94 protein-coding genes and 1 CRISPR repeat array are annotated in these 113199 nt (G+C 73.6%); of the genes, 41 read left to right on the top strand and 53 right to left on the bottom strand.

Annotation, left to right across the window (positions count from 1 at the left end; translation table 11 throughout):
• Window positions 1-155 precede the first annotated feature (155 nt).
• Genes ABZ404_RS30460 through ABZ404_RS30445 form a run of 4 tightly spaced genes read left to right on the top strand, consistent with a single transcriptional unit; the run spans window position 156 to window position 5049 of the window.
• Complete coding sequence (locus tag ABZ404_RS30460; protein ID WP_358991091.1) at window positions 156-533, top strand: tyrosinase family oxidase copper chaperone; 378 nt, start codon at window positions 156-158, stop codon at window positions 531-533.
• A gap of 25 nt (window positions 534-558) precedes the next feature.
• Entirely contained in the window at window positions 559-1476 is a 918-nt protein-coding gene (locus ABZ404_RS30455) for a tyrosinase family protein (RefSeq protein WP_358837642.1), read from the top strand.
• An 18-nt stretch (window positions 1477-1494) separates the two neighbouring features.
• Window positions 1495-3354: an asparagine synthase (glutamine-hydrolyzing) gene (gene asnB / locus ABZ404_RS30450; RefSeq protein ID WP_358837641.1), complete on the top strand. Its 1860-nt coding sequence runs from the start codon at window positions 1495-1497 to the stop codon at window positions 3352-3354.
• Between the two features lie 3 nt (window positions 3355-3357).
• Window positions 3358-5049, top strand: a complete 1692-nt coding sequence (locus ABZ404_RS30445; RefSeq protein WP_358991088.1) for a carboxylesterase family protein — start codon at window positions 3358-3360, stop codon at window positions 5047-5049.
• An 89-nt stretch (window positions 5050-5138) separates the two neighbouring features.
• Window positions 5139-5421: direct repeats of the CRISPR family, unit length 26 nt; unit sequence TTGCTCGCGCAGTTCCCCGCGCCCCT.
• Between the two features lie 215 nt (window positions 5422-5636).
• Here ABZ404_RS30445 and ABZ404_RS30440 read toward each other — a convergent pair.
• Window positions 5637-7364, bottom strand: a complete 1728-nt coding sequence (locus tag ABZ404_RS30440; protein ID WP_358836781.1) for an MFS transporter — start codon at window positions 7362-7364, stop codon at window positions 5637-5639.
• 566 nt (window positions 7365-7930) lie between these two features.
• Window positions 7931-10669, bottom strand: coding sequence for a D-alanyl-D-alanine carboxypeptidase (locus tag ABZ404_RS30435; protein WP_358836779.1), 2739 nt, complete (start codon window positions 10667-10669; stop codon window positions 7931-7933).
• A 195-nt stretch (window positions 10670-10864) separates the two neighbouring features.
• Here ABZ404_RS30435 and ABZ404_RS30430 point away from each other — a divergent pair, with 195 nt between their 5' ends.
• The 3 genes from ABZ404_RS30430 to ABZ404_RS30420 all read left to right on the top strand — a co-directional run bounded on the left by ABZ404_RS30430 (window position 10865) and on the right by ABZ404_RS30420 (window position 13230).
• Window positions 10865-11611 (top strand): GPP34 family phosphoprotein, encoded by a 747-nt coding sequence (locus tag ABZ404_RS30430; protein ID WP_358991085.1) that lies wholly within the window; start codon window positions 10865-10867, stop codon window positions 11609-11611.
• 340 nt (window positions 11612-11951) lie between these two features.
• The gene (locus ABZ404_RS30425) at window positions 11952-12809 is read left to right on the top strand and encodes a helix-turn-helix transcriptional regulator (protein WP_358836841.1); all 858 of its coding nucleotides are present in this window, start codon (window positions 11952-11954) and stop codon (window positions 12807-12809) included.
• Between the two features lie 211 nt (window positions 12810-13020).
• Entirely contained in the window at window positions 13021-13230 is a 210-nt protein-coding gene (locus ABZ404_RS30420; RefSeq protein ID WP_358836842.1) for a DUF397 domain-containing protein, read from the top strand.
• Between the two features lie 97 nt (window positions 13231-13327).
• Here the strand turns inward: ABZ404_RS30420 and ABZ404_RS30415 are convergent, their stop codons facing one another.
• Window positions 13328-14170 (bottom strand): hypothetical protein, encoded by an 843-nt coding sequence (locus ABZ404_RS30415; RefSeq protein WP_358836843.1) that lies wholly within the window; start codon window positions 14168-14170, stop codon window positions 13328-13330.
• Window positions 14171-14251: 81 nt separating this feature from the next.
• Here ABZ404_RS30415 and ABZ404_RS30410 point away from each other — a divergent pair, with 81 nt between their 5' ends.
• Together ABZ404_RS30410 and ABZ404_RS30405 are read left to right on the top strand one after the other, a co-directional pair.
• Entirely contained in the window at window positions 14252-15034 is a 783-nt protein-coding gene (locus ABZ404_RS30410) for an SDR family oxidoreductase (protein WP_358836844.1), read from the top strand.
• Window positions 15035-15366: 332 nt separating this feature from the next.
• Window positions 15367-16950, top strand: a complete 1584-nt coding sequence (locus tag ABZ404_RS30405; protein ID WP_358836845.1) for a sodium:solute symporter family protein — start codon at window positions 15367-15369, stop codon at window positions 16948-16950.
• 7 nt (window positions 16951-16957) lie between these two features.
• Here the strand turns inward: ABZ404_RS30405 and ABZ404_RS30400 are convergent, their stop codons facing one another.
• The 4 genes from ABZ404_RS30400 to ABZ404_RS30385 all read right to left on the bottom strand — a co-directional run bounded on the left by ABZ404_RS30400 (window position 16958) and on the right by ABZ404_RS30385 (window position 24436).
• A complete protein-coding gene (locus ABZ404_RS30400; protein WP_358836846.1) occupies window positions 16958-18109 on the bottom strand; it encodes an ADP-ribosylglycohydrolase family protein in 1152 nt (383 codons plus the stop codon).
• Window positions 18110-18464: 355 nt separating this feature from the next.
• Window positions 18465-20873 carry a tetratricopeptide repeat protein gene (locus ABZ404_RS30395; protein WP_358991082.1) on the bottom strand — a complete coding sequence of 803 codons (2409 nt, stop codon included), beginning with the start codon at window positions 20871-20873 and terminating at the stop codon, window positions 18465-18467.
• Window positions 20874-20937: 64 nt separating this feature from the next.
• Window positions 20938-23532 carry a bifunctional FO biosynthesis protein CofGH gene (locus ABZ404_RS30390; protein ID WP_358835529.1) on the bottom strand — a complete coding sequence of 865 codons (2595 nt, stop codon included), beginning with the start codon at window positions 23530-23532 and terminating at the stop codon, window positions 20938-20940.
• A 61-nt stretch (window positions 23533-23593) separates the two neighbouring features.
• A complete protein-coding gene (locus ABZ404_RS30385; protein ID WP_358835530.1) occupies window positions 23594-24436 on the bottom strand; it encodes a TIGR03619 family F420-dependent LLM class oxidoreductase in 843 nt (280 codons plus the stop codon).
• Window positions 24437-24638: 202 nt separating this feature from the next.
• On the opposite strand from ABZ404_RS30385, the gene ABZ404_RS30380 reads away from it, so the two are divergent.
• Window positions 24639-26195, top strand: a complete 1557-nt coding sequence (locus tag ABZ404_RS30380; RefSeq protein WP_358835531.1) for a CehA/McbA family metallohydrolase — start codon at window positions 24639-24641, stop codon at window positions 26193-26195.
• A 607-nt stretch (window positions 26196-26802) separates the two neighbouring features.
• Here ABZ404_RS30380 and ABZ404_RS30375 read toward each other — a convergent pair.
• From ABZ404_RS30375 to ABZ404_RS30340, 8 genes are all read right to left on the bottom strand, one after another.
• Entirely contained in the window at window positions 26803-28263 is a 1461-nt protein-coding gene (locus ABZ404_RS30375) for an aldehyde dehydrogenase family protein (protein WP_358835532.1), read from the bottom strand.
• Window positions 28260-30002, bottom strand: coding sequence for a D-aminoacylase (locus ABZ404_RS30370; protein ID WP_358835533.1), 1743 nt, complete (start codon window positions 30000-30002; stop codon window positions 28260-28262). The genes ABZ404_RS30375 and ABZ404_RS30370 overlap by 4 nt, the downstream gene beginning before the upstream one ends.
• Window positions 30003-30596: 594 nt before the next feature.
• Complete coding sequence (locus ABZ404_RS30365) at window positions 30597-31724, bottom strand: LLM class flavin-dependent oxidoreductase (RefSeq protein WP_358835534.1); 1128 nt, start codon at window positions 31722-31724, stop codon at window positions 30597-30599.
• A 151-nt stretch (window positions 31725-31875) separates the two neighbouring features.
• A complete protein-coding gene (locus tag ABZ404_RS30360) occupies window positions 31876-32661 on the bottom strand; it encodes an SDR family NAD(P)-dependent oxidoreductase (RefSeq protein ID WP_358835535.1) in 786 nt (261 codons plus the stop codon).
• Window positions 32662-32672: 11 nt separating this feature from the next.
• Window positions 32673-33578, bottom strand: a complete 906-nt coding sequence (locus tag ABZ404_RS30355; RefSeq protein ID WP_358835537.1) for an LLM class F420-dependent oxidoreductase — start codon at window positions 33576-33578, stop codon at window positions 32673-32675.
• A gap of 179 nt (window positions 33579-33757) precedes the next feature.
• The gene (locus tag ABZ404_RS30350; protein WP_358835536.1) at window positions 33758-34165 is read right to left on the bottom strand and encodes a PaaI family thioesterase; all 408 of its coding nucleotides are present in this window, start codon (window positions 34163-34165) and stop codon (window positions 33758-33760) included.
• A 698-nt stretch (window positions 34166-34863) separates the two neighbouring features.
• Window positions 34864-35142: a hypothetical protein gene (locus ABZ404_RS30345; RefSeq protein ID WP_358832786.1), complete on the bottom strand. Its 279-nt coding sequence runs from the start codon at window positions 35140-35142 to the stop codon at window positions 34864-34866.
• Between the two features lie 300 nt (window positions 35143-35442).
• The gene (locus ABZ404_RS30340) at window positions 35443-38409 is read right to left on the bottom strand and encodes a BTAD domain-containing putative transcriptional regulator (protein WP_358832785.1); all 2967 of its coding nucleotides are present in this window, start codon (window positions 38407-38409) and stop codon (window positions 35443-35445) included.
• A 374-nt stretch (window positions 38410-38783) separates the two neighbouring features.
• On the opposite strand from ABZ404_RS30340, the gene ABZ404_RS30335 reads away from it, so the two are divergent.
• Entirely contained in the window at window positions 38784-40001 is a 1218-nt protein-coding gene (locus ABZ404_RS30335) for an amidohydrolase family protein (RefSeq protein WP_358832789.1), read from the top strand.
• Window positions 40002-40104: 103 nt separating this feature from the next.
• Here the strand turns inward: ABZ404_RS30335 and ABZ404_RS30330 are convergent, their stop codons facing one another.
• Window positions 40105-40314, bottom strand: coding sequence for a DUF397 domain-containing protein (locus ABZ404_RS30330; protein ID WP_358832784.1), 210 nt, complete (start codon window positions 40312-40314; stop codon window positions 40105-40107).
• Window positions 40311-41138, bottom strand: coding sequence for a helix-turn-helix transcriptional regulator (locus ABZ404_RS30325; protein ID WP_358832783.1), 828 nt, complete (start codon window positions 41136-41138; stop codon window positions 40311-40313). Before ABZ404_RS30325 ends, ABZ404_RS30330 begins: the two co-directional genes overlap by 4 nt.
• A gap of 106 nt (window positions 41139-41244) precedes the next feature.
• Here ABZ404_RS30325 and ABZ404_RS30320 point away from each other — a divergent pair, with 106 nt between their 5' ends.
• From ABZ404_RS30320 to ABZ404_RS30295, 6 genes are all read left to right on the top strand, one after another.
• Complete coding sequence (locus ABZ404_RS30320) at window positions 41245-41472, top strand: hypothetical protein (RefSeq protein ID WP_358832782.1); 228 nt, start codon at window positions 41245-41247, stop codon at window positions 41470-41472.
• Window positions 41473-41579: 107 nt separating this feature from the next.
• The gene (locus ABZ404_RS30315; RefSeq protein WP_358832781.1) at window positions 41580-41846 is read left to right on the top strand and encodes a hypothetical protein; all 267 of its coding nucleotides are present in this window, start codon (window positions 41580-41582) and stop codon (window positions 41844-41846) included.
• Window positions 41827-42345 (top strand): DUF6879 family protein, encoded by a 519-nt coding sequence (locus ABZ404_RS30310; protein ID WP_358832780.1) that lies wholly within the window; start codon window positions 41827-41829, stop codon window positions 42343-42345. The genes ABZ404_RS30315 and ABZ404_RS30310 overlap by 20 nt, the downstream gene beginning before the upstream one ends.
• 6 nt (window positions 42346-42351) lie before the next feature.
• On the top strand, window positions 42352-43200 hold the full coding sequence (locus ABZ404_RS30305) for a helix-turn-helix transcriptional regulator (RefSeq protein ID WP_358832779.1): 849 nt from the start codon (window positions 42352-42354) through the stop codon (window positions 43198-43200).
• 96 nt (window positions 43201-43296) lie between these two features.
• Window positions 43297-43440: a hypothetical protein gene (locus ABZ404_RS30300; protein ID WP_358832778.1), complete on the top strand. Its 144-nt coding sequence runs from the start codon at window positions 43297-43299 to the stop codon at window positions 43438-43440.
• Window positions 43441-43446: 6 nt separating this feature from the next.
• The gene (locus ABZ404_RS30295) at window positions 43447-44685 is read left to right on the top strand and encodes a methyltransferase domain-containing protein (RefSeq protein WP_358832777.1); all 1239 of its coding nucleotides are present in this window, start codon (window positions 43447-43449) and stop codon (window positions 44683-44685) included.
• A gap of 31 nt (window positions 44686-44716) precedes the next feature.
• On the opposite strand, the gene ABZ404_RS30290 is transcribed toward ABZ404_RS30295, so the two are convergent.
• Together ABZ404_RS30290 and ABZ404_RS30285 are read right to left on the bottom strand one after the other, a co-directional pair.
• Entirely contained in the window at window positions 44717-45556 is an 840-nt protein-coding gene (locus ABZ404_RS30290; protein WP_358832776.1) for a protein kinase, read from the bottom strand.
• Window positions 45557-45616: 60 nt separating this feature from the next.
• Window positions 45617-47227: a FadD3 family acyl-CoA ligase gene (locus ABZ404_RS30285; protein WP_358832788.1), complete on the bottom strand. Its 1611-nt coding sequence runs from the start codon at window positions 47225-47227 to the stop codon at window positions 45617-45619.
• Window positions 47228-47372: 145 nt separating this feature from the next.
• On the opposite strand from ABZ404_RS30285, the gene ABZ404_RS30280 reads away from it, so the two are divergent.
• The 3 genes from ABZ404_RS30280 to ABZ404_RS30270 are packed head-to-tail and all read left to right on the top strand — an operon-like array spanning window position 47373 to window position 49741.
• The gene (locus ABZ404_RS30280; protein WP_358832775.1) at window positions 47373-48521 is read left to right on the top strand and encodes a lipid-transfer protein; all 1149 of its coding nucleotides are present in this window, start codon (window positions 47373-47375) and stop codon (window positions 48519-48521) included.
• A 9-nt stretch (window positions 48522-48530) separates the two neighbouring features.
• Entirely contained in the window at window positions 48531-48968 is a 438-nt protein-coding gene (locus ABZ404_RS30275; RefSeq protein WP_358832774.1) for an OB-fold domain-containing protein, read from the top strand.
• Window positions 48965-49741, top strand: coding sequence for an enoyl-CoA hydratase/isomerase family protein (locus tag ABZ404_RS30270; RefSeq protein ID WP_358832773.1), 777 nt, complete (start codon window positions 48965-48967; stop codon window positions 49739-49741). Before ABZ404_RS30275 ends, ABZ404_RS30270 begins: the two co-directional genes overlap by 4 nt.
• Window positions 49742-49828: 87 nt before the next feature.
• Here ABZ404_RS30270 and ABZ404_RS30265 read toward each other — a convergent pair whose 3' ends face one another.
• The 3 genes from ABZ404_RS30265 to ABZ404_RS30255 all read right to left on the bottom strand — a co-directional run bounded on the left by ABZ404_RS30265 (window position 49829) and on the right by ABZ404_RS30255 (window position 53866).
• Entirely contained in the window at window positions 49829-50377 is a 549-nt protein-coding gene (locus ABZ404_RS30265; RefSeq protein WP_358832772.1) for a hypothetical protein, read from the bottom strand.
• Window positions 50378-50530: 153 nt separating this feature from the next.
• A complete protein-coding gene (locus ABZ404_RS30260) occupies window positions 50531-52867 on the bottom strand; it encodes a PQQ-binding-like beta-propeller repeat protein (protein WP_358832771.1) in 2337 nt (778 codons plus the stop codon).
• A 222-nt stretch (window positions 52868-53089) separates the two neighbouring features.
• On the bottom strand, window positions 53090-53866 hold the full coding sequence (locus tag ABZ404_RS30255) for a VOC family protein (RefSeq protein WP_358832770.1): 777 nt from the start codon (window positions 53864-53866) through the stop codon (window positions 53090-53092).
• A 343-nt stretch (window positions 53867-54209) separates the two neighbouring features.
• Here ABZ404_RS30255 and ABZ404_RS30250 point away from each other — a divergent pair, with 343 nt between their 5' ends.
• The gene (locus ABZ404_RS30250; protein WP_358832769.1) at window positions 54210-54857 is read left to right on the top strand and encodes a TetR family transcriptional regulator; all 648 of its coding nucleotides are present in this window, start codon (window positions 54210-54212) and stop codon (window positions 54855-54857) included.
• 191 nt (window positions 54858-55048) lie between these two features.
• Here the strand turns inward: ABZ404_RS30250 and ABZ404_RS30245 are convergent, their stop codons facing one another.
• Window positions 55049-55576 carry a nitroreductase/quinone reductase family protein gene (locus ABZ404_RS30245; protein WP_358991078.1) on the bottom strand — a complete coding sequence of 176 codons (528 nt, stop codon included), beginning with the start codon at window positions 55574-55576 and terminating at the stop codon, window positions 55049-55051.
• Entirely contained in the window at window positions 55573-56778 is a 1206-nt protein-coding gene (locus ABZ404_RS30240) for an acyl-CoA dehydrogenase family protein (RefSeq protein WP_358832767.1), read from the bottom strand. The genes ABZ404_RS30245 and ABZ404_RS30240 overlap by 4 nt, the downstream gene beginning before the upstream one ends.
• Window positions 56779-56930: 152 nt before the next feature.
• On the opposite strand from ABZ404_RS30240, the gene ABZ404_RS30235 reads away from it, so the two are divergent.
• The 3 genes from ABZ404_RS30235 to ABZ404_RS30225 all read left to right on the top strand — a co-directional run bounded on the left by ABZ404_RS30235 (window position 56931) and on the right by ABZ404_RS30225 (window position 59467).
• Entirely contained in the window at window positions 56931-58115 is a 1185-nt protein-coding gene (locus ABZ404_RS30235; protein WP_358832766.1) for an acetyl-CoA acetyltransferase, read from the top strand.
• A 43-nt stretch (window positions 58116-58158) separates the two neighbouring features.
• Entirely contained in the window at window positions 58159-58749 is a 591-nt protein-coding gene (locus ABZ404_RS30230) for a GNAT family N-acetyltransferase (protein WP_358832765.1), read from the top strand.
• 61 nt (window positions 58750-58810) lie between these two features.
• Window positions 58811-59467: a pyridoxal 5'-phosphate synthase gene (locus ABZ404_RS30225; protein WP_358832764.1), complete on the top strand. Its 657-nt coding sequence runs from the start codon at window positions 58811-58813 to the stop codon at window positions 59465-59467.
• Between the two features lie 534 nt (window positions 59468-60001).
• Here ABZ404_RS30225 and ABZ404_RS30220 read toward each other — a convergent pair.
• Both ABZ404_RS30220 and ABZ404_RS30215 read right to left on the bottom strand, forming a co-directional pair.
• The gene (locus tag ABZ404_RS30220) at window positions 60002-60391 is read right to left on the bottom strand and encodes an OB-fold domain-containing protein (RefSeq protein WP_358832763.1); all 390 of its coding nucleotides are present in this window, start codon (window positions 60389-60391) and stop codon (window positions 60002-60004) included.
• Window positions 60391-60840: a DoxX family protein gene (locus ABZ404_RS30215; protein ID WP_358832762.1), complete on the bottom strand. Its 450-nt coding sequence runs from the start codon at window positions 60838-60840 to the stop codon at window positions 60391-60393. The genes ABZ404_RS30220 and ABZ404_RS30215 overlap by 1 nt, the downstream gene beginning before the upstream one ends.
• A 176-nt stretch (window positions 60841-61016) precedes the next feature.
• Here ABZ404_RS30215 and ABZ404_RS30210 point away from each other — a divergent pair, with 176 nt between their 5' ends.
• From ABZ404_RS30210 to ABZ404_RS30195, 4 genes are all read left to right on the top strand, one after another.
• On the top strand, window positions 61017-62156 hold the full coding sequence (locus tag ABZ404_RS30210) for an NAD(P)/FAD-dependent oxidoreductase (RefSeq protein ID WP_358832761.1): 1140 nt from the start codon (window positions 61017-61019) through the stop codon (window positions 62154-62156).
• A gap of 291 nt (window positions 62157-62447) precedes the next feature.
• Window positions 62448-64673, top strand: coding sequence for an acetate--CoA ligase family protein (locus ABZ404_RS30205; RefSeq protein ID WP_358832760.1), 2226 nt, complete (start codon window positions 62448-62450; stop codon window positions 64671-64673).
• Entirely contained in the window at window positions 64670-65482 is an 813-nt protein-coding gene (locus tag ABZ404_RS30200) for an enoyl-CoA hydratase-related protein (RefSeq protein WP_358832759.1), read from the top strand. Before ABZ404_RS30205 ends, ABZ404_RS30200 begins: the two co-directional genes overlap by 4 nt.
• Window positions 65483-65538: 56 nt before the next feature.
• Complete coding sequence (locus ABZ404_RS30195; RefSeq protein WP_358832787.1) at window positions 65539-66135, top strand: flavin reductase family protein; 597 nt, start codon at window positions 65539-65541, stop codon at window positions 66133-66135.
• A gap of 78 nt (window positions 66136-66213) precedes the next feature.
• Here the strand turns inward: ABZ404_RS30195 and ABZ404_RS30190 are convergent, their stop codons facing one another.
• Window positions 66214-66951 (bottom strand): hypothetical protein, encoded by a 738-nt coding sequence (locus tag ABZ404_RS30190; protein WP_358832758.1) that lies wholly within the window; start codon window positions 66949-66951, stop codon window positions 66214-66216.
• Window positions 66952-66979: 28 nt separating this feature from the next.
• Window positions 66980-68317, bottom strand: a complete 1338-nt coding sequence (locus tag ABZ404_RS30185; RefSeq protein ID WP_358832757.1) for an MFS transporter — start codon at window positions 68315-68317, stop codon at window positions 66980-66982.
• 86 nt (window positions 68318-68403) lie between these two features.
• Between ABZ404_RS30185 and ABZ404_RS30180 the strand changes: the two genes are divergently transcribed.
• Window positions 68404-69408 (top strand): helix-turn-helix domain-containing protein, encoded by a 1005-nt coding sequence (locus tag ABZ404_RS30180; protein WP_358832756.1) that lies wholly within the window; start codon window positions 68404-68406, stop codon window positions 69406-69408.
• 74 nt (window positions 69409-69482) lie between these two features.
• On the opposite strand, the gene ABZ404_RS30175 is transcribed toward ABZ404_RS30180, so the two are convergent.
• The 3 genes from ABZ404_RS30175 to ABZ404_RS30165 all read right to left on the bottom strand — a co-directional run bounded on the left by ABZ404_RS30175 (window position 69483) and on the right by ABZ404_RS30165 (window position 73376).
• Window positions 69483-70532 carry a Zn-dependent alcohol dehydrogenase gene (locus ABZ404_RS30175; protein WP_358832755.1) on the bottom strand — a complete coding sequence of 350 codons (1050 nt, stop codon included), beginning with the start codon at window positions 70530-70532 and terminating at the stop codon, window positions 69483-69485.
• Window positions 70529-71686, bottom strand: a complete 1158-nt coding sequence (locus ABZ404_RS30170) for an acyl-CoA dehydrogenase family protein (RefSeq protein ID WP_358832754.1) — start codon at window positions 71684-71686, stop codon at window positions 70529-70531. The genes ABZ404_RS30175 and ABZ404_RS30170 overlap by 4 nt, the downstream gene beginning before the upstream one ends.
• Before the next feature lie 775 nt (window positions 71687-72461).
• Window positions 72462-73376: an SDR family oxidoreductase gene (locus tag ABZ404_RS30165; protein WP_358837529.1), complete on the bottom strand. Its 915-nt coding sequence runs from the start codon at window positions 73374-73376 to the stop codon at window positions 72462-72464.
• Between the two features lie 85 nt (window positions 73377-73461).
• Between ABZ404_RS30165 and ABZ404_RS30160 the strand changes: the two genes are divergently transcribed.
• Window positions 73462-74418 carry a cyclase family protein gene (locus tag ABZ404_RS30160; protein WP_358837528.1) on the top strand — a complete coding sequence of 319 codons (957 nt, stop codon included), beginning with the start codon at window positions 73462-73464 and terminating at the stop codon, window positions 74416-74418.
• A 396-nt stretch (window positions 74419-74814) separates the two neighbouring features.
• On the opposite strand, the gene ABZ404_RS30155 is transcribed toward ABZ404_RS30160, so the two are convergent.
• The 4 genes from ABZ404_RS30155 to ABZ404_RS30140 all read right to left on the bottom strand — a co-directional run bounded on the left by ABZ404_RS30155 (window position 74815) and on the right by ABZ404_RS30140 (window position 78887).
• Entirely contained in the window at window positions 74815-75306 is a 492-nt protein-coding gene (locus tag ABZ404_RS30155; RefSeq protein WP_358837527.1) for an ATP-binding protein, read from the bottom strand.
• A 361-nt stretch (window positions 75307-75667) separates the two neighbouring features.
• Window positions 75668-76549 (bottom strand): acyl-CoA dehydrogenase family protein, encoded by an 882-nt coding sequence (locus ABZ404_RS30150; protein WP_358991075.1) that lies wholly within the window; start codon window positions 76547-76549, stop codon window positions 75668-75670.
• Window positions 76549-77685 (bottom strand): acyl-CoA dehydrogenase family protein, encoded by a 1137-nt coding sequence (locus tag ABZ404_RS30145; protein WP_358833838.1) that lies wholly within the window; start codon window positions 77683-77685, stop codon window positions 76549-76551. The genes ABZ404_RS30150 and ABZ404_RS30145 overlap by 1 nt, the downstream gene beginning before the upstream one ends.
• A complete protein-coding gene (locus ABZ404_RS30140) occupies window positions 77685-78887 on the bottom strand; it encodes an amidohydrolase family protein (protein WP_358833837.1) in 1203 nt (400 codons plus the stop codon). The genes ABZ404_RS30145 and ABZ404_RS30140 overlap by 1 nt, the downstream gene beginning before the upstream one ends.
• A gap of 144 nt (window positions 78888-79031) precedes the next feature.
• Here ABZ404_RS30140 and ABZ404_RS30135 point away from each other — a divergent pair, with 144 nt between their 5' ends.
• Entirely contained in the window at window positions 79032-80537 is a 1506-nt protein-coding gene (locus tag ABZ404_RS30135; RefSeq protein ID WP_358833836.1) for an AMP-binding protein, read from the top strand.
• A gap of 4 nt (window positions 80538-80541) precedes the next feature.
• On the opposite strand, the gene ABZ404_RS30130 is transcribed toward ABZ404_RS30135, so the two are convergent.
• On the bottom strand, window positions 80542-80916 hold the full coding sequence (locus ABZ404_RS30130; RefSeq protein ID WP_358833835.1) for an STAS domain-containing protein: 375 nt from the start codon (window positions 80914-80916) through the stop codon (window positions 80542-80544).
• Window positions 80917-81163: 247 nt separating this feature from the next.
• Between ABZ404_RS30130 and ABZ404_RS30125 the strand changes: the two genes are divergently transcribed.
• Both ABZ404_RS30125 and ABZ404_RS30120 read left to right on the top strand, forming a co-directional pair.
• Window positions 81164-81742 (top strand): sigma-70 family RNA polymerase sigma factor, encoded by a 579-nt coding sequence (locus ABZ404_RS30125; RefSeq protein ID WP_358833834.1) that lies wholly within the window; start codon window positions 81164-81166, stop codon window positions 81740-81742.
• On the top strand, window positions 81739-82992 hold the full coding sequence (locus tag ABZ404_RS30120; RefSeq protein ID WP_358833833.1) for a zf-HC2 domain-containing protein: 1254 nt from the start codon (window positions 81739-81741) through the stop codon (window positions 82990-82992). Before ABZ404_RS30125 ends, ABZ404_RS30120 begins: the two co-directional genes overlap by 4 nt.
• Window positions 82993-83714: 722 nt before the next feature.
• Here the strand turns inward: ABZ404_RS30120 and purU are convergent.
• Together purU and ABZ404_RS30110 are read right to left on the bottom strand one after the other, a co-directional pair.
• A complete protein-coding gene (gene purU / locus ABZ404_RS30115; RefSeq protein WP_358833832.1) occupies window positions 83715-84566 on the bottom strand; it encodes a formyltetrahydrofolate deformylase in 852 nt (283 codons plus the stop codon).
• 96 nt (window positions 84567-84662) lie between these two features.
• Window positions 84663-85109: a hypothetical protein gene (locus tag ABZ404_RS30110; RefSeq protein WP_358833841.1), complete on the bottom strand. Its 447-nt coding sequence runs from the start codon at window positions 85107-85109 to the stop codon at window positions 84663-84665.
• A 184-nt stretch (window positions 85110-85293) separates the two neighbouring features.
• Here ABZ404_RS30110 and ABZ404_RS30105 point away from each other — a divergent pair, with 184 nt between their 5' ends.
• Complete coding sequence (locus ABZ404_RS30105) at window positions 85294-86631, top strand: ABC transporter substrate-binding protein (protein ID WP_358833831.1); 1338 nt, start codon at window positions 85294-85296, stop codon at window positions 86629-86631.
• Window positions 86632-86681: 50 nt separating this feature from the next.
• On the opposite strand, the gene ABZ404_RS30100 is transcribed toward ABZ404_RS30105, so the two are convergent.
• Both ABZ404_RS30100 and ABZ404_RS30095 read right to left on the bottom strand, forming a co-directional pair.
• A complete protein-coding gene (locus tag ABZ404_RS30100; RefSeq protein WP_358833830.1) occupies window positions 86682-87992 on the bottom strand; it encodes a hypothetical protein in 1311 nt (436 codons plus the stop codon).
• A 408-nt stretch (window positions 87993-88400) separates the two neighbouring features.
• Entirely contained in the window at window positions 88401-89783 is a 1383-nt protein-coding gene (locus ABZ404_RS30095; protein WP_358833829.1) for a transcriptional regulator, read from the bottom strand.
• A 409-nt stretch (window positions 89784-90192) separates the two neighbouring features.
• Between ABZ404_RS30095 and ABZ404_RS30090 the strand changes: the two genes are divergently transcribed.
• Genes ABZ404_RS30090 through ABZ404_RS30080 form a run of 3 tightly spaced genes read left to right on the top strand, consistent with a single transcriptional unit; the run spans window position 90193 to window position 93397 of the window.
• Window positions 90193-90870 carry a bifunctional DNA primase/polymerase gene (locus ABZ404_RS30090; RefSeq protein WP_358833828.1) on the top strand — a complete coding sequence of 226 codons (678 nt, stop codon included), beginning with the start codon at window positions 90193-90195 and terminating at the stop codon, window positions 90868-90870.
• 56 nt (window positions 90871-90926) lie between these two features.
• Window positions 90927-91760 carry an ABC transporter ATP-binding protein gene (locus ABZ404_RS30085; RefSeq protein ID WP_358833827.1) on the top strand — a complete coding sequence of 278 codons (834 nt, stop codon included), beginning with the start codon at window positions 90927-90929 and terminating at the stop codon, window positions 91758-91760.
• A complete protein-coding gene (locus ABZ404_RS30080; RefSeq protein ID WP_358833826.1) occupies window positions 91757-93397 on the top strand; it encodes a transporter in 1641 nt (546 codons plus the stop codon). Before ABZ404_RS30085 ends, ABZ404_RS30080 begins: the two co-directional genes overlap by 4 nt.
• Window positions 93398-93407: 10 nt before the next feature.
• On the opposite strand, the gene ABZ404_RS30075 is transcribed toward ABZ404_RS30080, so the two are convergent.
• Together ABZ404_RS30075 and ABZ404_RS30070 are read right to left on the bottom strand one after the other, a co-directional pair.
• Window positions 93408-94292: an alpha/beta hydrolase gene (locus tag ABZ404_RS30075; RefSeq protein ID WP_358833825.1), complete on the bottom strand. Its 885-nt coding sequence runs from the start codon at window positions 94290-94292 to the stop codon at window positions 93408-93410.
• Between the two features lie 763 nt (window positions 94293-95055).
• Window positions 95056-95748 carry a metal-dependent transcriptional regulator gene (locus ABZ404_RS30070; RefSeq protein WP_358833824.1) on the bottom strand — a complete coding sequence of 231 codons (693 nt, stop codon included), beginning with the start codon at window positions 95746-95748 and terminating at the stop codon, window positions 95056-95058.
• Window positions 95749-95973: 225 nt separating this feature from the next.
• On the opposite strand from ABZ404_RS30070, the gene ABZ404_RS30065 reads away from it, so the two are divergent.
• Window positions 95974-96729 (top strand): SIS domain-containing protein, encoded by a 756-nt coding sequence (locus ABZ404_RS30065; protein WP_358833823.1) that lies wholly within the window; start codon window positions 95974-95976, stop codon window positions 96727-96729.
• A gap of 602 nt (window positions 96730-97331) precedes the next feature.
• Here the strand turns inward: ABZ404_RS30065 and ABZ404_RS30060 are convergent.
• Window positions 97332-98729 (bottom strand): PAS domain-containing protein, encoded by a 1398-nt coding sequence (locus ABZ404_RS30060; RefSeq protein ID WP_358833822.1) that lies wholly within the window; start codon window positions 98727-98729, stop codon window positions 97332-97334.
• Between the two features lie 182 nt (window positions 98730-98911).
• Window positions 98912-99403 (bottom strand): GNAT family N-acetyltransferase, encoded by a 492-nt coding sequence (locus ABZ404_RS30055; RefSeq protein ID WP_358833840.1) that lies wholly within the window; start codon window positions 99401-99403, stop codon window positions 98912-98914.
• A gap of 58 nt (window positions 99404-99461) precedes the next feature.
• Here ABZ404_RS30055 and ABZ404_RS30050 point away from each other — a divergent pair, with 58 nt between their 5' ends.
• Window positions 99462-99836 (top strand): VOC family protein, encoded by a 375-nt coding sequence (locus ABZ404_RS30050; RefSeq protein ID WP_358833821.1) that lies wholly within the window; start codon window positions 99462-99464, stop codon window positions 99834-99836.
• Between the two features lie 280 nt (window positions 99837-100116).
• Here the strand turns inward: ABZ404_RS30050 and pdxH are convergent, their stop codons facing one another.
• Window positions 100117-100743, bottom strand: a complete 627-nt coding sequence (pdxH, locus tag ABZ404_RS30045; protein WP_358833839.1) for a pyridoxamine 5'-phosphate oxidase — start codon at window positions 100741-100743, stop codon at window positions 100117-100119.
• A gap of 319 nt (window positions 100744-101062) precedes the next feature.
• On the opposite strand from pdxH, the gene ABZ404_RS30040 reads away from it, so the two are divergent.
• Together ABZ404_RS30040 and ABZ404_RS30035 are read left to right on the top strand one after the other, a co-directional pair.
• The gene (locus ABZ404_RS30040; protein ID WP_358833820.1) at window positions 101063-102163 is read left to right on the top strand and encodes a citrate synthase 2; all 1101 of its coding nucleotides are present in this window, start codon (window positions 101063-101065) and stop codon (window positions 102161-102163) included.
• Window positions 102164-102336: 173 nt separating this feature from the next.
• A complete protein-coding gene (locus tag ABZ404_RS30035) occupies window positions 102337-102597 on the top strand; it encodes a hypothetical protein (protein ID WP_358833819.1) in 261 nt (86 codons plus the stop codon).
• 109 nt (window positions 102598-102706) lie between these two features.
• Here ABZ404_RS30035 and ABZ404_RS30030 read toward each other — a convergent pair whose 3' ends face one another.
• The 8 genes from ABZ404_RS30030 to ABZ404_RS29995 are packed head-to-tail and all read right to left on the bottom strand — an operon-like array spanning window position 102707 to window position 112766.
• Window positions 102707-103297, bottom strand: a complete 591-nt coding sequence (locus tag ABZ404_RS30030; protein ID WP_358836840.1) for a TetR/AcrR family transcriptional regulator — start codon at window positions 103295-103297, stop codon at window positions 102707-102709.
• Complete coding sequence (locus tag ABZ404_RS30025; protein ID WP_358836839.1) at window positions 103285-104019, bottom strand: enoyl-CoA hydratase family protein; 735 nt, start codon at window positions 104017-104019, stop codon at window positions 103285-103287. Before ABZ404_RS30025 ends, ABZ404_RS30030 begins: the two co-directional genes overlap by 13 nt.
• Window positions 104016-105605, bottom strand: a complete 1590-nt coding sequence (locus ABZ404_RS30020; RefSeq protein ID WP_358836838.1) for an AMP-binding protein — start codon at window positions 105603-105605, stop codon at window positions 104016-104018. The genes ABZ404_RS30025 and ABZ404_RS30020 overlap by 4 nt, the downstream gene beginning before the upstream one ends.
• Before the next feature lie 20 nt (window positions 105606-105625).
• Complete coding sequence (locus tag ABZ404_RS30015) at window positions 105626-106777, bottom strand: acyl-CoA dehydrogenase family protein (protein ID WP_358836837.1); 1152 nt, start codon at window positions 106775-106777, stop codon at window positions 105626-105628.
• On the bottom strand, window positions 106774-108684 hold the full coding sequence (locus tag ABZ404_RS30010) for a biotin carboxylase N-terminal domain-containing protein (RefSeq protein WP_358836836.1): 1911 nt from the start codon (window positions 108682-108684) through the stop codon (window positions 106774-106776). The genes ABZ404_RS30015 and ABZ404_RS30010 overlap by 4 nt, the downstream gene beginning before the upstream one ends.
• A 7-nt stretch (window positions 108685-108691) precedes the next feature.
• Window positions 108692-110293 (bottom strand): carboxyl transferase domain-containing protein, encoded by a 1602-nt coding sequence (locus ABZ404_RS30005; protein ID WP_358836835.1) that lies wholly within the window; start codon window positions 110291-110293, stop codon window positions 108692-108694.
• Complete coding sequence (locus tag ABZ404_RS30000) at window positions 110290-111972, bottom strand: acyclic terpene utilization AtuA family protein (RefSeq protein ID WP_358991072.1); 1683 nt, start codon at window positions 111970-111972, stop codon at window positions 110290-110292. The genes ABZ404_RS30005 and ABZ404_RS30000 overlap by 4 nt, the downstream gene beginning before the upstream one ends.
• Window positions 111972-112766, bottom strand: a complete 795-nt coding sequence (locus ABZ404_RS29995; RefSeq protein ID WP_358991070.1) for a TIGR03084 family metal-binding protein — start codon at window positions 112764-112766, stop codon at window positions 111972-111974. The genes ABZ404_RS30000 and ABZ404_RS29995 overlap by 1 nt, the downstream gene beginning before the upstream one ends.
• Window positions 112767-113199: the final 433 nt, after the last annotated feature.

Raw genomic sequence — 113199 nt, 5'->3', positions numbered from 1 at the left:
ACGGCCTTGGCCTCCTCGATCTGCAGGAGCGCCGGCCCGGTGTTGCCGATGGGGAAGAACAGCTCGGGGTCCCCGCGCCCCTCAGGTAACACGGGCGCGGCGGTGCCCCAGCGCACCGCCGCGCCCCCCACCCCCACCAAAGAAAGGACTCCCCCATGCTCAACCGCCGCGATGTGATCAAGCGGGGCGCCGTCGCCGCCACCGTCGCCACCGGGCTCGCCGGGGCCGCCGGGGTCGCCGTGTACGGCACCCGCGACGACGGCTCCCCCGCCGTCGCCTCCGCCCCGGACGACGGCCACACCGAGACCTACAAGGGCCGCGTCATCCGGGTCACCCCGGCCGGCACGGACCACGCCGTCTCCATAGACGGCAAGCCGCTGCACCTGATGAAGCTCGGCGAGGGCGCCTATCTGAGCGCCCTGTGCCACTACGAGGTCGCGAAGACACCGCTGCACGCCGCCCGCGCGGCCGTCGACGAGCTGCACGGCGCCCAGCTCGTACCGCTCGGCGACGCCTCCCACCACTCCATGTGATCCCGCGAGATTGAGGAACAGGACCATGACGCACGTCCGCAGGAACCACCTGGACATGTCGCGCGGCGAACGGCGGCGGTTCATCAAGGCCGTCCTGGAGATCAAGCGGCGCGGGATCTACGACCGGTTCGTCAAGCTCCACGTCGACGTCAACTCCCAGGACTACCTCGACAAGGACACCGGCAAGCGGGTCGGCCACATCAACCCGGGGTTCTTCCCCTGGCACCGGCAGTACCTGATGGAGTTCGAGAAGGAGCTGCGCCGGGTCGACCCGACGGTGACCCTGCCGTACTGGGACTGGACCAAGGACCAGTCGCGCCACTCGCCGCTGTGGGCGGACGACTTCATGGGCGGCGACGGACGGCCCTCGGACGGCATGGTGATGACCGGCCCGTTCGCCTACCCCAACGGCTGGGAGCTGCGCGTCAACGTCCAGCCCGAGGGCGACGAGAACCCGGCGCTCAACGGCCACTACACCGTCGACGACCGCAAGTTCCTGATCCGCCGCATCGGGCAGAAACTGCCCTCGCTGCCCTCGCCCGAGCAGCTGAAGCAGACCATGGACCTGCCGGTCTACGACTGCCCGCCGTGGAACTACACCTCCGGCAGCCAGCCGCCGTACAACAGCTTCCGCAACCACCTGGAGGGCTACACCAACTTCGCCTGGGAGCCCCCGGCCGGGAAGCTGCACGGCGCGGGCCACCAGTGGGTGGGCGGCCACATGATGTACATCTCCTCCCCCAACGACCCGGTCTTCTTCCTGCACCACTGCTTCATCGACAAGATCTGGGCCGACTGGCAGACGCTCCACCCGGACGTGCCGCACTACCTGCCGCAGGAGCCCACCCCCGAGGTCGCCGACCCCAGCACCCCGCTCTTCCCCTGGCACACCCGGACCGTCGCCGAGGTCGTCGACCACCGCCGGTACTACACGTACGCCTGACGAGAGGGGGACACGGACATGTGCGGGATAGCGGGCTGGGTCGGTTACGGCCACGACGTCACACGGCACGAGGACAGCGCCCGGGCCATGACCGCCACCATGGTGTGCCGGGGACCGGACGCGGGCGGGGTGTGGACCGGCCGGCACGTCGCCCTCGGCCACCGGCGCCTCGCGGTCATCGACATCGAGGGCGGCAAGCAGCCGATGGCCGCCGGGTTCGGCGTCGCCCCCGAGGCCGTCGTCACCTACAGCGGCGAGGTCTACAACTACCGTGAGCTGCGCGCCGAGCTGAGCGCGCGGGGCCACCGGTTCCGTACCGAGAGCGACACCGAGGTGGTGCTCCAGGCGTATCTGGAGTGGGGCGAGTCGTTCGTCGAGCGGCTCAACGGGATGTTCGCCTTCGCCCTGTGGGACACCCGCACCGAGGAACTGCTCCTGGTGCGCGACCGGATGGGCGTCAAACCGCTGGTGTACTACCCCACCGACGACGGGGTGCTCTTCGGCTCCGAACCCAAGGCGGTCCTCGCCCACCCGCTGGCCGAGCCGGTCGTCGACGCCGAGGGCCTGCGCGAGGTGTTCGGCCTGACCATGACGCCCGAGAACGCGGTGTTCCGGGGCATGTACGAGGTACGGCCCGGCAGCATGGTCCGCCTCTCGCGGCGCGGACTGCGCAAGATCCGCTACTGGCAGCTCCAGTCCCGCCCGCACACCGACGACCTCGACACCACCGTCGGCACGGTCCGCGAGATCCTCGACGACACCGTGCGCCGCCAGCTCGTCTCGGACGTGCCGCTGTGCTCGCTGCTCTCCGGCGGCCTCGACTCCAGCGCCGTCACCGCGCTCGCCGCCCGTGCACTCGCCGAGGAGGACGGCGGCCGCATCCGCACCTTCTCCGTCGACTTCACCGGCCACGCCGAGCGCTTCGAGGCCAACGCGGTGTGGGAGGCGCCGGACGCGCCGTTCGTGAAGGAGGCCGTCGCCCACATCGGCACCGACCACGAGGACATCGTCCTGGACAACGCGCAGCTGCTCACCCCCGAGGTGCGCGGGGCGGTCCTGCGCGCCCTCGACCTGCCCACCGTCACCGGCGACATGGAGTACTCCCTCTACCTGCTCTTCCAGGCGGTACGGGCCCGCTCCACGGTCGCCCTGTCCGGGGAGTCGGCCGACGAGCTCTTCGGCGGCTACAGCCACTTCCACGACCCCGAGGCGGTCTCCTCGGCCACCTTCCCCTGGCACCTGCCCTTCCGGCGGGCCGGCGGGCAGGAGGCCCTGCGCGTCACGGGCCTGTGGGACCGGCTCGACCTCGGCGCCCACATCGACCAGCGCTACAAGGAGTCGATCGCGGACGTGCCCGCCCTGCCCGGCGAGAGCCCGCGGGAGGCGCGGATGCGCGAGATCAGCCATCTGCACCTGACGCGGTTCGTGAACTTCCTGCTCGACCGCAAGGACCGGATCAGCATGGCGGTGGGCCTGGAGGTCCGGGTGCCGTTCTGCGACCACCGCCTCGTCGAGTACGTCTTCAACACCCCCTGGGCGATGAAGACGTTCGACGGCCGCGAGAAGAGCCTGCTGCGGGCCGCGACCCGGGACGTGCTGCCGCGCTCGATCGTGGAGCGCAAGAAGAGCCCGTACCCCTCCACCCAGGACGTCCGGTACGAACTCGCCCTGCGCGAGCGCGTCACCGCCCTCGCCTCCGGCGACTCCCCCGTCCTGGACCTGGTCGACCCGAAGGGGCTGCGGCGCCTGCTGGAGCGCCCGGTGGGCTCGTACGGGATCGGCGGGCCCTACAGCGGGCGCGCGGTCATGGAGCGCCTGGTCGACCTGGACGCCTGGATCCGCGGCCTCGGTGTGCGGTTCGTGCCCGAGGCGGGCTGATCGATGGCCGACTCCGCGATGGGCCGCCGGGCGGTGCTCGCGGCGACGGCGGCGGCCGCCGCCGGGGCGGGCGCGGCGGGTGTGGCGGGCGCGGCGCCGGCGGCTGCCCGTCCGTCGGCCGCCCGCCCGGTTGCCGGGGCGAGACCTGGCGGCCCGGTGGTGGTCCGCACCGCCGCCGGGCCGGTGGCCGGGGCGCGCGAGGGCGGGGCGCTGGTGTTCCGGGGCGTCCCGTACGCCCAACCCCCGCTGGGAGCGCTCCGGTTCGCCTCCCCGAGGCCGCCCCGCCCCTGGCGCGGGGTGCGCGACGCCACCCGGTTCGCCCCGCCCTTCCTCCAGACCGTCGACCCCGCCGGCAGCGAGGACGGGCTGTACGCCAACGTCTGGACGCCCGGCACGCGCGGGCGGCGCCCGGTCCTCGTCTACATCCACGGCGGCGGCTGGCAGGTCGGCGCGGGCAGCTGGCCCACGTACGACGGCAGGCGCCTCGCCCTCCGCGGCGACCTGGTCGTCATCACCTTCAATTACCGGATGGGGGCCTTCGGTTTCGGCTACCACGAGGAGCTGACCGACGACCGGACCGGCGACTGCGCCAACTGGGGCCTCCAGGACCAGGCGGCGCTGCTGCGCTGGGTCCGGGAGAACGCCGGGGCGTTCGGCGGCGACCCGGCCGACATCACCCTCGCCGGCACCTCGGCGGGCGGCGCGTCCGCCTGGCAGCTCGCGCTCCGCCCCGAACTGCGCGGCCTGATCCGCCGGATCGTCCCCATCAGCGCCTGCCACGTCTGGGCACCGGCCACCTCCCTGACCGTCCCGGACGCGCGCCGGGTGTACGAGGAGGTGGCCGCCCGCCTGGGCACGACCGTACGGGGCCTGCGCGCCGCGCCCGCCGCGGCGGTCCAGGACGCCTGGTTCGCGGTCTTCTCCGGGGCCCCGGGCGGGCGGGTGGTGGGCAGCGGGCGCGAGTACCGGGGGCCGGTCGTCGACGGGCGGTGGATGCGCGCCTTCGACCACGAGCTGGCCACGCCCGCGGTGCCCGTCCTGTCCGTCCACACCCGTACCGAGGGCTCCTTCTACACCGGCCCCGGCTCCCCCATCCCGACCCCCGCGCCCACCGACGACGCCTCGCTGCGGGACGCGGTGCGCGGGGTGCTGCTCAAGGGCGCGGCACGGGTGTCCGACTCGCTGGTGGACGGGTGCGTGGACGCGTACCGGGCGGCGGCCGTGGCCGAGGGGCTGCCGCTGGACCCGGTCTCCCTGTGGACCGACGTGTGGGGCGACGGGCTCTTCCGGTACCTGAACGTCCGCCTCGCCGAACGGCACGCCCGTACGGGGACGGCGCCCGGGTATCTGATGGAGTTCGCGCATCCGGCGCGCCCGCCCTGGTTCGGCACGCCGCACGAGCACACCTCGCCGTTCCTCTTCGGCACGTACGGGCTGCCCGGGAACGTGGGGGCGTGCGGGGACGGGGCGGGGGAGGTGCGGGTCGGGGACGCCTTCATGGACCTGGTGGCGTCCTTCGCCCACACGGGCGTCCCGACGGCCCCCGGGGTCCCCCCGTGGCCCCCCTTCGCGCCGGGCCGGGCGAGCGCGCTGATTCTGGGCGAACCGGGTGGGGCGCGGGTGGCGGAGGTGTCGAAAGGGGGGCAGTTGGGGTTCTGGGACGGGGGTGGGTGGGGGCCCCGGGTGCTGGGGTGACGCCGGGCCTTCGCCTGCGGGCCGGTGGTGGGTTGCTCGCGCCCCTGGGAGGCCTGGGGTTGTCCCCGGAAGCGCGGGCCGGTGGTGGGTTGCTCGCGCAGTTCCCCGCGCCCCTTATCGGGCCGGTCTTCGTCTGCGGGCCGGTGGTGGGTTGCTCGCGCAGTTCCCCGCGCCCCTGGGGGGCCTGGGGTTGTCCTCAAAGTGCGGCTCGGTGGGGCTTGCTCGCGCAGTTCCCCGCGCCCCTGGGGGGCCTGGGGTTGTCCTCAAAGTGCGGCTCGGTGAGGCTTGCTCGCGCAGTTCCCCGCGCCCCTGATCGGCTCGGTCTTCGACTGCGGGTCGACTTGGGCCGGTCGCGCAGTTCCCCGCGCCCCTAGGTAGCTCCCAGCACCCGGTGCAATCAGCTCAGCCCCGTCCCCCTAGGGGCGCGGGGAACTGCGCGACCAGCCACCCACGGCCCGCGGACAAAGGCAGGTCCCAGGGGCGCGCCATCACTGGGCCGCAGGCACACACCCGGCCCCCAGGGGCGCGGGGAACTGCGTGGTCGGCCGGCCAGCGCCCGCGGGGAGCCATTCGTGGCCCGGGGCGGGCTAGTGGTCGGGGCGGAGTTCTGTGGGGCAGGCCGTTCCGCGGCGGAGGCTGTACGGCGACGCCAGGCGGTACGTACCCGCCCGGGGCGCGAGCAGCTCCGTCCACTCGTCCCCCGCCGCGTCCTCCGCCGCCTTCCACAGGCACCCGTTCGGATTCGTGTACGTCTTCGGCACCCCGTGCCCCCGCCGCTTCGACTCCGGAGTCTCCTGCGGCGGCTCCACACCCTTCCCCTTCTCGTCCACCAGCTTCAGCCACGGCGAGTACGGGATGCGGACCAGGACCCGGCCGGGTGCGCTCACCTTCAGCGTCCACTCGCCCTCCCCCGCGTGCTCCACCGTCGCGGGCGGGTCGGCGAGCGGGGTCGGGTTCTCGACCGCGAACAGCCGCCAGTCGGGGTTGTGCCACAGCTCCTTCAGATAGGGCTGGCCCTTCTGGATGAGCTTGGCCTCCTGCTCGGCGCCGTTGGAGTCCGGCGGGCCCATGGGCAGCACCACGTAGTGGACGGCCCAGCGGTCAAGCCAGCCCCGGTAGCTCGCCGAGTCCAGCGTGTCGTCGTAGAAGAGCGGGTTGCGCTCCATGTCGGCCTGGCGGTTCCAGCCCCGCGCGAGGTTGACGTAGGGGGCGACCGCGGAGGCCTCGCGGTGGCTGGAGGCCGGGACGACCTCGACGCGCCCGCGCTCGGCGCCGACCTGCTGGAGCTGGTCCACCAGCGGCGCGAGCGCACGCGCCCAGGACGCGGCGGGGGCGGTGCTGACGATGTCGTCGACGGCCTTGACGCCGATCCAGACGTTCATCCCGACGAAGGCGACGACCAGCACGTACCACTTGCGCGTGCGCGGCACCGCGTACGGCAGGGCGGCCAGCATCACCACACCGGCGAAGAGCATCGCGAGCCGGGTCACGTTGGACCCGATCTGCGAGTCGATGATCCAGGTGAGCAGCACGCCCACCCCGTACACCGCGGCGCCCGTGCGGACCGTCTTCCACTCGCGGGGCACCAGGAAGAGCGTGATCACCGCGAAGAGGAACGGCAGCGAGACCGAGGCCAGCGACATGGGCTGGGTGCCCGAGAACGGGAACAGCAGCGCGGAGAGCGCCACGACGACGACCGGCGGCAGCCCGAGGGCGTACGCGCCCGGGCGGCGCCCGTTCAGGAACAACGCGGCGGCGATCACGCCGAGGAAGAGCCCGGCCACCGGGCTGCTCGCGGTCGCGAGCCCGGCCAGCGGCGCGGCGACCACGCCCTTGGCCCACCGCTCGGTGCGCCAGCGGTGCGGCCAGCAGAACACCGCCGCGACCGCGCCGAGCGCGAACATCGTGCCGAGCCCGAAGGTCACGCGGCCGGAGCAGGCGTTGCACAGGAAGGCGAAGAGGGCCGCGAAGGTGCACGGCAGCGGATTGCGGACGGCCCGCACCCGCACCAGGATCAGCGTGGTCAGCCCGGCCGACACGGTCCCGGCGATCATCATCGTCGTACGGACGCCGAGCACCGACATCAGATACGGCGAGACGACGCTGTACGAGACGGGGTGCATGCCGCCGTACCACGCCAGGTTGTACGCGGAGGCGGGGTGGCGGCCGACGAACTCGGCCCAGGCATCCTGCGCGGCGAGGTCGCCGCCGCTGTTGGCGAAGAAGATGAACCAGAGGATGTGCCCGACGGCGGCGACGGCGGTGACGGCGACCACGGGGTGCCGGGCCGTGAACGCGCGCACCCGGGACACCACGTTCCGACCGGGGCCCGGCGCGGGGGCCGGGTCCGGGTCCGTGCCCGTGCCCGTGGGAGCCTGCTCGACCGCGCGCGCGGCCGTCTTCGTGGCCTCGTCCCGGCTCGCGTCCGGGGCCGGCCCGTCGTCCGGGGCCGGAGCCACGTCGAGGGGCCCGGTCAGGTTCTGGTCCCGCACCGGGTCCCTGCTCTCGTCCTGTATTCGCCCGTCCGGCCGAGAAGGGCTGCTGCCGTCGGCGCGTGCAGGCGTCGGCTCAGCGGTGGTCACTGCGGCTCTCCCGCCTCACACAGTCTCAGTCTCGGGACGTCTCTCGTCCCATCGCTCTTAGGGACGCCGCCCCGCGTCCTCCAGTTGACCGAAGCTAGCACGAGAGCGCGAGCGGCCTGTGCCCGAAGTCCGGCGACCACGGGTGGCCGTATCCGCCTGAACAAGATCATTCCGCCCGTCTCCTCCGTCCTGCGACGCCCCGGGGCTGCGGCCGGTACCGGCGCCCGCGAGCCCCGGCCCGCCGCATGGGCGCGGGCCCGCACCGTCCCCCGGTACGGGCCCGCGCTCCCTGCGTTCCGCTAGCCCAGACGAGTGAGCTTCGCCCCGAAGCCGGGCTCCGCGAGATCCTTCTTCAGGGCCACCGGAGCCGAGACCTGACCGGTGCCGGAGCCCACGGTCAGCTTGCCGACCACCGTGCCCGCCTTCGCGGAGTGCGGCACCTTGCCGCCGTCCGGCGTGAGCGAGATCGCCACCTTCAGGCTGGGCCATCCGGCGACGGTCAGGTCCTTGGTCGCGACGACCGGGTCCTTGCCGCCGAGGCCGTCGTCCACGTACCCGACGACGTCCCCCTTCTTGATCACGGTCTGCGACGTCAGCGACTTGCGGGTGGCGAGCAGGACGTCCTTGCTCACCTTGTTGACCAGATCGAGGATCGAGATCGCCTTGTGCTGGCCGAAGACCGCGCCGACGATCGTCTGCTTCGTACCGCCGACCTCCTTGACGGCGGCGAAGAGCAGGTTGCCGCCCGCCTTGGAGGTGGAGCCGGTCTTGATGCCGATCGCGCCGTTGAACGGCACCAGCTTGTTGTAGTTGAGCCACTTGCGGCCGGTCGAGTCGTACCAGTACGGCTGCCGGGTGATCTCCACCAGCGCCGGGTCCTTCACCAGCTCGGTCGCGAGCTTCACCTGGTCGGCGGCGGTCGAGACGGTGGTGGCGGTCAGACCGGACGGGTCGGTGTACGTGGTGTTCGTCATCCCGAGCTGCTTGGCGGTGTCGTTCATCTTCTTGACGAACGCCGCCTCGGAGCCCGCGTCCCAGCGCGCCAGGAGGCGCGCCACGTTGTTCGCGGACGGGATCATGACCGCGCTGAGCGCGTCCTTCTGGCTGAGCGACTGACCCGCCTTGATGGTGTCGACGGTCGACTCGTCCTTGCCGGCCTTGTTGTAGCCGCCCTCCTTCTCCGCGAGGTCGTCGACGCGGATGGAGGCGCCCTTGGAGCCGACCTTCATCGGGTGGTCGCGCATGATGATGTACGCGGTCATCGACTTGGTCACGCTGGCGATCGGGACCGGCTTCTCCTCGCCGAACCGCCCCACGGTGCCCAGGCCCGACACGGTGATCATGCCCTGGCCCTCGGACGGCCACGGCAGCTGCGGCGCGGCGCCGTCGAAGGTGAACTCGGGCGCCGACGTCATCGTCAGCTGGGCGTCCGGCAGCGGGCGTACGTACTGTACGACCGCAAAGACGATCAGCAGCAGGATGACCAGCGGGGTCCAGATCTTGAACCGCCGCACCGCGGTGCGGACCGGGGTCTGCGCCGGGGGCGGGGTGTTGGTGAGCTCCGCGAGCAGGTCGAGCGGCGGCTTCGGCGGCAGCGGCTGCTGCCGGGTCCGCTCGGCCGCGTCGGCGTCCGGCACGGAGATACGCGGCGAGACGGGCGGCTTCGCCGCGGCGGGCGCGGCGGCCTTCGCGGCCCCGGCCTCCGGCTCGGCGTCCGGGGCGGCCTTGGGGCCGGCCGGGCGTACGTCGTCGGAGCGCAGCGGCACGAAGGTGCTGCTGCGCTCGGCGGGGGCCTCGGCGGCGGGCCCGGCCGCGGAGTCGGCCTTGCCGCCCGGCCGCCGGATGGCGGTGGTCGGCTGGTCCACCACGGGCGGCTTGACGGCCTTGAAGACGGCGGTGGGCTGATCGACCCCGGCACCGGCGGCGGCAGCCGCGCCGGCAGCCGCGTCCGTGGTGCTGGGCTTGGCACCCCAGGAGGTGGCCCGGCCCCGGGGGGCGGGCTCGTCACCGTCGGGGGTGGGCTCGGTGGCGACGGGCTCGGCGCCGGCGGCCCCGGACTTCGCACCGGACCGCGATTCGGCGTCGGACTTCGCACCGGAGGCGTCGGACTTCGCGCCGGACCGCGGCTCGGCCTCGGGCTTCGAGTCGGCGGCCGCGGACTTCGCGCCCGTCTTGGGCTGCTCCATCGACTCGGCCTGGGACTCCGCGCCCGTCTTGGGCTTGGGCTCCGCTGCCGGCTCGACCGCGGGCTCCGCCTCGGGCCCGTCGGCGGCCTCGGAGACCTCGGAAGCCGCCGGAGCGGACGCGTCGGCACCCTCGCGGGTCCCCTTGTCCGCGGCCTTGCCGTCGCGGGACACCGGAGCGGCATCGGCATCGGCATCGGCGTCGGCCTTGGTGTCGGCCTCCGGGGTCTCCGGAGCGTCCTCGGCGGCGTCGGGGGCCGGGGCCTCCTCGGGGGCCGGGGCCGCCTTCGACGCGGGCGCGCTCTCCCGTGCGGGCGCGGCCTCCTCGTCGCCCTCGGCGTCCGCCCCGACGGGCTTCCCGGCCGAGGTCGCCTTCGCGGCACCGGCACCGGCACCGGCACCCGTGCTCGTACCCGTACCGGAGCCGGAGCCGGACTCGGCCGGCCCGTCCGCCTCCGGCGCCTCCGGGTCGTCGTCCGTGGCCACCCACGCCGCCACGGCCGCCCGCAGGCGGGTGTCGCGGGACTCGTGGTCCGCCTGGCGCGGGGCGCGGAAGACGGCGGTCGCCTGGTCCACGGGGGCGGGGTCGCCTTCCGCGGCCCGGTCGGCGCCGGCGTCCTCGTCCGAGCCGTTCACGGACGCGCTCGCGCCGGGGCTCGAAGACCCCTTCGCGGAGCCGTTCACCGGGCCGGCAGCGGAGCCGTTCGCGAGAGTGCCGCGCTCCGGTGCGGAACCGGACGCGGCACCGGGGCCGTCATCCTTTCCGAACACCGCCACACGGGGATCGCGTTCGCTCGGAGTCGTCTCCCCCGACGACTGCTGCTGCTTCGACCTGTCGGGGGACTCGCCCGCCACCGATGCCTCCTCCCGGCGCCCCGGGGCGCCGTCCGAACCTGTCCGAACCATCTACCAGTGTCCTGTGTGCGGGGTTGACCCCCGTGCTAGACGAGAACGACATACCTGTCGGTTCCCGTACTTTCCACCCAGGCGCTCTCGACAGATGAATGTGAGAGGGGTCACCCTGTCATTCATCCACGCGGGGAGGCATGGATGGGCAGGAGCCGCAGAACAATTCCGGAGGAGCTTCTGCTGCTCGCTCTGGACCCGGCCACGGGTACCACAGCGCAGCCGCAGTCGCTCGACCTCGGCCTCGCCGGAGCCCAGCTAGTGGAGCTGGCTCTGGCAGGACGGATAGCCCCAGACGGGGATCGTATCGCCGTGGTGATGGCACGGCCGACAGGAGATCCGACACTGGACTCCGCACTGGAACTGCTGCGCAGGCGCGGCAGTCCGGTCCGGGCCGTCCACTGGATCGGCGGGCCCCGGCTGGGGCTGCGCCAGATTTACCTCGCGCACCTGGAGCGGTGCGGCATGGTCCATGCCGTGGCGGGCCAGATGTGCGGGGTGCTGCCGACGACTCGCTACCAGGCGACGGACACGGCGATCAGCCGGGACATCAGGGCCCGGCTGGACAGTGCGATCCGCACCGGCGTACCGCCGGACCCGCGGACCGCGGCGCTCGCCGCGCTGGCCCACGCGGTCGGACTCGGCAAGCATCTGTACCCCGGCAACGAGGGGCGTTCATCGCGCTCCCGGCTCCGGGATCTGATCAGGCACGACCCGATGGGCGGACTGGTGGCGCACGCCGTCATGGACGTCCAGAACGGAGTGGGCGCGCAACCGCGCCGCAGCGCCGGCGGTCCCGCCGCCGCGGCGGGCGTCCGCGCGACCGCGACCGCGCCCGGTGTCCCGATGCAGCCGCACCGCGGCAGCATGGCGCGCGCCGTGGCCCACTAGCGGCCGCTCCGGCACCACCTCACGCACCACGGCACCACCGGCACGACGCGCACCACCGGCACGACCCGCACCACCCAGCACCAGGGCACCACCCCGCACCACCGCCGCACCGACGTCCCCCTCACGACCCGGTTCGGGAGACGCGTCACGGGCGCGCGGGGCCGGCCTCCGCCGGTCCCGCGCGCCGCGCGTCCGCCGAGGCCCGGCACCTCGTACCGCCGGTAGCCGGTGCCCCGCCGTGTGTGGCCATTTCCCAGCGCGGCCGGGAACATTGGTGGCAGTCTGCTGAGCACAAGAGCAGAAGAGCAGCAGAAGTGCCGCAGCCGGAGGTGCAGTTCCCGTGGCGTCCAACGTCAATCCCACCGTCAGGCGACGCCGACTGGGCCAGGAGCTCCGTCGGCTCCGCGAGCTGAAGGGCATGACGGCCGAGGAGGTCGCCGAGCGCCTGCTGGTCTCCCAGTCGAAGATCAGCCGGCTGGAGAACGGCCGCCGCTCCATCAGCCAGCGCGACGTGCGCGACCTGTGCGGGGTGTACGAGGTCGAGGACCACCGCATCGTCGACTCCCTGATGCAGATGGCCAAGGACTCCCGGCAGCAGGGCTGGTGGCACGCCTTCGGCGACATCCCGTACAGCGTCTACATCGGCCTGGAGACGGACGCGGCGAGTCTGCGCGTCTACGAGTCGCTGATCGTGCCGGGGCTGCTCCAGACCCGGGAGTACGCGCAGGCGGTCATCGAGGGCATGTGGCCGGAGGCCGCCTCCAGCGACATCGACAAACGGATCCAGATCCGGCTCAAACGCCAGGACCGGCTCACCGACCCGTCCAACCCGCTGCGCTTCTGGGCGGTCATCGACGAGGCGCTGCTGCGCCGGGTGGTCGGCAACGAGCAGATCATGCGCGACCAGCTGCTGCACCTGGCGCACCTGAGCGAGCAGCCGCACGTGACGCTCCAGGTCCTGCCGTACGACGCGGGCGCGCATCCGGGGATGTACGGCAAGTTCGCCATCCTGGAGTTCCACGACGCCATGGACGCGAGCGTGGTGTATCTGGAGGGCGTCACCAGCGACCTGTACCTGGAGAAGGCGGCCGACGTACAGAGCTACACCGTGATGTACGAGCACCTGCGGGCCAAGGCGCTCAGCGCCGAGCACTCACGGGACTTCATCCACCGCGTGGTGGACGGGTACTCGCTGTGAGCGAGTGACACGAGGGGCGGCCGGGCCCTCCGGGGCGGGCACCCTACACCTTGGCGTCCTCAACTGAGAAGAACCCAGGGGAATATGCCATCCGGACGGGTGAACGGCCCCTGCGGCCGGTGATGTTGCGGCGTAGCGTCACACGCAGACCCGCTGGCCCTCAGCGGCCGGGCACATCACCCGGACAACCGGATCAAGCATCGGAGTCATCATGCGTGTTCAGCAGCCTGCACTGACGGACTGGACCAAGTCCTCGTACTCCGCCGTGAACGGCGACTGCGTGGAGATCAAGGCGGCGGACCACTCCACCGTCTCCGTCCGCGACTCCAAGAACCCCCTCAACGGGAAGCTGGACTTCGCCCCCGAGACGTGGTCGGCCTTCCTCCAGGACGTCAACCGCACCTCCCCGCGTGGAGTCTGATCTTCACCGGCATCGCTCCACCGCGAAGTGAGCAAGGCCCTCTCGACTGGTCCGCCGTCCTGGCCGAGGGGGCTGGTTGCTGTCCGGGGCCGGCCGCTCAGCGGCGCAGCCGGTCGACATGGAGGTCCGTGCCCGGCACCGTGGGGATGAAGGGCGCGGCCAGCTCGACCCGCCCCAGCCCCGATGCGGCCACCGCCGCCTCCAGGTCCGCGAAGTGCTCCTGCCAGACCTCGCGCGGGTCCCGCTCCAGGAACCACAGCAGCGTGAGGCGGGTGTCGACCCCCTCGACCTGCTTGACGTAACTCATCCGGTCGCCGGGCAGCGGGGTCGGCCGGAAGACCGTCACCAGCGCGGCAGGCCCGCCCGCGAGCCGGCGCGGCAGATGCCGCGAGCGCAGCCACTCCACCAGCGCGGCACGCTGTGCGGCGTCCTCGGAGTCGATCACCTGGAGCACCAGGCCCGCGTACGGGTGGTCCAGCGCGTGGTAGTCGCGCGGACCGGCCGCCCCGTCCCGGTAGACGGTCGCCTCGTGGTCCTGGAAGGCCGTGAAGACGTGCGTACGGTCCTGGTAGACGCGGCCGTCCCGGTTGAGCCGCTTGTTGATGCCGACGGTCCACTTCATGTGGTCGTCGTAGCGGCCCTCGGTGATCCAGTACGTGGAGAGGTAGCACCCGGCGGTGACCGGCTGGGCGATCGCGGACTTCTCCGGGTAGCGCAGCTCCTGGAGTTCACGGGTGGCCACCCAGCGCCGTCCCGCGAACATCCAGGGCATCGCCATCGCCCCGGCGTAGTAGTGGTCGTCCTCGTACCAGCGGTTGTACGCGTACTCGTGGCCCGGATGCGGCTCCACCATGGTGATCAGGGCGTGGCCGGGGTGCACTCCGTACGGCCCCACCGCCGCCAGCTCCGCGTACGTCCCGCTCCTGGTCTCCTCGCCCACCGCGCTCCCCTTCCCTCCTGCCGCCGACCGCCCTACTCTGACGCCCCGTCAGAAGAACTGCCAGAGCCGGGAGGCGCCCAGATGTCGCTGAGCGGGAAGACGGTCGTCGTGTCCGGCGTCGGGGCGGGACTCGGACACCAGGTGGCCGCGACCGTCGTCCGGGACGGGGCCAACGCGGTGCTCGGCGCGCGCACCGAGGAGAACCTGGTCAAGACCGCCCACGAGATCGACCCCGGGGGCGTCCACACCGCCTGGCGGGCGACCGACATCACCGTGGAGGCGCAGTGCGAGGCGCTGGCCGCGCTGGCGCTGGAGCGGTTCGGCCGGATCGACGCGGTGGTCCATGTCGCCGCCTGGGACAGCTACTTCGGCGGGGTCGAGGACGCGGACCTCGCTACCTGGCAGGGCGTCCTCGACGTGAATCTGCTCGGCACCCTGCGGATGACCCGGGCCTGCCTGCCGGCGCTCAAGGAGCGCGGCGGCGCGGTGGTCGTCATCGGCACGCAGTCGGCGATCGCCGCGCCCTCCCAGGTGAGCCAGGCGGCGTACGCGGCGTCCAAGGGCGCGCTGACCTCCGCGATGTACTCCATGGCCCGGGAGTTCGGGCCGCACCGGATCCGGGTGAACACGGTCCTGCCGGGGTGGATGTGGGGCCCGCCGGTGCAGGCGTACGTCCGCTTCACCGCGCACACCGAGAAGGTGCCCGAGGCCGAGGTGCTGGGGCGGCTCACCGAGCGGATGGCGCTGCCGGAGCTGGCGACGGACGCGGACGTGGCGCACGCCGTGGCCTTCCTCGCCTCGGACCGGGCCAGGGCGATCACCGGACAGTCGCTGCTGGTGAACGCGGGGGAGATCATGCGCTAGCAGAACCAGCCGACCCGCTCTCTCGGCCGCACGGGACCCGCATCCCGTGCGGCCGTTCACGTAGGTACGCGTCTGACGAAGTGGCCCGTTCATGGTGGGGCGGGACCGCTCGGGGCGACAACACCCGCCCAAGTAAAGGCGAAGCAAAATCGTTCTGCTTCCTGACCTGTGTTCATATCCGTGACCACTGAACGTCTTGACCCGCCCTCCGAACAGACGGTTCAATCCCCGGAAGTCCCCGCTCCCGCACGGGGCCCGCTGAGCCGGACGTACTGACGAAGAGCACCGGCATACATCTCGACGTTCACAAGGCGGACCCCTCGGAGGGGACAATGAACAGTCTCGACTGGGCCGTACTCATCGGCTACTTCGGCGTCATGGTCGCGATCGGCGTCTGGTCCCACAAGCGGGTGGACGACGTCTCCGACTTCTTCACGGCCGGGGGCCGGATGCCCTGGTGGCTCTCGGGCATCTCGCACCACATGTCCGGGTACAGCGCGGTGATGTTCACCGGATACGCGGGGATCGCCTACCGCTACGGCGTGACGTCCTTCGTCACCTGGTCCTTCCCCATCGCGGTCGGCATCGGCATCGGCGCCAAGCTCTTCGCGCCCCGGCTCAACCGGCTGCGCTCCAAGCTGCACGTGGCCTCACCGCTCGAATACCTCAAGAACCGCTACAACATCTCCACCCAGCTCGCCCTCGCCCTGTCCGGAATGCTGCTCAAGATCGTGGACGTGGGCGCCAAGTGGGCCGCCATCGCCACCCTGCTGTCGGTCTTCACCGGGGTCACCCTCACCCAGGGCATCTTCATCACCGGCTGCATCACCGCCGTGTACTGCACGGTCGGCGGGCTGTGGGCGGACGCGCTCACCGAGCTCGGGCAGTTCGTCATCCAGCTGTGCGCGGGTGTCGCCATGCTGGTGGCGACGATGGGCAAGCTCGGCGGGTTCAGCGCGCTGTGGACGGTGTGGGACAAGCTCCCCAGCGGCCACGCCGAACCCACCGCCGGGCCCTACACGGTGACGTTCCTGCTCGCGTTCCTCTTCATCAAGACCTTCGAGTACAACGGCGGGATGTGGAACCAGGCCCAGCGGTACATGGCCACCGACTCGGCCCGCTCCGCGACCCGTTCGGCCCGGCTCTCCGCGATCCTGTGGCTGGTGTGGCCGGTGGTGCTCTTCTTCCCCATGTGGTGCGCGCCGCTGGTGGTGCACGCCAAGAAGCCGGACGCCTCCGACTCGTACGCCCTGATGACCGAGACCCTGCTGCCGCACGGACTGCTCGGCCTGGTCATCGTCGGGTTCTTCTCCCACACGATGGCCATGTGCTCCTCGGACGCCAACGCCATCTCCGCCGTCTTCACCCGGGACATCGCCCCGGCGCTCTCGCGGCGGGCGCGCGGCTGGGACTCGCGAGCGGGGCTGCTGGCGGCGCGCCTGTCGACGCTGGTGTTCCTGGGCCTGTCGATGGCGATCGCCACCCAGGTCAACTCGCCCGCGTTCAAGGACATCATCACCGTGGTGATCAAGTGGGTGGCGGGTCTGATGGGCCCGATCGCGATCCCGTTCATGCTGGGCATGCTGCGCGCCTTCCGCAAGTCCGGCCCGACGGCGGCACTGACCAGCTGGGCGGTGGGCCTGGTGGTGTTCTTCCTGGTCAACTACAACCTGGACGGCTCCGACCGTACGGGCGTGGCGCTCCAGTACCAGGTGTCGGTGCCGCTGGCGGTCTCGCTGGTGCTGTACGTGGTGATCGGCCTGATCAAGCCGGAGGACACCCCCGAGCGGGACGCGCTGCTGGCCCGGATCAACTCCGACGGCGACGGGCCGGGGGCCGGGACGGGTTCCGGTGCCGGATCCGCGTCGGCGGCGGTCCCCGCGCAGACCGGGGAGGCGAAGGCGCTGGAACTCTGAGCGCGGGCTACCCCGGGGGATAACGGGCGAGCCACCCCGGGGTGCTGACACCCGGGCCGTGCAGGGCGGGCCCCTGCGTCATCTCCATCGCGAAGTCGTCGGCGAGTTCGAGGACGGTGGCGCGCCCTTCCAGCCCCGCGAGCCAGCCGGGCGGGAGGGCGGTCTCGCCGTGCAGGGCGCCCAGGAGCGTGCCGCACAGGGTGCCGGTGGCGCCGGACGGGCCGTCGTGGTTGACGGCGAGCAGCAGGCCGTGGCGGACGTCCTCGCCGACGAGGGCGCAGTACACGGCGATGGCCAGCGCGTCCTGGGCGAGGTGCCCCTCGCCCAGCGAGGCAACCAGACCCGGGCTGGGCATGCCCTGGCGTACGGCGCCGAGCGCGTGCTGGAGGGCGTCCGTGACCGGCTGGTGGCCGGGGCGCTGGGCGAGCAGACCGAGCGCCCGCTGGACGGCCGCGTCCAGGGACTCGCCCCGGGCGAGCCCGTGCACGACCACCGCGAAGGCGCCGGCCGAGAGGTACGCGGTGGGGTCGCCGTGGGTCTGGGCGGCGCACTCCAGGGCGAGCTGGAGCACGAGCTGCGGCTCCCAGCCGACGAGCAGGCCGAAGGGGCCGGAGCGGGTGACGGCGGCCGGGTCGCGGGCGTCGGGGTTCTTGGGCCGGTCGAGGGTGCCCATGATGTCGTCGGCGAGCCCGAGCAGGCACGGCCGGGCCGGGTCGCGTCTGCTGTACAGCCACTCCTGCCCGGCCAGCCAGCCGTTGTCGGCCCGCCGCTCGTCCGGCCCCCAGTCCCGCTGGGTGGCGCTCCAGCGCCGGTACGCCCGGTGCACGTCGGTCGGCGGGTGCCAGGCGCCGGTGTCGCGGCGGACCTGGGCGCGGATGAGGCCGTCGACGGTGAAGAGGGTGAGCTGGGTGGCGGCGCTGATCCGGCCCGGGGCGGCGGCGGGGCCGGCGGCCGGGCCCGTGACGCCCCGCGGCCCGTACCGGGTGCGGATGGCGTCGAGGGCGAGGGGGGTGACCGGAGCGCCCAGGGCGTCGCCGATCGCCCCGCCGAGGAGGCTGCCGCGGACCCGGCTGCGGAAGTCCTGCTGCTCGGTGCGGCCCCATATGGAGGTGGGGGGTTTGGTGGGGCCGGTGGCTGCTGCTGTGGGGGCGGCGGTCATGGCGCAGCACTGTAATTGATTGGGTGCGGGTGAATAAGACCGCGGGGGATCGGTCTGTGGCGGGTTTTGATCCCCCACCCCGCCCCTTCCCTGAACCCTCCGGGGGCCCTTCGGGGGGCCCTCCCGGGGGTGGGAGGTCGTGTGCGGGACGTGGAGGGTTGCCCGCGCAGTTCCCCGCGCCCCTTCAGGGCCCGGTGGTCGTCTGCCGGTTGTGGAGGGTTGCTCGCGCCGTTCCCCGCGCCCCTTCAGGGGGCGGTCGTCGTCTGCCGGTTGTGAAGGGTTGCTCGCGCCGTTCCCCGCGCCCCCAACCCCGCTTTCGACCGCGGACCGTGGGTGGCTGGTCGCGCAGGCCCCTTCAGGGCCCGGGCGTCGTCTGCGGGTTGTTGGGGTGGGGGGTGTTCAGTTCTGTGTGCAGGCGGGTTCTCATCGTGAGTGCCCAGGTGTAGTCGGGGTCCAGCTCCAGCGCGCGGTCGTAGTCCGCCAGTGCCTCCTCGTGGCGGCCCAGCGCCTCCAGGGACAGGGCGCGGCTGCCCAGTGCCCACGCGTACGTCCCGTCCAGCGCGAGGGCGCGGCCGTACTCCGCCACCGCCTCCTCGTGGCGGCCCGCCGAGCGCAGCACGTCGCCGCGCTCGCCGACCACCCACGCCGGCTCCGCCGACAGCCGTTCGGCGCGCTCCAGGTCGGCGAGCGCGCCCTGCGGGTCCGCGAGGTCGCGCCGCACCTGGGCCCGGCGCACCAGCGCCCACACGTAGTCCCGGTTCAGCTCCAGGGCCCGGTCCAGGTCCGCCAGGGCCTCCTCCACCCGGCCCGTCTGGTGGCGGATCCGGCCGCGGCTGGCCGGGGCCCAGGCGTCGCCCGGGTCGAGCAGGATCGCACGGTCGAGATCGGCCAGCGCCTCCTCGAAGCGCCCCAGCCGCCGGTACATGTCGCCCCGGTAGCCGATGTAGTACGCGTCGTCCGGCGCCAGTTCGCACGCCCGGTCCAGGTCGGGCAGCGCCACCGCCGGGCCGTCCAGGGCGCACCGCGCCACGGCCCGCCCGTAGTACGCCCGGGCCCGCCCCGGGTCGAGCGCGATCGCCCGGTCCAGTTCGGTCAGTGCCTGGTCGTGGGCGCCGGTGTGGCGCAGTTCCCTGGCCCGTACGACATGGGCGGCCGCGCGGCCCTGCGCGTCGAGGCCGCCCCGGGACAGCAGCAGCGCCAGCACCCCGGCCACGCCCGCCGGTTCGCCGCCGAGCGCCGCCAGGCAGTCCGCGCCCCACTGCCGCAGCGTCCCGTCGTCGGCGTCCTCGCCCGCCTCGGCGAGCGTGGTGGCCCAGCGGCGGGCGACGGCGGGCCCGGCGTCGCACGCGTCCACACCGTCGCGCAGCATCCGGGCGAGCGCGGCCCCCGGCCGGGCGCACAGCAGGTGGTACGCCTCCTCCAGGCGCAGCTCCCGCCACCGCTCCCCGCTCCAGGGCCGCCGGGCGGGGACGGGTCCGGCGGCCTCGCGGCGCGCCCCGAGCGCCTCGGCGAGCCGCAGGTGGCCGGCGCTCCAGCGGCCCGGCGAGCCGGTGCGCTGGACGCCGAGCATGGCGGTGCGCACCACCCGGTGGTACTGGGCGCGCCCGCCGTGGTCGCTGACGAACGGCAGGGACCGCAGCCATCCGTACAGGCCCGCCGCGTCCTCCTCGACCGCCGCCCGGAACACGTCCTCGTCGATGTGCCGGGGCAGCGCGCAGGCGAGCGCTGCGGCCCGCCGCACCGGGTCGCCCTCCCACTTCAGGAAGCGGTCCACGGCGGTGGCGCCGGGGGCGCGCGCGTCGCCGGGGTTCTGGGCGAGCGTGGAGACCAGGACCGGCAGCCGGCCCGACAGCCGCAGCACGTCGCGGACGACGTCCTCGTCCACCACGCCCTTGGCGGCGAGCAGTTGGCGTGCCTCGGTCTCGGTGAACAGGTCGAGCGGCAGCTCGGCCACCAGGTCCGCGCTGTCCGCCCAGCAGCCGGGGTCGAGCCGGCGCTGGCCCGCGAGGACCACCACGACCCGGGCGGGCAGCGCCCCGTAGCGCTCGGTGGTGATCAGGTCGCGCAGCCAGGTGTCGAGGAAGGGCGAGGTGCGCTCGTAGGTGTCGAAGAAGAGCACCGTCCACGGCGCCTCCCCGGCGAGCCGCGCCAGCTCCGCCACGAACACCGGGGTGAGGACCCGCACCGGGTCCAGGACCAGCTGGACGTCCTCCTGCTTGCCGAACCGGGCGCTCAGCGCCGCCCGCGCCCGGTCCGCGCCCTGGGCGAGCCGCTGGGCGTCCACCCCGCCCGCGAGCACGCCCACGCCCGGCACCAGGCCGAGGCCCGCCAGGGACGCCTGGGCGAGCACCGAGGAGCCGGGCGAGGGCGCGGCGGGACCGGGGCCGGCGGGGGCGGCGGACTCCGCCTCGTACCGCATCCGGCGGTAGGTGGCGAGGAGCCGCTCCAGGGACTTGAACGGGTGCCCCTGGCGGGCGAAGTGGGCGCAGAGCGCGGTGAGCGTCTCGGGAACGCTGTTGGCGTCCTCGTCGGCGCAGGCGGTCACCGCGCCGCGTTCGCGCGCGGTGTGTTCCAGCTCGCGCACCAGGGAGGTCTTGCCGACCCCGGCGGCGCCGTGGACGTGGAAGACGAACCGGTGCCGCTCGTCTTCGACGGGGATGTCGAAGTTCTGCCGGAACAGCGCGAGTTCGCCGCGCCGCCCCACGAACCCCGCCCGTCTGCGCCGCCGGATGAGCTCCTGCATCGACGCGCCGCCCGCTGCCATGGGACCAGTATGCGACGCCCCTCCGACAGCGGGCCCCCGGCCGGTCCCTCAGCCCCTCAGCCCCTCAGTCCCCCAGCACCGGCAGCAGCTCCGGCAGGTGCCCGTCGGAGGCGAGCGCCGCCTCCCGCCGCTCGGGCGGCACCTCGCCGTAGAGCGTGGTGCGGGGCCTGGCCGGGCGGCCCGCGGCCCGCGCGATGGCCTCCAGGTCCTTGATGGAGCGGTACGAGCCGTAACTCGACCCGGCCATCCGGGAGATGGTCTCCTCCATCAGGGTGCCGCCCAGGTCGTTGGCGCCCGAGCGCAGCATCTCGGCGGCGCCCTCGGTGCCCAGCTTCACCCAGCTGGTCTGGATGTTCGGGATGTGCGGGTGCAGCAGGAGGCGGGCCATCGCCACCACCGCGCGGTTGTCGCGGGTGGTCGGGCCGGGGCGGGCGATCCCGGCCAGGTAGACGGGCGCGTTGGTGTGGATGAAGGGCAGGGTCACGAACTCGGTGAAGCCGCCGGTCTCCTGCTGGATGCGGGAGAGCGTACGGAAGTGGCCGAGCCAGTGGCGGGGCTGGTCCACGTGCCCGTACATCATCGTGGAGGAGGATCGGATGCCCAGCTCGTGGGCGGTCTTCACGACCTCGATCCAGGTGGCGGTGGGCAGCTTGCCCTTGGTGAGGATCCAGCGGACCTCGTCGTCGAGGATCTCGGCGGCCGTGCCGGGGATCGAGTCGAGGCCCGCCTCCCGGGCGGCGGTCAGCCACTCCCGGATGGACAGGCCGGTGCGGGTGGCGCCGTTGACGACCTCCATCGGCGAGAAGGCGTGCACGTGCATGCCCGGCACGCGCTCCTTCACCGCGCGCGCGATGTCGAAGTACGCCGTGCCCGGCAGGTCCGGGTGGATGCCGCCCTGCATGCACACCTCCACCGCGCCCACCTCCCACGCCTGTTCGGCCCGGTCGGCCACCTGCGACAGGGACAGGGTGTAGGCGTCGGCGTCGGTGCGGCGCTGGGCGAAGGCGCAGAAGCGGCAGCCGGTGTAGCAGACGTTGGTGAAGTTGATGTTCCGCGTGACGATGTACGTGACGTCGTCGCCCACCACGTCCCGGCGCAGCTCGTCCGCGATCCGGCAGAGCGCGTCCAGGGCGGGGCCGTCCGCGTGCAGCAGCGCCAGCGCCTCGTCGTCGGTCAGCTTCGTCGGGTCGTCGGCGGCGGTGGCGAGCGCGGCCCGTACGTCGGTGTCGATGCGGGAGGGCGCCATGCCGGGAACGGCCGCCTCCCGCAGCGCCTCCCAGTCGCCGTACACCTCGTCGAAGTCGTCGCGCCGGTCGGCGGTGCGGCCCTCGGTGTCGATGGTGCGGTGCAGATCGGTGCGGCCGGTGGCGGCGAAGGCCTCCTCGGGCTCCTGCCACGGGTGGCCCTCGACCACCGCGTCCGGCCGGGCCAGGCCCGTCTGCGGATCCGCGAGCGCCCGTACGTGCGGCAGCAGCCGGGGGTCCAGCCAGGGCTCGCCGCGCAGCACGAACTCGGGGTACACGCACAGGCGTTCGCGCAGCTCGAAGCCGGCGGCGGCGGACTCCGCGGCGAGCAGCTCGATCTTCGGCCAGGGCCGCTCGGGGTTCACATGGTCGATGGTGAGCGGCGAGACCCCGCCCCAGTCGTCGATGCCCGCCCCGATGAGCCGTCCGTACTCGCTGTCCACCAGGTTCGGCGGCGCCTGGAGGCAGCCGGAGGGGCCCATGATGTGCCGGGCCACCGCGACCGTGGCGACCAGCTCGTCCAGCTCCGCGTCCGGCATGCCGCGCATCGCGGTGTCCGGCTTGGCGCGGAAGTTCTGGATGATCAGTTCCTGGACGCCGTGGTAGGCGCGGGCCACGCGGCGCAGCGCGAACAGCGAGTCGGCGCGCTCCTCGTACGTCTCGCCGATCCCGATGAGCAGCCCGCTGGTGAAGGGGACGGAGGAGCGGCCGGCGTCCTCCAGGACCCGCAGCCGTACGGCGGGCTCCTTGTCGGGCGAGCCGAAGTGCGGGCCGCCCGGCTCCGACCACAGCCGGGTCGCCGTCGTCTCCAGCATCATGCCCATGCTCGGGGCGACCGGCTTGAGGCGCTGGAAGTCGGTCCACGACAGCACCCCCGGGTTGAGGTGCGGCAGCAGACCGGTCTCCTCCAGGATGCGGACGGAGATGGCCCGCACATAGGCGATGGTGTCGTCGTAGCCGTGCGCGTCCAGCCACTCGCGCGCCTCGGGCCAGCGGTCCTCCGGTTTGTCGCCGAGGGTGATCAGCGCTTCCTTGCAGCCGAGCGCGGCGCCCCGGCGGGCGATGTCGAGGACCTCGTCGGGGGACATGAACATCCCGTGCCCGGCCCGGCGCAGCTTGCCGGGGACGGTGACGAAGGTGCAGTAGTGGCACTTGTCCCGGCACAGCCGGGTGAGCGGCAGGAAGACGCTCTTGGAGTACGTGATGACGCCCGGGCGGCCCGCCGCCTCCAGGCCCGCGTCGCGTACCCGGGCGGCGGAGGCGGCGAGGTCCACCAGGTCCTCGCCGCGCGCCTGGAGCAGGACGGCCGCCTCGGCGGTGTCCAGCGCGACCCCGTCCCGGGCGCGTTTCAGGGCGCGCCGCATCGCGTTGGCGGTGGGTGCGGGGGCCTGCGGTTGCTGCGCGCTGGAGGTCATCCCCCGAGCATACGAGCGGGACCCTCCGGGGCAGGCCCGGTCCTCGCCCGGAGCGGGCGGCTCAGACGGCCGCCGTCAGGAACGGCTCGAAGTCGTCCAGGGTCTTCAGGACCGTCGCCTCGTCCGCCGACGGGAGCTGGAGGACGACCTCCTCGACGCCGAGCCGCTGGTAGTGGGCGAGCTTGCCCGGGTCGGGCAGGACCGCGTACGGGACGACGTGGAGGTCGGCCGGGGCGCGGCCCGCCTCCTCCCAGACGCGCCGCAGCAGCGGCAGCGAGTCGGTCAGCCCGCCCCCGCCGATCGGCAGCCAGCCGTCGGCGTACTCGGCGATGTGCGCGAACAGCTTCGGCCCCGCCGCGCCGCCGACCAGGACGCGCGGCGCCCCGTTCCGCACCGGCTTGGGGTGGGCCTCGCTGGCGCGCAGCGAGCCGAAGCGGCCCTCGTACGCGGTGGGCTTCTCCGCCCACAGCGCCCGCATCAGCGCCATGCGGTCGCGCACCAGCTCGCGGCGCGTGGACCACTCCACGCCGTGGTCGGCGGCCTCCTCGCGGTTCCAGCCGTAGCCGACGCCCAGGGTGAAGCGGCCGCCGGAGAGGTGGTCCAGGGTCGCGGCCTGCTTGGCCAGGTCGATCGGGTCGTGCTGGGCGACCAGCGTGATGCCGGTACCGAGGCCCAGCGCGGGGGCGACGGCGCTCATCTGCGCCAGGGCGATGAAGGGGTCCAGGGTGCGGCTGTACTGGCGGGGCAGCTCGCCGCCCGGCGGGTACGGCGAGAGGCGCTCGACGGGGATGTGCGTGTGCTCCGGCAGATACACCCCGGAGAATCCGCGCTCCGCCAGCTCGCGGGCGAGCCGGACGGGGGTGATCGTCTCGTCGGTGAGGAAGATCGTGGTGGCGATACGCATCCCCACTTCCTATCCCCGCGCCCCTCCGGGTGCAAGGGATACGCCCCGGCCACCACCGCCGCGGACCGGCCACGCGGGCGCCACGGACCGGCCACCGCCCAACCGCCGCCCCTTGCCCCGGGGTTCACCGGCGCGTACGACTGTGGGCAGCGACGGACACGTACCGACAGGCCCCCTTCCACCCCCGCTGGGAGTACCCGCCATGACCGGATCCGAGGACAGAGCCCAGGACACCGCGCGCGACACGACCCTGGGTCGGCGCGGACTGTTCGTGACGGGCGCGGCAGCCGCGCTGACGCTGGGAACCGTGAGCTTCGCGAACGCGGCACCCGGCGGCGGTGGCGGTACCGGCGGCGACGGCTCCCGGGAGACGACCCGGGTCGTCACCGGCACCCTGCCGCCCGGCTCGCCCGACTTCGTGTACCTGCCGGTGGAGATCCCGCGCGGGGTGCGCGAGCTGGCCGTGGCGTACACGTACGAGAAGGCGGCCGTCCCGGCGGGCACGCCCAACAACGCCCTGGACATCGGCGTCTTCGACGAGCGGGGCACCGCGCTGGGCGGCCGGGGCTTCCGGGGCTGGTCGGGCGGGGCCCGCACCGAGTTCTTCATCCGGGCGGACGCGGCGACCCCCGGCTACATCCCGGGCCCGGTGCGCGCCGGGACCTGGCACATCGCGCTCGGCCCCTACACCGTCGCGCCGCAGGGGCTGCCGTACACGGTGACGATCACCCTGAAGTACGGCGAGCGGGGCCGCACGCCCCGGCCCGTGTACCCGCCGTCCCGGGCCAAGGGGCGCGGCCGGGCCTGGTACCGGGGCGACTGCCATCTGCACTCCTGGTACTCCGACGGCAGGCGCACCCCCGCCGAGATCGCGGCGCTCGCACGGGCGGCGGGCCTGGACTTCATCAACACCTCCGACCACAACACGCACGCCTCGCACCCCGCGTGGGAGGGGCTGTGGGGCGACGACCTGCTGATCCTCACCGGCGAGGAGATCACCACCCGCAACGGCCACGTGCTGGCGCTCGGCGTCGACCCGGGCACCTTCGTCGACTGGCGCTACCGCGCCCGCGACAACCGCTTCGGCCACTTCGCCCGGGAGATCCGGCGCGCCGGGGGCCTGGTCGTCCCGGCGCATCCGCACGGCACGTGCGTCGGCTGCAACTGGAAGTTCGGGTTCGCCGAGGCGGACGCGGTGGAGGTGTGGAACGGGCCGTACACCCCCGACGACGAGGTCTCGCTCCAGGAGTGGGACGGCACGCTGGCGGTGGCGGCCCGCTCGGGCGGGCGCTGGACCCCGGCGATGGGCAACAGCGACGCCCACCGGGACCCCGACCGGATCGGCGGCCCCCAGACGGTGGTCCTCGCCGACGACCTGTCCCGGGAGGCCGTCCTGGCGGGTCTGCGGGCGGGCCGTTCGTACGTGGCGGAGTCCTCGGCGGTCTCGCTGGCCTTCGGGGTGACGGGCGGGCGGGGCGAGCACGCGGGCATCGGGGGCCGGCTGCGGGTGCCCGCGGACGCGCCGGTCACGGTACGGCTGGACGTCACGGGCGCACCCGGCTGCACGGCGTCGTTCGTGACGGACCAGGGGACGGTGTTCAGTGCGGGGGTGGGGGGGTCCGGGGCGGGGGGTGTGGAGTGGGGGACGACGGGTTCGTACGCGAGTTACGTACGGGCGGAGGTCCGCCACCCACCGGTGGTGCCGGGGATGCCCGGACCGTTGGCGGCGTTCACGAATCCGGTGTTCCTGGGGGAATGATTCCGGCCAGGGGTTCGCGTGCGGGCCGGTGGTGGCTTGCCCGCGCAGTTCCCCGCGCCCCTTAAGGGCCCGATTTCACCTGCGGGCGGGTGGGGCCGGTTGCTCGCGCAGTTCCCCGCGCCCCTCTAGGGCCCGATTTCGTCTGCGGGCCGGTGGGGGCTTGCCCGCGCAGTTCCCCGCGCCCCTCAAAGGCCCGATTTCACCTGCGGGCCGGTGGCCGGTTGCTCGCGCAGTTCCCCGCGCCCCTCTAGGGCCCGATTTCGTCTGCGGGCCGGTGGGGGCTTGTCGCGCAGTTCCCCGCGCCCCTAGGTAAGTCCCCCGCACCCGGAAAAACCCAGCTCAGCCCCGTGCCTCCAGGGGCGCGGGGAACTGCGCGAGCAACCCACCACAACCCGCAGACAAACGAGGGTTTCCAGGGGCGCGGGGAACTGCGCGACCAGCCCACCACAACCCGCAGACGAACCCCCGGCTCAGAAGGGGCGCGGGGAACTGCGCGGGCGGACCCCGCCGGCCCGCAGACGAATCCCCGGCCCAGGAGGGGCGTGGGGGAGCCGGCGCCGGGTCGCAGGCGGGGCCCCGGCCCCTTCAGCCCCCGCCCCGCAGGGACTTACCCCGGCCAGACGATCGCCTGGAGCTCGCTGTACGCCTGCAAGGCGTACGACCCCACATCCCTCCCCACCCCGCTCCTCTTGAACCCCCCGAACGGCGCCTCCATGTTCCGCCCCACCGTGTTCACCCCCACCCCTCCCGCCCGCAGCCGGCGCGCCACGCGGAAGGCGCGGGCCACGTCGCCCGACCAGACGTAGTCGATCAGGCCGTAGTCGCTGTCGTTGGCCAGCGCGACGGCCTCCTCCTCGTCGTCGAACGGCACCACCGCCACCACCGGCCCGAAGATCTCCTCGCGGACGACGCGCATGTCGTTGGTGCAGTCGGCGAGGAGGGTCGGCGCCACATAGAACCCGCGCCCCAGCGGCGGCCGTTCACCCCCGGCCACCACCCGCGCCCCCTCCTTCCGCCCCAGCTCCACATACGCCTCCACCCGCTCCCGGTGCGCCGCCGAGATCACCGGCCCGACCACCGTCCCGGGTGCGGAGGGGTCACCCACCGGCAAGTGGCTGGCGTACAGGGCCAGTTGCCGCACCAAGTCGTCGTGCACCGACCGGTGCACCAGCACCCGCGTCGGCGCCGTGCAGATCTGGCCGCTGTAGAACGAGAACGTCGTGCCGATCCCCCGCACCGCCGACTCCAGGTCCGCGTCCTCGAAGACCAGCGCCGCGCCCTTGCCGCCGAGCTCCATCAGCTGGCGTTTCATCCCCCGGCCGCACACCTCCGCGATGCGCTGCCCGACCGCCGTGGAGCCGGTGAAGCTGACCATGTCGACGTCCGGGGAGTCCACGGCCGCCTCCCCCACGGCCGGGGCGGAACCGGTGACGACGTTCACCACGCCCGGCGGCACCCCCGCCTCCGCGAGCGCCTCGGCCATGCGGAAGACGGAGAGGGGGTCCTGCGGGGCGGGTTTCACCACCACCGTGTTGCCCAGGGCGAGCGCGGGCGCGATCTTGCCCGCCGGGTTGGCCCAGGGGTTGTTGTACGAGGTGACGCAGGTGACCACGCCCACCGGCTGCCGTACCGCGACCGCCCCGAAGACGCCCGCCTTCCCCATCGGCCCGGCCTCGTTGATCTGCGGCGGTACGGCGCTCTCGACCGGTTCCAGGGCGCCCCTGGCGTACCGCCGGAAGCGGGCCGCGCCCACCGCGACCTGCATCCCGCGCGCGGTGGCGGTGGTGGCGCCGCTCTCGGCGCGGGCGAGTTCGGCGTACGGGGTGAACTCGCGCTGGATGACGTCGGCCGCCCGGTCGAGGATCGCGGCCCGCTGTTCGGGGGTGGTGCGGGACCAGCCGTCGAAGGCCGCGCGGGCCGCCGCGGCCGCCTCGTACACCTGGGCGCGGCTCGCCTCGGGGGCCAGGCCCACCACTTCCTCGGTGGCGGGGTCGACGATCTCGTACCGTCCGCCGTCCGGCTCGACCCACTCGCCCCCGAGGAACAGCTTCGGCTCGTACACGCTCACTTGACCGACACCGTCCTCGTGTCGCGGCCGGAGCGCAGGACCGTCCCCGGCACGGCGCCGGTCACCACGTCGTCGCGGATCGTCTCGACGCCGTTGACGCGGACCGAGACGACCCCGATCGCCTTGGAGTCCAGGCGGGGGCTGCGGCCGGGCAGGTCGTGGACGAGGGTGGCGGGGCCGGCCGCGACGCGTTCGGGGTCGAAGAGGACGAGGTCGGCGTGGTAGCCCTCCTCGATCCGTCCGCGCCCGCGCAGCCCGAACAGCCGGGCGGGGTCGTCGCTGAGCATCTTCACCGCCTGCTCCAGCGGTACGAGGCCGCGTCCGCGCAGACAGTCCCCGAGGAAACGGGTGGTGTACGGGGCGCCGCACATCCGGTCGAGGTGGGCGCCCGCGTCGGAGCCGCCGAGCAGGACGTCCTCGTGCTGCCAGGTCTCCTGGCGCAGCGCCCAGCTGGCCGGGTCGTTGTCGGTGGGCATCGGCCACAGCACGGTCCGCAGCCGGTCGTGGGCGCAGATCTCGACCAGGCAGTGGAAGGGGTCCTGGCCGCGTTCGGCGGCGATGTCGCGCACCACGCGGCCGGTGAGCGAGGCGTTGGCCTCGGAGTAGGTGTCGCCGATGACGTACCGGCCGAAGTCGGCCAGGCGCCGGAAGACCCCGGCCTCCTTGCTCTGGGCGCGGCGCAGCATCTCGGCGCGTACGGCCGGGTCGCGCAGCTTCGCGATCCGCTCGGGGACGGGGAGGTTCAGGATCTCCCCCCACCCCGGGATGAGGTTGAGGGCGCAGAAGGTGCCGAGCGACATGTTCATCGGGGTGAGGATCGGCATGGTCAGCGCGACGATCCGGCCGCCCGCGCGGCGGGCCCGCTCACTGGCGGCGAGCTGGCGCGGGACGCGTTCGGGGACGGCCGCGTCGATGGTGAGCACGTTCCAGTTGAGGGGACGCCCGGCGGCGGCCGACATCTCCACCAGGAGGTCGATCTCCTCGTCCGAGAACTGGTCGAGGCACCCCGCCACGATCGCCTCGATCTGGGTGCCCTCGTGCTGCCCGACCGCCCGTGACAGGGCGAGGAGTTCGGCGGGGCGGGCGTGCCGGGAGGCGACGGGGCGGCCGTCGCCGTCGGAGTGGGTGGACGACTGGGTGGTGGACAGCCCCCAGGCGCCGGCGTCCATGGCGTCGTGGAGGAGGCGCAGCATCGCGTCGAGCTGGGCGGGCGTGGGGTCGCCGCCCACGGCGTCGGGGCCCATGACGTAGCGGCGGAGCGCGCAGTGGCCGACCATGAACCCGGCGTTGACGGCGATCCGCCCTTCGAGGGCGTCCAGGTACTCCCCGAACGTCGACCAGCTCCAGTCGACCCCGTCCTCCAATGCCTTGAGCGCCATGCCCTCCACCCGGGCCATCATCCGCCGGGTGTAGTCGGCGTCCTCGGGGCGGCCGGGGTGGAGGGGGGCCAGGGTGAAGCCGCAGTTGCCGCCGGCGACGGTGGTGACGCCGTGGTTCATGGACGGGGTGGCGTACGGGTCCCAGAAGAGCTGGGCGTCGTAGTGGGTGTGGGGGTCGACGAAGCCGGGGGCGAGGACGAGGCCGTCGGCGTCCTCGCTGGTGCGGGCGGTGTGGGGGGCGAGGGTGCCGGGTTCGGCTATCGCCTGGATGCGGCCTGCTCGGATGCCGATGTCTGCGGGGTAGGCGGGGGTGCCGGTGCCGTCGGCGACGGTGGCGCGGCGGATCAGGTGGTCGAGCATGTCCCTCTCCCTCACGTGGGTGTCCCGGCCGGGGCCGTTCGGCGGGCCGCCGCCGTTCTGGCCTCCGGCCGGGGGTACGGGGCGGCGTTCCGGGAGGGCGCCGTCCCGCGCTTGTCGGAGCCCCCACCCCGCCCCTTCCCTAAACCCTCCGGGGGCAGGGGATTCCGTCTACGGGCGCGGCGGGGGCTGACCGCGCAGTTCCCCGCGCCCCCGAAAGGCCCGTTTTCGCCTGCGGGCGGGTGGCCGGTTGCTCGCGCAGTTCCCCGCGCCCCTTAAGGGCCTGACTTCACCTGCGGGCCGGTGGGGGCTGGTCGCGCAGTTCCCCGCGCCCCTCAAAGGCCCGACTTCACCTGCGGGCCGGTGGGGGCTGGTCGCGCAGTTCCCCGCGCCCCTAGGTAAGTCCCCCGCACCCGGAAAACCCAGCTCAGCCCCATGCCTCCAGGGGCGCGGGGAACTGCGCGAGCAACCCACCACAACCCGCAGACGAACGCGGGGTTTCAGGGGCGCCGGGAACTGCGCGAGCAACCCACCGCACACCCCCGCAGCCGCCCGCCGGGCGTGACCCGAGGGAGGGGTTCGGGGCGGAGTCCCGAGTCAGACTCCCGCCGACCCGCGGAATCGGGTCGTCCTGTGCACCGGATCCGTATCGATCTTAGGAATCACATGCTCCCCGATCAGCCGGATCGTGTTCATCGTGTCCTCGTACGGCACCCCGATGGGCAGCCCGAACGACAACTGGTCCGCCCCCGCCTGCTCCCACCGCTTGCACTGCCGCGTCACCTCCTCCGGATCACCGCAGATCATCAGCTCCTCCGCGATGAGGAGTTCGATGATCTCGGTGGTGTACTCGGGCAGCAGCTCGGGCCACTCCGGCACGCCCTCCGGGCGCGGGAAGGTGTCGTGGTAGCGGAAGACCAGGGACTGGAGGCGGTTCAGGCCGCCCGCCGCCGCGATGGCCACCGCCTTGTCGTGCGTCTCCGCGCAGATCGCCGTGGACGTCACCATCACGTTGTCGTTGACGAAGTCGGAGATCGGCTCGGCCTCCCGGATGGCGGTCTTGTACTGCTCCAGGACCCACTCCATGTCCGAGACCTTCTGGACGGAGAAGCCGAGGACGCCGAGGCCCTTCCTGGCTGCCATGGCGTACGACGACGGGGACCCGGCCGCGTACCACATCGCGGGGTGCGACTTCCCGTACGGCTTGGGGAAGATCTTGCGCGGCGGCAGCGACCAGTGCTTGCCCTGGAACCCCACGTACTCGTCCTGGAGCCACATCTTGGGGAACTCCGCGATGGTCTCCTCCCAGATCTCCTTGGTGTGGTTCATGTCGGTGACCCCCGGCATGAACCCCAGGATCTCGTGGGAGCCGGCGCCCCGCCCGGAGCCGAACTCGAAGCGGCCCTCGCTGAGGTGGTCCAGCATCGCGACCTTCTCCGCGACCTTGACCGGGTGGTTCACCGCCGCCAGCGGGTTGAAGATGCCCGAGCCGAGGTGGATGCGCTCGGTGGCGTGGGCGAGGTATCCGAGGAAGACCTCGTTGGCGGACAGGTGCGAGTACTCCTCCAGGAAGTGGTGCTCGGAGGCCCAGGCGTACTTGAAGCCGGACTTGTCGGCCTGGATGACGTACTCGGTCTCCTCCATCAGCGCCTTGTGCTCGGCCTGGGGGTCGACCGACGAGCGTGCCACGGGCACGTAACCCTGTACGAACAGCCCGAATTCCAAGGCGGTTCACCGTCCCTGTCGTCGTCACCACGTCTGGTCAGTTTCTGACGTACCGTCAGATATCTGGTGCTGCGACTGTTCCACCGGCCCGCCCCGCCCGTCAATACCTGATGCGCGGTCAGAAGACGGCCGGAAGGCCGTGAGGACGCCGTCAGAACAGGCTCACGCCCGCCAGCCAGCCCCCGTCGATCACGAACGGCTGGCCCGTGATGTACGCGGAGTCCTCGCTGGTCAGGAAGAGGGCGAGGGCCGCCACCTCCTCGGGCCGGCCGATCCTGCCCAGCGGCACCAGCCGCTTGTAGAGCCCGGCCACCGCCTCCCCGGCCGCCGCCGGGTCGGCCGTCGGGTCCAGGGCCGCCGGGTTGGTCATGGGGGTGTCCACGGCGCCGGGGCACACCGCGTTCACCCGGATCCCCTTCGCCGCCAGCTCCACCGCCGCGACCCGGGTGAGGCCGAGGACGGCGTGCTTGGTGGCGGCGTAGGCACCGACGTACGCCATGCCCGTCAGCGCGGTGTACGAGGCGGTGTTGACGATGGTGCCGCCCCCGGCCGCCTCGATCTCGGGCGCCGCGTACTTGATCCCCAGGAACGTCCCCACCTGGTTCACCTGGACGATCTGCTGGAACTCCTCCAGCGGTGTGGCCACGAGCTCGTTGAAGCGCAGGATGCCCGCGTTGTTCACCAGCCCGTCCAGGTGCCCGAAGGTCTCCGTGGCCGTGGCGATCGCGGCCCGCCACTCCTCCTCCCGGCCCACGTCCAGGTGCACGAACCGCGCCGCACCGGCGCCCAGCTCCTTGGCCACGGCCTCGCCCTGCTCGTCCAGGACGTCCGCGACCACCACCTTCGCCCCCTCGGCCGCGAAGAGCCGCGCCTCCTGCTCGCCCTGCCCGCGCGCCGCGCCCGTGACGAGGACGACCCGCCCGTCCAGCTTGCCCATGTCCTTACTCCCTAGCTCAGATGGGGGGCCACATCGGCGGCGAACGCCGCGATCTGGTCGGTGAGCTCGGCGCGGCCGCGCGAACGGAAGCGGAGCTGGACCTGGTGGACGCCGAGCGCGGCGTACTCCCGCAGGGAGTCGGCCAGGGCGTCCGGCTTGCCGCTGAGGGTGCGGCGCCCGAGGTCCCACCGCGCCTCGCCCACGTACAGGGGCTCGGCGATGGCGCCGACACAGAACGGGCCGTCGAGCCCGGCCCGCTCCCGCAGCTCCCGTATCCGCGCGATCTGGTGCGGCAGCTTCTCCCGCGGGTCGCCCTGCGGGAGCCAGCCGTCGCCGCGCAGGGCCGCCCGGCGCACGGCGGCGGGCGAGGAGCCACCCACCCAGACGGGCACCCGTTCCTGGGCGGGGCGGGGCCGCTGCCCGAGGCCGGAGAAGGTGAACCGTTCGCCGTGGAACTCCGGGAACTCCTCCGGCCCCAGCGCCGCCCGCAGCGCGTCGATCGACTCGTCCAGCACGCCGCCCCGGCCCGCGAAGTCGGCGCCGAGGGCGTCGAACTCCTCCTGGACGTGTCCGGCCCCCACCCCCAGGATCAGCCGGCCGCCGCTGAGGTGGTCGAGGGTGGCGTACTGCTTGGCGGTGAGGAGCGGATGGCGCAGGCCCACCACGGCGACGTGGCTCAGGAGCCGGGTGCGGGTGGTGAGGGCCGCCAGGTAGCCGAGGGTGGCGACCGGGTCGTACCAGGTGGTGCCCATCGCGCTCGCCAGCCGGCGCGGGATGGCGACGTGGTCGCAGGTGGCGAGGTAGTGGAAGCCGGCGCGGTCGGCGGCCCGCGCGATCTCGGCGAGGTCGCGCGGGGTGGCTCCGGCTTCCCAGGGCTCGGCGTAGAGGGTGCTCTGGGACTGGATGGGAAGCTGCATCCCGTAACCGAGCCGCCCCCCGGTGGGTATGTGCGCGTACGGGTCCACGGTGGCGCCTCCTCGGTCCGGACGGGCGCCGGGGAACTGACGCCGCGTCACGTCGACTCGTCCGTGCCCATCGTGGTATCTGATGGACCGTCAGACAAGGCCTCGTGCGGGACCCCTCGGGAGGCGTACGGTCAGTCGAGGAGCGCGTAGACCGTGCTCGCCCGGGCGGCCGGCTCGTCCGCGCCCTCGGCGGTGAGGGTGATGTCGGCGAACGCCATGCGCCGCCCCAGTTTGGTGACCCGCGCCTCGACCAGCACGTCCGCGCCGACGACCGGGCGCTGGAAGCTGGTCGACTGCTGCACGGTGGCCATGGGGCCGTACGCGTCCCGGGCGGCCGAGACGGCGATGACGGTGGCGGTGTCGGCGGCGGCCATCAGCGCCTGCCCCGACATCCCCCCGCCCTCCCGGGCCAGCCGCGCGTCCCACGGCAGCCGCAGCACGGCGTGCCGCGCCCCGACCTCCTCGACGGCCAGCCCGAGGTCGAGCACCCAGGGGGCGAAGTTCTCGACGAGGATCTTCTGTGCGATGCGGGCGTCCATGAGGGGATGGTGGCGGGGACGGGGCTCCGGGGGCAAGGCCACCCACGCCCGCCCGGCAGGCGAAGCCCCCCGCGACCCGTCCGGCGGGTGACCGGACGCAGGCGGCGCGAGGCCGCCCCGCGCGCGGCACGCACGCCGAGGCGCGGCAGCGGGCCGCGCGCAGGCCCGAAGCCCCCGAGCCCCGGGCCCGCACGCACGGCGAAGCGCCCGCGGCACGTCCGGCTCGCCACCGGACGCAGGCCGCGCCAGGCCCGGCCGCGCCAGGCACGTCCGGCCGGTGATCGTGCGCAGGCGGTGCCGGGTCCGCCCATGCGCGGGCGCGCACGCCGAGGCGCGGCAGCGGGCCGCGCGCAGGCCCGAAGCCCCCCGGGCCCCCGCCCCCCGCACGCACGGCGAAGCGCCCCGCGGCACGTCCGGCCGCGGGGCGCTTGGTTCCCCCGTGCTTCCCCCGTTCCCCCCGCTCCCCCGTTCTCCCCCGTGTCCCCCGTACTTCCCCCGTGCTCCCCCCGCCGGGGACGCGCACCCCCAAGTACGCGTCCCCGGCGATCCCCCGTGGCCCCCCGTTCCCCCGTGGCCCGGTGGTTCCCCCCGTGGTTCCCCCGTACGTCCCCCGTACGTCCCCCGTGTGTCGCCGGCCGCGGCGACCCCCCCTCCGCGTCGCCGCGGCCGGTCCCCGTCCAGCGGTGGTGCTGGGGTGCTCAGACCTCTTCGGAACCGGCGTGGTTCTCCTGGGGCTTGAGCACGTCCGTACCGATCAGGCCCGCGTGGTTCTCCATCGGCTTGACCGGACCGCCCACGCCCACCAGACCGGCGTGGTTCTCAAGGGGCTTGATGGTGGCGTCGCCACCGAGCAGGCCCGCGTGGTTCTCCATCGGGACGATGGTGCCCGTCCCCGTCCCCGCGCCGGAGCCCGGGATCCCCGCGTGGTTCTCCTGCGTCGTGGTGTCGCCGGTCTCGGGCTTGTTACCGTCACTCATCGTGTTCAGCTCCCCTGAGTTGCTGCATGTCGTGCTGTGAACGGTGCCCGCCCGGCGGCTCCCCCGAGGGTCGCCGGACGGGCACTGCAAGGGCCGTCCACAGTAGCGGGGAGGCCCACCGTCGACCCGCCTGCCCCCCGACGCGGCGGATCGTTGAGTAGAAGAGTGCCGAGGGGCGATAAACGAAGGCTAAACGGCGTCGGCAACCCCTTGGACGGCACCCGGACGGCCGCCCCGGCGCGGCGCGCGCGAAGCCGCCGCGCCGCGCGAAAGCCCAGGTGGCGGCGGGTGCGGTAGCCGCTATGCCGCCGCCGTCAGACTCAGCAGCTGCCGTACGTCCTTGGCCTCCGCCGCACCCGTCGACTCATAGATGGCCAGCGCCTCGCGCCAGCAGGCGCGCGCCCGGTCGGCCTGGCCGAGCTGGTCCAGGGCCCGGCCCAGCGTCGTCAGGACGTTGCCGCGCATCCACTCGCCGCCGATGCAGCGCAGCGCCAGCGCCTGCTCCGCGTGCTGGGCCGCCCGCGCCGGGCGCCGCGCCGCGAAGTGGGCCTCGGCGATGCGGAAGTGCGTGGTGCCCTCCCACAGGCGGTGCCGGTTCTCCTGGAAGACCTCCAGGGCCTGGCCGAGCTGGGACAGCGCCTCGTCGAGCCGGCCCGCCCGGGTCAGCGCGATCCCCAGCGCGAAGCGGCCGTTGGCGCACCGCAGCGCCAGGCCCATCTCGCTGAAGATGTCGAGCCCGCGCTGGGCGAGTTCGACCGCGCTCGCCGTGCGGCCCATGTTCACGTGGATGCGGGAGAGGTTGCACAGCGCGCTGGCCTCGCCCGGCCGGTTGCCGTCGGCCCGGTAGTTCTCTATGGCCTCCTGGAGGAAGCGCTCGCCGTCCGCGTGCCGGTTCTGGTAGAACGCGATGATCCCGCGGTCGGTGGGCGCGGCCCCGGCCGGCATCGGATCACCGGCCTCCCGGGCGAGCAGCGCGGAGACCCGCGCCTCCTCGTCGGCCTGCTCGAAGCGGCCGGAGACGAGCAGCACCGTGGAGAGCGCGAGCCGGGCCCGTCCCTCGGCGAGCGCGTCGCCCCGCCGGTGCCCGGCGTCCCGTACCGCCACCGCCGTCGTCTCGTACTGGCGCGAGTTGGCGCCCGACTCGGCGAGGTCCTTGGCCGCCCACAGCAGGTCCACCGCGCGCCGCAGCATCGCCGGGTCGGCCGCGCACTGGTGCAGGCACGCCAGCAGGCAGTTGGCCTCCGCGTACAGCCAGTCCACGGCGGCGTGCCCGTCGGCGAAGGTGAGGCCGGGGTACCGGGTGGGCGCCAGGTGCTCCACCAGCCGGTCGCCGGGCCGCTCGATCGCGTACACCCGGGCGGCCGTGGCCAGATAGAAGTCGAGCAGCCGCGACATGGCGTCGGCCCGCTCGGAGGGCGGGTCCTCGTCGCGCTCGGCGCAGGCACGCGCGTAGAGCCGTACGAGGTCGTGGTAGCGGTAGCGGCCGGGAGCCGCCGATTCCACCAGGCTGGTGTCGACGAGGGATTCGAGGAGGTCCTCGGTCTCCTGGAGCGGCAGGTCCAGGACTGCGGCGGCCGCGGCCAGCGAGATGTCCGAGCCGTCGGGCAGCCCGAGCAGCCGGAAGGCGCGGGCCTGGGCGGGCTCCAGCTGGCCGTAGCCGAGTTCGAAGGTGGCCTTGACGGCGAGGTCGCCCGCCTGGAGCTCGTCCAGGCGGCGCCGCTCGTCGGCGAGCTTGGCGGCGAGCACCGAGACGGTCCAGGTGCGCCGGGAGGCGAGCCGGGAGGCGGCGATACGGATGGCGAGCGGCAGGAAGCCGCAGGCGGCCACCACGTCGAGGGCCGACTGGCGCTCCGCGCTCACCCGCTCCTCGCCCACGATCCGGGTGAAGAGCTGGAGGGCCTCCTCCGGGGACATCACGTCCAGGTCGACCAGGTAGGCCCCGGCCAGGTCCAGCATCCGGATGCGGCTGGTGACCAGCGCCGCGCAGCCCGCCGTGCCGGGCAGCAGGGGGCGGACCTGGGCCGCGTCGCGCGCGTTGTCCAGCAGCACCAGGACCCGGCGGCCGTCGAGGGTGGAGCGGAACAGGGCCGCGCGCTCCTCCAGCGAGTCGGGGATGGACGCGTCGGGGGTGCCGAGCGCCCGCAGGAACGCGCCGAGCACCGCCTCGGGCTCGCAGGCGCGCGGCCCGGTGCCCTGGAGGTCGACGTAGAGCTGGCCGTCGGGGAAGTGCGGGCGGGCCGCGTGGGCGACGTGGACGGCGAGCGTCGTCTTGCCGACCCCGCCGATCCCGGCCAGCGCGGAGACCGCCATGACGGTGGACTCAGCGGCGGCGAGCCGTGCGGACAGCTCCTGGACGAAGGCGACCCGGCCGGTGAAATCAGGTACGGACGCGGGGAGTTGGGCCGCCCGGACCGGTGCCGGGGCGGCCGGAGCCTCGGCGGGCCTGGCCAGGTCCTCGTCGGCCTGGAGGATGCGCTGCTGGAGCCGGGCGAGCTCGGGGCGCGGGTCGACGCCGAGCTCGTCGGCGAGCAGGCGCCGGGTGTCGGCGTAGACCGCGAGGGCCTCGGCCTGGCGTCCGCTGCGGTAGAGCGCGAGCATCAAAAGCTCCCGCAGCCGCTCGCGCAGCGGGTACGCGGCGGTCAGCGCGGTCAGTTCCGAGACGGCCTCGGCGTGGCAGCCGGCGTCCAGCTCCATGTCGAGCCGGGCCTCGGTGAGCTGAAGGCGCCACTCGACGAGCCGGGTGCGTTCGGTGTCGGCGTGCGGCCCGGGGATGCCGGCCAGCGGCTCGCCGGTCCACAGCGCGAGGGCGGCCTTGAGCAGGTCACGCGCCCGCGTCTGGTCGCCGCCGGCCCGCGCCTTCTCGGCCTCGGCGGCCAGCTCCTGGGCCTCGGCGAGGTCGAGGACGCCGGAGTCGAGCCGGATGGCGTATCCGCCGGATTCGCTGACCAGGACGCCGGGCCCGAGGGCCTTGCGCAGCCGCGAGGCGTACGTCCGTACCGCGGCCAGGGCCTGCGAGGGCGGCTCGTCGCCCCAGATGGCGTCGATCAGCTCGGCGGCGGTGGCCGTGCGGCCGTCGCGCAGCAGCAGGGCGGCGAGCAGGGCCCGCTGCTGCGGTGAGCCGGACGGCAGGGCCTCTCGGCCCCGCCAGGCGCGTACGGGTCCGAGCACGCCGAAGCGCAGGTCCGCGGTGTCCGCGGCCTGGCCGGCGTCCACCGCCGAAACCGGAGCCCGCTGCTCCGGAATGCGCGGCTCGCCGTTTCGGTCCATAGCGACCCCCTGTGCCCCCGTAGCGCTGGTAATGCCCGTGCCAGTCTGCCCTGTCCATGGCATGCGCGTCAGCTACGGGTGACGCTCCGCACAAGGCCTCCGCACACTTTCGTTACAGGTCACCGGCGCCTGTCCACGGCCACGCCCGGGGACGGACGGATGTCGCGGGGCGGGGGCGGAGGGGCGAATGGCCGACGAGTGACGGGTGAGTGGCCGAGGTGCGACCGGTGCGCGGGTCCGGAGGAGCGACCGGCTCCGCCGCCCCGGGCCGCGAGCGCCCCGGACCGACTGGCTGACGGATCGTCAGATCAGGTCTACCGTGAGGAGCCATGGAGACCGTCGAGCACGTCGAGCACGTGGAGACCGTGGAGACCGTGGAGAGCTTCCCGAGGATCATCTCGGTGGACGACCACACGGTGGAGCCGCCGCACGTCTGGCAGGACCGGCTCCCGTCGAGGTACCGGGACGCGGGCCCGCGCATCGTCCGCGCGCCCCTCAAGGAGATGACCTTCCTCGGCGGCAGGTTCGCGCCGGTCATGGGCGCGCCGGGCGACGAGGGGCCGGTGGGCGACTGGTGGGTGTACGAGGACCTGCACCGCCCGCTGACCCGGCTGGACACGGCGGTCGGGTACGCGCGGGACGAGATCCGCCTCGAAGTGATCACCTACGAGCAGATGCGGCCGGGTTCGTACAGCGTCCCGGAGCGGCTCGCGGACATGGACGTCAACCACGTCCAGTCGGCGCTGTGCTTCCCCACCTTCCCCCGCTTCTGCGGCCAGACGTTCACGGAGGCGTCCGACCGGGAGCTGGGGCTGCTGTCGGTGCGGGCGTACAACGACTGGATGGTGGAGGAGTGGTGCGGCCCCGAGGCGCACGGCCGGCTGATCCCCCTCACGCTGATCCCCCTGTGGGACGCGGAACTCGCCGCCGCGGAGGTACGGCGCAACGCGGCGCGGGGCGTGCGGGCGGTGGCCTTCTCCGAGATCCCGCCGCACCTGGGGCTGCCCTCCGTCCACACGGACTACTGGGACCCGTTCCTGGCGGCCTGCGACGAGACGGGCACGGTGATCGCGATGCACATCGGCTCGTCCTCCCGCATGCCGTCCACCTCGGCGGACGCGCCCCCGGCCGTCGGCTCCACGATCACCTTCGCCAACTGCTGCTTCTCGATGGTCGACTGGCTGATGAGCGGCAAGTTCGAGCGCTTCCCCCGGCTGCGGGTGATGTACGCGGAGGGCCAGATCGGCTGGATCCCCTACATCCTGGAGCGCGCGGACGTGGTCTGGGAGGAGAACCGCGCCTGGGGCGGAGTGGCGGACAAGGTCCACCGCCCCCCGTCCGAGCTCTTCGCGGACCACGTCTACGGCTGCTTCTTCGACGACGCGTTCGGACTGCGGAATCTGGGGGCGATAGGGGTGGGGAACGTCCTGTACGAGACGGACTACCCGCACTCGGACTCCACCTGGCCGAAGTCCAAGGAGGTCGGGGCGGCCCAGATGGCGCACCTCCGGCAGGACGTGGTGGAGCGGATCGTCCGGGGGAACGCGATCGGCCTGCTGGGGCTGACGGAGACGGGGCTCTGGGCGGGGTAGCGGGACCCGGCCGCCACCACGAGGACCCGCCACTCCCCATGGAGACGGGAGTGGCGGGAGTGGCCGGGAGGGGGTCGCCGCCGGTACGCGCCCGGCCGAGCGCTCAGGCGTGGTCGAACCAACCTGCCTTGACGCCCGAGACGAAGGAGGAATAAGCCTCGGCGCGGAGGTCGAGGACGGGACCGTCCGGGCGCTTGGAGTCACGGACGGGGACCACGCCGCGCGCGGCGGCGACGGTGTGGGCGACCTCGACACACTGGCCGCCGTTGTCACTGTACGAGGACGTGAACCACTGCAGATGGTCGGTCGTCACGGGGTGCCCTTTCGTAACCTGCTGATCATGGCCACTGCCTCCGCCTGGGAGGGGGATTCGCCTTGCAGTTGATGGTAGGCCGTCAACAGCAGGAGTACGAAGGTGGATTCACGCTCCAGATGCCCTCGGTGGGCGGATTCCGCGTACGACACGAGTGACCGGTCCGGCAGCGTCAGGATCGTGACCGGCAGATTGAACGGGCGACGGTCCCCCATGCTGAACGGGGCCACCTGGAAGAGCGTGGTCGGCAGGTCGGCGAACTCCAGCAGCCGCGCCAGCTGCGCGTCCATGACGTCCGGCTCCCCGATGGGCCGACGGATACAGCTCTCGTCCAGCACCGCGTGCACCAGCGGCGGGGGCGTGCGGTCCAGGGCGGCCTGCCGTTCGGCGACGAGGGAGACCCGCTCCTCCGCCTGCTCGTGGGTGATCGCCCCGCGCTTGACCGCGCTCCGGGCGAGCACGGCCGCGTACTCCTGCGTCTGGAGCAGCCCGGGGATGACCCCGACCTCGTAGAGCCGGACCTCCGCCGCGCGCGCCTCGTGCTCCACGAACTGCGGGAAACCCTCCAGCAGTCCGGTGTTGCGGACCTTCCGGTATGCGCGCTCGAACGCGTCGCCGCTGCCGAATGCCCTGTCCGCACTGCGCGCGAAGCGAAGAGTCGGCAGTTTGCGACCAGTTTCCACGGCCGAGATGTGCGTACTGGAATAACCCATGCGCTCGGCGGCCTCCTCCTGCGTCCACCCCCGCTCCTCCCGCACGCTGCGCAGACGTGCGCCGAAAGCGGCTTGGGGCGAGCTGTCGGGGTCCAACTCCTTGCGGTTCAAGAGGCGTTCACCGGCCTTCCGTGCCGTTCTGACAGGTTGAGGGGTTCCCGCTGCGCGGTCACGCTGAATCCACAGAGTAGTGCCATCACTACGGAGAGGAGCGGCCGTGCCCGACGACCACAGGCCCGCCGAGAGGCCCGCGACCTACATGGCGGACACCGCGAACGACGACCGGATCGGCGTGGTGCAGCACCGCTACGAGGGAAGCGTCTACCTGCGCCCCCCCGGCGGCGGCACGGAGTGGGCCACGTCCCCCACTGCCCTGAGACCCCTGACCCCCACAGAACTCCACCGGGCCCGCGTACTGGACACCCCGGTCGGGGGCGGGTCCTGATGTGGGCGCTTCCGGTGGGGATTCCGGGGGGTACGGGGGGTATGCAGGTTCCGGAGGACGGCTCGGAGCTGAGCGTCCGTGCACATGACTCGGCAGAGGAGTGCCCCATGGCACTGAAATTCCTGGGGATCTGGCCCAACACCCCTGACGACGGATCCCCCACGATGTGGCTGGACGAGGCGACCGGCGACCTGATCATCCAGTCATGGACAGCGGACGAGGAGACCGTTCGCCAGGCACAGGCAGCCGGTTCGGTGCCCGGCCACTCCACCGACGTCCCGGATCACGAAAGCATCATCCGACTCCCCGCGAACATGCTGCGATTCATTCCCCGCCCGGACAGTGAGGACAACGGTGGCCACAGCGGTACGTGAATGCCTCGCAAAGACGCAACGCTCAGCGCTGCACTTGGAGATGCGGGACAGCTACATGCGGGATGACCCGGAGTTCATCCGCTGGCAGCGAGGACACAGGTACGACCCGGCCGACCGCGAGTCGTGGTGGCGGTCATGGCTGGATGTGGTGGCCGAGACGACGGCGCGGGGTGTGGTGATGCGGCGGCTGCGCGTGGTCTCCGAGCCGCTGAGCGACTATGTGCGATACGAGTACGACGGCACCTTCACCAACGTGGCGGCGGGCGAGGACGTGCGATGGCTGCCGCGCTCACGGGCACACGGCCTCTTGCTGCCGGTACTGGAGGGCTGGGTCATGGACGAGGCAACCGTGATCCTCCACCACTTCGACGGAGAGGGGCAGTGGACTGACCCCCGCATGGAAGTCCGTCGTGATCCCGTGCTGGCCGCACAGTACGCGAAGGCGTATGAGGCGGCATGGGAACGTGCGATCCCCCACGCGGAGTACCGGCCGGGCTGACGCACCGTGGCCCCTTCCGCCTCTTCCAGTGCCCAGCAAGCCCGGCAGGCTCTCGCCGACCGACTCGCGGAGCTCTGCCGTGATGCGGGTTTCACCGGGCTCGACCTGGCCGTGCGCTGTGGGTGGAGTCGGTCCAAGTCGTCCCGGATCATGAACGGCCGTACGCCCCCGTCTGCCGACGACATCCGGGCATGGTGTCGCGCTTGTGGCGCGGAGGATCAGACGGAGGATCTCGTTGCCATGCTGCGGACCGCCGAGGGAATGTGGGTCGGGTGGCGCCGCATGGAGCGGGCCGGACTCAGACGGGCGCAGGAAGCACGCTTGCCGCTGTATCAGCGGACCCGCCGTTTCCGTTCCTACTCGTCGTGGCTCGTCCCGGGCCTGATCCAGACACGGCCGTACACGAGCGCCGTACTGCGGGCGATCCAGCGGCGGCGCGGGCTGGTGGACGACGTGGCCGCTGCGGTGGCCGCCCGTATGGAACGGCAGCGGGTCCTGTTCGAGGGGGATCGGCGCTTCGCGTTCCTCGTCGAAGAGTCGGTGTTGCGGACCGGGGTCGGCGGCGCGGACGTCATGGCCGGGCAGCTTGACCGGCTGGTCTCGGTCGCCTCACTCCCCCACGTGAGTCTGGGAGTTGTCCCCATGACCCCGGATCGTGAGCGCTGGCCGGCCGAAGGCTTCTGGATCTACGACACGGCACAGGTCAACGTCGAGTTGATTTCGGGATACCTCACGATCACGCAACCGGGCGAAGTAGCCATGTACGGCCAGACGTTCACGGAACTGGCAGCGCTGGCTGTCCACGGTGCCCCCGCTCGCGCGCTGATCACCTCGGCCATGGATGCGCTCGGCTGACTCGCGTGCACGCTCGTGCACGTTGATGGCCGTTGCCGTTACGCGCTCTCTAGCGTGTTGTCGGCGGACTTCGACCCAGCGACACAGGAGCATCCCATGAGTGGACAGCACGGCGGCGGTTCCGGCGGCCAGGGCGGAAGCCAGCAGGACGACAGCAATAGTGGCGCCAAGCATGGCGGCGGCGGCTCCGACGAGGGCGGCAACACGTCCGACGGCTCCGGCCCCGCGACGGGTAAGTAGGCGCACGTGAGCACATCCACAGAAGAGGCGGGCCCTGCGGGGCTCGCCTCCGCGCTCGTCGGAGTGGGCGCGCTGACCGCTGACTGGCTCCCGGCCTTCGAGGCGGTGCCCCGTGCGTTGTTCGTACCCGACCGCATCTGGCCGGGCGTCGAAGACGGCACCGAACAGGCCGCTCTGGTCGAACGCTCCAAGGACCCCGCCGCGTGGTTCAGGGCGGTGTACTCCGACATCCCCCTGACCACGCAGTGGGACGACGGACGGCACACCGGTGACGGACGGGGAACCACACCGACCAGTTCCAGTTCCATGCCGCGCATGGTCGTCTCGATGCTCGCCGACCTGGACGTACGAGAAGGGCACCGGATCCTGGAAATCGGCACGGGCACGGGCTGGAACGCGGCGCTTCTCGCGCACCGGCTGGGCGGCGGAAACGTGGTCAGCGTCGAGTGCGACGAGACCGTGGCCCGGGAGGCGTGCGAGAGGCTTCGGGCCGCCGGGCTGTCCCCTCTGGTCGTCGTCGGTGACGGCCGGCTGGGCCACGCAGGGAGCGCGCCCCATGACCGGGTCATCGCCACATGTTCCATCGGGGAGGTGCCCCGGACCTGGATCGAGCAGACCCGCCCGGGCGGGGTCATCGTCGCCCCCTGGGGAACGGACTACGGAGGTGAGTACGTCGCCCGCCTGGTCGTCGGCGAGGACGGCACGGCGTCCGGCCACTTCACCCGCTCCAGCGCCTTCATGCGTCTACGGCAGCAGCGCCCGGAACGCCCGCCTTTCGCCGCCTACCTCAAGGGCCGGAGGTGGCCCGCGGACGGCACGAGGAGCATGACCACGCTTTCCCCCGCCGCGATCGGGGGATGGTTCGAACAGTTCGTGATCGGGTTGAGGGTGCCCGGGGCGTTCTGGCGCGCCGAGCGGTACGACGACGGCTCCTACACCTTGTGGACCTACAGCACCGACACCCGGTCGTGGGCATCGGCGGACTACGAGCCAGGAGCGGGCGAGTACGTGGTGGTCCAGTCCGGCCCGCGCAGACTGTGGGACGAGACGGAAGCCGCCCACCACTGGTGGGTCGAGCAGGGCAGCCCCGGGTTCGAACGTTTCGGGCTCACCGTGTCCGCCGAGGGCGAGCGGGCATGGCTCGATTCCCCTGACAGCCCGGTCCGGACCAGTCTCACCCCTGCTCCGGAGCACCGGGAAGGCCCGGCCCGGGCGAGACCCCCCGGAGAGCACCCTTCACGGTAAAGAAAAAGCACGGGGCACGGGGCCGGCCGGCCTACACCGCCGCCCGGTCCAGGGCCGCGCAGATCTCCCGCATCGTGGGGCGGTCGTCCGCGTCGTACCGGAGCATGTCGTCGATGAGCGCCCCCAGGGGGCCCGCCACGTTCACGGGGCGGTGTGTGCCGTTGACGATCGCCGACCGCTGAACCGCCCGCGACGCCTCGTCCGGGTACTCGACGTGCCGCCAGCCCGTCGCCGCCATGAACAGGGTCGCGCCCAGCGCGTACACATCCGCCTGCCGCGTGGGTACTGCCTCGCCGTCTTCCAGGATCCTGCGGGACACCTCAGGGCTCTCGTAGTGGACGAGACAGCCCCGGTAGGCGAAGTCGCACCACGCGGGCATCTCGACGCCACGGGCCAGGGCAAGGTCGATCAGTGCCGCCCTCACCGGCTCGCCCCCCAAGATGAAGTGGGCGGGCTGCACGTCGCCGTGCACGACACCTTGTTCGTGCATCTCGGCGAGGGCTCGCGCGCACGCCAGGGCGTCGGACACCGGCGGACGGGAGACCTCGTCACGGGTCCTGTACGGCTCCCAGCGGTGGCGCAGATCGGTACCCGCATGCCACGGCTGGACGTTCCACGTGCCCTGGTCCCACTGGCCGTACGTCACCGCGTCCGAGCCCAGAGCCCGCAGGATCACCCCCTCGCGGGCGGGCGCCAACGCGGTCCACGCGTGCGTCCGGCTCGGGTAGCCGAGTTTGACCGCCACCCGCCCCGTGGACCCCTCCACGTCCCAGACGGTGGAACCGCGCCGGTTCAGTACGAGCCGCTGGGAGGCCGGCGTCACCGCACGCCGCACATGGCCGGGAATCCTGAACGGTCCGGCATCGGTCATCGGATGTCCTCTCCGTGGCAGGGGCCGCCCCGGAAACTGTAGGAGCAGAAGGTCCCCGGGCTACCCCGCACCGGGAAGGCCCGCCCCCGGCGGAACCTCCCGCAGCGCCCCCTTCACCACCTTCCCCGACGCGTTCCGCGGCAGTTCCCCCACGAACACCACCTCCCGCGGCACCTTGAAGTTCGCCAACTCCCGCCGTGCCCAGGCGATCAGCTCGTCCGGCGTCAGCGAAGAACCCTCCCGGGGCACCACGAACGCCCGCCCCACCTCCCCCAGGCGCCCGTCCGGCACCCCCACCACCGCCACGTCCGCCACCTCCGGGTGGAGCCCCAGCACCTGCTCGATCTCGGCGGGGTAGGCGTTGAACCCCCCGACGATGAACATGTCCTTGATCCGGTCGGTGATCCGCAAGTTGCCCGCCGCGTCGAGGACTCCCACGTCCCCCGTCCGCAGCCACCCGTCGGGCGTGATCGCCCGGGCCGTCTCCTCCGGGTCCTCGAAGTACTCCCGCATGACGGTGAATCCCCGCACCTGCACCTCCCCGGGCTCTCCCGCGGGTGCCCGCACGCGTACCTCCGTCCCGGGTATCGCCCGCCCCGACGTGGCCGCGACCACCTCCGCCGGGTCCTCGCGCCGGCACATCGTGACGATGCCGCTCGCCTCGGACAGCCCGTACGCCGTCAGGACCGTCCCGATCCCCAGCTCCGTCCGCAGCCGCTCGACGAGCCGCAGGGGGACGACGGCCGCGCCGGTGACCACGAGCCGCAGCGCGGACAGGTCGTGGGCCGCGCGCGCCGGGTGGTCCAGGAGGGACTGGTGGAGGGTGGGCGGGCCTGGCAGGACGGAGATGCGCTCGGCCGCGATGTTCGCCAGGACCGTCTCGGCGTCGAACACCGGCTGCGGCACCATCACCGCGCCCCGCGTCAGACAGGCGATGATCCCCGCCTTGTACCCGAAGGTGTGGAAGAAGGGGTTCACGATCAGATAGCGGTCGCCCTCCCGCAGCCCCGCCAGCTCGCTCCACAGGGCGTACCCCCGCAGCGTCTGCGCGTGCGTGATCACCGCCCCCTTGGGCCGGCCGGTCGTGCCGGACGTGAAGACGATGTCCGACGGGTCCGAGGGCTCCACCGAGTCCGCCCGCTCCCGCACCTCCCGCGCCGGCACGCCCTCGCCGCCCGTCAGGAAGTCCTTCCACGTCCGGAAGGACTCCGGCGCGTCCTGTGCCAGCACCACCACCTGCTCCAGATGCGGCAGCCCCGGCAGCGGTCCGCCGCCCTCCCCCTCGGCGGCGGCGCTGCGCAGGGTGGCGACGTAGGAGGTGCCCAGGAACGTCCCCGTCACGAACAGCAGCCTCGCCCGGCTGCGGCGCAGGACGTACGCCGCCTCGGACCCCTTGAAGCGGGTGTTCAGCGGGACGAGCACCGCCCCGGCCGTGACCGCGCCGAGCGCGGAGACGATCCAGTCCAGGGTGTTGGGCGCCCACACCGCGACCCGGTCGCCGCGCTCGACCCCGGCCGCCATACAGGCCGCCGCCGCCCGCTCCACCCGCTCGCCCAGTTCGGCGTACGAGACGCGGACGCGGCCCTCGACGACGGCCTCCCGCTCCCCGTACCGCGACGCGGCGCTCCGTACGAGCCCGGGGACCGTGCCCCACTCCAGGTCACCCCGGATGTCCGCCCGTGTGTCCGCCCCCATGGCAAGCCCTCCCGCTGACGGTAGCCGTACACGATAGCTGACTACCCGTCAGATTAGCTGTAGCCTTCCTCGCTGTCAGCAGCAACAGCGGCAGGGGCACACGGCTGTGCGGAGGTGGCGGGTGTCGATGCTCAAGGACGCGACGGCGATCGCGGGCATAGGCCGGACGGAGTTCGCGCGCCGGCTCGGCGACTCCGAGAAGAAGCTGGCCTGCCGGGCCATCCTCGCGGCGCTCGACGACGCCGGGATCTCACCGGGCGAGGTGGACGGCTTCGCCTCGTACACGATGGAGGAGACCGACGAGGTGGAGATCGCCAAGTCGATCGGCGCCGGTGACGTCACCTTCTTCGGCAAGGTCGGCTTCGGCGGCGGCGGTTCCTGCGCCACCGTCGCCCACCTCGCCGCCGCCGTCGCCACCGGCCAGGCGAGCGTCGGGGTCGCCTGGCGCTCGCGCAAACGCGGCAGCGGCCCGCGCCCCTGGACCAACACCGCCGTCCAGCTCCCCACCCCCGCGCAGTGGACGCGCCCCTTCGGGCTGCTGCGCCCCGCCGACGAGATCGGCATGCTGGCCCGGCGCTACATGCACGAGTACGGCGCCACCCGCGACCACCTCTTCAACGTCGCCCTCGCCTGCCGCAACCGCGCCAACCAGAACCCGGCCGCGATGATGTACGAGCGGCCCCTGACCCGCGACATGTATATGACCTCGCGCTGGATCAGCGAACCGCTCTGCCTCTTCGACAACTGCCTGGAGACGGACGGCGCGCTGGCGTGCGTGATCGTCTCCGCCGAGCGCGCCCGCGACTGCCGCCAGAAACCGGTGTACGTGCACGCCGCCGCCCAGGGCCTGCCCGCCCAGCACCACGGCATGGTCAACTACTGGAACGACGACCCCCTGACCGGCCCCGCCTGGACCGCCGCCCGGCACCTGTGGAAACAGGCCGACTTCGGCCCCCAGGACGTGGACGTCGCCCAGATCTACGACGCGTTCACCCCGCTGGTGCCGCTGTCCCTGGAGGGGTACGGCTTCTGCGGCCGGGGCGAGGGCGGCGCCTTCACCGAGGGCGGCGCCCTGGAGATCGGCGGACGGCTGCCGCTCAACACCGGCGGCGGCGGCCTCAGCGAGGCGTACGTCCACGGCTTCAACCTCATCAACGAGGGCGTCAAGCAACTGCGCGGCACCTCCACGGCCCAGGTGCCGGGCGCCGCGACCTGTCTGGTGACGGCGGGCGAGGGCGTTCCCACCTCGGCCGTCCTGCTGAGGAGTTGAGGAGTCCGGATGCTGACCCCGGTGACCGACGACGACGGCGCCCCCTTCTGGGAGTACGCCGCGCGCGGCGAACTCCGCGTCCAGGCGTGCGCCGCCCCCGGCTGCGGACGGCTGCGCTTCCCGCCCCGGCCGTGCTGCCCGCACTGCCACTCCTTCGACAGCGAATGGCGTGCGATGTCCGGACGCGGCCGGATCTGGTCGTACGTCTTCCCCCACCCCCCGCTCCTGCCGGAGTACGCCGCCCACGCCCCGTACAACGTGGTGGTGGTGGAGCTGGCCGAGGACCCGCTGATCCGCCTGGTCGGCAACGTGGTGGCCGAACCGGACGCGCCGCTGGACTCGGTGGCGCCGGAGCGGCTGCGGATCGGGGCACGGGTGCAGGTCGCGTTCACCCGGGCGGACGGCAGCGGCATGACCGTCCCGCGCTGGCTCCTGGAACGCCCATGACCCTGTCCGTCGTACGGGACGAGAAGACCGGCGTCGCGGTGGTGACGCTGAACCGCCCCGAGAAGCACAACGCGATCGACCTTCAGACGGCGGCGGAACTCGCCGCCGCCTGGCGCGGCTTCCGCTACGACGAGGCGATCCGGGCGGTCGTACTGACCGGGGCGGGCGGGAAGGCGTTCTGCACGGGCATCGACCGCGCGGCCGAGGTCCCCCAGCCCGCCTCCCCGTACGCGATCGACGACCCCCTGCTCACCATCGGCCCGAAGGCGAACGACCTGTGGAAGCCGGTGATCGCGGCGGTCCGGGGGATGGCGTGCGGCGGGGCGTTCTACCTGCTGGGGGAGGTGGAGTTCGTGATCGCGGCCGAGGACGCCACGTTCTTCGACCCGCACACGACGTACGGCATGGTCAGCGCGTACGAGTCCGCCCACCTGGCCACCCGGATGCCCTTCGGCGAGGCGGCGCGTCTGGCCCTGATGGGCACGGCGGAGCGGGTCTCGGCCCGCAGGGCGTACGAGACGGGGCTGGTGAGCGAGGTGACGGCCCCGGGCGAGGAGGTGGGGGCGGCGCTGGCGTGCGCCGGGACCCTGGCGTCCTACCCCACCGGGGCGGTGCAGGGAACCGTGCGGGCGCTGTGGACCACCCGCGCCCCCGCCCTCGCGGACGCCTTCGCCCACGCGCCGCACCTGATCGCCCTGGGCAACCTGCCTGCGGAGCGGCAGGGGGAGTTGTTCGGGCGGAGGGGGAGGGGGAAGGGGTTCAGGGTGAGGTGAGCACCGGGGGTGCGGCACCTCTTCGCCCCCGGGTCACGCCTGCCCGCCTCTTCGCCCGCGGGCCGTGCGGCCCCGGCGCTCCGGGCGTCAGCTCCACTGCATGACCTGCGTCAGCCGGCACTCCTGGACCTCCGCGACCCGCGCCGGCTCCCTCATCGGCACCTCCACGGTCCGCGACTCACCCGCGTCCAGCGTCACGAACGTGGATCCGGTGTCGACCCTCTTGTCGGCCGGCCCGAGGAAGTCGACCTCCAGGCGGTAGCGCCGGTTGTCGCTCGCCAGCGGGTCGGCGGTGACCCGTACGGTCGCCGACGTGACCGCCCGGCGCTTGCCCTCGGCGGGGGCGACACAGGTGACGACGCTCCCGGCGGGCGAGGCCGAGGGGGACGGGGTCGGGGTCGGGGTCGGACTCGGGGTGTACCGCGAGCCGGAGCCGGATCCGCCGGTGCTGTCGTAGTCGTCGTCGTCCGTGTGCCGGTACCCCGACCCCGAACTCGAACTTCCGTTGCTCTTGTGCGAGTTGGAGCAGCCGCCCCCGCCGCCGCTGCTCTTGCCGTGCCCGTGCCCGGAGAACCCGGTGAGCGCGAGCACCACTCCGGCCAGTACGGCCGTGAACCTCATCCGTCGACGCAGCATCGCGCCCCCACCCCCCGTAAGAACCCTGCCGAAGCCGCGACCTGTCGAAGGCCGCGGAAACCGCCGACACCGTAACAGCGGGAGCCGGCGGGGCCGCGGGCCGCCCGGGGGCCGCCACACGATCTCCTCGGCGCCCCCGTCGTCCCCCCACGGCTACCTCGCCGACGTCGCCGTGCCCTTCACCGCGTCCAGCGCGTACACACAGCGGTCCTTGCTACAGGCATAGACCACGCCGTTGCGCGCCACCGGGGAGCCGGTGATCTCGCCGCCCGTGGCCAGCTTCCAGCGGAGCTGGCCGCCCGCCGCGTCCAGCGTGTAGAGGCAGTGGTCGGCCGAGCCGAAGTGGATGCGGCCGTCGGCCACCACCGGGGCGCCCACCACCTCCGCGCCCGCCGCGAAGCGCCACTTGGGGGTGGAGGTGACCGCGTCCAGGGTGTAGAGCGCGTTGCCGCTGCCCACGTGGATGTTGCCGTCCGCCACCAGCACCGGCTCGATGGACTGGCGGGACTCCGTCGCGATGCGCCAGCGGTCCTTGCCGGTGGCCGCGTCCAGCGCGTACACCGTGCCGAGGTAGTCCGCCAGGTACACCCCGCCGCCGGCCACCGCCGGGCCGGGCGCGAAGGTCGGCGGGCAGAGGAAGACCGCCGGGGCCTCGAAGTGCCAGCGGACGTGGCCGCTGGCGATGTCGATCGACAGGACCCGGGTGCCCGCCGACACGTACACATAGCCGTCCGGCGCGGGCGCCGGACGGACCGGGACGCCGCCGCACGAGGCCGCGTCGCCCACCGGGTACGACCAGCGCTCGGTGCCCGTACGCGCGTCGAGGGCGCGCAGGCGCGCGTCCTGCCACACGTACACCGTGCCCTCGTGGATGACCGGGCCGGCCTCGGGGGTCTCGAAGTCGCTCTGGGCGCCGGTGATCTCCCACAGCTTCTCGCCATTGGCGGCCTCCCAGGCCTGCACCCCGCCGCCCCGGGTCGCGGTGACGATCGTGCCCCGGGAGGCCTTCAGGGCGTAGACCCAGGCGTCCGTCGGCAGGCGCCACAGCTCGCGGCCGTCCGTCGCGTCCAGCGCGTAGAGCGTGGGGCCGTCCGAGGCGTGGATACGGCCCGCCTCCACGGCCATCGCCCAGGCGACGTCCCGCGTCTTGAACTGGCGCCGGCCGCTGCCCACGTCCAGCGCGTGCACCTCGAAGGAGGTGACGTAGAGCAGATCGCCCGCCACGGCCGGGGTGCCCCACACGTCGTTCGACATGCGAAAGCGCCAGGGCCGCCAGCGGCCCGGCTGCTCCGAGGCGCGCGACGGGGGCGGGACGGGGGGCGCCGCCGCCGGTGCCCCGTTGGCCGGGGGCCGGTCCGGTCTGCCCAGGGGGCCGCCGGCCGGGAACCTGACCCACCCCGTGGCGGGGCTGGCCTCGGCCGCCGCACGCGTCTGGTCCAGGACCCGGGGCCCGGGTCCGATGGCCACCTTCGCCCCGGCGAGGCGCACGGGCCCGTCCGGCACGGCCTCCGGGAGGGAGGGCTGGTGCGGGGGCTGGTAGGGCGGGCGGGTCGGCGGCGAGGGCTCGGGGTCCTGGACGCGCGCGACCGGCTTGGCGCGGCCGCCGCCGCGGCGCTGCTCGATCATCGCCACCGAGCGGTCGGGCAGCCACGCGGAGGCGGTGCCGCTGTCGTCCGAACCGCCGAAGAGGTGCGGGGCGAGCTGCGCCTGGAGGTCCTCGGGCGAGGGCCGCAGCGCGGCCTCCATCTGCATACAGGACTCGATCAGCGGGCGCAGCTCGTCGGGCAGCCCGGCGAGGTCGGGGCCCTCGCGCAGCAGCATGAAGACGGTCTCGACCGGGTTGGCGCCGTGGAAGGGCGCATGGCCGGTCGCCGCGAAGACGAGCGTCGAGCCGAGCGAGAACACGTCGCTCGCGCCGGTCACGCTGCGGGAGTCCTTCGCCTGCTCGGGCGACATGTACGCGGGCGTGCCCACGGCCACGTTCGTCATGGTCAGCCGGGTGTTGGAGACGCCGGAGGCGATACCGAAGTCGATGACCCGGGGGCCGTCCTCGACCACCAGGACGTTGGAGGGCTTGAGGTCGCGGTGGACCAGGCCCGCCCCGTGGATGGACTGGAGCGCCTCGGCGATACCGGCCGCGAGCCAGCGCACCGCCTGGGCCGGGAGCGGCCCGCACTCGTTCACTATTTCTTCCAGCGAGGGCGCCGGGACGTACGCGGTGGCCAGCCACGGCACGGCCGCGCGCGGGTCGGCGTCGACCACGGCCGCCGTGTAGAAGCCGCTGACGGCCCGGGCCGCCTCCACCTCACGGGTGAAGCGGACCCGGAACAGCTGGTCCTCGGCGAGCTCCGTGCGCACCGTCTTGATCGCCACGCGGCGGCCGGACGCCGAGCGCGCCAGATAGACCAGCCCCATGCCGCCGGCACCGAGCCGTCCCAGCACCTCGAAGGGGCCGATACGCCTCGGGTCGTGCTGCGTCAGCTGCTCCACTTGCCTGCCACCTCCCCGTACGGGCCTCAAGTATCAACGTGTCGCAACGAGGCCCCGTGCAGCGTCTCACGCGACACCCCGATTCTTCCTGCCGGAGGCACCCGGTGGCCAACCCGTGTACGGATCGGGATGTCTCATCCCTATCCGGACACCCCCCTGACCCGGCCCCACCCGCCCCACCTGCGAAAACACCCGCCGCGCGCCCCGCGCACTCCCCCCGCCTCACTCCTTCTGGAGGATGGCGAAGCTCGCCCCTTGGTCATCGGCGAGGACCGCCATGCGGCCGTACGGGATGTCGACGGGCCCGGCGGTGACCCGGCCGCCCAGGTCACGGCAGGCCGCGGCCGTGGCATCGCAGTCCCGGACCGCGAAGTGGACCAGGAAGTGGTCGGGCATCTCGGCGGGGAAGGCGTCCCCCAGGAGAGCGCGGCCGCCGAAGGCCGTGCCCGGGCCCGGCGCGGAGCCGGCGGGCGACCAGGTGCGGTAGTCGCCCTCGGTCTCCTCCAGGTCCCGGCCCTCGAAGCCGAAGACCGCCTCGTAGAAGCGGTCGGCGCGGGCCGTGTCCCTTGCGTACACCTCGGTCCAGCAGAAGGAGCCCGGCTCGCCGCTCTTCTCGAAACCGGGGTGCGCCCCGGCCTGCCAGAGACCGAAGACCGCGCCGCCGGGGTCGGCGGCGACCGCCATCGTCCCGTACGGAGGGACCTGGACCGGGTCGGTCACCAGCTGGCCGCCCGCCGCCCTGATGCGCACGGCGAGCGCCGCCGCGTCGGGGGCCGCGAAGTAGACGCCCCAGGCGGTGGGCATCCGGCCGTCCCGCTTGGGGACGAGCCCGGCCACGCGCCGGCCGCCGCTCAGCGCGGTCGTGTAGTGCCCGTACCTCTCCGCCGCGTCCTCGTCGAAGGTCCAGCCCATCAGCGCGCCGTAGAACCGCTTGCCCGCCGCGAGGTCGGGGAGCGTCACGTCGGCCCAGCACGGCGCGCCTTCCGGATATCCGCCCATGCGCCTGGTTCCTTCCTGGGGTGGCCCCGCCCCGGGTGCGGGGACGGGACGCGGGTGCCGCTACGCGGTGAAGCTAACGGGCCCGTCCGCACCCCGCACCGGCACAAATAGAACAAATGAGCTGCATTGCCCCCACTGTAGGCGCCCGCGCCCTTTTCCCGCACGGGTTGTCCACAGAGCGTGTCCACAGGCTGTTGATAACACCATTCGAGTGGCGGACGGGCGCGCGAGGAAGCCGGGCCCGCGGCCCCGGCGGGGCCGTTCCCGCGGCGGCCGTCAACCCCCGGCCCCCATTTGCAGTCGGCCGAATCGCGCTCCGATCACCCCTCGGTAAGCTGACGGCATGACAGGACAAGTACGCACCGTCGACGGCCGCGTGGCAGGCCGACGCGGCCAGGCGACGCGGCAGAAGCTGCTCGACTGCCTCAGCGAGATGCTCAGCTCCTCGCCGTACCGGGACGTGAAAGTCATCGATGTGGCGCGGAAGGCGGGCACTTCACCCGCGACCTTCTACCAGTACTTCCCGGACGTCGAGGGCGCCGTCCTGGAGGTCGCCGAGGAAATGGCCAAGGAGGGCGCGGCGTTGACCGCCCTCGTGGAGGGCCGCTCCTGGGTCGGCAAGGCCGGCTGGCAGACGGCGGAGGAACTGGTCGAGGGGTTCCTCGACTTCTGGCGCAAGAATGACGCGATCCTGCGGGTGGTGGACCTGGGCGCGGCCGAGGGCGACAAGCGGTTCTACAAGATCCGCATGAAGATCCTCAACTCCGTGAACAACTCCCTTACGGACGCGGTGAAGGAACTCCAGTCGAAGGGCAAGGTCGACAAGGACATCAGCCCCGCGGCGATGGCCGGCTCGATCGTCGCGATGCTCGCGGCGGTCGCCTCGCACCAGAAGGGCTTCCAGACCTGGGGCGTCAAGCAGGCCGAGCTGAAGCCGAATCTGGCGCTCCTCGTGCATCTGGGCATCACCGGCAAGAAGCCCACGAGGTAGCGGCGCCGGACGCGGCCCGCGGGCCGGCCGGTCCGCGCCGGGGCGCACGCCCCGGCGCCGGTACGGAGAACCGCTGCGGCGCGCCCCCGTCCCTCCCTTCAAGTCCTGTCACGCCGGCGGAGGTTCACCGAGGTGGACCCCGCCGGCTTTCCCGTTCTTGGGGCCGTGGTCCGGGCCCCGGTCCAGGGGTCCTAGTTGGGGCCGTGCTCCGTGCCGTTCCCCGGCGCCCGCCCGCCGCCCTCCCTCCGCTCCAGCCGGAAGAGCCGGATCTCGCGCTCGACGCGGGCCTGGTACGCGGCGTACGGGGGCCAGAACTCCAGCGCCGCCCGCCAGGCCGCCGCGCGCTCCTCCCCCGTGAGCAGCCGGGCCCGTACCGGCACGTCCCGCCCCTTCCAGCTGATCTCGGCGTCCGGGTGGGCCAGCAGGTTGCCGGTCCAGGCGGGGTGGCCGGGGCGCCCGAAGTTCGACCCGACGAGCACCCAGGTCCCGCCGTCCTCCGGCATACAGGCGAGCGGTGTCCGCCGCGCGAGCCCCGAGGCGGCCCCGCGCGCGGTGAGCACGACCCCCGGGAGCATCCGCGCGCTCGGCAGCACCCGGCCCCGGGTGAGCCGGTGCACGGCCCGGTCGAGGGCGGGGACGACGTGCGGGGCGACCTTCGCGAACGCGCGCGTGGAGGACACCTTCTGGACCAGGCGCACACCGCGCGGGGCCCGGCTCACCGGACGCCCGCCCGCGCGCGCGGGGCGGCGGCGCCCTCCCCCGTACGAGAGGCGCGGAACAGCCCCGCCCGCTCGGCGGCCCGGGCGCGCAGCGCGGGGACGGGCCCGAAGAGCAGCTCGTCGGACGCGGCCCGCTTGAGGTACAGGTGCGCCTCGTGCTCCCAGGTGAACCCGATGCCGCCGTGCAGCTGGACGGCCTCGGCCGCGGTGCTCCGCAACGCCTCCAGCGCCTGCGCGAGGGCGAGCCCCCCGGCGTCCGGGTCCCAGGCGGCGTAGTAGGCGGCGGAGCGGGCCGCGCTCACCTGTACGTAACGGTCCGCGAGCCGGTGCTTGACGGCCTGGAAGGACCCGATGGGCCGCCCGAACTGATGGCGCTCCTTGACGTACGCGACGGTCCGCTCCAGCGCGTGGTCGGCGGCGCCGACGGCTTCGGCGGCGAGGAGGGCCGCGGCGGTGCGTCCGGCGGCGGCGAGGGCCGGGAGCGGATCGCGGTCGCCGAGCAACTCGGCTTCCACGTCCCGCAGTCGCACGCCGCCTTGGGCGCGGGTCTCGTCGAGGGTGGTGTGGCGGGTCCGGCGGAGCCCGGCCGCGTCCCCCCGTACGAGGAAGAGACGCAGGCGGCCGTGGGTGTAGCCGCCGGTGCGGGCGGGGACGAGGAGGAGCCCGGCGCGGTGGCCGTCCAGGACCTGGGCGGCCTCGCCGTACAGCCGCCAGCGCCCCTCGGCCTCCCGCGCCCGCACCCCTCCGGCGCGCCCGCCCCCTGCCCAGGCGCCGTCGGTGGTGTCGTCGGTGAGGCCGAGAGCCGGGGCGAGGGCGGGCCCCGGGACGGCGAGCGCGGCGGTCAGCTCGCCGCGGGCGAGGAGCGGGAGGTGGGCCCGCTTCTGCGGCTCGGTGCCGAGGGCGAGGAGGAGGGGGGCGGCGAGGGCCGCGGTGGCGAGGAGCGGGGAGGGCAGGAGGACGCGGCCGGTCTCCTCGGCGGCGAGGACGAGCTCGGCACCGGTACCCCCGCCCCCGCCGTACGCCTCGGGCACCGCGACCCCCACCAGCCCCAGCTCCCCGGCGAGCCGCCGCCACAGGGCGCGGTCGTACCCGGCGGCGGTGAGGGTCGCGGCCTTCACGGCGTCGGGCCCGCAGCGCTTGGCGAGGAGGGTGCGGAGGGTGCGGCGGATCTCCTGCTGCTCGGGGGTGAGCTCGGGGTTCATGGGCGGGGTTTCTCCTCCCGGGGGGCGGACGGCACCGGGATCTGACGGTACATCAGTTCGTGAGGAGCGGACCCCTTTTGGGGGGAGGTGCGGGACGGGACTTTGGACGCGAGGCGGGCTGCCGACAGGCGATCTGATGTACCGTCAGATCCATGGCAGCCACCGCCCGCGCCCCCCGCCCCGTAGCCGTCGTCGGTGTCGCCCTCTCCGACACCGGGCGCGTCGACGGCGTCACCCCGTACGCCCTGCACGCCCAGGCCGCCCGTCGGGCGCTCGCCGACTCCGGGCTGGAGCGCGGGGTCGTCGACGGGTTCGGGTCCGCCGGTCTCGGGGTGCTCGCGCCGGTCGAGGTCGCCGAGTACCTGGGGCTCAGGCCGACCTGGGTCGACTCCACCTCGGTCGGCGGCGCCACCTGGGAGGTGATGGCCGCCCACGCCGTGGACGCCATCGCCGCCGGGCACGCCAACGCCGTCCTCCTCGTCTACGGCTCCACCGCCCGCGCCGACATCCGGGCCGGGCGACGGACCTCGAACCTGTCCTTCGGCGGGCGCGGGCCCCTCCAGTTCGAGGTGCCCTACGGCCACACGCTCGTCGCGAAGTACGCCATGGCCGCCCGTCGCCACATGCACCAGTACGGCACCACCCTGGAACAGCTCGCCGAGGTCGCCGTGCAGGCGCGCGCCAACGCCGCCACCAACCCCGACGCGATGTTCCGCGACCCGATCACCGTCGACGACGTCCTGGCGGGGCCGATGATCGCCGACCCCTTCACCAAGCTGCACTGCTGCATCCGCTCCGACGGCGGTTGCGCGGTGCTGCTCGCGGCGGCGGAGTACGTCCCCGACACCGTCAAGCCGCCCGTCTGGGTGCTGGGTTCGGGCACGGCCGTCTCGCACACCACCATGTCCGAGTGGGAGGACTTCACGGTCTCCCCGGCCGCCGTCTCCGGCCGGACCGCCTTCGAGCGCGCCGGAGTGCGCCCCGCCGACATCGACCTCGCGGAGATCTACGACGCCTTCACGTACATGACCCTCGTCACCCTCGAAGACCTCGGGTTCTGCGCGAAGGGGGAAGGGGGCGCGTTCGTGGAGAAGGGGCGCCTGCTCACCGGGGGCGCGCTGCCCGTCAACACCGACGGCGGCGGGCTCTCCGCCTGCCATCCCGGGATGCGGGGGCTGTTCCTCCTGGTCGAGGCCGTACGGCAACTGCGCGGCGAGGCGGGGCCGGGGCAGGTCCGCAGGGCCGACGGCACGCTGCCCGAGCTGGCCGTCGCCTCGGGCACGGGGGGCTGGTTCTGCTCTTCGGGGACGGTGGTGCTGGGGCGCGAGCGGGGGTGAAATTCCGTGGCGACGCCGGTTGGGGCCGTCCCACAATCACCCCATGACCACCACCCCCGCCCCCTTCCTCACCACCGATCGCCTCCTCCTGCGCCCCTTCGCCGACACCCCCGCCGACCTCGACCTCGTCGTCGAGCTGGACAGCGACCCCGAGGTCATGCGGTACATCACCGGGGGCCGCCCCATGCGCCGCGAGGAGATCCGCGCCGAGTCGTTCGCGCGGATGCTGCCCGGGGGCTTCTGGGCGACGCATCTGCGCGACACGGGCGAGTTCATCGGCTGGCACTGCCTGCGCCCCGGCCCCGACGCGCCCGCGGACCAGGCGGACCTCGGGTACCGGCTGCGGCGGGCGGCCTGGGGGAAGGGGTACGCACGCGAGGGCGCGCTCGCCCTCATCGAGAAGGGGTTCGCAGAGCTGGGATACACGCGGATCACCGCCAACACCATGTACGTGAACGGCCGCTCGCGGCGGGTGATGGAGCGGTGCGGCCTCACGTACGTACGGACGTACTTCGAGGAGTGGCCCTACTCCGTCGAGGGGGACGAGCACGGGGACGTCGAGTACGCCCTGACGCGGGAGGAGTGGCTCGCGGCGCGGGGCGGGGCCGGGGGCGCGGTCCCGGGGGCCGTCTGAGCGGCGGGGCGCGCCGGGAAGCGCCGGGAAGCGCCGGGAAGCGCCGGGCGACAATCGGCGCATGGAATTCCAGGAGTACCTGCACACCCTGCGCGTCTGGGACACCGAGCTGCCGCACTTCGCTCCCGGGGACGCGCCCGAGGAGCCCGTCACGCTCTTCCAGGAGTGGCTGACGCACGCCGGCCGCGCCGGGCAGGCCGAACCGCACACGATGTCGCTCGCGACCGTGGACGGGGAGGGGCGGCCGGACGTACGGACCGTGATGCTGCACGGGGCGGATACGGCGGGGTGGTCGTTCGGGTCGCACGCCGGCAGCGCCAAGGGGCGGCAGCTGGCCGGCTGCCCGTCGGCGGCGCTCGGGTTCTACTGGCCCGCGGTGGGGCGGCAGGTGCGGGTGCGGGGGACGGTGACCCCGGCCGGGGCCGAGGCGAGCCGGGCCGATCTCCACGCCCGGTCCACCGGGGCGCTGGCGGCGGCGCTGGTGGGGCGCCAGAGCGAGGTGCTGCCGTCCCTGGAGGAGCTGGCGGACGCCTCGGAACGGGCCTGGGCCCGCGCGGCGGCCGCACCGGACACGGTGGTGCCGAGCTGGACGCTGTACGTCCTCGACCCCGTGGAGGTGGAGTTCTTCCAGGGGGACGCTTCGCGGCGGCATGTGCGGTTGCGGTACTCGCGGGGGCGGGCGGGGGGTGCTTGGGGGCGGGAGTTGCTCTGGCCGTAGGGGGTGCGGGGGTGCGGGGTTCGCTTTGTCTGCGGGCCGGTGACGGGTTGCTCGCGCAGTTCCCCGCGCCCCTTGCGGGGTCCGGCGCGGCCCGGGACGCTCACCGATCCCCTCCCGGGGTGCCTGCTTCGTCTGCGGGTGAGCGGGGGCCGACCGCGCAGTTGCCCGCGCCCCTAGGGGGGCCCGGCGCAGCCTTGACGTCCGGCCCGGGGCGTTGCCCTGAAGGGGCGCGGGGAACTGCGCGACCGAGCCACCACGGCCCGCAGCCGACATCCGGCCCGATAAGGGGCGCGGGGAACTGCGCGACCAGCCCACCACCGGCCCGCAGACAAAGCCCAGGCCCTAAAGGGGCGCGGGGAACTGCGCGAGCAACCCACCACCGGCCCACAGACAAAGTCCAGGCCCTCAAGGGGCGCGGGGAACTGCGCGACCGGCCCACCACCGGCCCACAGACAAAGTCCAGGCCCTCAAGGGGCGCGGGGAACTGCGCGAGCAACCCACCACCGGCCCGCAGACAAAGTCAGCCCGCACACCTCATCCCTCCGGGCGGAACACCGGCACCGCCACCCCGTCGCCCTCCCGGAACCCCACCCGTAACCGCATCCCCACCCGCAGCGCGGCACCCCCCACCACCTCCGTCATCATGCGCGGGCCCTCCTCCAGCGTCACCACCGCCGCCGTGTACGGGACCCGGTCCCCGAAAGGGGGCAGGTCGTTGCGGTGGACCACCGACCACGTGTACAGCGTGGCCCGGCCGCTCGCCCGTTCCCACGTCACGTCCTCGCTCCAGCAGTACGGGCAGAACTCGCGCGGGTAGTGGTGCGCCCGCCCGCACCCCCCGCAGCGGCGGATCAGCAGGTGCCCTGCCGCCGCCGCGTCCCAGTACGCGCGCGTGAACGCGTCCGTCTCCGGCGTCGCGCTCATCAGAACCACCCCAGCGCGTGGTCCAGGGACCACGTCTGCCACGACACCGCGAACAGCGCCACCAGCGAGATCAGGGCCATCATCGCGTTCTGCCCCTGCTCGGCCCAGTCGTGGATCATCAGGACCAGGTAGAGCAGGTTGAGGAGCAGGCCGCCGACCAGCGCCACCGGGGTGAGCAGGCCCGCCACCAGGCCGAGGCCCAGGGCCAGTTCGGCGTAGACCACCACGTACGCCATCGTCCGGGGCCGGGGCTTCACCACGAGCGCGAAGCCGCTGCGGACCGCCTCCCAGCGGTGCTTCGCCGCCACGTCCGCCGCCCAGGCGATGCCCGTGCCGCGCTCGAACCAGCCCTTCTTGTCCTTGTGGCGCCAGCTCTCCAGCCACCACAGGCCGAGGCCGATCCGCAGGACGGCCACCCACTCGGCGCCACTGAGCCAGATCGAGTCCATCCGCAGCCCCTTCCCCGCACACGCCGTCCGTCATCTGACGGTACGTCAGTTCAGCGGACCGGGGCGTCCCGCGCAAGGACTCCCGTCCCCGCGCACTCCGGAGCGTGATCGTTTCGTAACCGATTCAGGTCTTGACCGAGACCCATCAAAGACCCGCGTCGTTACGCTCGGTTCCCATGGCCACCAACGACCCCACCCGCCCCGTCTACGTCATCGGCGCCGGCCCCGGCGGACTCGCCGTCGCCGCCGCGCTGCGCGGCCGGGGCGTACGGGCCGTCGTGCTGGAGAAGGCCGACGCCGTGGGGGACTCCTGGCGCCACCACTACGACCGGCTGCGGCTGCACACCACCCGGCGGCTGTCCGCGCTGCCGGGGCTCGCGATGCCCCGCTCGTTCGGTCGCTGGGTCGCCCGGGCCGACGTCGTGCGGTACCTGGAGAAGTACGCCGAGGTCCATGAGCTGGAGATCGTCACCGGCGTCGAGGTGTCCCGGATCGAGCGCGCCGAGGACGGCGGCTGGCTGCTGCACGCCACCGGCGGGCGGCGGCTGACCGGCCGGGCGGTCGTGGTGGCGACCGGGTACAACCACACGCCGTACGTGCCCGAGTGGCCCGGCGCCGACACGTACACCGGCACCCTGCTGCACGCCGGTCAGTACCGGAACCCCGCGCCGTACGCCGGCCGGGACGTGCTCGTGGTGGGCGCCGGGAACACCGGTGCGGAGATCGCCGTCGACCTCGCCGAGGGTGGCGCCGGGCGGGTGCGGCTCGCCGTGCGCACCGCGCCGCACATCCTGCGCCGCTCCACCGCCGGCTGGCCCGCCCAGGCCTCCGGCATCCTGGTGCGGCGGCTGCCGGTCCCGCTGGTGGACCGGGCGGCCGGGGCGCTGGCCCGGCTCAGCGTGCCCGACCTGACCGCGAAGGGGCTGCCCCGGCCGGAGAAGGGCCTCTACGCGCGCGTGCGCGAAGGCGCCATCCCCGTACAGGACGTGGGGCTGATCGCGGCCGTGCGGGCGGGGCGGGTCGAACCGGTGGCGGCGGTCGAGTCGTTCGAGGGCGCCAAGGTCGTCCTGGCCGACGGCAGCCGGGTCTCGCCCGAGGCGGTCGTGGCGGCCACCGGCTACCGGCGGGCCCTGGAGGGCCTGGTCGGCCACCTCGGCGTGCTGGACGAGCGGGGCCGGCCGACCGTCCACGGCGGCCGTGCGGCGCCCGGCGCCCCCGGCCTCCACTTCACCGGGTTCACCAACCCCATCAGCGGCATGCTCCGCGAGCTGGGCATCGACGCCGGCAGGATCGCCAAGGCGGTCGCGCGCTCCTGACGACGGCGCCCGGCCCTCGGCACTCGGCCCTCGGCTCGCGCCCCCGCGACGGCACCCGCGTACGCCGTAGTTGGCGCAATGGTGACGGGTAGGCGCCCTACGGGCGGGTACGGAAAACGTACTCGGCCGGACCTCCCGCGCGCCCAGGAGCCTTCGGTGAGCATGTGCCCGCACGGAGGTTCCTGACTGGTCGTCAGGTCTGTAATCTGACTGTGCGTCAGTTACCAGCCAGTTGCGTCACGGCAGATGCGCACGTGCCATGTTGGCCATCGACCAGGAGCGGGCGGAACGATGCTTGGATCGACTCACGGCACCCTCACGACCGACCTCCGCGCCCGGGTGGTGGCCTGCGGCGAGCAGCCCCGGCCCGGCACCGTCCACGGCACCGCCGCAGCCGAGGGCGACCTGGACGTCAGCGGCCGGCCCCTGTACGCGCCCGTGCCCGACCTCGACCGGTTCTTCCGGCCCGAGTCGCTGGCCGTCGTCGGCGCCTCCGACGCCGAGGGCCGCCCCAACACGGGGATCACCCGCCAGCTGATCGCCTGGGCCGAGCGCGTGGGCGCCCGCGTCCACCCGGTGCACCCGACCCGCGACTCCGTCTTCGGCCTGCCCTGCGCCCCGTCCGTCGCCGGGCTGCCGGAACAGGTGGATCTGGCCGTCCTGCTGGTGGGCGACCCGCTTCCGCTGATCGACGAACTGGCCGAGGCCAAGGTGAAGTTCGCCGTCGCGTTCGCGTCCGGCTTCGCCGAGACCGGCGAGGAGGGCGCCGCCGCCCAGGAGCGCCTGCGCGCCGCCGTGCGGCGCTCCGGGATGCGCCTGCTCGGCCCCAACACCAACCTCAACGCCTTCGAGCGCTTCCGGGACGACCTGGAGGGGCCCGCGATCGCCCTGATCACCCAGTCCGGCCACCAGGGCCGCCCGCTGTTCGCGATGCAGGAGCTCGGGGTGCGCCTCTCCCACTGGGCGCCCACCGGCAACGAGGCCGATCTGGAGTGCGCCGACTTCCTCGCGTACTTCGCGGAGCGCCCCGAGGTCGGAGCCATCGCCTGCTATCTGGAGGGGCTCAAGGACGGCCGCTCCTTCCTGCTCGCCGCCGACCGGGCGGCGCGGGCGCGGGTGCCGGTGGTGGCGGTCAAGGTCGGCCGCACCGAGACCGGGGCGCGCACCGCCGCCTCCCACACCGGCAAGCTGACCGGCGCCGACCAGGTGGTGGACGCGGCGATGCGGCAGTACGGCGTGATCCGCGTCGACGGGCTCGACGAGCTCCAGGACACCTCGGCCCTGCTGGCGCGGGCCCGTCCGCCGGTCGCCGAGGGGGTCGTCGTCTACTCGATCTCGGGCGGCACCGGCGCCCACTTCGCGGACCTGGCGACGGCCGCCGGACTCACCCTGCCCACGCTCTCCGAGGCCAAGCAGGCCGAGCTCCACACCTGGATACCGCCGTACCTGAACGTGGCCAACCCGGTCGACAACGGCGGCCACCCGGTGGGCGACTGGCGCGGCCGGAAGATCATCGACGCGCTCCTGGACGACCCGTCGGTGGGCGTGCTGATCTGCCCCATCACCGGGCCGTTCCCGCCGATGAGCGACCGGCTCGCCCGGGACCTGGTGGAGGCGGCGGAGCACACCGACAAGCTGGTGTGCGTGGTGTGGGGCTCGCCGGTGGGCACCGAGGCCGCCTACCGCGAGACGCTGCTCGGCTCCTCGCGGGTCGCCACCTTCCGTACGTTCGGCAACTGCGTGGGCGCCGTCCGCGCCTACCTCTCCCACCACCGGTTCACCTCCTCCTACCGCTCCCCCTTCGACGAGGCGCCGCGCGTCCCCTCGCCCTCCTTCCGCAAGGCCCAGGCCCTGATGCGGCCGGGCCACCAGCTGAGCGAGCACGCCGCCAAGCAGCTGCTGCGGGCGTACGGGATCCGGGTGCCGCGCGAGCAGCTGGTGACCAGCGCGGCGGCGGCCGTGCGGGCGGCGGGCCAGGTCGGCTACCCGGTGGTGATGAAGGCCTCCGGCACCCGCCTCGCCCACAAGACCGAACTCGGCCTGGTGAAGGTCGGGCTGACCTCGGCCAGCCAGGTGCGCGACGCCTACCGCGAGCTCACCGACATCGCCCGGTACGAGGGGGTGGAGCTGGACGGGGTGCTGGTGTGCCAGATGGTCGCCCGGGGGGTCGAGATGGTCGTCGGCGTCACCCACGACGCGCTCTTCGGGCCGACCGTGACCGTGGGCCTGGGCGGCGTCCTGGTGGAGGTCCTGGGCGACGCGGCCGTGCGCGTACCCCCCTTCGGCGAGGAGCAGGCCCGCGCGATGCTCGGCGAGCTGCGCGGCCGGGCGCTCCTCGACGGCATACGCGGCGGGCCGCCGGTCGACGTGGACGCGCTGGTGGAGGTGGTGCTGCGGGTGCAGCGGATGGCCCTGGAGCTCGGCGGGGACCTCGCGGAGCTGGACATCAACCCGCTGATGGTCCTGCCGCGCGGGCAGGGGGCGGTGGCGCTGGACGCGCTGGTGGTGTGCTCATGAGCGGCGAGGACGCCCGCCCGCTCACCGAGACCGTCCGCCACACCACCGACGGCGGCGTCTCCTGGATCACGCTCGACCGGCCCGAGGCGATGAACGCCGTGACCTGGGAGCAGCGGGAGCGGATCATCGCGCTGCTCGGCGAGGCGAGCGCCGACCCGGCCGTACGGGCCGTCGTGCTCACCGCCACCGGCAAGGGCTTCTGCGCGGGCGCCGACCTGCGGGGCGCGGTGGTGTCCGGCGAGCGGGTCGCCGGGGACGTGGCCCGCACCATCCGCCTCGGCGCCCAGCGGCTGGTGGGGGCCGTGCTCGACTGCGAGAAGCCGGTGATCGCCGCCGTCAACGGCACGGCGGCCGGGATCGGCGCGCATCTGGCGTTCGCCTGCGACCTGGTACTGGCGGCGGAGTCGGCCCGCTTCATCGAGGTGTTCGTCCGGCGCGGCCTGGTCCCGGACGGCGGGGGCGCGTATCTGCTGCCCCGGCTGGTGGGGCCGCAGCGCGCCAAGGAGCTGATGTTCTTCGGGGACGCGGTGGCGGCTGCGGACGCCGAGCGGCTCGGCCTGGTCAACCGGGTGGTGCCGGATGACGATCTGCCCGCCCTGGCCCGGCAGTGGGCCCAGCGGCTCGCGGCCGGCCCGACCCGCTCGCTGGCGCTGGCGAAACAGCTGGTCAACGCCTCCCTGGACGGCGACCGCAGCAGTGCCTTCGCCGCCGAGGCGGCCGCCCAGGAGATCAACATGACCACCCGGGACGCCCAGGAGGGCGTGGCGAGCTTCGTGGAGCGCCGGACGCCGAAGTACCGGGGTCTGTGAGGGTTCCCATCTGACGACCCGTCAGGTTCAATGAGGGCGTGATGGGACACGAAGGGATGGCGGCGACCGTCGTCCGATACCTGCGGTCCGTCGGCGCGGTGGCCACGGCCCCCGCCGAGCCCGTCGAGGCCCTGCCCCGGCCCGACTTACGGGCGGTACGCGACGACGAGCGGCTGCCGTTCGACCCCGCCGAGTTCCGGGGCGTGCTGGGCCACTTCGCCACCGGCGTCACGGTCGTCACCGCCCGCGACGAGAGCGGCCCGACCGGCTTCGCCTGCCAGTCCTTCGCCTCGCTCTCCCTCGACCCGCCGCTGGTCGCCTTCATGGTCGGCCGTACGTCGACGACCTGGCCGCGCATCGCCCGCGCGGGCACCTTCTGCGTGAACATCCTGGGCGCCGCACAGGGCCCGCTGTGCCGGGCGTTCGCGGTGAGCGGCGCCGACAAGTTCGCGGGCGTGGACTTCGACGCGGCCCCCGTGACCGGCTCCCCGCGCCTGGCGGGCGTACCGGCCTGGGTGGACTGCCGCATCCAGAACGTGCACACCGGCGGCGACCACCTGATCGTGGTGGGCCGCGTGGAGGCGCTCGGCGGGACGGCGGAGGGCGAGCCGCTGCTGTTCCACCGGGGCCGGTTCGGGCGCTTCACCGCCTGAGCGCCCGTCTTCGAGGGCGGAGCCCCGTACGGGCGCCTGTCTTCGAGGGCGGAGCCCCCGTACGCACGCCCCGCGCACTCACCAGCTCTGCTCGGCCACCCGGCCGCCGCTGCGGGTCTCGATCCGCAGCTTGCCCTTGTCCCCGTACGCCTCGTGGCGCCAGGCGGCGAACACCTCGGCGATCCGGCGGCCCTCGAAGTCGTCGGCGCCGGACGGGATGAAGTTCACGGTCACGAGCGCCTTGACCGAGTCGCCCTCCTGCCGGAGCCGGGCGGCCACCAGGAAGGGCCACATGCCGTCGTCGGCCTTGGTGAGGTGCTGGGCGTAGTAGTCGGTGAACTCCTGGGTCATGTCGAACCACCCGGCGGGCAGACAGGGCGGGGCGGTGCCCTCGGTGGGCGGCCCGGCGTCACCGGCGTCGTCGTCGGTGGTCTCGTCCGTGGGAGGTTCCGGGGCGCCGGTGTCCTCGTCCGTGGGGGGCTCGGCGCTGCCGGAGGTCTCGTCGGTGGTGTCGTCCGTGGACGGCTGTGCGGATCCGGCACCGTCGCCGGTCGTCGTGTCCTCGGTCGTCCCGTCGGCGGCGGGGCCCGACGTTCCGCCCGACGCGTCCTGCGACGTCTCGTCCACACCCCCGCCCGGCGACGTGTCCTGCGTCGTCTCGTCCGGCGGGCACGGCTGCTTCTCGGCGGCGAGCGACGGCCGCGACGAGGGCCGCCCCTCGCCCGCCGCGCTCCCCGCCCTCTCGGTCCCGCATCCGGCCAGTACGGCGCAGAGCAGCCCCGCCACCACCACGCCCGGCCTGTTCCTCGGCTTCATCCGGCCCCCCTCCCCCAGGGAGAGGGGATCACGCGTCCGCCGGTTCCGCCGACGGCGTGGCGGCGGCGCCGGATCCGGTGCGGCGGATCACCAGGGCCATCAGCGCGGCCACCGCGCACAGCGTGCCCGAGCCGTACCAGACCATGTCGTACGAGCCGAAGGCGTCACGCGCGAGACCGCCGAGGAAGGCGACGACGGCCGCGCCCACCTGGTGCGAGGCGAGCACCCAGCCGAAGACGATGGCGCTGTCCTCGCCGTAGTGCTCGCGGCACAGCGCGAGGGTGGGCGGGACGGTGGCGACCCAGTCCAGACCGTAGAAGACGATGAAGAACAGCATCGGCGGGTGGATGGAGGGCGCGAGCAGCATCGGCAGGAACAGCAGCGAGATGCCGCGCAGCGCGTAGTACGTGGCGAGCAGCCGGCGCGACTCGAAGCGGTCGGTGAGCCAGCCCGAGAAGATCGTGCCGGCCACGTCGAAGACGCCGATGACCGCGAGCAGCCCGGCCGCCGCCGTCACCGGCATGCCGTGGTCGTGCGCGGCGGGCACGAAGTGCGTCTGGACGAGGCCGTTGGTGGAGGCGCCGCAGATCGCGAAGGTGCCGGCGAGCAGCCAGAACGGGCCGGTGCGCACGGCCGAGAGCAGCACCTTCACCGCGCGCCCCGCGGCGCCCGGCACGGGGGCGGGCTTCTCCACGTACGTGTCCGAGCCGTACGGGGCGAGTCCCGAGTCCGCCGGGTGGTCGCGCAGCAGCAGCCACACGAACGGCACCACCGCGAGCGCGGCGAGCGCGACCGTGACGGCGGCCGGACGCCACCCGTGGTGCTCGACCAGCCACGACAGGACCGGCAGGAAGATCAGCTGCCCGGAGGCGGACGCGGCGGTGAGGATGCCGGTGACCAGGCCGCGCCGGGCGGTGAACCAGCGGTTGGTGACGGTCGCGGCGAACGCCAGCGCCATCGACCCGCTGCCCAGCCCCACGAGCAGACCCCAGCAGAGCATCAGCTGCCACGCGGCGTCCATGAAGACGGTGAGCCCGGCGCCGGTGGCGATCACGGTCAGCGCCGCGGCCACGACCCGGCGGATGCCGAACCGGTCCATCAGCGCGGCGGCGAAGGGCGCGGTGAGCCCGTACAGCGCGAGGTTCACCGAGACCGCCGCCCCGATCGTGCCGCGCGACCAGCCGAACTCCTCGTGCAGCGGGTCGATGAGCAGCCCGGGAAGCGACCGGAAGGCGGCCGCGCCGATGATCGTCACGAAGGTGACGGCGGCGACGAACCAGGCACGGTGGATACGGCGGCCGGGCCCGGGCCGCGGGGAGGGGGCCGTCTGAGCGCCGGGGGCGACGGCATCGGTTGTCTGGGACATGGCCACAGCCTGGCGTGGCGGTCCGGTCCGTACGAGTGGCTGGGTAGCCATGGTTCGCAGGGATCGGGCCACGTAGACTCGGCGCCATGCCCCCGGCCGCCCCCCACCGCGTCGTCGTCCTCGCCCTCGACGGCATCCTCCCGTTCGAGCTCGGCATCCCCCAGCGGATCTTCGGGCTGGCGCGGAGCGCGGGCGGGGAGCGCGGGCCGCTGTACTCCGTCACCACCTGCTCGGTGCGCGCGCCCGGCCCCGTGCGGACCGACGCCGACTTCGCCGTGCTGGTGGAGAACGGACCCGAGGCGCTGGCGCACGCGGACACCGTGGTCGTGCCCGCCTCGCACGAGCTGGGGCCGGTGTACGAGGAGGGCGTGCTCACCGACGAGCTCGCGCGCGCCTTCGCCCACGTACGGCCCGGTACGCGCATGGTCTCCATCTGCACCGGCGCTTACGTCCTGGCCGCCGCCGGGTACCTCGACGGGCGGCCCGCCACCACCCACTGGCGGCACGCCGAGCACTTCCAGCACCTCTTCCCGTCCGTCGCCGTCGACCCGGACGTGCTGTTCATCGACGACGGGGACGTGCTGACCTCGGCCGGGGTCGCCTCCGGGATCGACCTGTGCCTGCACCTGGTGCGGCGCGACCACGGATCGGCGGTCGCCAACGACGTGGCCCGGCGGACCGTGGTGCCGCCGCACCGGGAGGGCGGGCAGGCCCAGTACATCGAGCGGCCGCTGCCGCAGCCCCAGGTGGCGACGACCACCGGCGCCCGCGCCTGGGCGCTCGGCCGCCTCGACGAGCCGATCCAGCTGCGGGACATGGCGGAGCAGGAGGCGATGTCGGTACGGACGTTCACGCGCCGGTTCCGTGAGGAGACGGGGATGAGCCCCGGCCAGTGGCTCACCCAGCAGCGCGTCGAGCGGGCCCGGTACCTGCTGGAGTCGAGCGACCTGTCCGTGGACCGGATAGCGCGGGCCGCCGGGTTCGGCACGGCGACCTCGCTGCGCCAGCACCTCCAGGCCGCGCTCGGTGTCCCGCCGACCGTCTACCGGCGCACCTTCCGCGCCGCCGGCCGCGACCGTGTGGAGGGCTGAGCGCCGGCCCGGCCCCGGACCGTCCTCCGTACGGGACCGCACCGGTTCTTCCCGCGCACGTCCCGCCGGACGGCTCAGAAGGTCAGCACCCCGCGCGCCACCCTCCCCTGCCGCGCGTCCTCCACCGCCTTGGCGAAGTCCTCCACCGGGTACGTCTCGGTCACCAGCTCGTCGAGGAGCAGAGCGCCCGTGCGGTACAGCTCGGCGTAGCGGGGGATGTCGTACTGGGGGCGTGAACTGCCGTACCGGCAGCCGAGGATGGACTTGTCCAGGAACATCGCGGCGGGCGCGAACGCCGCCTCCGCCGTCGGCGCGGGCATCCCGAGCAGGACCGCCTGGCCGTGCCGGTCGAGCAGGTCGACGGCCTGGCGGACGAGCCCGACGTGGCCGACGCACTCGAAGACGTGGTCGGCGCCCGTTTCCAGGATCTCCCGTACACCGTCCACCGAGGTCAGGAAGTGGGTGGCGCCGAACCGCCGCGCGGCGGCCTCCTTCGCCGGGTTGCTGTCGACGGCGACGACCGTGCGCGCGCCCGCGATCCGGGCACCCTGGAGGACGTTGAGGCCGATGCCGCCGGTGCCGATGACGACGACGGTGTCGCCCCGGTCCACGCGGGCGCGGTTCAGTACGGCGCCGACGCCGGTCAGGACCGCGCAGCCGATGAGGGCCGCGGAGGCGAGCGGCAGGTCGGCGGGGATCCCGACCGCCTGGACGGCCTTGACCACCGTGCGTTCGGCGAAGGCGGAGTTGGCGGCGAACTGGTGGACCGGCGCGCCGCCGCGCGAGAACGGCCGCCCCGGACGCCCGATCGCCCGGCGGCACATGGTGGGTCGCCCCCGGTCGCAGTCGGCGCACGCCCCGCAGTTGGCGAGAGTGGAGAGCGCCACGTGGTCGCCCGGGGCGACATGGGCGACCCCGTCCCCGACGGCCTCGACGACGCCCGCGCCCTCGTGGCCGAGCACCACGGGCACGGGGAAGGGGATCGTCCCGTCGATGACGGAGAGGTCGGAGTGGCACAGGCCCGCCGCGGCGATCGCCACCCGGACCTCGCCGGGCCCCGGGTCGCGTACCTCCAGGTCGTCGACCACCCGCGCGTGCGTACCGTCGAACAGGACACCTCTCACTGGCCCCGTGCCTCCTTCGGCAGGCCGAGCACGCGCTCGGCGATGATGGTGCGCTGGATCTCGTCCGAGCCGCCGTAGACGGTGTCGGCGCGGGAGAAGAGGAACAGCCGCTGGGGCGCGTCGAGCCGGTACGGCTCCCGCTCGCTCCACTCGTCCGGCCCGACCGTGGCGGCCGCGCCCCGTACGGCCAGGGCGAGTTCGCCCAGCCGCTGGTGCCAGCCGCCCCACAGGAGCTTGGCGACGCTGGGGGCGGCGGGGTCTAAGCCGCCCAGGGTGCGCAGGGCGTTCCAGCGCATGGTGCGCAGCTCGGCCCAGAGTCGGACGATCCGGTCCCGCAGAAGCGGATCGTCCGCCGACCCCCCTTCGGCCGCCTGCCGTACGACCTCCGCCAGCTCCTCCGCGAACCCGATCTGCTGGGCGAGGGTGGAGACCCCGCGCTCGGCGGCGAGCAGGTCCATGGCGACGCGCCAGCCGTTGCCCTCGCCGCCGACGAGGTGGCCGGGCTGGGCGCGGGCGCCGTCGAAGAAGACCTCGTTGAACTCGCTGGTCCCCGTCAGCTGCCGGATCGGCCGGACCTCGACGCGGCCGGCCGGCTGATCCATGGGGACGAGGAGGAAGGAGAGGCCGTGGTGGCGGTGCGAGCCGGGTTCGGTACGGGCCAGCACGAAGCACCAGTCGGCCTCGTGGGCGTGCGAGGTCCAGATCTTCTGTCCGGTGACGCGGTACGTGCCCGCCGGGTCGCCCGGGTCGCGTACGGCGGTGGTGCGCACGGCCGCGAGGTCCGATCCGGCGCCGGGCTCGCTGTAGCCCTGGCACCAGATCTCCTCCCCGCGCGCGACGGACGGCAGGAAGCGGTCCCGCTGGGCGGGGGTGCCGTGGGCGAGGAGGGTGGGGGCGAGGAGGTTCTCCCCGATGTGGCCGAGGCGGGGCGGGGTGCCGGGGTGCCGGGCGTACTCCTCGGCCCAGACGACCTGCTGCGTGAGCGTCGCCGCCCGGTTCCCGTACGGCGTGTCCCCCCACCCGAGCCCGATCCACCCCCCGGCACCGAGCTCGCGCTCCCACTGCCGGGGGGTGCCGCGGGGCGGGTGTGTGGTGAGCCAGGTGCGGGCGGTGTGGCGGAAGGCTTCGTCGGCGGGGGTGTAGCCGAAGTCCATGGGGTCTCTTCTCTGCCCGGTCTTTGTCTGCGGCTGGTGGTGCCTTGCTCGCGCGGTTCCCCGCGCCCCTAATTGCCCGGCCGTGGCCCGCGGCCGGCGCGTGGCTCGCTCGCGCAGTTCCCCACGCCCCCAACCCCGCTTTCGTCCGCGGACCGTGGAGGCTCGCTCGCGCAGTTCCCCGCGCCCCCAAACCCCCTTTCGTCCGCGGACCGTGGACGGTTGCTCGCGCAGTTCCCCGCGCCCCCAACCCCGCTTTCGTCCGCGGACCGTGGACGGTTGCTCGCGCAGTTCCTCGTGCCCCCAAACCCCCCTTCGTCTGCGGACCGTGGAGGCTTGCTCGCGCAGTTCCCCGCGCCCCCAAACCCCCCCTTTCGTCTGCGGACCGTGGAGGCTTGCTCGCGCAGTTCCCCGCGCCCCCAAACCCCCCCTTCGTCTGCGGACCGTGGTGGGCCGGTCGCGCCGTTCCTCGTGCCCCCAAACCCCCGCCGTGGTGGGCTGGTCGTGCGGTGCCTCGTGCTCCTTGGCGGGGCGGGGCCGAGCCCGGGTTTCCGGGGGCGATGGAGTACCTCAGGGGCGCGGGGAACTGCGCGATCAGCCACCCACCACCCGCAGACCGGCACGAAACCGCACCCGTGGCCGAGGCCAACTCCCCGGCCGCCACCCAGTACCCCAGGGGCGCGGGGAACTGCGCGACCAGCCACCCACCACCCGCAGACCGGCACGAAACCTTCTCCCCCACCACGGCCCCGCCCCCACGCCCCCCCGGGAGGAACCCTCACGCGTTGGGGCGGGCCCCGGACCCCGCCGCCCGCCCCATCTCCCCCACCCGCTCCAGCAACGGCATCGGATCCACCCCCACACCCCCCGGCAGGAACTCCGCGATCCGCTCCGGAGTCCACCCGCCCCCGGCGACGTACCCCGCCCGCAGCTCCCTCGGCTGCGCCCACACCGCGATCTTCGGTCCGGCCACCGTGTACACCTGCCCGGTGACCCCCGCCTCGCGGGCCCGGTCGCTGAGGAGGTACACCACGAACGCCGCCACGTCCTCCGGCTCGCCGATCTCCGTCAGCTCCATGGGCACGTTGGCGGACATCCGGGTCCGCGCCACGGGCGCGACGGCGTTGGCGGTGACGCCGTACTTGTGCAGACCGAGCGCCGCGCTGCGGACCAGGGAGATCACTCCGCCCTTGGCCGCGCTGTAGTTGGCCTGCGCCACACTGCCCTGGTGGTTGCCGCTGGTGAAGCCGATCAGCGTGCCGGTGCCCTGCCGGCGCATCACCGCCGAGGCCGCCCGGAACACGGTGAAGGTGCCCTTGAGGTGGGTGGCCACCACCGGGTCCCACTCCTCCTCCGTCATGTTGAAGAGCATGCGCTCACGCAGGATGCCCGCCACGCACACCACCCCGTCCACCCGGCCCCACCGGGTGAGCGCGGTGTCGACGATCCGCCGGCCGCCCTCCATGGTCGAGATGTCGTCGGCGACGGCCACCGCCTCGCCGCCCGCCGCCTCGATCTCCTTGACCACCGCGTCCGCGATCTCGCTGCTGGGCGAGGCGCCGTCGATGGAGACGCCGTAGTCGTTGACGACGACTCTGGCGCCCTGCGCCGCCGCCGCGAGCGCCACCGCGCGGCCGATACCGCGCCCCGCGCCGGTCACGGCGACCACTTTGCCTGCCAAGAAGTTCCCCACGCCGGCCCCTTCCCGCGGTTTCTGACGGACCGTTAGATTTTAGGGCCCGGCAGGCACCGGAAGACAAGACCCAGGGAGGGCCCACATGTCCGCGACGTCCGCCGCGTCCCCCGCGTCCGCGCTGCCGCCCGAGTTCCACGAGATCGCCAAGCGCGTGAACAACTGGGGGCGTTGGGGCCGCGACGACGAGATCGGGACGCTCAACCTCGTCACCGACGAGGTGGTGCGGGAGGCCGCCGCCACCGTCCGCACCGGCCGCCGCGTCCCGCTCGCACTCCCTCTGGAGCAGAACGGCGTCCAGACCGGTCTGATCCCCGGCCGGGTCAACCCGCTGCACACCATGGTGCAGATCAACCAGGAGATCTTCGGCCCGGGCACGGTCGCCACCAGCGACGACACCGTGACGTTCGGACTCCAGGCGGCCACCCACTGGGACGCACTGACCCATGTCTCGCACTCCGGCCGCATCTACAACGGCCGCCCCGCCACCACCATCACCGCGCACGGCGGCGCCGAGTTCAGCGGCATCGACAAGCCGCGCCACCTCGTGTCGCGCGGCGTCCTGCTGGACGTGGCGCGCGTCCACGGCGTGGACCGGCTGCCCGGTGGGCACGCGGTCACCCCGGAGGACCTGTCGGCCGCCGAGGAGCTGGGCCGGGTCACCGTCCGCGGGGGCGACATCGTGCTCGTACGGACGGGGCAGGTGCAGCTCTGCCTCGCCGGCGACAGGCACGGGTACGGCTTTCCCTCGCCGGGCCTGTCGCTGCGTACGCCGGAGTGGTTCCACGCGCGCGACGTCGCGGCCGTCGCCAACGACACCCTGACCTTCGAGATCTTCCCGCCGGAGATCGAGGACCTGTGGCTCGGGGTGCACGCGCTCGACTTGGTCGAGATGGGGATGCTCCAGGGCCAGAACTGGAATCTGGAGGAGTTGTCCACAGCCTGTGCGCAGGAGCGGCGGTACGCGTTCTGGCTGTCGGCGATGCCCGAGCCGTTCGTGGGGGCCACCGGGACTCCGGTCGCACCGGTCGCCGTGCTGTAGCGCTGTCGCCGTGGCGCCATCGCCGTAGCGCCGTTGCGCCGTTGCCGTGGCGCCATCGCCGTAGTGCCGTTGCCGTGGCGCCGCGCCGGGGCGTACGAGGAGTCCGCGCCCCGGGCCTGTCCCCCTGTCACGGGTGGCGGCGCGTCATGCGCACCCCGAGCACGGCACGGCGGCCGCCACCCGGCCACGGCGTGCTCGCCCTGCTCCCGTTGCCCTGAAGGAGCCTTGCCCTGGGCCCACGCCGGGCCACGACCCGCACTCGCCGAGGAGAACCAGGACCGGCCCAGGACGGACCAGGGGCCGGTCCGCGCCCTCGGCGTCCCCTCGCGACGAATCGCTCATCCAAGGGTGATCAGACCGCCACGGCGCGTCAACACCTAGTGAAAGCTTTGCCCTTTACGCCCGATTTGTGACAGCGCACGACGGCTCATACGCGCCCGGCTCGAACGCCCCGCCCGTACGCTCCGGCGCGCCCCCGTCGCAGCAGCGGTCCACCTCGCACCAGATCGACTTGCCCGCGCCCTCGGCCTGCCAGCCCCAGCGGTCGGCGAGGCCGTCGACCAGCTCCAGGCCCCGGCCGTTGGTGTCGTCCCCGTCCGCGTGGCGCGGCCTGGGAGCGCACGCGCTGCTGTCGGCCACCTCGACCCGGACCGTGCCGCCGTCGTCCGGCCCGTCGACGGGACCGAAGAGCATCCGCAGCACGGCCGGACAGCCGGTGTGCACCACCGCGTTGGTCACGAGCTCGGAGATCAGCAGGATCAGGGTCTCGGCGAGCGGCTCGTCGAGCCGTATCCCGCACCCGGCCAGCCGCGAGCGGGCCCATCTGCGAGCGCGTCCCACCTCGGCGGGGTCGGCTCCGACCTCCAACTGAACCTGAAGCACCTGCACCGCTCACACCATCCGAACCGGCGGACACATCGCCTCGCGCCTCGACAAGCTCACGGAACGTGATTTCCTTACGAGACAGCATGGTTGACGTACAGTCACCGCAACAAGCGCTTCAGGCATATTCCAGCGCGAAGGAGTACGCGTGGTGCATACTGTGCGACGCACATTGCGGGGGGTCGAACAGGAGCGCGCGGGATGCCTGGGGGATCGCACTCCACGGAGGTTACCCGAGGGCGGCCCCGACTCCGGGGTGTGACGAGTCCTTCGAAGGACACAACCCGGTATCGACGCACGGTTACGCTTCATCACGCTCCGGCCAACGCCTCGTCGCGCACCACGCCCGTGCGGACCGGCTCCCGCCTCACATCGCCTCCGCCAGCGCCACCGCCTGGAGCTCCCGTGCCCGCGCCGCCGTCGGCCACCGCGTGCCGCGCAGCCACGCCCGCTTCAGATGGAGGTGGACCTCCGCCTCCCAGGTGAAGCCCATGCCGCCGTGCACCTGGAGGCAGTCACGGGCGCACCGCACGGCCGCCTCGTCGGCCAGCAGCTTGGCGCCCGCGATCTCCACCGGGTCGCCGGTGACGGCCGCCGCGTACACGGCGGCGCGGGCCACCTCGGTGCGGACCAGCATCCCCGCGCACAGGTGCTTCACCGCCTGGAAGGCCCCGATGGGCTGTCCGAACTGGTGGCGGGTCCGTGCGTGGTGGACGGCGAGGGCGGTGCTGCGGCCCGCGCTGCCCAGCTGCTCGGCGGCGCTCAGCAGCGCCCGCTCCGGGTCCTGGGTGCCCCGGGCGTCCCCGGCGCCGGGGACGCGGTGCAGGGGGGTGAGCGGGTCGGCCGAGCGGACGGGCTCGGCGCCGGTGACGTCCCCCCGGACGGCGTCGGCCTCCGCCAGCCACTCCACCAGGCCCCCGTCGGGCGCGGTCACCACGGCCGTGCCCTCGGCCGCCCCCGCCACCAGGCCAGCCGCCAGGTGCGTGGCGATCAGCGGGCCGGGCAGCAGCGCCCGCCCCGCCTCCTCGAAGAGCAGCACCGCCTCGGGCAGCCCGAGCCCGACCCCGCCCGCCTCCCGCGGAAGCCGCAGCGCGAAGAACCCGGCGTCCCCGAGCGCCCGCCACAGTCCCCGGTCCAGCCCGCCCCCGTCGAGGGCGCCGCGCAGCGCGGCGGCGTCGAAGCGCCGGGCGAGCACCTCCCGTACGCCCGCCCGCAGGGCCAGCTGGTCCTCGCTCAGCCGGAAGTCCATCAGCGGCCCCCCTTGGGCAGGCCGAGGATCCGCTCGGCGACGATGTTGCGCTGGATCTGGGAGGTGCCGGCGGCGATGGTGTACGAGAGCGAGGAGAGCCGGTCCCGGGTCCACTCGCGGCCGAGGTCCAGCGCGTCGGGTCCGAGGACGGCCGCGGCGGCGTCGTACAGCTCCTGGCGGGCGTGCGAGTAGCGCAGCTTGAAGACCGAGCCGCCGACGCCGGGCACGCCCCCGCCTCGCTCCGCCTCGCTCACGTTCCACTGGATCAGCCGCCACAGCGCGGCGAACTCCGCGTGCAGCGAGCCCAGTCGGCGCCGGATCTCGGCATCGTCCCAGGTCCCGTTCTTGTGCGCCGCGCGGGCGATCTCCACCAGGACGCGGCGGCACGCGACCACCTCGCCGACGAAGGCCGTGCCCCGCTCGTACGACAGCGTCACCATGGTCACGCGCCAGCCGTCGTTCTCGGCGCCGACCCGGTGCGCGACCGGGACGCGCACCTCGTCGAGGAAGAGCTGGGCGAACTCCTCCGAGCCGGCGAGCGTGCGCAGCGGCCGTACCGTGATGCCGGGCGCGTCCATGGGCATCGCCAGCCAGGTGATGCCCCGGTGCCGGGGCGCGTCCGGGTCGGTGCGCACCAGCAGCTCGCACCAGTCGGCGACCTGCGCGTGCGAGGTCCAGATCTTGGCGCCGCTCACCACGTAGGCGTCCCCGTCCCGTACCGCCCGGGTCCGCAGCGCCGCCAGGTCCGAGCCCGCGTCGGGCTCGGAGAACCCCTGGCACCACACCTCGTCGCCGCGCAGCACCGGCTCCAGCCACCGCGCGCGCTGCTCCCCCGTGCCCTCGGCGGCGATGGTGGGGCCCGCGTGCAGCAGCCCCACGAAGTTGGCGCCGACATAGGGCGCCCCGGCCCGCTCGGTCTCCTCCAGGAGGATCAGGCGCCGGGTGGCGGAGGCGTCCCAGTGCACGCGCGCGTACCCGGCGTCGTAGAGCATCCGCTGCCAGCCGGTGTCGTACGCGCGCCGCCCCGGCCAGTCCAGCGGGTCGGGCCTCGGCGGCAGCCCCGGCAGCACGGCCGCGAGCCAGGCGCGCAGCCGGGCCCGGAACTCTTCCTCCTCCTCGGTGTACGTGAGGTCCACTACCGGCGGTCCTTGTCCAGCTCCAGACCGAGCATGCGGATGGCGTTGCCGCGCATCAGCTTGTACACGGTCTCGTCGTCGAGGCCCTTGACGTGGTCGAGGGCGACCTCCCTGGTGTGCGGGAAGGTGGAGTCGACGTGCGGGTAGTCGGTCTCGAAGGTCGCGTTGTCCCGTCCCACCACGTCGAGGGACGCCACCCCGTGCTTGTCGCGGAAGAAGCAGCAGAAGATCTGCCGGTAGTAGTACGTGGAGGGCGGCTCGGGGATCAGGTCGCGGACCCCGCCCCAGGCGCGGTGCTCCTCCCACACGTCGTCGGCGCGCTCCAGGGCGTACGGGATCCAGCCCATCTGGCCCTCGGAGTAGGCGAGCTTGAGCCGCGGGAACTTCACGAGCACCCCGCTGAACAGGAAGTCCATCATCGACGCCATGGCGTTGTTGAAGCTCAGCGAGGCCTGGACGGCGGGCGGGGCGTCGGGGCTCGCGGCCGACATCTGGCTGCTGCTCCCGATGTGCATGTTCACGACCGTTCCGGTCTCCTCGCAGACGGCGAAGAACGGGTCCCAGTAGCCGGAGTGGATCGACGGGAGCCCGAGGTGGGTGGGGATCTCGGAGAACGTCACCGCCCGCACCCCGCGCGCGGCGTTGCGGCGGATCTCGGCGACGGCGAGGGCGATGTCCCACAGCGGGATGAGGCAGAGCGGGATCAGCCGCCCGCCGCTGTCCCCGCACCACTCCTCCACCATCCAGTCGTTGTAGGCCCGCACACAGGCCAGCGCGACCTCCTTGTCGTGCGCCTCCGCGAAGGTCTGCCCGCAGAACCGGGGAAAGGTCGGGAAGCACAGGCTCGCCTCGACGTGGTTGAGGTCCATGTCGGCCAGCCGCGCCTTCGGATCCCAGCAGCCCCGCCGCATCTCCTCGCGGGTGATGCCCTCCAGGGTCATCTCGTCGCGGTCGAAGCCGACGGCGGCGATGTTGCGCTTGTACGGGAACTTCAGGTCCTCGTAGATCCACCAGTCGGTGGGCGGTCCGTCCGGGTCCATGGTGATCCGGTACTTGCCGCCCACGTAGGCGAGTTCACCGATACCGGCGGTCAGCGGGCGCGGACCCCGCTCGCGGTACTTCGCCGGGAGCCAGGTCTCGAAGAGGTGGGCCGGTTCGATCACATGGTCGTCGACGCTGACGACGCGCGGCAGTTCGGTCATGCGTGGCCTCCACCCGCTGGCACATCTGATGGACCGTCAGAACGCAGGCTAGCCGCGCACCCCTGGACCGACAAGGCGGTGCGCCCCTACGCTCCTGGCACGATCTGACTGACCGTCAGCTACCGTTGCTCCCTGGGGGTCGACGTGAACGACACCGCACACGCGCTGGGCGCCTCGCACACCCTCTGGGAACTGGTCGTCCGGCGCGCCGCCCTCACCCCCGACCGGCCCGTCCTGCTCCAGGACGACCGCGCCCTCACCTTCGACGGGCTGCGCGACCGGGCCGAGCGGGTGGCTGCGGGCCTGTACGGCATGGGCGTGCGCCCCGGCACCGTGGTCGCCTGGCAGCTGCCGACCCGGATCGAGACCGCGCTCCTCTCCTTCGCCCTGGCCCGCCTGGGCGCCGTCCAGTCCCCCGTCATCCCCTTCTACCGCGACCGCGAAGTGGGCTTCGCGCTACGGGAGTCGGGCGCGGAGTTCTTCGCCGTGCCCGGGGTCTGGCGGGGCTTCGACCACGGGGCAATGGCGGCCCGGCTCGGCGCCCGGGGCGTCTTCGAGGCGTACGGGACGCTCCCGGACGGCGATCCGGCCGTCCTGCCGCCCCCGCCCCGCGACGGCACCGCCGTCCGCTGGATCTACTGGACCTCCGGCACCACCTCCGACCCCAAGGGCGTCCTGCACACCGACCGCTCACTGATCGCGGGCGGCTCGTGCCTGGCGCACGCGCTGCACCTGACCGCCGACGACGTGGGCTCGATCGCGTTCCCGTACGCCCACATCGGCGGACCGGACTACACGGTGATGCTGCTCCTGTACGGCTTCCCCGCGGTGATGTTCGAGCACTTCGCGCTGCCGGAGGCGCTGGAGGCGTACCGCGGGCACGGGGTGACCGTGGCGGGCGGGTCGACCGCGTTCTACTCGATGTTCCTGGCCGAGCAGCGCCGGCGGCCGGGCGAGAAGGTCATCCCCTCGCTGCGGCTGCTCGCGGGCGGCGGGGCCCCCAAGCCGCCGGAGGTCCACCGCGCGGTCGTCCGCGAGATGGGGGTGCGGCTCACCCACGGCTACGGCATGACCGAGGTCCCGATGATCACGATGGGCGACCCGGACGACACGGACGAGAACCTGGCGACGACGGAGGGACGGCCGCCCGAGGGGATGGAGATACGGATCGTGGACGGGGAGGTGCGCCTGCGCGGGGAGGCCGTGTGCCAGGGGTACCTCGATCCCGCGCAGACCGCCGCCGCCTTCGACGAGGACGGGTTCCTGCGCACCGGCGACCTGGGGTTCGTGAAGGAGAGCGGGCATCTGGTGCTGACCGGGCGGCTCAAGGACATCATCATCCGCAAGGGCGAGAACATCTCCGCGAAGGAGATCGAGGACCTGCTGCACCAGCACCCCGGCGTGGGAGACGCGGCGGTGGTCGGACTGCCGGACGCGGAGCGCGGGGAGCTGGTCTGCGCGGTGGTCGAACAGCCGCCGGGAGCACCGGTGTTGACTCTGGCCGAGGTCACCGAGCACCTGCGGGCGCGGGGCCTGGCCGTGCACAAGCTGCCGGAGCGGCTGGAGGTGGTGGAGGCGCTGCCGCGCAACGAGACGCTGCGGAAGGTGCTGAAGTACCGGCTGCGGGAGAGGTTCGGAGGCGGCGCCTGACGTCCTAGGCCGAGAGGGGCTCCGCCTCTTCCCGTGCCGCCGTCGCCACGTCCCCGTACACGTCGAAGAGCCGTCGCACCCCGAGGGCCGCCAGCACCCGGTTCACGTGCGAGCCGTCCTCCGCGCCCCGGGCCGGGAGGATCAGACGGAGCCGGCCCTGGCAGGAACGGATCAGGCGGCGGCTGGCGATCAGTACGCCCACGCCGCTGGAGTCGCAGAAGAGCACTTCGGACAGATCGAGCACCAGATCGTGCCGGCCCGCCGCGACCACGTCGTGCACCACGCGCCTGACCTGCGGCGCCGTCACCAGGTCCAGTTCCCCGCGGACGCACACCACGGCCCATCCGCCCTGCTCGGCCTCGTTCACGATCAGCGTCACGCGTCCGGTACCTCTCTGTGCCGTCGGCCCCCGCCCGTGCCCGGCGCCTTCCCGGACCGCACCGCGCGAAACCACCTCGCCCCTACCACGACCTGCCCCTTCGGGGGCGCACTTGCCGTAAACGAGCGCTCCTCCTCGGCCGGGCGCACTACATTCGAGGAGACACGCATACACAGGGGCGCGGACAAAAGACGCAAAGATCATAGAGAACGCACAACGGTACACGCGCAGACGGTTGGGGAGCCGCATGGCGAAGGACGCACCACCTCGCTGGGACCGCAGGATGCAGCAGCGCCTGGCGCGCGGCGAGGCGGCCGCGCTCGGCGAGCTGTACGACCGGTTCGCCTCGCTCGTCCACAGCCTCGCCCACCGCGTGCTCGGCGAGGACGCCGCCGCCGACCAGATCACCCGCGAGGTGTTCGGCTACGTCTGGGAGAACCCGGACGCGTACGACCCCAAGCAGGGCTCCATGCGCTCCTGGGTCGCCAAACTCGCCCAGCGCCAGGCCGTACTGCGGCTGCGCCAGGCCGAGGCGGCGCAGTACGCGCGGCACGGCGGCTCCGCCGAGGAGCTGGAGGCCAAGGTGCTGCGGGCCACGGCCGCCGCCCGCGCCGACTACATCGTGACGTCGATGCCCGCCCCGCTGCGGCAGGCCCTTGAGCTGGCGTACCACCAGCGCCGCGACTACCGGCAGGCCGCCGCCGACCTCGCCATCAGCGAGGACGAGGCACGGCGCCGGCTGCGGCTGGGGCTCCAGCTGCTGTCCACGGCGAACACCCGCCCGGCGGAGGGCTCCTCGCCGCCCGGCTACGGACGGGCGCTGTGAACGGGCCCGCCGAGCAGGGGCCGGCCCTCCCCGACGACGAGAACGGCACGCCGCGCATACCGCCACCACGGCGGGCGGCGGACGACATCGAACGCCTGCCGTCACCGGCCCCGGCGCCCGGGCCCGCGCCCGAACCCGTGGTCCGTACGCACGCCATACTGAAATCACTGCTCGGGGCGTGGGCGCTGACCGCGTGCTCGGCGGAGGAGACCGAGGCCGTGGAGGCACATCTCACCGAGTGCGCGCCCTGCGCCGACGAGGCCCTGCGGCTGCGGGACGCGGTGGGGCTGCTGCACACCGACCGCAGCCTGGACCTGGACCCGCTGCTGCGGTCCCGGGTCCTGGAGAACTGCCTGGGCCGCCGCCCCGCGCGCATCCCCGTACCCGTCTGGGCGTCCGCGTACGACGCGGAGGCCGCCCGGCTGGACGCCCTGCTCAATGACTTCGGCGACGCGGAGTGGCACGCTCCGGTGCGGCTGAAGTGGTTCGAGCAGGAGCGGCAGATGAACCGCAGGACCACGGTGGCGGGCGTGATCGGCCATCTGATGGCGGTGGACGGCCTGGTGGCCGCCGCCCTCGGCCTGGACGACCCGGCGGGCACGGGCCTGCCGACGGGACTGCCGGCCGGGCCGACGGCCCGTACGGAGGCGTTCTGGACCTCGACGCGGTTTCCGCTGACGCGGGCGGTACGGGAGCCGTGGCGCGAGCAGACGCACACGCTGATCCGTACGGTGTCGTTCGCGGGGCGGGGCGCGGCCGAACTCGCCGTCCCCTACGGCGACTTCGCGCTTCCCCTCCAGGACGCGCTGCTCGACCGGGCCTTCGAGTGCTGGATCCACGCCGGGGACATCGCGGACGCGGTCGACTATCCGTACGAGCCGCCGTCGGGCGCGCATCTCCACCGCATGATCGACCTCGCGGCGCGGATCCTGCCGGACGCACTGGCGGCCCGCCGGCGCGCGGGCCTCGCACCGCCCCCGGCCCGCCTCGTCACGGCGGGCTCGCCCGGACGGTCGCTCCGGCTGGAGATCGAGGGGGCGGGCGGGGGTGACTGGTACATCGCGCTGGACTCCCCGGCGGCGCTCGGCTCCCCCGACCACGAGGTGGCCCATATCGCCCTGGACGGCGTCGAGTTCTGCCGTCTGGCGTCGGGGCATGTGCCGCCGGAGGATGCGGCGGCGGGGCGCCTGGGAGACCGCGAGGCAATCAGAGACGTCCTCCTGGCCACGGCGTCCCTGAGCCGCCTGTAACCCCCGGGGCCGGGGGTTGCCCGCGCAGTTCCCCGCGCCCCTTTTTGGCCGGGTGTTTGTCTGCGGGCCGGTGGGGGTTGCTCGCGCAGTTCCCCACGCCCCTTTCTGGCCCGGGTTCCGCCTGCGGGCCGGTGGGGGCTGGTCGCGCAGTTCCCCGCGCCCCTCAAAAGGGGCCTGCGGCCCCACCCCGTTTTCGTCTGCGGACCGTGCTGGCTTGCTCGCGCAGTTCCCCGCGCCCCTCAGAGGGGGCCTACGGCCCCATCCGTTTTCGCCTGCGGACCGTGGCGGGCTGGTCGCGCAGTTCCCCGCGCCCCTGAGGAAACCCCCCGCACCCGGAACAGTCGGCTCAGCCCAGCCCCCTAGGGGCGCGGGGAACTGCGCGCCCAGCCACACCCGACCCGCAGACGCAGACAACCCCCAGCCCAACCAGGGGCGCGGGGAACTGCGCGCTCAGCCCCCACCGGCCCGCAGACGCAGACAGACCCTGACCCGACCAGGGGCGCGGGGAACTGCGCGAGCAACCCCCCACCCGTCCGCACACGCAGACACACACCAGGCCCCCAGGGGCGCGGGGAACTGCGCGACCAGCCCCCACCGGCCCGCAGACAAACACCCGGCCAAAAAGGGGCGCGGGGAACTGCGTGAGGAGCCGCACGCACCGCCGCGGCCGGGGAAGATCGCCCGAACGGGCACAGGGGGTCGCGGGGTCACCCCGCGTGGGGTCAGGCGAAGACCACCGTGCGGCGGCCGTTCAGCAGAATCCTCCGCTCCGCATGCCACTTCACCGCCCGCGCCAACGCCTGGCACTCCACATCCCGCCCGACCGCCACCAACTGGTCGGGCGTGACCTCGTGCCCCACGCGTTCGACCTCCTGCTCGATGATCGGCCCCTCGTCGAGGTCCGCCGTCACATAGTGCGCCGTCGCCCCGATCAGCTTCACGCCCCGGGCGTGCGCCTGGTGGTACGGCTTCGCGCCCTTGAAGCTCGGCAGGAACGAGTGGTGGATGTTGATGATCCGCCCGCTCAGCTGCTTGCAGAGGTCGTCGGAGAGCACCTGCATGTAGCGGGCGAGCACGACCAGCTCGACGCCCTCCTCCCGCACCAGCGTCAGCAGCTCCGCCTCCGCCGCCGCCTTCGTCTCCTTCGTCACCGGGATGTGCCGGAAGGGGATGCCGTACGAGGCGACCAGCTCGGCGAAGTCCGTGTGGTTGGAGACGACCGCCGCGATCTCCACCGGCAGCGCGCCGATCTTCGAGCGGAAGAGCAGGTCGTTCAGGCAGTGGCCGAACTTCGACACCATCAGCACGATCCGCATGCGCTCGTCCGCGCGGTGGATCTGCCAGTCCATCTGGAAGGAGTCGCCCACGGCGGCGAAGCTGGCCCGCAGCTTCTCCACCGTCACCGGCGCCTCGGCCGAGAAGTGGACGCGCATGAAGAAGAGGCCGGTGTCGCGGTCCCCGAACTGCTGACTGTCCTCGATATTGCAGCCGGTGATGAAGAGATAGCTCGACACGGCGTGCACGATGCCCTGTTTGTCCGGGCAGGAGAGCGTGAGGACGTACTGGTCAGTCATCCAGGCAGGATGCCACAAACCGACCCGGCCCCCGGGTCCGGGCCCAGGATGCGGACCCCCGCGAGGCGGACCCCACGGCCCCGCCCGCCGCGACGGCTACGCCGAGCGCGTCAGGATCCGCAGGACCTTCAGCGAGCGCGGCTCCGCGTCCGGGTCGTCCCCGTCGTTCGCCGCGAGCCGTACGTGCGCCTCGCGCGCCGCCCGTACCGCCTCCGGCCACCCGTGGTGGGCCAGGAACGCCGACACCGGGGCGTCCGCGCCGACCTGGTGCATGATCCGCAGCACCCGCAGCACGGCCACGTCCACCAGCGCGGCCTCGCCGGAGTCCCGGAAGACCGTGCCGACGTACTTCTCGGCCGACCAGTTGTCCAGCCAGGTGTCCTCCACCAGCCGGTAGACGGCGTCGGTGATGTCCCCGTACCCCTCCCGTCCGGCCAGCCACACCTCCCGCTGGAAGGCGTCGTCGGAGAGCATGTGCAGCGCGGACCGCACGTTCGCGCGCCAGCGCCACCAGGGCATGTCATTCAACGGCATGCCGCCCATGGTGGAGGAGCGACGGCCGCGACGGGAAGAGCTGGCTGAACCTTGCTGCACGCGCCCGATCGTACGTTCCCCTCCTGCCGCACTTCCCCCGGACCCCGGGAGCCCGGGCAATTCACCCGCCGGTCACCCTGTGTTGGGAAACGCTCACTCCGCCGTTACCCGTGAGGCGGAATTGTGCAGGGACATGACCGGATGGCGCAGCTCCTCCTCCCCCCGCCCCTTCCGCCCCGCGGTGACCGCGCTGGTCGCGGTGTGTACGGCGGTCGGAGCCGCCCTGGTCACCGGCTGTGGCGTGCTCCCTGGGACCACGGGGGGATCCAGGGAGACCGTCACGGTCATGACCTGGGCACCGGACCACACCCGTGCGACCAATATGCCCGGAATGCCGTCCATGGCACAGGCGTACGCCCGCTGGGTCAACGCGCACGGCGGCATCGACGGGCACAAGCTCCAGGTCCTCACCTGCGACGAGCAGAACACCGCCGTCGGCGCCGCCGAGTGCGCGCGGCGCGCGGTGAAGGAGCACGCGGTCGCCGTCGTCGGCTCCTACAGCCAGCACGGCCGCGCCTTCATGGCCCCCCTGGAGTCCGCCGGCATCCCGTACATCGGCGGCTACGGCGTCTCCGACGAGGAGTTCACCAGCGCCCTCTCCTACCCCGTCAACGGCGGCCAGGCCACCCTCCTCGCCGGCACCGGCAAGCAGCTCTCGGTGTGGTGCGAGAAGGTCGCGCTGGTACGCCCCGACACCGTCTCCGGCGACATCCTGCCCGTCCTGCTCAACTCGGGCCTGACCGCCGGCCACCGCAGGCCGTCCGCCGACATCCGCACCACCGAGGACGCGGGCGACTACACCCCGCAGGCCCAGGAGGCGCTTCTCCGGGCGGGTGCGGACCCGGAGCTGCCCGGGAAGGTCGGCGGGAAGGCGGCGGCCGAGCGCGCCCGCAAGGGGTGCGTCACGGCCGTCCTGGGCGACCGCACCGAGACGTTCTTCGACTCCTTCCGGCGCGTCGAGAACGACGGCCAGAAGGTCCAGATCGCCTCGGTCCTCGGCTCCGTCGGGCAGCCGCTGGTCGACCGCACCGGCGGCGCGGACGGCCCGTTCGAAGGCGCGTACATCACCGGTTGGTACCCGGAGGCGGGCGATCCGCGCTGGGAGCCGATGAAGCGGGTGATCCGGGAGCAGGCGTTCCGGGACGAGTCCGTCGACGCGGCGGACGCGGGCGTGCAGACGACCTGGATCGCCTACACCGTCCTGAAGAAGGTCGTCGAGTCGCTCGGCCAGGACGGCATCGCCGCCCACGACCTCGTCCGCGCCCTCAACAGGGGCGTCAGCGTGGAGACGGGCGGGCTGACGCCGACGCTGCGGTGGAAGTTCGAGGACATGCTGGCGGCGCCCGGCTTCCCCCGGATCGTCAACCGCGAGGTGACGTTCCAGGTGGTGAGGGCGGGGCGGCTCACCGCGGCGCAGCGCGGGTTCACGGACGTGAGCCGGACGCTGGAGGACGCGTCGGCCCTGGGCTGAGGCTGACGCCGACACGCCGTCGCCGTCCGGCGCCCCGGGCGTGGGTCGGGTCAGAGCTGGGTGGAAGAGCGCTTGGTCAGCCCGTACTTGCCCGCGATGGCGTTCCACAGCCCCGCCGCCTGCTTCTTGGCGAGCGTGGCCTCCCCGCTGGCGCGGTCGCCCTGGGCGGCCTCGGGCGTACGGCGGGCGTGGCCGTGCTTGCAGCCCTTGTCCTTGCCTGTCTGGTCCGCCCAGGCGGCGTAGTGGTTGTCGGCGGACGCCGACGCCTGCCACGCCTTGGTGAGTTCGGCGGTCAGCCGCGCGTTGTTGGGCAGCTTGTCCACGGCGATCTTCTGGAGCCGGGTGACCAGCTCGCCGCGCTGGCGGGCCGCGTCGCGCAGGGTCGAGGCGGCGGTGTCCAGCTTGTCGCAGCCCCGGATACCGGCGACCGCGCCGATGACGGCGTCCCGGCTGTTGTTGCTGTCCGCGAGGAGCTTGTCGAGCTCGACGGCCTGCGCCTTGGCGGGGTCGGTCTCGGCCTTGCCGTCGTCGCCGCCGGTGGTCGGCGTGGTCGCGGCGATGGGCGTCTTGTCGTTCTTCTCCGGTCCGCCACCGCCGCCGGTGCCGCTGATCAGGTACCCGGCGCCGAGCCCCACGACGGCGAGGCCGACGCCGACGGCGGCGATGACGCCGAGACGGGAGCGGCGGCGGGGCTCGTCGTCGTACGGGTCGTACGCGGCGGCCGGGCCCGCGTGGCCGGGCGGCGGTGCCTGCGGGGTCTGGAGCTGGACCTGGACGGGCGGGGCCGGGGCGAACCTGGGCAACTGCTGGCTGCCTGCCTGGGGTTGGCCCTGCGGCGCCGCGTCGTTCCTGAAGAGGCTGTCGAACTCGGCGGGCGGCTGCCGCTCCTCGGACGCGCCCGGGCGTATGCCGTACGGGGCGTTCTGCGGGATGTCCTGCGGGGTGTCCTGCGGAGCGGCGGGTATGGGCGGCAGGTACTGGGTGGCCTCGGCGCCGCCCGGGGTCTCCGGGGGGAGCGCGCCCGGGGGGCCCGGGGGCACGGGGGCGATGTACTGCGTCGCGTCCGAGGCGCCGGGGGGTGCCGGGGGGACGGGCGCGATGTACTGCGTGGCGTCCGTGGCGTTCGCCGGGGGCGGGGTGAGGTACTGCGTCTCCTCGGGGCCCGCCGGTACGGGAGCGATGTACTGGGTGGCGTCACCGCTCTCCGGGGGCAGCGGCTGCGCCCACCCGTCCTGCTGGGCCCCCCACGGCCGGCCGCCGGGCGGCCAGGGGGCGGATCCGTCGGCGGGCAGCACGACGCCCTCGTGTGCGGGCCGTGCAGCGGGCTGCTGCGGCTCGTCACCCTGTCGGCTCTGCGTCACCGGGACTCCTACGCGTGGGACTACGGAATCGTCGAGCCACGCTACCGGGTCGGCCCCCCAAGGTGCCACGCCACCTGGTGACCCACGCCTCCCCGGGGGCCCGCCCCCCTTCCCCCACCGCCCGCGACGACCTCGCCCCCTGTTGTGCCAGGGATTCGGCTGCGGGCCGGTGGGTGGCCGGTCGCGCAGTTCCCCGCGCCCCTAGGGGGTTGCCCGCAGCCGAAACAGTCGGCTCAACCACAGGCCTTCAGGGGCGCGGGGAACTGCGCGAGCAACCCCCCACGGTCCGCAGACGACAGCGGGTTTAGGGGCGCGGGGAACTGCGCGAGCAACCACCACCGCCCGCAGACGAAAGCGGGGCTGGGGGCGGAGCCCCAGGTGGGGTGGGGGGTGAGCTTGTACGGGGGCTCAGGCCGCCTGGAGTTCCAGGCGGGCTCCGAACTCCCGTACAGACGGCTCATCCGCATACGGCTCCAACCGCTGCTGAAGATCGTCCAGATAGTCCGCCCCCCGATTCGTACGCAACGTGGACAGCAGCTCCACCGCCCGCGTTCCCGTCGCACAAGCCAACTCCACCTCCCGCTGCTGCACCTGCGCCGTGGCCAGCAGGATCAGCCCGATCGCCCGGCGCCGCGCCCGCGTCTCGGGGTGACCCGCCAGGGACTCCTCCGCGCGCCGCGCCGCCGCCTCGGGCTGCCCCAGGTCCCGGTGGCAGTGCGCGAGTTCGTCGGAGAGGTAGGCGTGGTCGAAGTGCGCGATCCACGACGGGTCGTCCCCGGAGTCCGAGGACGCCGCCTCCATCGCGGCCAGCGCCCGCCCCGCCACCGTCTGGCACGTCCGCGCGTCCCCGAGCAGGGCGTGCCCGCGCGCCTCCGCCGCGAAGAACATCGCCTCCGCGCGCGGGGTGACCCGCCCCCGCGCCCCCTCCTGGGCCGCCCGCGCCAACTGCGCGATCTCGCGCGGATTGCCGAGCTGGGCGGCGAGGTGGCTCATGGAGGCGGCCAGGACGTACCCGCCGTACCCCCGGTCCCCGGCCGCCTGGGCGAGCCGCAGCGCCTGGATGTAGTAGCGCTGGGCGAGACCGGGCTGGCCGGTGTCGACCGCCATGTACCCCGCCAGCTCCGTCAGCCGCGCCACCGCCGCGAAGAGCCGGCGCCCGACCGTCTCCCGGTACGAGCCGGCCAGCAGCCCGGACACCACGCTGTTGAGGTAGTGGACGACGACCGGCCGTACGTGCCCGGAGCCGAACCGGTGGTCGAGCTCGACCAGCGCCTCGGTCATCGCCCGCACCGCGTCGACGTCCGCGACCCCGACCCGCTGCCCGGCGTGCCGCGCGACCTGCGCGTCCGCCCCGGTGATCAGCCAGTCGCGGCTCGGCTCGACCAGCGCGGAGGCCGCGACGGTCGAGCCGGTGAGGAAGTCGCGCCGGCCCACGTCGCTGCGCCACAGCTCGCAGACCTGCTCGATCGCGCCGACGACCGTGGGCGAGAACTGAAGACCCACCCCCGACGCCAGGTTCTTGCCGTTCGCCATGCCGATCTCGTCGATCGTCACCGTGCGCCCGAGCTTGCGCCCCAGCGCCTCCGCGATGATGCCCGGCGCCCGTCCCCTGGGCTGCTGGCCCCGGAGCCAGCGCGCCACGGATGTCTTGTCGTACCGGAGGTCGAGCCCGCGCTCGGCCCCGACCATGTTGACGCGCCGGGCGAGACCCGCGTTGGAGCACCCGGCTTCCTGGATGAGCGCCTGCAGCCGTTCATTGGGCTGGCGGGCGACTAGCGGCCTGGCTGCCATGTGAACCCCCTGATGCGGCAGTTGATCACTACTGTGATCACTGCCCTGCGAAAAGGCAGAGAATGCGAAGGAAGCGAAGGGAACGAAGAAAAGCGCAAACCTTCTCGATACGCGCAGGTAAGCGCATGTAAGCGCATGTAAGCGCGGGTAATCGCATACAAGTGCCGACAAGCACGACAAGCGCCGATGCTCCGTTCATCAGATGAATGTCACGGTCACGTGTGATGTCGAACGAACGCGCGCCTTGTCCGGTTCTCTGAGCCCCCCGCTTGTGGTTACCCGCCCCGAGAGGCGCGGCCCCACGCGCGCCCCCGTCCATGCACCCATGCGCCCCGGATGCAGGATCGATGCTCCTGCGCCGCCTGGCGCGCGCCCGTAACCCGGGGTGGTGGCGGGAGTTGAGTCCTGCGTGGAAGAGACCATCACAGGCACGGAAGCCGCACAGATTCCCAAGCAGCGCGGTGACCAGCTCCTCGACAGCGCGGTGCGGTACGCGGAAGAGCGGCACTGGGACGTGTTCCCCGGCACCTGGCTGGAGGCGGCCGAGGGCGTGGAGCACTGCTCCTGCGGCGACGCCGCCTGCCCCGCGCCGGGGGCGCACCCGTCCCGGCCGGACTGGGCGACCCAGGCGACGGGGAGCGCGGTGGCCGCCCGCCGCCTGTGGTCGAAGCAGCCGAAGGCCTCGATCCTGCTCCCCACCGGCCGCACCTTCGACGCGATCGACGTCCCGGAGTCGGCCGGTTTCCTGGCGCTCGCCCGTATGGAGCGCATGGAGCTCACGCTGGGCCCGGCCACCTGCACCCCGGACCGCCGGATGCTGTTCTTCGTGCTGCCCGGAGCCGGTGCGAAGGTCCCCGACCTGGTGCGCGCGCTGGGCTGGACGGCCTCCTCGATCGACCTGGTCACCCGCGGCGAGGGGGAGTACGTGGCGGCGCCCCCCACCCGGGTCGGCGGCCGCGGCGCGGTGCAGTGGGCCCGCCGCCCCACCCCCGCCAACCGCTGGCTGCCGGACGCGGAAGAGCTGATCAGCCCCCTCGCGTACGCCTGCGGACGCGAGGCCGCCGCCGCCCGGGGGCGCCGCTCGTAGGCTGTCCCCGAGGCCGTACGGACAGACGTACGGACGGGGACGAAAGGCGCACCACCATGCCCGACCAGACATTCGACGGCGGCACCGCTCCGGCGGGACCGGCACCCGCGGGGCAGTTGCCGCCCGCCGTCCGGGTCAGCGATCTGTGGAAGCGCTTCGGCGACCAGATCGCCGTCGCGGGCATCGATCTGGAGCTGCCGACGGGCAAGTTCATCGGCCTGGTCGGGCCGAACGGGGCGGGCAAGACCACCACCCTGTCGATGGTGACCGGCCTGCTCCGCCCCGACCGGGGCACCGTCGAGATCGGCGGCCACGACGTGTGGCGCGACCCGGTGGCGGTGAAGTCCCGGATCGGCGTGCTGCCCGAGGGCCTGCGGCTCTTCGAGCGCCTCACCGGCCGCGAACTGCTCGGCTACACCGGCCGGCTGCGCGGGCTGCCCGGCGCCGAGGTCGACAAGCGGGCCACCCAGCTCCTGGACGTGCTGGACCTGGCGGGCTCCCAGCACAAGCTCGTCGTGGACTACTCGACGGGGATGCGCAAGAAGATCGGGCTCGCGGCGGCGCTGCTGCACAACCCCGAAGTGCTCTTCCTGGACGAGCCGTTCGAAGGCGTCGACCCGGTGTCGGCGGCGACCATCCGCCGCGTCCTGGAGCGCTACACCGCCTCCGGCGCGACCGTGGTCTTCTCCAGCCACGTCATGGAGCTCGTGGAGTCGCTGTGCGACTGGGTGGCGGTGATGGCCGCGGGGCGCATCCGCGCGCAGGGGACGCTCGCGGAGGTGCGGGGGAGCGCGAGTTCGCTCCAGAGCGCCTTCCTCGAACTCGTGGGCGCCCACGGCCGCGACACCGGCGACACCCTCGACTGGCTCGGCGGCGGTGCGGCCCGATGAGCACCACGCACCCCACCCCCACCGCGCACACGGCGCCCTCGGCCCCGGGCGCGGCCTCTCTCGTCCCGCTCTTCGTCCGGCTGAAGCTGTCGCTGCTCAGGAACGGCCTGCGCCAGTCCGGCGGGCGGCGCGCCGCCTACATCACCTCCGTCGTCCTCGCGCTGCTCTTCGCCGCCCTCCAGCTGCTCGGTCTGGTGGCGCTGCGCGGCGACGCCCACGCGGGCACGGTGGCCGTCCTGGTCGCCGCCGTCCTCGCGCTCGCCTGGACGGTGATGCCGCTGTTCTTCCCCAGCGGCGACGAGACGCTGGACGCGACCCGGCTGGTGATGCTGCCGCTGCGTCCGCGTCCGCTGATCGTGGCGCTCCTGACGGCCTCCCTGGTCGGCATCGGACCGCTCTTCACGCTCTGCCTCGCGCTCGGCGCGGCGCTCGCGGTGGCGCACGGCGCGGCGGCGGCCGGGGTCGCGGTCGTCGCCGTACCGCTGGCGATCCTGGTGTGCGTGGCGCTCGCGCGGACGGTGGCGACCGCCAACACCCGTCTGCTGACCTCCCGCAAGGGCCGCGACCTCGCCGTCCTGAGCGGTCTGGTGATCGCCGTCGGCTTCCAGGCCGTCAATTTCGGGGTGCAGAAGCTCGGCGACTCCGGCGGTCTGAGCGCCCTGGACCCGGTCGCGGACGTGGTGCGCTGGCTGCCGCCCGCCGCCGCGCTCGGCGCGGTCGAGGCGACGAGCGAGGGCGCGTACGGACGGGCCGCCGCGCAGCTCCTCCTCACCGCGGTGGCGCTGGCGGCCCTGCTGTACGCCTGGCAGGGCTCGCTGGTCCGGCTGATGACGAGCCCGGACAGCTCCACCCTGCGCCCCGCCGACTCCGCCCGCGCGCAGGGGGGCCGACCGGGCCTGGCAGCGCTGCTGCCCGAGGGCCGCACCGGCACCGTGATGCTGCGCACCCTGCGGTACGCCTGGCGCGACCCCAAGACCAAGGCGGCGTGGATCACCTCGCTCGCCCTCGGTCTGATCGTCCCGGTCGTCAACGCCCTCCAGGGCAACGGCACGGTCTACTTCGCCTCGTTCGGCGCGTTCATGCTGGGCGCCCAGATGGCCAACCAGTTCGGGCAGGACACCTCGGCGTTCTGGATGGTCGTCCAGACGCTCTCCACGCCCCGGGACGCCTTCCTTGAGCTGCGCGCCCGCGCCCTGGCGATCGCGCTGGTGACCGTGCCGTACACGCTCCTGGTCGCGGTGGTCACGGCCTCGCTGGTCGGCAACTGGAGCGCTTTCCCGCAGGCGTTGGGGCTCTCGCTGGCGCTGCTCGGGGCGATGCTGGGCACGGGCGCGGTCGCCTCGGCGCTGTTTCCGTACTCGATCCCGCAGGACAGCCGCAAGAACGTGGCACCGGGCCAGGGCGGGATCGCGTCCCTGGCGATCCTCGGCGGGATGCTCGCCAGCGCGCTGCTCTGCGCGCCGCTGATCGCCCTGACGGTCTGGCTGCACGTCTCGGACCGGCACGGCGCGCTGTGGCTGCTGCTGCCGTTGGGAGCGGTGTACGCGGTGCTCGTCGCGTACACCGGGCTGCGGGCGGCGGCCCCGCGCACCGCGAAGCGGCTGCCGGAGATCCTCGCGGCGGTCAGCCGGGGCTGATCCGACTGCTTCAGGGGCTCGACGGGACCGGGTGTCCGGCCGTCTCGTGGAGGAACGGCTCGACCGCCGCCCGCCAGGCCTCGGGCCGGTCGCAGTGGACGAGGTGGCCGGCGCCGTCCACCTCCGCGTACCTCCCCTGGGGCAGGACGCGGACCATCTCCTGGGCCTCGGCGCGGCCGAGCTCGCCGTCGAGGCCCCGGACCACCAGGGTGGGGCAGCGGACCTGCGCCAGCTCCTCCCAGTGCGCGTCGAAGACCCAGGTCTCGCGGGCCCTCAGCATCTGGCGGCGGGAGAAGACCGGGCGCCAGCCGTCCCCGCGCTCGGCCATCACCTCGGCGAAGAAGTCGCCGCGCGCGGGACTGGGGCGCTCCACCCACGGGTCGTCCTCGCCGAACCACTTCCGTACGTCCGCGAGCGTGGCGAAGGGGAGCGGCCAGGACGTGAACCAGTCCTCCCACTCGCGCTGGGAGGCCGCGCCGAGCGCCGAGGCGCGCATGTCGCAGATGACCAGGGCCCGGACCAGGTCGGGGCGGCGGGCGGCGAGCTGCCAGGCGGTGAGGGCGCCCATGGAGTGGCCGACGAGGGCGACCGGGGCGAGGCCCAGCTGCTCGATCGCCGCCTCGGCGTCCGCCACGAAGGCCTCGCGGGTGAAGGGGCCCTCGGGGGGCTTGTCGCTGCGGCCGTGGCCGCGCTGGTCGAGGGCGACCGCGCGGTGCTCCTCGGCGAGCCAGCGGGCGGTGGGCGCCCAGTGCGCGGCGCGGCCCATCAGTCCGTGGAGCAGTAACACCCCGGGGGCGGCCCGGTCGCTCTCCCCGCGGTCCTTGGGCGGGTCCGCGAACTCCCAGGCAGCGAGGCGTACGCCATCGGATCCCGTCACGTCGCTGCGTCGCACCATGTGTCCTGGCACCCCCTTCGGCCCCCGAAGCTCTCGGTCGCTCTGGAGTCAGTTCACCGCAGGATATCGAACCCGTATTCGAAAACTCGCGTCTCTCGCGCAACACCCCTCGTTCGAGTGACCGCTCTCAAGGATTGACGGGCCGCCCCGAGGGGAGATCTTCTGCGGGAGGCGGGCGGCCACGGTGGGACAGACCGGCCGGCCCGAGGGAGCTGACCCCGAGAGCTCGGGGCTCCGGGTCAGCACCGGGGAGGGCAGGCCCCGGCGCCGCAGGGCGCCGGGGCCCTCTGCTGTCCCCCGGGGCACGGCCGTACGGGACGCAGACGTACGGGACGAAGGCCTACGGGAGGACGAAGGCGTCCGGCACGAAGGCGTACGGGACGAAGGCGCGCCGGACGATGGCGGGTGGGCCGGTGCCGTGCGGGGCTGTGCCGTGCGGGGCGGTGCCGTGCGGGGCGGTGCCGTGCGGGGCGGTGCCGTGCGGGGCGGTGCCGTGCGGGGCGCGGCTCGGCGGGATGCGGCTTCCGGCATGGTCCCCACCCTCCCCTCGCGGGCCGTGCGCCCTTCGGCTCCTTCGGGCCCTTCAGGTCATATGCCTCACCCGACAGCGTGGCACGCGAACCGCCCGCCCGCTGCCGATCCGACCGGAAAGAACGGGCGGAAACGGTACCCGGACCCTTCCCTCAACTCCCTTGTGCCCCAAAGGAAACGGGGGCGACGCCGCGCACCCGCGCGACACCGCCCCCGTCTCCGGAAGACCGGCCTACCGCTTGGCCACGAAGACGTGGGAGGCCACGTCCGCGCCGAGCTCCGCGGCCTCGCCGCTGCTGCCGACCAGGACGCCGCCCGGGGAGGGGGTCACGCTGACGACCGCGCCGGGCTGCACGCCCGCGCGACGCAGGGTGTACATCAGCTGGGCGTCGGTCTGGATCGGCTCGCCGATGCGGCGCACCACGACCGTCATGCCGTCGTCCGTCGCCCGGAGCTCGCTGAGGCTGATGATGCCGTCCTCCAGGAAGGCGTCCGCCTCGGCCTTCTCACCGAGCTCCTCCAGGCCGGGGATCGGGTTCCCGTACGGGGACTCGGTGGGGTGGCGCAGCAGCTCCAGCACGCGGCGCTCCACCGCCTCGCTCATCACGTGCTCCCAGCGGCAGGCCTCGGCGTGCACCTGCTCCCACTCCAGGCCGATCACGTCGACCAGCAGGCACTCGGCGAGCCGGTGCTTGCGCATGACGCGGGTGGCCAGCCGGCGGCCCTCCTCGGTGAGCTCCAGATGCCGGTCGCCCGCGACCTGGACCAGGCCGTCGCGCTCCATGCGCGCGACCGTCTGGCTCACGGTCGGCCCGCTCTGGTCGAGTCGCTCCGCGATCCGGGCGCGCATGGGGACCACACCCTCTTCCTCAAGCTCGAGGATGGTGCGGAGATACATCTCCGTCGTGTCGATCAGTCCGGACATACGTGCCCCTCGATGCTGTGAATGTCGAAAACACTCGTGCGCTGGCCCTGGCTCAATTCTGACGCATCGCACTGACAACCGTGCCCCGGCCGCGTACGGCACCCGCGACGGACCGCGGCGGGGCGGATGACGGGCGTATTGACACGGCAATGGTCCAGACCGCAACGTGTGCGGCGGCACGGACTATTCCCATTCCCCAGCATTCCCCCGGAAAGGGCCCAGGCGATGAGCGAGAGCAAACTGGCCGGTCAGTTCTTCGACGCCGCCATCGGGCTGCTCCAGCGGGTACGGGACGAGGAGGGCGGGAACGTCGCCGCCGCCGGTACCGCGATCGCGGACACCGTGGCGGCGGGCGGCCGGCTGTTCGCCTTCGGCGCCGGGCACTCCTCGCTGGCCGCGCAGGACGTGGTCTACCGGGCGGGGGGCCTCGCCCTGATGAACCTCCTCGCGGTGCCGGGCACGGTCGGGGTGGACGTGACGCCCGCGACGCTGGGGTCGGCGCTGGAGCGGGTGGACGGGCTGGCCGGGGCGGTCCTGGACTCCAGCCCCGCGAAGCCCGGCGACGTCCTGGTGGTCGTCTCGCTCTCCGGGCGCAACTCGCTGCCGGTCGAGATGGCGATGAACGCGCGGGCGCTGGGGCTGAAGGTCATCGGGGTCACGTCGCTGGCGTACACCGAGGGCACGAAGTCGCGGCACGTCTCGGGGACGTTCCTGCGCGACCACTGCGACATCGTCCTCGACAGCAAGATCGCGATCGGCGACGCGGAACTCACCCACGAGGCGGTCCCGGCGCCGTTCGCGCCGGCGTCGACGGTGGTCACGAGCGCGCTGATGCAGGCGATGATGGCCGCCGCCGCGGAGTCCCTCGCGGAGCGCGGCATCGAACCGCCGCTGCTGCGGTCGGGGAATGTGGACGGGGGCCACGAGTGGAACGGGCGGGTGCTGGCGGAGTACGGGGACCGGATCTTCTTCCGGCACTAGCTGGGGCGACTGGGGCCGCGGGCCGGCTCCGGTTCCCCGCGCCCCTCGAAGGCCGGACTTCGCCTGCGGACCGTGCCGGGTTGCCCGCGCAGTTCCCCGCGCCCCTCCAAGGCGGATCTCGTGTGCGGGTCGTGGGTGGCTGGTCGCGCAGTTCCCCGCGCCCCTCCAAGGCGGACCTCGTGTGCGGGTCGTGGGTGGCTGGTCGCGCAGTTCCCCGCGCCCCTCAAAAGGCCGGACTTCGTCCGCAGGTCGTGGGGGCTGGTCGCGCAGTTCCCCGCGCCCCTAGCGGGTTGCCCGCAGCCCGAACAATTGGCTCAGCCACAGGCCTTTAGGGGCGCGGGGAACAGCGCGGCCGACCCACCACCAGCCGGACACAAAAACCGGCCCCGGACACCCCAGGGGCGCGGGGAACTGCGCGACCGGCCCACCGCCGGCCCGCACCCAAAAACCGGACCCGAACCCCCCAAGGGGCGCGGGGAACTGCGCGAGCAACCCACCACCGGCCCGCAGGCAAAAACGGACCCCCCAGGGGCGCGGGGAACTGCGCGGTCAGCCCATCAGCCGCCCAGCCGCACCCGGCTCCGCACCGCCCTCGCAACCCCCTACGCCCCCGGCGGAGTCCTGGAGGACAGGGTCCGGGACAGGTCCAGGGATGCCGCTACCCGTACCGCCACGCTCTCCGCGTACACCGCGTCCGGGCGTTCGAACGCCGGTCTGCCGGGGCCCCGGAGGAACGTGAGGACCCCCAGCGTGCGGCCCCGGCTGCGCAGGACCGTGCACAGGGCGTGCCGCGCGTCGGGGGGCCACTGCCGCTCGCGGCCCCAGTTCCCCTCCCCGCTGGCCCGGACCGAGCCGATCCGGTCGAGCGCCTGGAGCGCGGGGTGGCCGGGGGCGTACCGCACCGGGAACCCGCCGCCCGCCACCGCCGCGACCGGGCCCGGCGCGCTCGCGGGGGACGCGGCCGTCCGGACCAGCCGCTCCCCCGCCGCCCCGTCCACCACCAGGTCCACCAGCGCGTGCTCCGCGAACCCGGCGAGCGCGAAGTCGAGGTGGGCCGTCGCCGCCTCCTCCGGGTCCTCGCACTCCGCGGCCGTACGCGCCGCCCGGTACAGCTGGTTCCAGCGGAAGCGCAGCCGGTCCGCCTCCTGTTCGGCCAGTTTCGCGTCGGTCACGTCCTGGAAGAGCCAGGCGACCCCCAGCGGTACCGGCTCCTCCGCGAGCGGCGAGGCCAGCCGCAGGAAGCCGCTGCGCCAGCAGCACCGGCGCTCGCCCTCGGCGGTGCGCAGCGTCACCCACAGCTCGGCGGGCGAGGTGGGCGGGCCCTCCGCGAGGACGTGGTGGAGGGCGTTCTCCAGCTCCTCCACGCCCTGCGTGATCAGCTCGCCCAGCGGACGGCCGAGCAGGGTGACGCGGCCGGTCCCGAGCGCCCGTGCCGCGTACGCGTTGACGACCGTGGGGCGCAGGTCCACGTCCACCAGGACGACGCCCGACGAGCCGTCCTCGAACAGGGCCTCGCTGAGCGCGATGGCGCGCTCCAGGTCGATCTGCGCGTGCACCTCGCTGAACGCGCAGTACACGCCCGCCGGTTCGCCGTCCGCGCCCCGGACTCCGGCCGACTGGGTCCGTACGAGCACCCGTCCGCCGTCCTTGGTCAGCAGCGCGAACTCGTGCACCTGGCGGCCGGGCGCCTCCATCGCGGCCATCAGGCGGCTCTGGATGTCGTCCGCGTCGGCGGCCCGGACCGCCCAGCCGGCGAAGCCCCGGCGGCCGACGGCCTCCCGGGCGCTCCAGCCGAGGATCCGTTCGGCCTCGCGGTTCCAGTGGGTGACCACGCCGGCCGCGTCGAACGCGCACAGCGCGGCGTCCATGCCGTCGAGCAGCGCGGCGAGCAGGTCGCCGCCGGGCTCGGGCCCGAGGGTACCGCCGGGGCCGTGGTCGTCGCCCCGGTCCGGCTCATCGGGACCGAGGGCGTTGGTGGTCTCACTCCGGGAAGCACTCATCCTGGCACCCCCTGCAGGACGTGTCGCCGCGTCACACCGACGCGCCGACGCACCGACGCGCGTCAGATCATTGAACTGGAACGTGACGCATCCCACAGCGACTTCCCCGAAATCGCCGGAGCGGAGGGATCGTTTTTCGTCGCCCGGGCGAGGGGGAGAAGGGCGCGCCGCGGCGCCCCGGTTCAGGGTTTCCGGGGGTTGAGTTCCGCGCTCCAGCGCACCTCGCCGTCCTGGCGCCCGTCGGTCGGGGCGAGTCCCGCGGCGCGCGCGACGGCGGCGGACGCGGGGTGATCGGGGTGGATGTGCGCGACGACGCGGCGCACCCCGCGCGCGGCGAGCCCCGCGACGAGCGTCCGCGCGGCCTCGGTGGCGAGCCCGCGCCCCTGCCAGGGCGTCCCCACGACCCAGGCGATCTCGGCCGTGCCGCTGTCCACAGTGGCCTGGACCGTACCCACCGCGCGGTGTTCCGCCCGCAGCCGGACGACCCAGTTGAGCCAGTGCACGGCCGGGTCGCCGGATCCGGCGGTCATCCGCGCGTACCGGGCGCGCAGTTCCCCGGGGGTGTCGGGGGCGCCGCCGATGAAGCGGTGCAGGGCCGGGTCCGCGAGCACGCCGGCCATCTCCTCGGCGTGGGCGGTCCGCAGGGGTTCCAGGTCGGTCCGCGCGCCGGCCATCGCCCACGCGCGCGTAAAGCCCTTTTCCGCACCGGGCTCTTCGAACATAGTGACGCTCATGAGCTCTCTTGTACGTCATACGACGTTCGACTGCACCGACGCCTACACCCTGGCCACCTTCTGGGCCGCGGTCCTCGACGGCAAGATCAGTGACGAGGACTTCCCAGGCGACCCGGAGGCCCTGGTGACCGCCGAGGGCGCCACGCTCCTGTTCGTCACGGTCACCGACGCCAAGACCGTGAAGAACCGCGTCCACCTCGACCTCCAGCCCCAGGACCGCACCCGTGACGAGGAGGTCGACCGGCTGCTCGCCCTCGGCGCCACCCTGGTCGGCGACCACCGCCGTCCCGACGGCTCGGGCTGGGTGACGCTCGCGGACGTGGAGGGCAACGAGTTCTGCGTCGAGCGGTCGGCCGGGGAACGGGCCGAATAATTCGGTTGTCGCGCCGCGCGCGGCTTCCTAATGTGTGGTGCACACGAGAAGGGAGGTGGTTCGGCAGATGTATGGATACCGGACGCGTGAGGTGACTGCGGGCTAGCGCCTGCCAGTCGCACACTCTGTGTGGTGCCGGCACGTCGCCGGCCGAAATTCCCAGCAGTCACCGACCCGCGGGCTCGCCGGTACGTCCGGCCGGCTCCTCTCCGGAGGAACCCGAGCCCGCGGGTTTCCGCGTGCCCGGGCCCGTGGACGCTCCGGGCCCCGCACGGACGGGTCACGGGGCCAGCCGCTCCACCCGCCAGGTGTCCGGGGCCGCGGGCACATAGCGCAGCCGGTCGTGCAGCCGGTTCTCGTGGCCCTGCCAGAACTCCACCGTCTCCGGCGCCACCCGGAAACCGCCCCACTGCGGCGGCAGCGGGACCTCGGTGCCCTCGGGGTAGCGGGCCGCCAGCTCCTCGTACCGCGTCGTCAGCTCCGCGCGGGAGGCGAGCGGGGCCGACTGGGGGCTCGCCCAGGCGCCGAGCTGCGAGCCGTGCGGGCGGACCCGGAAGTACGCCTCGGTCTCCTCCCGTGCCACGCGCGCCGCCGTGCCCGTCACGATGACCTGGCGGGAGATCTGGTGCCAGGGGAAGAGCAGGGAGACACGGGGGTTCGCGGCCAGTTCGCGGCCCTTGCGGGAGGCGTAGTTCGTGTAGAAGACGAAGCCGCCCTCGTCATAGGCCTTCAGCAGGACCGTGCGCGTGGACGGCCCGCCGTCGGGCGTGGCGGTGGCGACGACCATGGCGTTCGGCTCGTGCAGCCCCCCGGCGACGGCCTCCTTGAACCAGCGGGCGAACTGGGCCATGGGGGTGGCGGCGAGGTCCGCCTCGTCCAGGAGCGTGGTGCGGTACTGGCGGCGCATGGCGGCCGGGTCGTGATCGGTCACGGCGTCATCCTGCCGCAGGGCGGCGCGGGCGCGCCCGGCCGTCCCCGCATGGCACGGCGTGTCAGCTTTCCCGGCACGGAGGGTCGCCAACCCTCCGCGTGGCAAATGGGGCAGTGTGCCGGATGTCACGCTTCCCCGCACCCGTCGGACCCGCCAAACTCTCCGCTGGGCCACTGTGGCCCCCCTACGACCCGGTGGGTGACTTTCCACCGCGCACGGGGCATCACGGGGGGAGGGGCGCCCCCCTGCCCGACCCATTCCCGCAGCTGTCGCAAGCATCACGAGGAGCCGCCTGATGTCCGACTTCGTACCCGGACTTGAAGGAGTCGTCGCGTTCGAGACGGAGATCGCCGAACCCGACAAGGAAGGCGGTGCTCTGCGCTACCGGGGCGTCGACATCGAGGATCTCGTCGGCCACGTGTCGTTCGGGAACGTCTGGGGCCTGCTGGTCGACGGCGCCTTCAACCCCGGGCTTCCGCCCGCCGAGCCGTTCCCCATCCCCGTCCACTCCGGCGACATCCGCGTCGACGTGCAGTCGGCGCTGGCGATGCTCGCCCCGGTCTGGGGGCTGAAGCCGCTGCTCGACATCGACGAGCGCACCGCCCGCGACGACCTGGCGCGCGCCGCCGTCATGGCGCTCTCCTACGTCGCCCAGTCGGCGCGCGGCCAGGGGCTGCCGATGGTGCCGCAGAGCGAGATCGACAAGGCCGAGTCCGTCGTCGAGCGGTTCATGATCCGCTGGCGCGGCGAGCCGGACCCCAAGCACGTCAAGGCGGTCGACGCCTACTGGACCTCCGCCGCCGAGCACGGCATGAACGCCTCGACGTTCACCGCCCGTGTCATCGCCTCCACCGGCGCCGACGTGGCCGCCGCGCTCTCCGGCGCGGTGGGCGCGATGTCCGGCCCGCTGCACGGCGGCGCCCCCTCCCGCGTGCTCGGCATGATCGAGGAGATCGAGCGGACCGGCGACGCCACGGCGTACGTGAAGAAGGCCCTGGACAAGGGCGAGCGGCTGATGGGCTTCGGCCACCGCGTCTACCGCGCCGAGGACCCCCGGGCGCGCGTGCTGCGCCGTACCGCCAAGGAGCTGGGCGCGCCCCGCTTCGAGGTCGCCGAGGCGCTGGAGAAGGCCGCCCTCGAAGAGCTGCACGCCCGCCGCCCCGACCGGGTGCTCGCCACGAACGTGGAGTTCTGGGCGGCGATCATGCTGGACTTCGCGGAGGTCCCGGCGCACATGTTCACGTCGATGTTCACCTGCGCCCGTACGGCGGGCTGGTCGGCCCACATCCTGGAGCAGAAGCGGACGGGCCGCCTGGTGCGCCCCTCGGCCCGCTACATCGGCCCGGGCCCGCGCGACCCGCGCGAGGTGGAGGGGTACGGGGACATCCGGGCCTGAGCCCGCTCCCGCAGCCGTACGTGTGGCGCCGCCCCGGGGACGGGGGCGGCGCCGCACGCGTATCTGCCCCCGCCCGACCCCCCCCTTGATCATTTAGGTGGCCGGATTGGATAGGGTTTCGGGTACCAGTCCACCCCACAACGGGCTTTTCGGGCCCGGGATTTGGAGTACCCATGCGTCGTACCGTGACCGCTGTCCTCTCCGCCGCGCTGCTCGCCGGCGGTCTGGCCGTGACCGCCGCGCCCGCCGCGCAGGCCGGCGTGATCATCTGCAAGCCGGCCGAGCTGCGTCAGCAGGCCGCCCAGCTCGACCGGAAGGCCGAGGAGCTGAAGCACCTGGGCGAGCGCACCGCCGCCGCCAGGGCGCACCAGCAGGCCGACGCCCTGCGCAAGAAGGCCAAGATGTGCGAGGACGCGGACGGCCGCGCCTCCTAGTCGACGGGCCGGGCCGGGGCGGTCGTCCGCCCCGGCCCGCCCCGCTTCCCTGGGCGCGCCCGGGCCCGTCGTCCCGTCCGCGGGCCCGGTGGCCGGCCGGGCCGCGGGTTCACCCCAGCGCCCCGTCCACCAGCTCCGCCCACTGCGCCACGACCCGCTCCCGCCGCGCCGCGTCGTCGGTGAGGAGGTTGGCGAGGCCCAGGCCCCGGGCCATGTCGAGCAGCCCCTGGACCGTCTCGCGCACCCCCGGCACCGACTCGTCCGCGCCGAGCAGCGCCACCGCGATGCGGTGCGACTCCCGGCCCACCCGGGCCTCCAGCTCCCGTACGCGCGCGTGCAGTTGGGGTTCGTTGGCGGCGGCCACCCACAGATGCAGCGCGGCCCGGAACAGCGGGCCGGTGTACAGGTCGACCAGGCCCGCGACCACGGTGCGGCGGTCGGTGGGGCCCAGGGCCCGCAGCGCCGAGGAGCGCTCCTCGGCGACGTACTCGACGGCCGCCGTGAACAGGTCCTCGCGGGTGGGGAAGTGGTGCTGCGCCGCGCCGCGCGAGACGCCGGCCCGTTCCGCCACGACCGACACCGTCGAGCCCGTCCAGCCGTGTTCGGCCAGGCAGGCGACCGCCGCCTCCAGCAGGCGCTGCCGGGTCGCCCGGCTGCGGTCCTGCTTGGGGCTCTTGGCGGCGGACGTCACCACACCCATACGGGATCCCGTCGTTCCAGGAACGCGGTGACGCCCTCCCGCGCCTCGTCCGAGGCGAACAGGGCCGCCGATCGCGCGCTCAGCTCTTGCGTCCAGCGGTCGAAGGTCTCCACCACGGTAGCCGTGACCAGTGCCTTCGACGCCGCCAGGCCCTGCGGGGAGGCCCGGCGCAGCCCGTCGAGGACGGGCACGAGCGCCGCGTCCACGTCCTCGGCCGCCTCCGTGAGCAGCCCGGCCCGTGCCGCCTCGGCCGCCCCGAACCGCTCCCCCGTGAGGTAGTAGCGCCCGGCGGCGCGCGGGTCCATGCGGGGCAGCAGCGGCATGGAGATCACGGCGGGGGCGAGCCCGAGCCGCGACTCGGTGAAGGCGTACGAGGAGTCCGGGCCTCCCATCGCGATGTCGCAGGCCCCGAGCAGCCCGAGCCCGCCGGCCCGGACGTGTCCGGTCACCCGCGCCACGACCGGCTTGGGCAGCTCCACCAGCGCCCGCAGCAGCGCCACGAGGTCGGCGGGGTCGGGCGGGGCCTTCAGGTCGGCGCCCGCGCAGAAGGCCGGGCCGGTGTGGGTGAGCAGGACGGCCCGGACGCCCGGGTCCCGGCCGCAGTCGGCCAGCGCGGCGGCGAGCTCGCCGACGAGTCCCGCCGACAGGGCGTTGCGGTTGGCGGGCGAGTCGAGGGTGAGGGTCTCGACGCCCCGCTCCCGCGCCCGCTGTACGTAGGTCATGCGCTGCCCTTTCGCCGTTCCCTCAGTTCGCGCCGCAGGATCTTGCCGGTGGCCGCGCGCGGCACCGCGCCGACGAACTCCACCCGGCGGACCTTCTTGTACGGGGCGACGCGCCCGGCCACGTACGCCATGACGTCCTCGGCGGTGAGCTCCGGCGCGCCCGGTGCCCGTACGACGCAGGCGCACGGGATCTCGGTGCCGTCCTCGTCGTACACCCCGACGACCGCCGCGTCCGCGACGGCGGGGTGGGTGAGCAGCAGCGCCTCCAGTTCGGCCGGGGCCACCTGGTAGCCCTTGTACTTGATGAGCTCCTTGACGCGGTCGACGACGAAGAGCCAGCCGTCGCCGTCGACGCGGCCGACGTCGCCGGTGTGCACCCAGCCGTCCGCGTCGATCATCTCGGCGGTGGCGTCGGGCCGTCCGAGGTAGCCCTTCATGACCTGCGGGCCCCGGACGGCGATCTCGCCCCGCTCGCCCGGCGCCGCGTCGCGGCCGGGGTCGTCCAGGGACAGCAGCCGCATCTCGGTGCCGGGCAGCAGTTTGCCGACGGTGCCGGGCGGCGGGTCCTGCGCCGCCAGGGGGACGGCGTGGGTGCCGGGCGAGAGCTCGGTCATCCCGTACGCCTGCCGCACCGGCGGGAGCCCCAGCCGGGCCGAGCAGGCGGCGGCGAGCCGGGCGTCCAGCGGGGCGGCGGCGCTGACGACGTACTCCAGGCAGGAGAGGTCGTACCGCGCGACCGCCGGGTGCTTGGCGAGGGCGAGCACGATCGGCGGGGCCACGTAGAGGCCGGTGACGCGGTGGCGCTCGATGGCCGCGAGGAATTGGCCGAGGTCGAAGCGCGGCAGCACCACGACCGTGGCGCCGGACCGCAGCGGGGCGTTGAGCAGCGCGGTGAGGCCGTAGATGTGGAAGAACGGCAGCACGGCCAGGATGCGGTCGCCGCTCTTCATGGGGACGAGCGGGGCGAGCTGGGCGAGGTTGGTGGCGATCGAGCGGTGGGTGAGCATCACCCCCTTGGGGGCGCCGGTGGTGCCCGAGGAGTAGGGCAGGGCGGCGATGTCCTCGCCGGGGTCGAACTCCACCACGGGTTCGGGGGCGGTGGAGGCGAACATGTCGAGGACCGAGCGGTGGCCCTCGGCCCGGTCGCAGACGAAGATCTCCGCTATGCCGCCGCTGAGTTCGGCCGCGCGGCGGGCCGTCTCCAGCAGGGGCGCGACGGTGACGACGAACCGCGCCGCGGAGTCCGCGATCTGCCGGGCGAACTCCTCGGCCGTGGCCTGCGGATGGACCGTGGTGACCGAGGCCCCGGCGCGCGTCGCCCCGTAGAACACGGCCGGGAACAGCACCGAGTTGGGGCTGTGCAGGGCGAGCACGTCACCCTTGCGCAGCCCGGCCTCGGCGAGGGCCGCGGCGACCCGGCGGTGCCGGGCGTCGAGCAGGTCGTACGAGACGGTGGCGGAGCCCGTCGGGTCCGTGCCGTCGACGAGGGCCGGGGCGGAGCCGTACCGGGCGGCGTGGCCGAGGACGGCCTCGTGGATGGGGGCGTCGACGGTCTCGACGGGCGGGTACTCGCTGGAGAAGACCATGGGGGCACTCCCTAGTACGGCTAGTACGACTTGGGAAGCCCCAGCGTCCGGTGCGAGACATAGTTGAGGATCATTTCCCGGCTGACCGGCGCTATCCGCGCCACACGCGCCGCCGTGACCAGCGCCGCGAGCCCGTACTCGCGGGTGAGGCCGTTGCCGCCGAGGGTGTGCACGGCCTGGTCGACCGCCCGGACGCAGGCCTCGGCCGCCGCGTACTTGGCCATGTTGGCGGCCTCGCCCGCGCCCGCGTCGTCGCCCGCGTCGTAGAGCGCGGCCGCCTTCTGCATCATCAGCCGGGCCAGCTCCAGCTCGATGTGCGCCTGGGCGAGCGGGTGGGCGATGGCCTGGTGGGCGCCGATGGGTGCCTTCCACACCTGCCGCTCGCGCGCGTACGCGACGGCCCGGCCCAGCGCGTAGCGGCCCATGCCGATCGCGAAGGCGGCCGTCATGATCCGTTCGGGGTTGAGCCCGGCGAAGAGCTGGAGCAGCCCGGCGTCCTGGTGGCCGACCAGCGCCCCGGCGGGCAGCCGCACGTCGTCCAGGACGAGCTCGAACTGCTTCTCCTGGGCGTGGAGTTCCATGTCGATCCGCGAGCGCCGGAAGCCCGGGGCGTCGCGCGGGACGATGAACAGGCACGGCTTGAGGCTTCCCGTCCGCGCGTCCTCGGTACGGCCGACGATCAGGGTGGCGTCCGCGATGTCCACGCCGGAGACGAAGACCTTGCGGCCGGTGAGGATCCAGCCGCCGCTCTCCTCGTCGCGCCGGGCGGTGGTGGTGATGCGGTGCGCGTTGGACCCGGCGTCGGGCTCGGTGATGCCGAAGGCCATGGTCCGCGAGCCGTCCGCGAGCCCCGGCAGCCAGGCGCGCTTCTGCTCCTCGGTGCCGAAGCGGGCGATGACCGTGCCGCAGATCGCGGGCGAGACCACCATCATCAGCAGCGGGCACCCGGCGGCGCCCAGCTCCTCCAGGACGAGGGACAGCTCGGCCATGCCGCCGCCGCCGCCGCCGTACTCCTCGGGCAGGTTCACGCCCAGGTAGCCGAGCCCGGCGGCCTCGGCCCACAGCGCCTCGCGCTGGTGGCTTCGGCCGTGCCGCCGCCCCAGGGCCGCGACGGCGGCCCGCAGGTCCTTCAGTTCCGGGCTCTCCAGGGCACTGCTGGGTACGGGGCTCATGACGGCTGGTCCTCCTGTGCGACGGGGGCGTCCTGGACGACGGCGAGCAGGGCGCCGACCTCGACCTGGCGGCCGGGGGCGGCGTGGAGCGCGGTGAGCGTGCCGGTGGCGGGGGCGGTGATGGGGTGGGTCATCTTCATCGCCTCCAGCCAGATCAGCGGCTGCCCGGCGGTGACCTCGGCCCCTTCGGCGAGCCCGTCCGCGACCCGGACGACGACGCCCGGCATCGGCGCGAGGAGCGAGCCGGGGGCGGGCGGGCCGCCGGGGGCGGGGAAGCGGGGGTGCGCGGTCAGCGCGTACGAGCCGGTGGGGGTGTCGACGTACACCCGGTCGCCGTACCGGGCGACGCGGAAGTCCCGTGCCACCCCGTCCACTTCGAGCCGTACACGGCCGGACGCGCATGCCAGGACGCGCACCTCGGGGAAGTCCTCGGCCTCCGGGCCCCGGCGGGTGAGGCGGTAGCGGATCTCGTGGTCGCCGTACCGCTTGGTCTGCGGCTGGGACGGCAGGTTGCGCCAGGCCCCGCCGAAGCGGGAGGCGCGGCCCGCCGCGTCCGCCAGGGCGGCGGCGAGGGCCGCGTGCGCCTCACCCGGGAGCGGTTCGGTGAGGGCGGCCAGATGCCGGTCGTAGAAGCCGGTGTCGACGCGGCCGGAGGTGAAGTCCGGGTGGCGCAGGGAGCGCACCAGCAGGTCGCGGTTGGTCGCGGGCCCGTGCACGCGGGCCCGTTCGAGCGCACGGGCCAGGGTACGGACGGCGGCGGCGCGGGTGGGGGCGTGGACGACGGCCTTGGCGAGCATGGCGTCGTAGTGGACGCCGACGGTGTCGCCGTCGCCGTAGCCCCGGTCCAGACGGACCCCGGGGACGTCGAGCCGGTGCAGCACCCCGGTCTGCGGGGTCCAGCCGCCCGCCGGGTCCTCCGCGTACAGCCGCGCCTCGACGGCGTGCCCCGAGGGCTCGGGCGGCTCGGCGGGCAGGGCCGCGCCCTCGGCGACGTGGAGCTGGAGCGCGACCAGGTCGACGCCGAACACGGCCTCGGTGACGGGGTGTTCGACCTGGAGGCGGGTGTTCATCTCCAGGAAGTACACCCGGCCTTCGGAGTCCACCAGGAACTCGACCGTGCCCGCGCCCCGGTAGGAGACGGCCCGGGCGGCGGCCACGGCCGCCGTGCGCAGCCGGGTGCGCACGGCCTCGGGCAGTCCGGGCGCCGGGGCCTCCTCGATGACCTTCTGGTGGCGGCGCTGGAGCGAGCAGTCGCGGGTGCCCAGCGCCCAGACCGTGCCGTGCGCGTCGGCCATGATCTGCACCTCGACGTGGCGCCCGCGCTCCACGTACGGCTCCGCGAACACCTCGCCGTCCCCGAACGCGGACCGCGCCTCGGCGGAGGCGGCGGCCGACTCGGCGTCCAGGGCCGCGAGTTCACGGACGATCCGCATCCCGCGTCCGCCGCCGCCCGCCGCCGCCTTGAGCAGGAGCGGCAGGTCGGCGTCGGTGGCCTTCGCCGGGTCGACGGGGGCGAGCAGCGGCACCCCGGCCGCCGCCATCAGCTGTTTGGCGCGGGTCTTGGAGGCCATCGCCTCGACGGCCGCCGGGGGCGGGCCGATCCAGGTGAGCCCCGCGTCGAGGACGGCCCGCGCGAACCCGGCGCTCTCGGAGAGGAACCCGTATCCGGGGTGCACGGCGTCCGCGCCGGCCGCGAGGGCGGCCTTCACGATCGTCTCGCCGCGCAGATACGTCTCGGCGGGCGCGGCCCCCGGCAGCCGCACGGCGGCGTCGGCCTCCTGGACGTACGGCAGCGACGCGTCCGGGTCGGAGTGCACGGCGACCGTGGAGATGCCCAGCTCACGGCAGGTGCGGAAGACCCGGGAGGCTATCTCGGCCCGGTTGGCGACAAGAACGGACTGGATCATCAGCGCCTCACATCCTGAAGATGCCGAAGCCGCCGCGCGCGCCTTCGACCGGGGCCGTGTGGACGGCGGACAGACAGATGCCGAGGACCGTGCGGGTGTCGCGGGGGTCGATGACGCCGTCGTCGTAGAGCCGGCCGGACAGGAACACCGGCAGCGACTCGGCCTCGATCTGCCGCTCGACCATGGCGCGCAGCCCCGCGTCCGCCTCCTCGTCGTACGGCTGCCCCTTGGCCTGCGCGGAGGCGCGGGCGACGATCGAGAGGACCCCGGCGAGCTGCTGCGGCCCCATGACGGCCGACTTGGCGCCGGGCCAGGCGAAGAGGAAGCGGGGGTCGTAGGCGCGCCCGCACATGCCGTAGTGCCCGGCGCCGTAGGAGGCGCCCATGAGCACCGACAGATGCGGCACCTTCGAGTTGCTGACCGCGTTGATCATCATGGCGCCGTGCTTGATGATCCCGCCCTGCTCGTACTCCCTGCCGACCATGTAGCCGGTGGTGTTGTGCAGGAACAGCAGCGGGACGTCGCGCTGGTTGGCGAGCTGGATGAACTGGGCGGCCTTCTGCGACTCGGCGGAGAACAGCACGCCCTGGGCGTTGGCGAGGATGCCGACCGGATAGCCGTGCAGCCGCGCCCAGCCGGTGACCAGGCTGGGCCCGTAGAGCGGCTTGAACTCGTCGAAGTCGGAGCCGTCGACGATCCGGGCGATGACCTCGCGCGGGTCGAAGGGGGTCTTCAGATCCCCCGGCACGATCCCCAGCAGCTCGTCCTCGTCGTACTTCGGCGGCTCGTACACCGGGTCCGGGTCGGGGTGCGCCTTGCGGTGGTTGAGGCGGGCGACGATCCGCCGGGCCTGGCGCAGGGCGTCGTGCTCGTCCACCGCGTAGTGGTCGGCGAGGCCGGAGGTGCGGGCGTGCATCTCGGCGCCGCCCAGCGACTCGTCGTCGCTCTCCTCGCCGGTGGCCATCTTCACCAGCGGCGGCCCGCCGAGGAAGACCTTCGACCGCTCCTTGATCATGACGGTGTGGTCGGACATCCCGGGTACGTACGCGCCGCCGGCGGTCGAGTTGCCGAAGACCACCGCGATGGTGGGGATGCCGGCGGCGGAGAGCCGGGTGATGTCGCGGAAGAGCGCCCCGCCCGGGATGAAGATCTCCTTCTGGGAGGGCAGATCGGCGCCGCCGGACTCCACCAGGCTGATGCAGGGCAGCCGGTTGGCGTACGCGATCTCGTTGGCCCGCAGCGCCTTCTTCAGCGTCCACGGGTTGGACGCGCCGCCGCGTACGGTCGGGTCGTTGGCGGTGATCAGGCACTCGACGCCCTCGACGACCCCGATCCCGGTGACCATCGAGGCGCCCACGGGATAGTCGCTCCCCCAGGCGGCCAGCGGCGACAGCTCCAGGAACGGGGTGTCCGGGTCGAGCAGCAGCTCGATCCGCTCCCGGGCGAGCAGCTTGCCGCGCCGCCGGTGGCGTTCGGTGTACTTGGCGCCGCCGCCCGCGAGCGCCTTGGCGTGCTCGGCGTCGAGCTCGGCCAGCTTGGTGAGCATGGCCTCGCGGTGGGCGGTGTAGTCGGCCCCGGCGGTGTCGAGCGCGGTGGGCAGAACCGTCACAGCAGTACCTCCGGGATGTCCAGGTGGCGCGAGCGCAGCCATTCGCCGAGCGCCTTGGCCTGCGGGTCGAAACGGGCCTGTGAGGCGACGCCCTCGCCGAGGAGGCCGTGGACGGTGAAGTTGAGGGCGCGCAGCCGGGGAAGGACGTGCCGCTCGACCTCCAAACCCGCGCACTCGGGGAGGAGTTCTCGCAGCCGGTCCGTGGTGAGGGTGTGCGCCAGCCAGGCCCAGGCGTCGTCGGTGCGCACCCACACGCCGACGTTGGCGTCCCCGCCCTTGTCGCCGCTGCGGGCCCCGGCGACCAGGCCGAGGGGGGCGCGCCGGGTGGGGCCGGGGGGCGGGGGCGGGGGCAGCGGGGGCGCCTCGACGTCCTCCAGGACGCGTGTCCGTACGGGCGGGGGCAGCGCCCGCCGTGATCCGTCGGGCAGCACGGCGATGTGCTCCACCTCGGCCGCCGGGAGGGAGTCCGCCTCGAACACCCCGTAGGGCGTGCCCTTTCCGGGCGGGGCCGTGACGTGGAAGCCCGGGTAGCTGCCGAGGGCCAGCTCGACGGCGGCGCCGCTGACGGTCCGGCCCACCGCGTCCGGGTCGGGGTCGCGCACGACGAGCCGCAGGAGCGCGCTGGCGGTCTCCTCGGTGGCCGCGTCGGGCCGGTCGGTGCGCGCCAGCTCCCACTCCACGTGCCGGGGGCGGGACGCGGCGCGGGCGAGGGCGTCCTCCATCTGGGCGCGGACGAGGGCGGCCTTGGCGTCGATGTCGAGGCCGGTGAGGACGAGGACGACCTCGTTGCGCCAGCCGCCGACGCGGGTGCGGCCGACCTTGAGCGTGGGCGGCGGTTCCTCGCCGCGCACCCCGCTGATCCGCACCCGGTCGGGCCCGTCCCGGGTGAGCGTCACGGTGTCGAGCCGGGCGGTGACGTCGGGTCCGGCGTACCGGGCGCCCCCGGTCTCGTACAGGAGCTGCGCGGTGACGGTCCCGAGGTCGACGACGCCGCCGGTGCCGGGGTGTTTGCCGATGACGCTGCTGCCGTCGGCGTGGATCTCGGCGAGCGGGAAGCCGGGACGGTGTACGTCGTGGTCGCGGAAGAAGGCGTAGTTGCCGCCGGTCGCCTGGGTGCCGCACTCCAGGACGTGCCCGGCGACGACGGCTCCGGCGAGCGCGTCGTACTCCTCGGGCCCCCACCCGTGCCACCAGGCGGCGGGCCCGGTGACCAGGGCCGCGTCGGTGACCCGCCCGGTGACGACGACATCGGCCCCGGCGGCGAGGCAGGCGGTGATGCCGGCCCCGCCGAGGTAGGCGTTGGCGGTGAGCGCGCCGGGCGGCAGGGGCAGGGCGTCCCCCTCGACATGGGCGATACGCGCGGGAACGCCGAGGCGGGCGGCCAGCTCCCGCAGGACCGTGGCCAGCCCGGCGGGGTTGAGCCCGCCCGCGTTGGCGACGATCCGCACCCCGCGCTCATGGGCGAGGGCGAGGCACTCCTCCAACTGCCGGGGGAATGTCCTGGCGTAGCCGAGGCGGGCGTCCCCGAGCCGGTCGCGGCCGAGGATGAGCAGGGTGAGCTCGGCGAGGTAGTCCCCGGTGAGCACGTCGAGCGGGCCGCCGGTGAGCATCTCGCGCAGGGCGTCGAAGCGGTCGCCGTAGAAGCCGGAGGCGTTGCCGATCCGCAGGGGACGGCGCATCAGGCCCCCCGGGGCGTACGTCCGGGTCCGGGCGGCCCGGCGAAGGCCTGGGCGATGTCGAGCCAGCGGTCGGCGTCGGGGCCCTCGGCGCGTACGGCCGTGTCGGCGCGGTGGACGCGCTGGGTGACGAGGAGGCAAGAGTCGAGGGCGGGGCCGGTGACGCGCTGGGAGGCGGTGTCGGGGCCGTACGTCCAGCGCGTCTCGCCGTCCGGGGCGAGGAGTTCGACCCGGAACTCCTCGTCCGGCGCGGCGAGCCCGCGCACCGCGAAGGCGAAGTCCCTCGCGCGCACCCCGATCCGGGCGACGTGGCGCAGCCGGCCGGTGGGCTCGCGGGTGCGGCCGAGGGCGTCCCACACGTCCTGCCCGTGCGCCCAGGTCTCCATCAGGCGGCCGGTGGCCATGGAGGCGGTGGACATGGGCGGGCCGTACCAGGGGAAGCGGGCGCCCGGGGGCGCGCCGAGCAGCGCCTCGCGCAACCGGGCGCGCCCGTCCCGCCAGCGCCGCAGAAGCGCGTCGGGCGCCAGCCGTGCGCCCTCCTCGGCGCCCTCGTCCACGAAGGAGTCCGGGGCGGCGGCGGCCTTCTCGACCTCGGCGGCGAACGCGTCGGCGTCGGTGACGGCGAGCAGGGCGGCGCGGTCGGTCCAGGCGAGGTGGGCGATCTGGTGGGCCACGGTCCACCCCTCGGCAGCGGTACCGAGCCGCCACGCCCCGGGCCCCAACGCCCCGACGAGCCGGTCGAGTTCGTCCCCTTCGTCGCGCAGATCGTCGAGCACGGGGGTGGTCGGATCGGACACGGGGGGGGATCCCTTCGGGGTGGGATGCGGGGGGGTTCGTGTCGTGTTCGTGTTCGTGTTCGTGTGCGGGAGCATGGCAGCGGTGCGGGAAACAAGCAAGCGTGCTTGCATGGTTTTTTGAGCGGGGCTTTGTTTTCGGCGCGGCTGCTGTCTGCGGCTGAGTGGGGGTTGCTCGCGCAGTTCCCCGCGCCCCTGGGCGGTCGGTTGACTGCGGGCCGGTGGGGGCTTGTCGCGCAGTTCCCCGCGCCCTTGGGTAGTCCGTTGGCTGCGGGCCGGTGGGGGCTTGTCGCGCAGTTCCCCGCGCCCCTGGGTAGTCCGTTGGCTGCGGGCCGGTGGGGCTTCTCGCGCAGTTCCCCGCGCCCCTGAAGAACTGGTGGCCGCTCCAAGTTCCCCGGCTGCGGCCGACCCCCCAAGGGGCGCGGGGAACTGCGCG

The sequence above is a fragment of the Streptomyces sp. NPDC005878 genome, assembly GCF_040629815.1.
In the GTDB taxonomy this organism is placed as follows: domain Bacteria; phylum Actinomycetota; class Actinomycetes; order Streptomycetales; family Streptomycetaceae; genus Streptomyces.
Note: the sequence above shows the minus strand (reverse complement) of the source record. Positions and strands in the feature narration are given on the sequence as shown.

What these genes read in the sequence shown, in the direction of transcription:
- ABZ404_RS30460 (WP_358991091.1), top strand. Translation starts at nt 156, where the DNA reads ATGCTCAACCGCCGCGATGTGATCAAGCGGGGCGCCGTCGCCGCCACC.
- ABZ404_RS30455 (WP_358837642.1), top strand. Translation starts at nt 559, where the DNA reads ATGACGCACGTCCGCAGGAACCACCTGGACATGTCGCGCGGCGAACGG.
- asnB (WP_358837641.1), top strand. Translation starts at nt 1,495, where the DNA reads ATGTGCGGGATAGCGGGCTGGGTCGGTTACGGCCACGACGTCACACGG.
- ABZ404_RS30445 (WP_358991088.1), top strand. Translation starts at nt 3,358, where the DNA reads ATGGCCGACTCCGCGATGGGCCGCCGGGCGGTGCTCGCGGCGACGGCG.
- ABZ404_RS30430 (WP_358991085.1), top strand. Translation starts at nt 10,865, where the DNA reads ATGGGCAGGAGCCGCAGAACAATTCCGGAGGAGCTTCTGCTGCTCGCT.
- ABZ404_RS30420 (WP_358836842.1), top strand. Translation starts at nt 13,021, where the DNA reads ATGCGTGTTCAGCAGCCTGCACTGACGGACTGGACCAAGTCCTCGTAC.
- ABZ404_RS30410 (WP_358836844.1), top strand. Translation starts at nt 14,252, where the DNA reads ATGTCGCTGAGCGGGAAGACGGTCGTCGTGTCCGGCGTCGGGGCGGGA.
- ABZ404_RS30405 (WP_358836845.1), top strand. Translation starts at nt 15,367, where the DNA reads ATGAACAGTCTCGACTGGGCCGTACTCATCGGCTACTTCGGCGTCATG.
- ABZ404_RS30400 (WP_358836846.1), bottom strand. Translation starts at nt 18,109, where the DNA reads ATGACCGCCGCCCCCACAGCAGCAGCCACCGGCCCCACCAAACCCCCC.
- ABZ404_RS30395 (WP_358991082.1), bottom strand. Translation starts at nt 20,873, where the DNA reads ATGGCAGCGGGCGGCGCGTCGATGCAGGAGCTCATCCGGCGGCGCAGA.
- ABZ404_RS30390 (WP_358835529.1), bottom strand. Translation starts at nt 23,532, where the DNA reads ATGACCTCCAGCGCGCAGCAACCGCAGGCCCCCGCACCCACCGCCAAC.
- ABZ404_RS30385 (WP_358835530.1), bottom strand. Translation starts at nt 24,436, where the DNA reads ATGCGTATCGCCACCACGATCTTCCTCACCGACGAGACGATCACCCCC.
- ABZ404_RS30380 (WP_358835531.1), top strand. Translation starts at nt 24,639, where the DNA reads ATGACCGGATCCGAGGACAGAGCCCAGGACACCGCGCGCGACACGACC.
- ABZ404_RS30370 (WP_358835533.1), bottom strand. Translation starts at nt 30,002, where the DNA reads ATGCTCGACCACCTGATCCGCCGCGCCACCGTCGCCGACGGCACCGGC.
- ABZ404_RS30360 (WP_358835535.1), bottom strand. Translation starts at nt 32,661, where the DNA reads ATGGGCAAGCTGGACGGGCGGGTCGTCCTCGTCACGGGCGCGGCGCGC.
- ABZ404_RS30355 (WP_358835537.1), bottom strand. Translation starts at nt 33,578, where the DNA reads ATGCAGCTTCCCATCCAGTCCCAGAGCACCCTCTACGCCGAGCCCTGG.
- ABZ404_RS30350 (WP_358835536.1), bottom strand. Translation starts at nt 34,165, where the DNA reads ATGGACGCCCGCATCGCACAGAAGATCCTCGTCGAGAACTTCGCCCCC.
- ABZ404_RS30345 (WP_358832786.1), bottom strand. Translation starts at nt 35,142, where the DNA reads ATGAGTGACGGTAACAAGCCCGAGACCGGCGACACCACGACGCAGGAG.
- ABZ404_RS30340 (WP_358832785.1), bottom strand. Translation starts at nt 38,409, where the DNA reads ATGGACCGAAACGGCGAGCCGCGCATTCCGGAGCAGCGGGCTCCGGTT.
- ABZ404_RS30315 (WP_358832781.1), top strand. Translation starts at nt 41,580, where the DNA reads ATGGCACTGAAATTCCTGGGGATCTGGCCCAACACCCCTGACGACGGA.
- ABZ404_RS30300 (WP_358832778.1), top strand. Translation starts at nt 43,297, where the DNA reads ATGAGTGGACAGCACGGCGGCGGTTCCGGCGGCCAGGGCGGAAGCCAG.
- ABZ404_RS30290 (WP_358832776.1), bottom strand. Translation starts at nt 45,556, where the DNA reads ATGACCGATGCCGGACCGTTCAGGATTCCCGGCCATGTGCGGCGTGCG.
- ABZ404_RS30275 (WP_358832774.1), top strand. Translation starts at nt 48,531, where the DNA reads ATGCTGACCCCGGTGACCGACGACGACGGCGCCCCCTTCTGGGAGTAC.
- ABZ404_RS30270 (WP_358832773.1), top strand. Translation starts at nt 48,965, where the DNA reads ATGACCCTGTCCGTCGTACGGGACGAGAAGACCGGCGTCGCGGTGGTG.
- ABZ404_RS30265 (WP_358832772.1), bottom strand. Translation starts at nt 50,377, where the DNA reads ATGCTGCGTCGACGGATGAGGTTCACGGCCGTACTGGCCGGAGTGGTG.
- ABZ404_RS30255 (WP_358832770.1), bottom strand. Translation starts at nt 53,866, where the DNA reads ATGGGCGGATATCCGGAAGGCGCGCCGTGCTGGGCCGACGTGACGCTC.
- ABZ404_RS30250 (WP_358832769.1), top strand. Translation starts at nt 54,210, where the DNA reads ATGACAGGACAAGTACGCACCGTCGACGGCCGCGTGGCAGGCCGACGC.
- ABZ404_RS30240 (WP_358832767.1), bottom strand. Translation starts at nt 56,778, where the DNA reads ATGAACCCCGAGCTCACCCCCGAGCAGCAGGAGATCCGCCGCACCCTC.
- ABZ404_RS30235 (WP_358832766.1), top strand. Translation starts at nt 56,931, where the DNA reads ATGGCAGCCACCGCCCGCGCCCCCCGCCCCGTAGCCGTCGTCGGTGTC.
- ABZ404_RS30230 (WP_358832765.1), top strand. Translation starts at nt 58,159, where the DNA reads ATGACCACCACCCCCGCCCCCTTCCTCACCACCGATCGCCTCCTCCTG.
- ABZ404_RS30225 (WP_358832764.1), top strand. Translation starts at nt 58,811, where the DNA reads ATGGAATTCCAGGAGTACCTGCACACCCTGCGCGTCTGGGACACCGAG.
- ABZ404_RS30220 (WP_358832763.1), bottom strand. Translation starts at nt 60,391, where the DNA reads ATGAGCGCGACGCCGGAGACGGACGCGTTCACGCGCGCGTACTGGGAC.
- ABZ404_RS30215 (WP_358832762.1), bottom strand. Translation starts at nt 60,840, where the DNA reads ATGGACTCGATCTGGCTCAGTGGCGCCGAGTGGGTGGCCGTCCTGCGG.
- ABZ404_RS30210 (WP_358832761.1), top strand. Translation starts at nt 61,017, where the DNA reads ATGGCCACCAACGACCCCACCCGCCCCGTCTACGTCATCGGCGCCGGC.
- ABZ404_RS30205 (WP_358832760.1), top strand. Translation starts at nt 62,448, where the DNA reads ATGCTTGGATCGACTCACGGCACCCTCACGACCGACCTCCGCGCCCGG.
- ABZ404_RS30200 (WP_358832759.1), top strand. Translation starts at nt 64,670, where the DNA reads ATGAGCGGCGAGGACGCCCGCCCGCTCACCGAGACCGTCCGCCACACC.
- ABZ404_RS30195 (WP_358832787.1), top strand. Translation starts at nt 65,539, where the DNA reads ATGGCGGCGACCGTCGTCCGATACCTGCGGTCCGTCGGCGCGGTGGCC.
- ABZ404_RS30190 (WP_358832758.1), bottom strand. Translation starts at nt 66,951, where the DNA reads ATGAAGCCGAGGAACAGGCCGGGCGTGGTGGTGGCGGGGCTGCTCTGC.
- ABZ404_RS30185 (WP_358832757.1), bottom strand. Translation starts at nt 68,317, where the DNA reads ATGTCCCAGACAACCGATGCCGTCGCCCCCGGCGCTCAGACGGCCCCC.
- ABZ404_RS30180 (WP_358832756.1), top strand. Translation starts at nt 68,404, where the DNA reads ATGCCCCCGGCCGCCCCCCACCGCGTCGTCGTCCTCGCCCTCGACGGC.
- ABZ404_RS30170 (WP_358832754.1), bottom strand. Translation starts at nt 71,686, where the DNA reads ATGGACTTCGGCTACACCCCCGCCGACGAAGCCTTCCGCCACACCGCC.
- ABZ404_RS30160 (WP_358837528.1), top strand. Translation starts at nt 73,462, where the DNA reads ATGTCCGCGACGTCCGCCGCGTCCCCCGCGTCCGCGCTGCCGCCCGAG.
- ABZ404_RS30150 (WP_358991075.1), bottom strand. Translation starts at nt 76,549, where the DNA reads ATGGACTTCCGGCTGAGCGAGGACCAGCTGGCCCTGCGGGCGGGCGTA.
- ABZ404_RS30140 (WP_358833837.1), bottom strand. Translation starts at nt 78,887, where the DNA reads ATGACCGAACTGCCGCGCGTCGTCAGCGTCGACGACCATGTGATCGAA.
- ABZ404_RS30125 (WP_358833834.1), top strand. Translation starts at nt 81,164, where the DNA reads ATGGCGAAGGACGCACCACCTCGCTGGGACCGCAGGATGCAGCAGCGC.
- purU (WP_358833832.1), bottom strand. Translation starts at nt 84,566, where the DNA reads ATGACTGACCAGTACGTCCTCACGCTCTCCTGCCCGGACAAACAGGGC.
- ABZ404_RS30110 (WP_358833841.1), bottom strand. Translation starts at nt 85,109, where the DNA reads ATGGGCGGCATGCCGTTGAATGACATGCCCTGGTGGCGCTGGCGCGCG.
- ABZ404_RS30105 (WP_358833831.1), top strand. Translation starts at nt 85,294, where the DNA reads ATGACCGGATGGCGCAGCTCCTCCTCCCCCCGCCCCTTCCGCCCCGCG.
- ABZ404_RS30095 (WP_358833829.1), bottom strand. Translation starts at nt 89,783, where the DNA reads ATGGCAGCCAGGCCGCTAGTCGCCCGCCAGCCCAATGAACGGCTGCAG.
- ABZ404_RS30085 (WP_358833827.1), top strand. Translation starts at nt 90,927, where the DNA reads ATGCCCGACCAGACATTCGACGGCGGCACCGCTCCGGCGGGACCGGCA.
- ABZ404_RS30080 (WP_358833826.1), top strand. Translation starts at nt 91,757, where the DNA reads ATGAGCACCACGCACCCCACCCCCACCGCGCACACGGCGCCCTCGGCC.
- ABZ404_RS30075 (WP_358833825.1), bottom strand. Translation starts at nt 94,292, where the DNA reads ATGGTGCGACGCAGCGACGTGACGGGATCCGATGGCGTACGCCTCGCT.
- ABZ404_RS30070 (WP_358833824.1), bottom strand. Translation starts at nt 95,748, where the DNA reads ATGTCCGGACTGATCGACACGACGGAGATGTATCTCCGCACCATCCTC.
- ABZ404_RS30065 (WP_358833823.1), top strand. Translation starts at nt 95,974, where the DNA reads ATGAGCGAGAGCAAACTGGCCGGTCAGTTCTTCGACGCCGCCATCGGG.
- ABZ404_RS30060 (WP_358833822.1), bottom strand. Translation starts at nt 98,729, where the DNA reads ATGAGTGCTTCCCGGAGTGAGACCACCAACGCCCTCGGTCCCGATGAG.
- ABZ404_RS30055 (WP_358833840.1), bottom strand. Translation starts at nt 99,403, where the DNA reads ATGGCCGGCGCGCGGACCGACCTGGAACCCCTGCGGACCGCCCACGCC.
- ABZ404_RS30050 (WP_358833821.1), top strand. Translation starts at nt 99,462, where the DNA reads ATGAGCTCTCTTGTACGTCATACGACGTTCGACTGCACCGACGCCTAC.
- pdxH (WP_358833839.1), bottom strand. Translation starts at nt 100,743, where the DNA reads ATGCGCCGCCAGTACCGCACCACGCTCCTGGACGAGGCGGACCTCGCC.
- ABZ404_RS30040 (WP_358833820.1), top strand. Translation starts at nt 101,063, where the DNA reads ATGTCCGACTTCGTACCCGGACTTGAAGGAGTCGTCGCGTTCGAGACG.
- ABZ404_RS30035 (WP_358833819.1), top strand. Translation starts at nt 102,337, where the DNA reads ATGCGTCGTACCGTGACCGCTGTCCTCTCCGCCGCGCTGCTCGCCGGC.
- ABZ404_RS30030 (WP_358836840.1), bottom strand. Translation starts at nt 103,297, where the DNA reads ATGGGTGTGGTGACGTCCGCCGCCAAGAGCCCCAAGCAGGACCGCAGC.
- ABZ404_RS30025 (WP_358836839.1), bottom strand. Translation starts at nt 104,019, where the DNA reads ATGACCTACGTACAGCGGGCGCGGGAGCGGGGCGTCGAGACCCTCACC.
- ABZ404_RS30020 (WP_358836838.1), bottom strand. Translation starts at nt 105,605, where the DNA reads ATGGTCTTCTCCAGCGAGTACCCGCCCGTCGAGACCGTCGACGCCCCC.
- ABZ404_RS30015 (WP_358836837.1), bottom strand. Translation starts at nt 106,777, where the DNA reads ATGAGCCCCGTACCCAGCAGTGCCCTGGAGAGCCCGGAACTGAAGGAC.
- ABZ404_RS30010 (WP_358836836.1), bottom strand. Translation starts at nt 108,684, where the DNA reads ATGATCCAGTCCGTTCTTGTCGCCAACCGGGCCGAGATAGCCTCCCGG.
- ABZ404_RS30000 (WP_358991072.1), bottom strand. Translation starts at nt 111,972, where the DNA reads ATGCGCCGTCCCCTGCGGATCGGCAACGCCTCCGGCTTCTACGGCGAC.